Here is a 115,343-nt window from a genome sequence, read left to right as displayed (position 1 = left end):
TCACAGTTTGCCCCCGAAGGGTGGTATTCCAAGCTTGGGCAGGCACAAGTGGCTGATGCAATACTGGACCGGATAGTGCATGATTCCTACAAGATTCTTATTGATGGGATATGTCCATGCGCGAACGGCACAGTTTAGTAGCCACACGTTAATTAAGTAACAAGAGAGCCGTTGGTTAATATAGGTCAGCGGCTCTCTAATATGCATTCATTGGCCACATAATCCGCAAATAGTGGCTCAAACCTCCGCACGAGTGGCTGTTTCGTTTCGCAATACTCATTAAGGGTGGTCAACTTTTTGATTAGCGAAAACCGCTAAAGTGGTCAACTTTTATTTAAGCGTTTAAACCTAGTCAGATCTCACACTTAACATTATTTTTTAAAAAACCACACATCAACCCAACCTTCTGTGAAACACATCTGTGAAACAAGAAAATACGGGGGAGTGACAGGCACCAAAAACTATCAAATCTCTTACACTTTAGTGCTTCACTGAATGTGGGGTCAGGCCCCTGCTTTCGTCAGCAAAATGCTGTCAATTTTAAGCAAAAATAAAATATAAGAGAATGAGAATGAAAAACAATCCAATCATCATATCCCCGTCTAATAGACAAAACTGCCGCCAATTTCCGGACACCTTGCCCCGTCTCTTTACCAGCAAACTAAGCATAAAAAAAAAAAAACGCTGCAGCATTACTACAATGAGTAATACGGCAGCACATTTTGCTATTAGTAAATGTAATAACACAGCCCGGCCATCTTTTGACTAACACTGATTACAAACCTGACAGACCTGGTCCACCCTCACCATTAACTTTACTTTAAAAAGCCCACACATCAACCCAACCCTCTGTGAAACACACTTGTGAAACAAGAAAATGCGGGGCGTGACAGTGCTCGACCCCCTTAGATTCGAGACTGACAGCATCTTTAGTGGATCGCTTGATCATCATGCGCATATCATAGGTTTTCATGGAGAGAGTTACCGTCTTTCTAATGCACTTTCCAAAAGAAGGTAAATGTCATAGGTGGCAAACCTCTGCAGTTTTTATTGCATTACTTTGCACTTTTTTCTTGCAAAATACAGGCAATCCTATTGACTTGCTTCAATATCCGTTGCTTACTAAGTCTCTTATACTTTAGTGCTTCACTGAAAGTGGGGCCAGGCCCGATATTCAATGGCCGTATTCAATACGGCCGTGATGAGATCTTATACAAACACTTTAACCCTTCACCGAATGTGGGGTCAGGCCCCCGATTTTCAAACGGGAAGCTAATCTATTCTTTCATCTTATCAACGACTTGTATGAACGAAGTTCAATCATTCTTACATCAAACAAAGGACTTGAACAATGGGGAGAGTTGATGGGAGACAAAGGAATAACAACAGCCATATTAGACCGGCTGCTTCATAAAGTTGAAGTGATTCATTTAAATGGAGAAAGTTATCGAATTAAAAATCGGAGAACAATTTTTGAAGCAAAAAGTGTTCAAACTTAATGAGCAGAAACTGTTCAAAACTACTTGACGGTTACATTTCCTTGGGGATACGACAGCCATAATGGATCTTCTCCTTCATCGGAGTGAAATTCCGACCTTCAGCGAAGAACAGGACAGTATCAAATACAGAAAAGCATTATTTGATAACCAGAATATTGAATCTTAATTGATGATAACTGTTTAATCTTATTTATTAAACACTGTTAATCTCTATTTAACGGTTACATTGTTAGGGTTGTCCAAGAACCGCTAAAGTGGTCAACCTTTATTTTAGCGTTTACACCGCCAACTTCCGGACACCTTGCTCCATCTTTTTACCGGACATACTTAAATCTCCGAAAGTTGACGGTATTGCCTGTCCAGAATTAGTCGATTATAATGTCCATATATAATTTGAACATTTCGACATTTATTCCGGAGAAAGTAAAAGACGTCCCCCATAATGTATAACTGCGCCAACAGTTATACAGGAGACGTCCCACAAAAAAAGTATATGGTTATTGTATCAGATTATCAGCTGATTGAAAACACTCATACTGGAGTTTTTAGTTAGGGGTGCGGGGAGGATTCCTTCCCCTTGCTGCGAAAAGACATGTTGGTTAGAGATACAAAGAATCGGAAAGCCAAGGATAAACAGGGCAAATCAAGATATATAACATCCGAAGATTACTGTGAACTAATTGCCAGTCCATACATCATGAACTTCCAGATTTATTGACTCCTTATAAGCGCTAAGAGGCTGAATGCATCGAAAGCGTTCTTACGAACCCATTCCTCTGTGAAACACATTCGTGAAACAAGAAAATGCGGGGAGTGACAGGCACCCAAAATTAAGTATAGGTTCTTTATTACTCTTAAACTTTAGTGCTTCACTGAATGTGGGGTCAGGCCCCCGATTTCCGAATAAAGTGGAACATTAATAAATAACACTTTAATACTTCACTGGATGTGGGGTCTGGCCCCCGATTTCTACATGCCCAGTGGGATAAGATTTTTGTAGCCGTGATTAAACTTAATAAAAACACTTTAACCCTTCACCGAATGTGGGGTCAGGCCCCGATTTCCTTGAAACTGCTCCAAGTGAAGATGAAGCGACGTTTCTATATTAAAATGAGATCCGGGATGCCCACCCGACACGATTTTTAATTAATATATCAGCTCGAACAAGACAGCTGCTGAACAAGGTAGCTTTTCTTATTCCACAAAAGGACAGCCCGGCCATCCCATGACTAACCCTCTTTAAAACCTGACAGACCTAGTCAGACCTCACCATTAAATTTATTTTGAAAAAACCTCACATCCTCGCAACCCTCTGTGAAACAAGAAAATGCGGGGCGTGACAGTGCTCGACCCCCTTAGATTCGAGACTGACAGCATCTTTAGTGGATCGCTTGATCATCATGCGCATATCATAAGTTTTCATGGAGAGAGTTACCGTCTTTCTAATGCACTTTCCAAAAGAAGGCAAATGTCATGGGTGGCAAACCTCTGCAGTTTTTATTGCATTACTTTGCACTTTTTTCTTGCAAAATACAGGCAATCCAATTGACTTGCTTCAATATCCGTTGCTTACTAAGTCTCTTATACTTTAGTGCTTCACTGAAAGTTGGGCCAGGCCCCGATATTCAATGGCCGTATTCAATACGGCCGTGATGAGATCTTATACAAACACTTTAACCCTTCACCGAATGTGGGGTCAGGCCCCCGATTTTCCGAAGAATGAGCCTCCTCAACGTATCTTAGTTCTTTTTAAACATACTTGTTGTCAACTCCGGCAAACTCCCTGGCAGTCCAATACACTTGCTCTTACTTTATAAAGTTCTACACTTTTATTTTGCAATAGAGAAGTAGCGAGGTAGATAAAATTTTTGCGGCCCTGATTAGACCTCACACAAACACTTTAACCCTTTACTAAATGTGGGGTCAGGCCCCCTATTTCCCTAAGGCTAGTCGGGTAAGGTCCAGAATTTACAAGAAGAGCATTCTGGTTGATAGAATGCTCTTTTTCCGCTTATATCTTACTGCGAAGTTAAAATTGATACTTCCTTGTTCGTTCTATCCTCATTTTGCCGAGATATTTTTCCGATGAAAAATCCAGTCAATATCCAATATAAAGATCCTTGAATAGCTACAAGGTATCCTTCTTGAGTCACGCCGATTAATATAAAGCCAATGGTCATTATTAACAGAAACAAAGAATCATAATAATTATTTTTTAAATTTTTTAAGCTGAATATTAAAATTGATCCTATTAATATAGTCCATAAAATTAACCCGATAATGCCCACTTCAAGTACTAAACGAATATATTGACTATCTGCTTTTAATGTAAATGTTCCAACGATAACTTGCATAAACCCTTTGCCATTCCCAAAAATATACCCTAATAAATCACTATGACTTAAAAATCCTTTCCAGAACCCAATTCTCCCATTTGCTCCTTCAGCAAAGCGCGAAAACCTTTCGAGAACAGACATTACCAATTTGTCGACAAGAAAATAACTTAGTGGAATCATTAACGCTGCTATATAAACAGCGATTAAAACCTTTTTAATATTCCACCTATTAAACATTGATATAGTCACGTATAGAGCAAGCAGTAAACAAAGTATCAATATAGCAGTCCTAGAAATCGTGGCAAAAGTCATTGCGATTGATAAAAACATTGTAAGTGTCAAGAACAACGAGTTTGATTTCTTTTTTGTTGTAAGACTCATATATAGGAGAAATATTGACATTAACATCAAAACTACTCCTGACTGGCTAGGTGCTGACACGCTTATTATACCAATACCATAATAACCAACAATTTTCCCCGTAATTAATTGGTATGTGCCCCAACCAATAGTTAGTAATGATACGAACAACATAGTCTTTCTTACCGTATAGGAGAAACCATTTTTGTTTAAAGCCAAATAATAAAAGACTAAGAAATATACAAAGTATTGAATCTCCTTAATAAAGAAAAGCATGTATATAGGCTTTAATTCCCCGCTAAGTATATAAACTGCACTAATTATAAAGCTATAAGTCAGGTACACAAATAACCATTTTAATATGGCAGACATTTTAAAGTTTTTATATTTAAGAAATACAAAAAACAAAGCTAGTGATATAAAAATAACAATGAAGTCATCTACTCTTAAACCTATATTCCCAAAGGAAAAACTAGGAATTAAGAATAAACTAATAAGAAGCGAAACACTTAATATAGAAAGAGTTTTTTGGGTCATTTTGAACAAAAAAGCCATTGTCAATAAACCTAAAACAAAACCCGCACTAGTCACCAAAAATAATTGGTTATAATAACTAGATAAGATTCCAATTATTAAAGATAAACTTAATAACAACAATACTAGTACAATGCTGTTTTTTCTAAAAAACATTAGTAAAATAATCTCCTCGCACTCCATAAATGACCATTAAAATACAGAAACAACAGAGCAACTTTTCTTATATTCATGGTTTAAATCCCTTTTTGATTATTGACATAGTAGATAGATATGGTTAACTCTGTGATTTTAATTATTATTACTTTTGATAAATAAATTCACATTTTCCTAGGCGGTAAAAACTTCAGTCCAAATAATAGATAAAAATATAACAATGCATTTGAGATAACATTTGCAATTGCTATTCCAAGCAACCCATATTTAATACTTAGAATCACTGATAGAAAAACTAATACAAATCCATACATGATAAACAACTTATTATAATATTTAACTCCCTTATACTTCATGACTACCGGTTTTAGTAAATTTATCCCTCCCATCAAAGCTGTACCTAAACATATGGGTAAAATAAGATGTTTTACTTTTGTTAGAAAACTTGGATATAGGATTTTTATAAGTATAGGTGTTATTCCTATAGTCAGTAAAAAATAGGACAACACTACTACTATAGAACTTAAGATCACCATATAAACTGTTTTCTTACGTATTTCAGAATTCTTATTTGCTAATTTTCCTAGGAAAAAATTTGACATGGGATTCATAATTAATGAACCTATTCTAGCAGAAATAGAAGTGGAATAGTACAAACTAACGTTTGAAGCTCCGAGTATAGGATAAATCACAAAACGGTCATACTGTGACAGAGAGTAGGATACTCCATTATTAATCATTAACTGATAAGAATTAGTAAGCGATAAACGACTTTTATCCACAAAGAGTTTCAAAAAACCTTCTTTTGCAAAAAGGAAATAGTAAGATGTAATAACCGATGCTATTTCCGCAAATAAAAATATTATTAGCCAATTCTTTAAATAGAAATTAAAAAGTATAATGCCTATAATAATACCTAGGAAATATACAATATTTTGATTAAGTATCCAGTTATGATCATTTCTTAAGCGATATTCAGAGATTAAAAAGTACCTTATGTTTCCCAGTGCACAAACTACAGAGTAAAATCCACCACCGACATAATCACCTGGAAAAATAAGTATATAAACAATAAAACCAATTATCATGGCTAAAAAATTGCTAAAATTCAGTAGCCTTAGATAAGTATAATTATACGATTTTTGATCTAAAAGCCTAGCATTTCCTATGCTAAATCCAAACATAGATGTAATAATATTACTTATTCCAAAAGCAAGTATAATTTGACCAAATATATCAACATGATAGAATCTAGAGATGATAGGTAAAGCTAAGAGTTGTTGAACAATAATAAGTATTGAGAATGAAAGAATATTTATTATAAATTCAAATAGTACCTTCTTATACTTTTGAAACGGATCATTTTTCTTGAACAAAGTAACTTGACCTTTCAATTAACATCTTCCTTTAAAAATGTTATTCGGAGGAATAGCAGTTATCAACTAATGAATACTAAGGAAGAGGATTACTGGGTAGTAATCTTTCAACCAGCGTGTTTTAATATATAGGTTATTAAGCTTGCATAGCCTCTAGTTACAAACTCCAATATACGAATCCTTCTAGTTCGCAATCTTTTCTCCTATATACTCCTTTAATATCAACCAAAACTCTTTTCTCATTCTGGTAAGTACCTTTTAAGAAATCTAAATCGTAATTCTGTATAAATTCAATATGATTTACGGCCAAAACTACACTATTCAAACCTTTCAAATCATTCTTCTCTACTAAATTAATTCTATAGGCTTCCCAAACATCCTCTTTATCAGCAATAGGATCATGGACTATAACCTCTACACCAAATTCCTCAAGCTCTCTAACAATATCTATTATTTTTGTATTTCGAACATCTGAACAATTTTCTTTAAATGTAATACCTAATATTGCTACTTTGGCTCCTTTTATTGGTTGATCCGCTTTAATAAGATTTTTGATTATATTCTGGGCAACATAAACTCCCATATCATCATTAATTTTTCTACCTGAAAGAATGATTTGGGAATGATAACCTAACTGTTCTGCTTTATAAGTAAAATAGTATGGATCAACTCCTATACAATGACCTCCGACTAGTCCGGGAGTAAATTTAAGAAAATTCCACTTTGTTCCTGCTGCTTCTAAAACTGCCTTTGTATCAATCCCCATTCTATTGAAGACCATTGATAATTCATTCATAAAGGCAATATTAATATCTCTTTGTGAATTCTCAATTACCTTTGAGGCTTCAGCAACCTTTATTGACTCAGCTCTATGAACTCCAGCTTCAATGATTGATTCATAAACATTTGATATTACTTCAAGAGCAACTTCATCGGAACCAGAAACCACTTTAGTAATTTTTGTTAGTGTATTAATTTTGTCTCCAGGATTAATCCGCTCAGGAGAATATCCTACTTTAAAATCCACGCCAAATTTCAGTCCAGATTCTTCCTCTAAAATTGGTATGCATACTTCCTCTGTTGTTCCGGGATAAACCGTTGATTCATATACAACAATTGCTCCTTTTGTAAGGTTTCTCCCGATTGTTCTGCTCGCTCCAATCACGGGAGACAGATTAGGTGTCTTGTCACTATTTATTGGAGTAGGTACTGCTACTATATGAAACTTACAATCCCTAAGTTTAACCTCTTCATTTGTAAATAACATATTAGTATTCTTAACAGCGTCATCTCCTACTTCATCTGTTATATCAATTCCTGATAAATATTTATCTAATTTTCTAGTATTGACATCATAACCGATTAAATCATACTTCTTAGCAAGCTCCACTGCTAATGGAAGACCGACATACCCAAGACCTATAACCGATATTTTATCTTCTCTATTTAATAACTTTTTATATAAATTCATAAAAAAATTACTCTCCTCTTACTTGCATTATTATGTTAACCAGTTTATTAGTGAGTTTTCCAAAATCATATTCGTAAGCAGCTAGCCGGGCGTTTCTTCCCATAACTTTCTGCTTCTCTTGATCAGTAATAGCCAACATAACTGAGTTTGCTATTTCTTCTGAAGTTTGTTCCTTTGCACTTATTCCACAATCATATTTCTCACAAATACTGTAGCCAGTTGTGTAGGTTTGAACAATACATTTGCCTGCAGCTAAGTATTCAAAGAACTTATTTTGACTTTGGCCATATTTATCAAGTGAACTACTTGAGTTATGAAGTATATTAATGTCTGCCTTTTTAAGAATAGAAGGAATAAACTTTTTTTCAACTTGGCCTTTAAAAATCACATTTTCAATCCCTTCATCTTCGCATCTTTTTTTTAGGACTTCACTTTCATCTCCAGCACCATATATCAAAAATCTTAGATTGTCTACATCTTTATTTTGAATAATTTTTGCAGCATCTAATAATAATCCTAAATTATTTACTTTTCTAATAGAACCTGCATATATCACTTTTGTATAATCCTTATTGTCTAGATCGTAATCCAAAATTTGATGTTCAACGCTATTTTTATCAAATGTATCTATTACAACACCATTACTAATATGGTTAACTTTAGAAAGATTTATTTCATCTTCCCAACCTTTATTTTTAATATACTCTTTTCCCCCTTGCCAAGTCATTATGATCGAGCTGGCTTTTTTATAAATCCATTTCTCTCCCTTATACAATGTTTTTGCAAGAAGACTATTTGGTTTTAATTTGCCGTAAGCCACTAAGCTTTCTGGCCATAAATCTCTTACCTCACATATACAAGGTACACCGAACTTCTTTGCTATCTTTATTCCTGCAACCAGTGTGAGAGGATGCACACTTGATGCAAGTATTACATCCGGCATGCCACTTTTTTCTGCATATTCTTTTGAAACAGTAAAAAGATTCTTATAAAATAAAATCATGTTTTTTATCCGTTGTCTTCCATTACCAGTATATTGAGGTGTTTTCACAAATACAAAGGGAATTCCATTAGACAAATCTGTAGAATACCTATTACTTCCTGTATCTATACTTTCATTTGAATTATGAATGGTAGAAGCGCAAAAAATAGTCGGATTATACCCTTGTTTCACTAAATTTTCTGCAAACCAATAATGCCTACCTGCTTGGTCTCTATACATATTTGTAGCATAATGGTTCCAAATCCAAATATTCTTTTTCATGAAATCTTACTCCTTAAATTCTATGACGTATATATTAGTCTAACTTCTGTATAGAGGAAAAAAAGTAGTATTGTAACTTTCAATTTCTCTAATTCTCACCAACTCGTTATAGACTTCTTTGTTAAAAATCTTTTTGCCAATTGAGAATGAAGTATTTGAATTTTTATTAAATACCTTCTTAAATTTATAAAGACTGTCCTCTTTACTTCCAAGACCTCCACCAAGGTGGAATGTTTTATAACCATTTTCACATCCCCAACATGCAACTTCATATAATAATAAATTAGTGGGGGCCAGTTTTTGATAATTCCTATCAGATGCGGACAAATGATAATGTATCTTTTCATTAGAGTATAGAATAAATGACATTGCAATAATCTTTTTTTCAAATACAGCATAAAACATCAACGAGTTATATTTCAGGTCTTTAAGAACACTATTATAGAAATCCTTATTAAAGTAGTAATATTCATGCGCATGATCTTTATCCATAGTTGCATTATATAAACCTATAAATTCTTCAATCAGATTAGTATCTCGTCCCCAAAAGATTTCTACTCCTGAGTTATTTGCTTTTCTAATCATATTTCTATTTTTACTAGCCAGATTGCTCCAAATGTGTTCTTTTGATAACAAGTCTACTGTTATAGTTTTACCAAGAGTAGTAATATCATAGAGACCGTTTAAAACTTCAGCATTATTAATAACTGGATGAAAACGAACAAACTCACTAATAATACCTTCTATTTTACATATAGAGCAATATTCATTTTCTAGATTTAGTAAGTTATCCTTTGATAACTTACCTTCTATTAAAAAACCCCCATAACCATATGGAGTTGCTGTGTCATAATAAGTATTAGGAGGTATCTTTCCGCTAAATCTTTTATCTAAAGAAATGTCTCTTTTCATTACAACGTTCATTGCTTTAATATCATCATCTTCGTAGTAGAAAAGCTTTGGCTCTCCATCTCCATGTAGATTAAACGCTCTGACGTAATCTGACAGATAATATACATCATAATTTTTAAATCCTTTTACAATCTTATTCCATTTTTCCATATCATCTATAGAGATACTTGATAACATTTGTAACACCTACAATTCCAGTTTCATTAAACGCCGTTCAGTTATAAATCCTGCTTGTTTATATAGATTTACCGCACCATGATTTGACTCTGATACATGCAAATCTATTGTTTTAATTCCAAGGTTCACAGCCTTTTGTTTAGCCTTTTCAAGCAGTTGCTTTCCAAGCCCCATCCCTCGATACTGTCTGCTAACAGCAATTTGATTCAAATGCAACCTAACTTCACCAAAATTTTCGCGTTTAAATAACCACTGAAAACCTATAAGTTTGCCAGAATCAAATACCCCATACATTATCGCACTGCCTTCATTAATATATTTATATAAATTTTCTAGCTTTTCTTGGCACAACACCATACAACTTTCCTTTGAAAGTTGTAAGTTTAGCATATAAGTTTCGATTAAGAGGTCTAAGATAAGGCTTTGTTGTATTTTTACATCGCTAGATTCCAGTTCCCGAATTACCAATTACCTTACTCCTTTCTATATTTAAATCTTCCAATGTAGACTCATCAACAACTGTTACACCTTCTCGTTTAAATGCTTTTATTAACGTGCCTAAAATAATTTTTACATCTAGGAAGAAACTTATATTTTCTACGTATTCGACATCGAGAGATAGTCTTTTATCCCATCCTAAATTGTTTCTCCCGTTTACTTGTGCAAATCCCGATAAACCAGGCCGAACAGAATGCCTAATTTTTTCCCTCTTTTTATAAAAAGGCAAATATTCTACCAATAAAGGCCTTGGACCAATAATTGACATATCACCCTTTAGAATATTAAAAAGTTCCGGTAGTTCGTCAAGTGATGTAGAACGTAGTAGTCTACCAAACTTAGTCAATCTAACACTATCAGGTAGTAACTCCCCATTCTTATCTCTTTCATTCGTCATAGTCCTAAACTTATACATCATAAAAATCTCTTCATTAAGCCCCGGTCTCTTCTGCTTGAAAAGAACAGGACTACCTAATTTCGTTCTAACAAGTATTGCAACTACTAGAAGTATAGGGCTAAGAGCAATAATGGCCATTAATGAAAGTATAAAATCCATCGGTCTTTTTACAAACCTTCTATATAAACCACCCTTGAAACTACTCATTACTTAAACCAGACCCCCTTAATAGTTTTCACAACTCTATCTAAATCATTATTCGTGATTTTCGTATCAGACGGCAAGCATACACCATTCTCAAACAACTTCTCCGATATACCTTCACCAACAAAATCATACTTCTCAAAGAAAGGCTGCATATGCATCGGTTTCCAAACTGGCCTTGACTCAATATTCTCTTTTTCAAGAGCATCCATAATATCAATCGGTCTTACCTTGCCATTTAATGTTAAAGAGCTTAACCAATAATTCGGTTCATCCCACTCATTACTAGGCATGAACTCTACGCCCTCAAGCTCACCAAGCTCTTTTTTATAGAACTCATAAATGGCTCTCTTCTTAGCAACCCTCTGATCCAATACCTTAAGCTGCCCTCTCCCAATACCGGCAACAACATTACTCATTCGATAGTTAAAGCCTAATTCACTATGCTGATAATGCCTTGCTTGATCCCTGGATTGGGTTGCCCAGAATCTTGTCTTAGCAATTCGTTCTTCATCATTGGAAACTAGCATTCCACCACCAGAAGTAGTGATAATTTTATTTCCATTAAAAGAGAAGATGCCATAATCTCCAAAAGTTCCTGTTTGCTCACCTTTGTAGTAAGTACCCAATGACTCAGCAGCGTCTTCTATAACCGTTACATCATGGGTTTTACAAATCTCCATAATTTTTTCCATATCCGCTGATAGACCATATAAATGAACGACAATAACTGCCTTCACTTCTGGATACTTCTTAAACGCTTCTTCCAGCGCTTTTGGACTCATGTTCCACGTTTCATAATCACTATCAATAAAAACAGGGATGGCATTTTGGTAGATAATTGGATTTGCGGTAGCTGAGAAGGTAAGGGTTGGACAGAATACTATATCCCCTTCCCCCACTCCTGCTGCCTTAAGTGCTAGATGGATAGCTGCAGTTCCAGAAGAAAGAGCAGCAGCCGCCTTAGATCCAACCTTTTCAGCTAGTTCTCTTTCAAATCCATTTACATTCTCACCAAGTGGTGCAATCCAATTTGTATCAAATGCTTCCTTAATATATTGCATCTCATAGCCTTCATCGCTCATATGTGGAGATGAAAGAAATATTCTTTCCTTTACTTTTGTGGATTCCATCTTGATACTTCCTTCCTGTGAATATTAGTAAATTAGGACTTAGCTAGAAGCTTATCTTCCAGTTAACTACTAAAATACTAATTTCATATCACTAAGCGGGTTTCCTAAATAATGCGAAATTCATAAAAGATTCTAGACATACTGAAAAGACATAGTATGCCTAGAATAGATTCAATTGCTTTTTACTAAGATAAATTAGCGACTACTTGGCTATCGAAAAAGCCTTATTCTCTCTCCTATTAGCCACATTAATCACAAACTCACTAATCTCCTGCACTGTCATCGTCTCAAATCTATCAATCAAATAATGCACTTCATGCTCCTGCTCGAGCACAGCCTTCCCAATATGTATCTTCGGAAACACTGCTTTTGTATGCACTTCTTTTTCATTGAGAAGCTCTTCGAACATCTTCTCCCCAGGACGGATTCCTGAGAAGTTGATCCCGATTTCTTCTATTGTATAGCCTGACAGCTGGATGAGGTTTTTCGCCAGGTCGACGATCTTGACCGGCTCTCCCATATCGAGGACGAAGATTTCTCCGCCGCGTGCCAGGGCCCCTGCCTGCATGACCAGTCTGGATGCTTCTGGGATCGTCATGAAGTAGCGGGTCATATCCGGGTGGGTGACCGTGACCGGTCCGCCCGCCTGGATCTGCTTTTTGAACAATGGAATCACACTGCCGCGGCTGCCAAGTACATTGCCGAAGCGGACAGCGACGAATTTCGTTTTACTCTGCTCGTCCAGCGCCTGGATGACCATTTCAGCAATCCGCTTGGTAGAGCCCATAACATTGGTTGGGTTTACCGCCTTATCTGAGGATACAAGCACAAAAGTGCCAACCCCGAATGTATCGGCTGCCTCGGCAACATTCTTTGTGCCGATGACATTGTTTTTCACAGCTTCCTTCGGATTGTATTCCATGAGCGGCACATGCTTATGTGCTGCAGCATGGTAGACCACATCCGGCTGATGCTCCTGCATCACTTCAAAGATCCTCGCCCGGTCCTGGATGTCAGCAATAACCGGCCGGATTTCCAGATTCTCGATTTTGAGATTACGGAGCTCTAAGTCGATCAGATAGATGCTGTTCTCCCCATGCCCGACCAGAACAATTTTCTTCGGATTGAATTTAATCACCTGGCGGCAGATCTCAGAGCCGATGCTTCCGCCTGCCCCTGTTACCATGATCGTTTTGCCTGTCAGCTTTTGTGAGATGCTTTCTGAATCAAGCTGGACAGGCTCCCTGCCGAGAAGATCCTCAACCTGGACATCGCGGAACTGATTGACCGAAACGTTTCCAAGCATTACATCCTCAATCAGCGGCATGATCACCGTTTTGGCATCTGTTCCTGCACACTGTTCGAAGATATTCTTCATCTCTTCCTTATTCAAAGAAGGAATGGCAATGATGATTTTATCTATTTGCAAAGTTTCAACTGCTTTACTGATGCGTTTAGAACCACCGACTACTGGAAGTCCATGAATCTGCAGGCGGTATTTCTTTGGATCATCGTCAATAAAGGCGACCGGCTTGATTCCGGCGTCTGTATTTTTCAGCAGCTGGCGGGCAAGCATGGTGCCTGCTGCTCCTGCACCGATGATCAATGCCCTGGACTGTTCAACCTGCGGCTTGATATAGCGGTCGCGGTAGACACGCCATGCAAAGCGCGAGCCCCCAATCAGGAGAACGTGAAGCATCCAGGCGAGCATAAGGGCCCGGAAGTAAATGTCCTGTATGACAAGCTGCTGAACAACGGCTGTCATCATGATGGAAAGGCTGACTGCCTTTACGATGCTGACAAGCTCGCCTACGCTCGCATATTCCCAGGCCTTGTTATAGAGCCTGTAGATGCTGGCGAAGATATGATGGCTTAAGAGCAAGGTAATGGATGTCAGCATCAATGTTTCGTATTTGAAAATCTGAAACGTGGGATGAAGGGTAATATAACTAAGATAAATAGCGGACAGCACAATAAGCGAATCCAACGCAACCAGAAAAGTTAAGCGTTTCTGAAATGTCATCCATAATCCTCCTATAGCTTTAGTATGATAAAGTGTACATGCAAATAAATATCTAATGGAAAAACACGAAAATTCATGTTTTTCCATTAGATATTTATCTTTTTATGTAAAAGGGCATCCAACCCGCCCTCACACCACTCCAATGACGACAAGCGTCTAAGGAAAAGATTCCCTGATCCCACAGAATGGCCGAGTGCCCCCTTGGATAACGGCGAGGAGACATCACCGGTTCTTTATGTAAAATCTAAATGACTGATATTTCGAACGATTGAATTAGAACAGACCCATGAACTTCTTCTTTTTAACCCGGCTGGGTATTTCTTTAATTACATTCTGCCCCTGTACAAGGAGTTCAGCATTCTCTGTAAATAAGAAGACCGTATCTACACCGTATCTGCTGTCTATCTCGGCAAATGCTTCCGCCATTTTGAAGCCCCGCTTTGTGGTATTATGGGCATCCGAAGCGATAAAGTGCGTTAGATTGGCTTCAATCAGCTGATGGGAGAAGCCTTTAATCTTCTTACCGAAGTACCCGCATAAGCTGGCAGCTGTCACTTGTGTTAATGACCCTTTTTTGACCAATTGGTATAACACGTCAGGACGTTCCATGATTTCAGCATTGCGCTCAGGATGTACAATAACCGGTGTCAGCTCTTTCATCTGCATATCATATAGAAGCTGCTCCGTATAGCGCGGTACATGTCCGCTTGGCAATTCAATGAATACATAAGGCGAATTGGCAAGGGGAAGGATATCCCCTTTATCCAGGTCAGCAAGCAGATCCCCATTGATCCGGGTTTCCTGTCCAGCCAAAATTTCAAGGCCGATTTTTTCCTGCTTCAGCACATCATTCACTAGAGAAACTTTATTCTGTATCTCTACTTTCGTATTATCGTAGCTTTCATTTCTATGATGGGGCGTGGCAATGATTGTATGAATCCCTTCTGAAACAGCCTGCCTGGCCATTTCTATCGTTTCACTCATATCTTTGGCTCCGTCATCAACTCCGGGCAATATATGACAATGAATATCAATCATTGCGCCCAACCCCTTCCAATTAAATGTTAATATTCTAGGACTTTTTTAATATACCATTCTGCCCCTATAGGGTAAATAAGAGATTTTGTCGAATCCTGTTATTTTCCGCCATAGTAGTAATAGTAGTGCGAATCCTGGAGCTTTTTCTGATTAAGCACTGCTCCAAGCAGTTTGCCCTTGGATGTTCGGAGAAGCTCTGTCGCTTTTTCCGCCTGTTCCATTTCTGTGTAGCCGCTGCTGATAACGAGCATAGTGCCCTCTACCTTGTTAGCCAGGATCTGGGCATCAGCGACAGCAAGAATCGGCGGAGTATCGAATAGGACGACATCAAATTCCTTCTGGACATTTACCAGAAATTCTTCCATCGCCTGTGAACCAAGTAGTTCAGCAGGGTTTGGCGGGATCGGTCCGCTTGTCAGCACAGAAAGATTTTCAATCGCTGTTTCTTTAACAGCTTTTAACAGACTGGAGCTTTTCGTCAATACATTTGTCAGACCGTTGTTGTTGGTCAGGTTGAAGGTATAATGGGCAGTCGGCTTCCGCAGGTCGGCATCAACCAGTAGCACGCGCTTGTTCTGCTGCGCAAACACGACAGCCAGATTAGCCACTGTTGTTGACTTCCCTTCCCCCGGTCCCGATGAAGTCACCAGGATGGAACGGACATCCTGATCAACGGATGAGAATTGAATATTGGTTCTGACAGTCCTGTACTGCTCGGCAATCGGAGATTTTGTGTTATAAGCTGCCACCAGCTTTCTCCTGCTGTCATTCACAGATGCTTTCGGCTTCTTCTTAAACAGCATCCCGTTCACCTCCAAGCTGCTTTCGTGCTGCTCTCTCTTCCATGGCACCAGTATCTTCATTAATGATGGCGATCGTGCCAAGTACAGGCAGATCCAGCAGCTTCTCGATATCCTGCTCTGTTTTTACCGTATTGTCCATATACTCTAATAGGAAGGCAAGTCCAACGCCTGTCATCAGGCCGACTATGAGGGCAATGGCCATATTCAAGACTTTGTTCGGTTTGATAGGTGCCGGATTGTCAGTAAGCTCTGCTTTCGCCAGAATTTTGACGTTATCAATATTCATGATTTCAACGATTTCTCGCTTGAAGACATTGGCCGTCGTGTTGGCGATATCAGCTGCCATGTTGGGATCAGGGTCTTGTACTGTGATTGCGAGCACCTGTGAATCCTTCTGGCTGCCGACCGTAATCTTTGAATCCAGCTGGCTTGTCGTTATATCAAGGTCCAGCTCTTCTTTAACTAAATCAAGAATGGCAGGACTCTTTATGATAACATTATAAGTATTGATTAATTGCAGATTCGTCTGGATTTCTCCGGGATTATATACCGGCTGGTCGCTCTTGGCCTGGTTGACCAGCAGCTGTGTTGAAGACTGGTAAATGGGAGTGAGATAAAAGTAACTGATGAGACCGCTCGTTGCTACAGCAACGAAGGCGATAGACAAAATGAGACCCAGACGCTTCCTTAATGTCTGGAAAAGCTCTTTCAAACTTATTGTTTCCTCCATTGGGTTCCTCCTGAAAAAAATGTAAGGTTATTGTAAAACACATAGTATTATAGCATATCATCTATCAAAAAATGGTTATAATGGCATGATTTTTACAAGATCCGCTCAACTTTGACAGCAATCTGGCAATTATTTTCCTCATTAGTCCATTAAACTATAAAAAACTGCATATTTATAGATTAAAATGGATTTTGGAAGAAATTACAATATGCTGTCCTGCCGTTCAATTCCTTAAAAAAAGCACTCCAAGGAGTGCCAACGGAAATTTGGGAATTGAATATGGGGAATGTGACAGCAGCAGGATGATTTCTCCGCGGCCAGAAGGAGCCGGGAAATCGCAGCTCGCTATCTCACTCTTTTTTCAATTGATAACCTTACATTCATATTATCACCTTATCTATACAGATTGTCTAATCATGCTGTATTCCCAGCCTTTCACTCATCTGGGTATTATATGGGTGAATAGACCGTGAAACGGCTTTTTATATAACTGTAGGCATATGACAATTTTTTAGTTCTTTTTTCTGTTGTTTTTTCCGAAATAAAAAATCAGCTTCCCTCATAGAAGGAAGCTGATTTCATTTAATTGGCACTTCTGAAAATCTGATCAGCCCACTCAGGATGATCGATGAACGGATTGCGGTTTTCCTGGATGCTGTAGATGACGTTATTGCGGTTCCTTTCAAACGCATCGACAGGATCCTGTTCATTCCACTCGAGCAGGACAGACAGCTTGCCGTGGTAAGGATTTGAGCCATTATTTAGCAGGTCATTCAGCTCAAGGTCCACTTTGTCGCCATCTTCGTAGCGGACGGCCATATAAAAGAGCATCCGCGCGACATCGCCTTTTACGCGGTCAGGCGGCTCAAAGGAATTGGAGCTCACCTTGCAGCCCCCGCAGTTTTCAAATGCACTTCCGCCATTGGCGAAATCCAAGTTTCCGCGTCTGCTGTTGACCTGTACATCTGTCGGGCGGAGATGGTGGATATCTGTACCCGGTCCATTGCTTGTGCCGAAATCGCCATGCGACTTGGCCCACACATGCTCCCGGTTCCAGTCGCCCACATAGCCGCCGTTTTTGTCTTTAGAGCGGGAAATGCCTGAATACAGAAGAACGACGTTATTCGGATTGAAAGGATCTTCGTCTGTTTCTTTTAATGCATCCCACACCTGGCTGTACGAAAGAACTTTTTGAACACTGATAATGTTGTGTAATGCATCTTTCAGGTCATCGCCTGTTTTCCCTGCAGCAGCCGCATAATAGGAATCAACCGGCTGTTCAGTCTGTTCTCCTGTAACAGTTAATTGAAAAGTAAGCTGAGCTTCTTTATCGCCATCAGTGGCTTTAACTGTTACCTGATACGTGCCTTCCTCAGACTCAAGGAAGGTAAGCGTGCTGCCGAATACATTTCCCCTAGTGGATGTATATGTAAGCTCATCCCCGTCCGGGTCAGTAAAGTAGTTGCTTAGTTCAATTGTTAAAGAATCATTCTTTTGAACAGTTTGATTGCTGATTGCACGGGCAGCCGGGGCACCGTTCTCTACAGGGAGAAAAGGAGAAGCAATAGCTTCCCCTTTCACATTAGTGAACTTGATGTTTGATACATCAACGCCGTCTGCAACTGTCCATTTCTGAACGTTTTCAGCACCGCGGATTTCTTTTACATTAGCGTTGTCGATGACAACTTCTTGTACCTCTGCACCGCTTAAGTCAATGATCGCTCCGCTTTGTGCAGGGCTGATAATGACCTTAGTGGTTTTAAGGCCAGCACCTTTTAGGGTTACAGATGTTTTCAGAACGATTCCTTCACGGATGACTGAAGAAGCATCCATGTTTACAAGGGAATTGTGTGCTGAAACTGTCAGCTTCTTAGTAGAGAAGCCTGAGAGATTATAAACTTTTTCATACACTGGCTCTGCCTTCGGCTGAAGAGCTGTCTGGATCAATACAGGGTCATGGTCACTTGCGCGGCCATGCTCTTCCATGAAGCCGGAGTTGATATGGACAATGTCCACAGCTGTTGCTGCTGCAAGATTGTTGGATACCAGGATATGGTCGAGAACCTGTGCATTGCCTTGGTAAGAGTAAGAATAGCGCTCTTCTGCCGGCACTTGCTCAATCATGTTAGTCAGTTCCTGTCCTTTAAGAGCCTTCAGAGGATTCGAGAATTCAAAGTCATTGAAGTCACCTAAGAGAACAATGTTTGCGTTTGGATCTTCTGCTTTTACATCTTTTACAAAACCATTAACGATATTGGCAATCTTCATGCGCTGCACTTCACTGCCAAGCACTGGAGGCTGAACCTTGCCGAATAGAGGCTGATCTCCGCCTTTGGAGTTAAAGTGATTAGCAACAACAATTACACTTTCACCTTTGAACTCAAACTGTGCTGCAAGCGGCTTGCGGCTTGATTTGTATGCTGCATTTGTTGGATCGATACGGCCCGGATTCAGTGTAAGCTTGCCGTTTTCAAAGCCGACAGATTGTGTAGAAGTTCCTTTTGGAGCTCCTTCTGTAAGAGATACTCGCTCTGCATTATATAGGAAGCCGACGCGGATATTTCCGCCTGGTACTCCCCCATCCTCATTATTGACAGGCGCAATATCCGTGAACGAATATTCAGAACCGCCAAGTTCTTTGATTTTTTCCACCAATACTTCAAAGCTTTCAGCGGAGTCCGTTGTACCGTCATTGGTTTCACCACTGCTATCCTGTACCTCGGTAAGACCAATGATATCCGGCTGTTTCATGTTTTCTACCACTGCTCTTGCCAGTTTCTCAATTTTATCAGGAGATACGTTTGGAGAAAAGTTCTCTACATTATAAGAAGCGATTGTCAGCTTGTCTTCTTCTTTTGTAAGAGAAGTCGTTTCACGCTCGATGTCAGCTTCTACAAATTCAGGCAGATCATTTTTGTCTGTCAATACTTTAAAGTTGCTGAATCCATAGCTGACTACACCCTGAACAGAACCGTTAAAGTGGTCGCCCATTTTGGCAACAAAGCTTTCATCATCAATCAAAAGAGTCACTCGTTCAGGGTTCATGTCTTCTTTTGTAATGCGAAGGCCGCCATTGTCAGTGTTTGTTTCATAGCTGCCTGGAACAACTACAAGCTCACCATACTTCTGAGGAGCTACAACCTTAGGGTTGTTTACTTCAACCAGCATGCCTTCAAGGCTTTCCCAGAAGTCGATACCGTCTTCTTCCGGATCAAATTCTGCAAATCCGTCATTATCAATGATTTCAGTTGGAATCTGGCGGTCTACACCAAGGATGACAGGCGCAGGAAGCTCTGCTTCTGCTTCTGTCACTTCAATTGCAGACGCACTGATTTCTGTTACTGGCAGATCAGTCTGTGCTTTTTCTGCATAGCCGTCAAGAACATATTCCTTAACCGTTCCGCTAACTGTGACTTTATTGCCTACAGTGAGACCATGATTGCTTCTGTAAACCAGAATACCTTCAGCTGTCTTATCATTATCATCCGGCTGCGGATCCTGCATATAGAAGTTTCTTGAATCTACTACCTTCGTAACGATTCCTTCTATATTATTGACGTTTGAATCCTGATATAAAGAGTAATGCCCTTCTCCCTGGATATCATGGATGCGGATTTCATCTTTCTGGATTGCATAATTGAAAACCGCTGTATCGCTGTTAGTCATTCCGCTTTTCACGGCAACAGCTTTGATAGTTGTTGCTTCTGAAATGGCAATTGGTTCGCTGTATACAGTGCTGTTTTCATCCGGGTTCGAGCCATCTGTCGTGTAATAAATGGCCGCACCTTCTGTACCCGTTGTCAGCGTTACTGTATCTCCCTCATTAACAAGGCCGGAAGCTGGGTTTGCTACCACTGCCTGTACCTTGCTGGAATCAAGAATGATATCGCCGGCATTGCGGGGGAGCAGCTGGAATGCATTATTATAGGCGCTCAATACACCTGTAATAGAATCATAGGTTGTATTTACTGCCAATAATGAGCTATCAGATGGGCGGATCTGGAAAGTGTCTCCGTCAGCATCCGTTGCTGTGTAGTTTCCTCCTGAGAAGGATCCTACAGACACATCTGTTAATGTAACAAGAGTCGACTCGATGTCTTCATCGAAGTCTGCAGCCTTTACTTCTGCCGCTGCAGGAACTTCTTCTTTACTTAGTACCTTTACATCACTAGGATTTACATTGATTTCAAGAAGTGAGCTGTACTCAGTCAGCTCTCCGGAAGCCTGCACACGATCGCCAGGGTTAACGCCGAGGTTTGCCCCATAAAGGACAATTCCTGCCGTTTCATCCTGGATGTACGTCGCACTTCCAAGAACCGCTGTAACGATTCCAGTAGTCATGACATTTGTCCCCTGCTGCATCGCTCTTACTTCGGCAATTGATTTAGCAGAAAGAATCGTATATTCAAAGCTTGCAATCTCGCTGTCTTCTAAATCAGCTGCAGAAGCAAATGCTTTGATTGTTGTGTTTTCATTGATGGTGATTGGGTCTGTGTATGTGCTGCTTGATGTGGTTGGGGCTGAACCATCAGTTGTATAGTAGATCGTTGAATCTGCTGTTGCAGAAGTCAAAGCCACTTCTGTTCCCGCAGCAACAGCACCTGGTGCAACACTTGCTTCAACGCCTGCTGTTTTAGTTGCTCCCGCTTCATTGCTTGTCCATGAGATATTATCAACGACTACCTGTTTTGTAGCAGCATTAGCTACTTTAATCGTGAAAGGTCCTGCAACATTCAGGTTATTGACTGTGAATGTATGAACAGCATCGTCACTGAAGGCTTCTGATTTACCAATGGATTGTCCATTTATGAAGACTTCCACCTGACGGTCAGCAGTACTTGTGAATGCTTTTTTCAGATCAATGGAAATACTGCTGATTCCGCCACTAATTGAAGATGATTCAACTGCTTTGCCCGGATCTCTGAACATAATCCCTGTTCCGTCAATACCATAAGTATCCTGATTTCTTGCGCCAGTATAGGTCCAGGTGATTCCATCTACGCCAACAAAGCTTCCATCAACATAGCTTGACCCGGTAAGGCCAAGATTATCAAAGGTTTCTGTTTTTTTGGTTTCAGCTAAAGATACTGAGCTTGGCAGCAGTATGTTCAGCGACAAAACAAAAATCAGGAACAAAGAAACTTTTTTCATGAATTTATTATTCAAGTGAGTTTCCCCCATTAGTTTTAATTTGCAATGTAAATCCTTCTGGCGGACCAGAAGGATTCTGCAATGATTAATCTAAAAACTCAGTCTCCCCATCAACCTCAACATTGTTAAATTCAATGGTAGAAGCGTCGCCTTTGATGTACAGGTTTCCTTTTACATGTGCATACTCAAGTTTCGCCGTGCCAGTTGCATCCACCATTACATCACCGTCATACACTTTAGGCGCAGCTGCAGTTCCGCTGAAATCAGCACCGTCCACTTCAGCTGGTTCTTCTGCTGTCGCTTTGTCAATGATGCGGCCTTCAACAGAAGGATTAACAATATCGTTCGGCTGGGCATCGATATAATCCCTCAGCATTTCCCAGTCAACATAACCAGGCTCGCTTACTCTTCCTTCTTCATAAGCTTTGGCAAACATTGTATAGCCGTCTCCGCCTTTAGCAGTGAAGACATTTGTTGCCACTACATATGTCTTAGAAAGATCCAGGTCATTGAACGTTCCATTTTCATTTACTTGAACAGAAAGTACTCTTTCTCCAACCGGCTTACTGCTATCATACGTATATTTCATGCCTGATACCTGCAGGAATCCGCCGAATGCACCAGGTGCATCTTTAACGCTGAGTTCAAGAGCAGCCTTAATCTCTTCCCCAGTCAACTGCATTAGTCCAAGTGAGTTGCCGAATGGCAGTACTTCAAGAACCTTGGCTAGGGTAATATTCCCCTCTGGAACTGTTACACGGATTCCTCCTCCATTCTGAAGGGCAATGACTGTATCAGGATTGATCGTTTTTGCTTTTGCCAGCATCCCGTCAGTGATGAAGTTCCCCAGGTTAGTTTCCCCTGTACGTGCTGCCGGGTTGCCTCCGATCAAGTCTACTGCTGCTTGTCCAACTACTGTGTTTTGTTTTTCTGTCACAACCGGCTTATATTTTGTTTCAAGAATCTGCTTAGCCTGTGCATCATCAGCAAACTTGCCAATATCCAGCAGTTCACCTGCATGGCCGATCACTTTGCCGTCTTCATCAAATTTCACATCAAGCGTACCAAGGAACTTGCTATATTCGTTAGCTTGAACGATGACAGTTGGCTCATCCCCAGTATTATCAATAACAGGATCTGCCAGTTTATCATGAGAGTGCCCGCCTACGATAACGTCAATTCCTTCGACTTCTTTAGCCAGAGTCAAGTCATTGTCACCGCCGCCATCATTATAACCAATATGGGTAAGTGCAATGATTTTATTGATTCCCTGCGCTTCAAACGCCTCAACAGCCTTCTCTGCCTGTTCGATATAGTCTTCAAATACTACATCTTCTCCTGGGCTGGAGATATCTTTTGTTTCTGCAGTAGTCAAACCGAAGATCCCAATCTTTTCTCCATTAACTGCTTTTACAATTCCGTTATAAATTTCGCCATCTTCCGGATTCGAAGAAATTTCGTCGTTAAACTGGTCTTTTAGATTTTCATCTGCAGAGAAGTCAACGTTTGCAGAAACAAATGGGAAGTTTGCACCTTTTACGAATGGAGCCAGCGTTTCAGTACCCTTATCAAATTCATGGTTACCGAATGTCATGGCGTCATAACCGATCAGGTTCATGAACTCTTGATCTGCAAGACCATTGAATTCATTGAAGTACAATGTGCCTGAGAAAACATCCCCGGCATCAAGCAATAATGAATTCTGGTGATTTGCTCTTTCTTCTTTAATGGCTGTAATTTTCTTGGCCACATTGTCCAAGTGTGCGTGCGTATCGTTTGTGTGCATAATATTCAGATCATACGTCCCATCTCCACTCGCCGGAGGAGGAGTTACAGGAGGGACTGAAGGAACTTCGAATGAAATATTCCCTACAACTGCGTTGCCGCTGAACGAGTTCAGCTTATATGTTTTTCCAGGTTCCTGGAAGGATGTTTTCAATTCAACCATTGTGAATCCATCTTCTGCTCCAGGCATAACTTTCGCTTCTTCCACTTTCAGTCCATTATCGAACATAAAATCAGAAGCTTTTACATCGGCTGCATCGCCTTTAATCTTGACACGAAGAACAGTGCTGCTGACTGAAGTTACGCTCACTACCTCAGGGGATACTTGTTTTGTCATGGAGGCTCTATGTAAGAAAATCGCATAATCCCCGCGTTTTGCATTTAAGTTAACGCCAAACTCTGTAGCTGAGATACCTTCTGTAACACTATTGGCAGCCAAGGCTTGAACAGCTGCTCTATAACGATCTGTTACATCTTTAAACTCCATGCTGGTCGAACCTTTTAAGTTAAAGCCTTTATGAATCCAGATAGCCAGCTCTCCGCGGGAAATTGGGCTGTTCGAGTCAAACATAGTGGCTGTTTTACCTGAAGTGATACCAGCTGCTTTCAGCGCATTTACCGCACCTGCTGCACGGGCAGGAACATCCTTAAAGCCTGATGCTGGTGCTCCTTGAGTATTTAATCCCAGGACATCCGCCAGTAATACAGCAGCATCAACACGTTTAATCTCTGCGCTTGTCCCAAACATAGTCGAGGACATACCATTTGCACCTTTAGAAACCACGAAATCTACGGCTTCCTTATAACGATCTGTTACATCCTTAAATCCGACAGCACTTGCAGCCGGGGCAACTGCTGATACTACGACAGCTGCTGTAGCTGCAGTCGCAATAAATTTACGGTGTTTCGACATAATTTTTGCCTCCTTGGATATAGTTAGTTTTGACAACCAGTTAGATATTTACCCTAAAATTTACTTACTATTCAATAAATTAGTAAAAAATCTTTAATTAAGAATAGTAAGTACTCAATCTCTCTCATTATAACAAAAGACCTAGTTTTTTTGCATGATATTTTACAATTTTTACGGATTATTTACGTAATTTCATAGTATTTGTCGAATATTAATTTAAAGTAAAGCAATTAATCTTCGTGTTTAGCCAATAAAAGCGCTTACATTACTTTTTCGATATAATATAATATGATACCGTTTTTAAATCCTTTATGCTTTGCGGCCTATGTATGGCTGGCAGATTCATTGTGAAAGTTATTCCAAAATTATTTCTCTTAAAAATGCTTTAAAGGTCTGACAGATCTTCAATTAGTATGAAAGAATCAGCAATTTTTTTAGAAATTAATAAAACACAGCAAAAAAGGAACCGCCGGAGCGGTTCCTTAGTCTGTAAATCTATTATTTTGTAACTGTAACAGTACCAGTAGTTGCAAGGCTGTTGCCGTTAGCATCTACAACGTTGTTTCCAGAAAGTACTTCAAGAACAACTGGCTTGCTAAGATCAGTTACAACATTAGAGAAAGTGATTGCTAGAGTTTGGTTTCCAGCAGTATAATCCCAGTTTGTAACAGTGCGGTCTACACCGTCAACTTTAACTTTGAAGTCTACAGTAGCATCTTCAAGATTAGCTTCTTTCATTGCTTCAGAGAATGTAACTGTCACTGTGTTAGCTGCAGTTAATCTAGCTCCAGAGATTGTTGGTTTAACATTCTCTTTGAATGGAGTTAGTGCAGTGTAAGCGTCCATAGCATTGCCATTAACGTCTTTTACACCAGATACAGATACAGTGCGAGTTCCATCAATCAGGATAGAACCTTCTCTTAAAGTCAACTCAACAGTTTGCTGGTTGCCTTTGAAGATCGCAGAAGTGAATACAGTTTCACCTTCTACTTTGTAGTTAGCAAGGTTAAGAGCAGTTGCAGCTGTAACAGGCTCGCTGAAAGCTACAGTAACTTTATCAGCATTTACAGAATAAGCAGTTACTGAAGGCTTATCAGAATCAGATGCAGATCCAAGAGTGAATGTAGCAGATTTAGCAACTGAATCATTGCCAGCTTGGTCTTCAACAAGTCCGGATGGAAGAGTTACAGTATAGCTGCCAGGATTGTTTCCAGTCAACTCAACTTTAACTGCTTCGTATTTGCCATCGTTGTTTACATCGTGAGAAGAAACAGTGCCAAGGTTAGACACTTCACGAGTAACAGAGTTAGCATCTACATAAGTGCCATATACAGCTTTAGCTGCAACTGGAGTTACTTCTTCATTGAAAGTAACAACCAGGTACTGCTTGTTGCTGATTGTTTTAACTTCGTGGCTTACATATGTTGGTGCAGTAGTATCAGCTTTGAACTCTACCAATTGAGAGAACGCAGCACCTTCGTTGCCGCTGATGTCTTTATAGCCAGCAGCTACAGCAACTGTTTTAACACCAGTTTGAGCAGACCCAAGAACTACATTGTACTTAGTAGAGTCTTTTGAATCTACAGTAATAGTAGTACCGGCAATTGAAGTTACGTCAGTTCCATTAACAGTGATTGTTGGGTTAGCTGCCAATGCTTCAGAGAATTTAACTGAGAAGCGAGTAGTGTCTTGAACATCTACAGAGCTAACTGTTGGTTTTACACTGTCAGTTTTAACTTTTTGAACGTTAGCAACCACTGGGTTTGGAGATACCAGGTTACCTGAGTAATCAGTAGCACCTACAACTGTTACAGTGATGTTTTTGTCCATTGCCACATTAGCATTTGATAAGTTTACAGTGATGAACTTATCGCCTGCATTGTGAGAGTATGAAGCGTTCGCATCGCTGATTTGAACGTTTCCAGCGCTTTGGATTGGCTCAGAGAACCAAACTTTTGCAGTATAGTAGTTATCGTAAGTTACAGTTGTCAGTGTAGGACGAACTGTATCTTCGTAAGAGTAAACTGAAGTGAATTTCTTTGTTTTAACATCTGCATTTGCAGCTGTGACAACAGCATCAACGACTACAACGCCGTCTTTAACTTCTACTTGAGTTGCTGCAGCATAACGCAATGTAACAGTTTTGCCGTCTTCAGAAAGAGTAGCCTTTGATGGGCTAGTTCCATTGATAGAGTAGCGTGCTACATTTTCAGCATCAGTTTTGTTAACAGCTGTGTTGAATTTAACTTCAACTTCTAAAGCGTTAAGAGGAGTTACGCTAGTAACAACCGGCTCTTTTACTACTTCAGCAGCTCTCTTAAGGAAGATCGCAAGGTCACCGCGAGTGATGTTCATGCTAGTTCCGAAAGTTGTAGCTGTTTTACCTTGAGTAACTTCGAACTCGTAAAGAGCCTTGATGTAAGGACCGAAGTTAGGGCCAAGGTCAGTGAAAGGAACTGCAGCATCTGATTTCAGATCGTAAGCGTTAGCAAGGATCTTCGCCATTTCGCCGCGAGTTAAAAGTGCATTAGGTTCGAAAGTTGTAGCAGTTTTACCAGAAAGAACGCCTTCTGATTTAAGTGCAGATACAGCAGCATCGTAGCGGCCAGTATCAGTGAAGCCTGAAGCTGGTACGTTAGTCAGGTCAAGCTTAAGAGCTTTTGCTAACCAGATTGCAGCATCACCGCGTTTAACGTTGTCGTGTGTGCCGAATGTAGTGTCAGTAGTACCATTTGTGATGCCGTTTACTACGAGGTAGTTTACAGCGTCTTTGTATTTTGCAGCTACATCTGTGAAATCAGATACAGAAGCTGCGCTTGCAGCTGGAGCTACAGCAGAAGCAACGATTGTTGCAGTAGCAGCTGTTGCGATGAACTTGCGGTAAGACTTAGGTTGATAAGCCATGTGTTTGTTTCCTCCCTGTTTTGTAAATAAAGGTTTTTAATAGTTCGAAGATTGAATCTTCGATGAACACAAGTTGTTGCAGTTTAGCAGGTTCCTATTACCGTCAAAATTCCCCATATTTCGATTAGCCTATGTAGGTGAAAATGGGCGATCGTGGAAGAAAAACAGTGCTTCTCTCCTAAATGACAGAATAGAACTACTATACACGTATTCTATTCTACCAAAAATGGATTAAATTTCAACTGTTTTTTACAATATTCTCCCTGCTAACTGTTTTTTGCCACAATACCCACTTATCCCTTGCTTTGGGATTGGAATACCAGCAACAAAAATTATTATACAGGTAATTTACTTTAGATGAAAGAAATACCATGGCAAAATAATACTAGTTTGGCATAGTAATTGTTTCCAGCACTTCCACCCTTTATATTAGACGATGTGAGTTTTGATTTAGTTTCAAGTTTTTTTATATTATTTTCCAAGAAAAAAAGCATGCAGAAGAGCTGCATGCTTTGCTGAACTCACCTTGCCAGTGTATGCATACCGGCTTTGGTGTATGCTATATTTTTTGGTATGTTTCCAAAGTCTGGTCGGCGAGCTGTTTGACAGAATAAAGAGCCGATGCTTTTTCATAGAGTTTGTCTCCCATTTCTGAGAGTTCCCCCTGATCCTTCGCTTCAGCTGCTGCAAGAATAGCTGACTCTATCGCAGATGCATCCTTGACAGGTACAATCCAGCCCAGCGAAGGATCGGAAATCAAATCCTTCACACCGCCGACATCGGTAGAGATGACCGGGACATGGGCGCGGGCCGCTTCCAGAATGACGAGCGGGAAGCTTTCGCTGTAGGATGCGAGCAGCTTGACGTCTGATAGGGACAGATATGAGTGGACATCATCATGAAAGCCGAGGAAGCGGACTTTTTCCGCGATCCCTTTCCTGGCAGCTTCCTTTTCAAGCTCCTCCCGTATCGGTCCGTCGCCGATCAAGAGCAGCGTTGTATCCGGTCTTTTTTTCAAAAGGCTCTGGAAAGCATCAAAGACAACGGTGTGGCCTTTGATCGGATGCAGGCGCGCCACCATGATGACAGCAAACTCCTCTTCTGAGAGCCCCAGATCTCCCCTTGTCAGATTGTTTCTCAATTCTTTATCAAACGAAATGCCGTTATAAATGGTCGTGATTTTCCCGGCCGGTATGCCGAAGCCGGTGATCATGCTTTTGAAGCGTTCAGAAACGGCAAAGAAATGATCAATTTTCCGGATGACATTCATATTGATTGCGGTAAAGACCCTTCCTTTGATTCCGCCTTTAATAAAGTCCTGCTCGGGATTGCTGTGGATCGTGGTGACCCATTTGAACGGAATCATTTTTCTCACCATATAGGCGAAAAGGTTCGCCCTCGGCCCATGAGTATGGACAATGGTGATTTCTTCATCTTTGATCACCTTTTTAATCCTCGATAAGATGGACAGGTCATAGCGGGATTTCTGGTTGAAGAAGACCAGCGGGATCCCAAGCTCCCTTGCTTCCTGTGCGAGCTTCCCTTCCTGAAAGACGCCAAGCAGGATGTCCTCGGACTTTAGATGGCTTAATAAAGAAAGAAGGTGGTTTTTTGAACCACCTGTCTCCCCTCCGCTGATTAGATGCAATATTTTCATGATTGCTCATTCCTTTTGACTGTAAAAGTACCGGCAACAGCTGCCAGCATCATGAAGAAATAAGTTGTATACGTCTTATCTTCCCAAATATTGTAGAGCAGCGCGCAGGCAAATACTGCCAGCAGGACACTCATGAGGGCGATTGCCGATTTGGATTCCTGCCTGTTTTTCCACAGGAAGAACAGCATGCCCAAAAGGAAGACAGCAAACAGGATAACACCGACCGCGCCTGTCTGGGCGATGATCTGGATATACTGGTTGTCCGAATAGATGTCATTCTCGATGCCATAGTCATCATAAATCGGCGAAGAATAGCTCTTTGCCGCTGAATCGCCGTAAGTGGCAAAGCCTGTACCGATAACCGGGTGGTCTTTAAAAATTTCAAAGCCCTTGTTCACAATGAACAGACGGCCGGTTGTCTTGCTGAGCTCAACGGTCGACATCTCGAATGTTTCCTTGAAACGCCGCTCCTCGTCTGAAGGCTGTTCAGTCTGGTCTGCAGGCGTTTCGGTGCGCGGTACATCCTGATCCAGCCCCTGGAGCTTAAAGTAGTTCGCTCCTTTTGTCACCGGAATATTGACCAGGACAACTGCTATCAGGATGCCGATAACGATATTGCGGGCCCTCTTCCACTCTTTTGTGAGCAGGATATAGACAACCAAAGCAATCACAAAGCCGATATATGTCCCGCGTGAATAGGTCAGCGTGATGACGCCAAGCATGAGCACAAGGCCGATATTGATGAACAGCCTTGTTCTGCCATTATTGACGAGCTGCTTCAGATACACGCCAAGCATGAACGCAATGGACAGGTATACAGCCAATACGTTCGGATTGTCGATCAGTCCGTAGATCCTTACGCGGTTATTGTAGGACAATGAGCGCCCGACCCATTTTTCCGGCATGAGGAGCGTCCTCAGGGAGAGCTTCTCTACGAGGCCGTGCAAACAGAGCAGGATGGCCATGAAGAAGGTTGTCCAAAGAAACTTCAGTATATCTTCTTTTGTAATATTCAGGCGCCTCACAACATAAAACACGATATACGTGATCAGGAAGGCCCTGAGCTGGAATACGATGGCAGTTAGCGATACACCGGTCAGGAGCGCCGAGATGGCTCCCACTGCACAAAAGGCGAAGAACGCCCATTCGAAAATATGGAATTCAAATATCTTCTTCCATTCTTTCTGAAGAAGATATTTCAGCACCACACTTGCGAATGCCGCCAGGATGATTAGATCTCCTGCCATCTTCAGCGATGGGTTTATTTCAATCAAAAACGAACGGGTCGGAAAATAAATCAGCAGGTTCAGCAGGCCATTCTTCGGCGAGAAAAACGCATACAGGGCCAATAGCGCCGATACCCCAAGCCCGACAATCGAATGGGGAATTATGAGTGCAAGGATGATCAGAGGCACGCTTATGAGTGCAAAAGGAAAATCTCTCCATGAAATATTCATCAATCTAGGTCCTTTCTTGCCTTTTACTTTGCTTATGCAGGATAAAAGGCTTGAAAAGTAGTCTTTCAAGCCTTTTGTGTTCTAAGAAGGCAGTCCAATAAAGTTCTCTCCATTTATAACATGGGGAACTGGAGCAGTCTATATTAAAAAGTTGAAAATCCTGTGAATCTTAACCAATCCCTACCGGCGGGACATGATCTTCAGAAGGAACCTCGGCAGGGCGAGCTGCCGCTTAAAGCGGTGCGGCTCCTTCATCAGGCGGTAAAGCCATTCAAGACCAAGCTTCCGGTAAAAGGATGGTGCCCGCTGCACCTTGCCCGCAAAGACGTCGAAGCTTCCGCCGACACCCTGGAATACTTTAACGTTAAGATGCGGCATATGCTCACGGATCCACAGTTCCTGCTTCGGGCTGCCCATGGCAACGAACAGCAGCTCGGCGCCTGATTCATTGATTTTCTCAACAAGCGCCTGCTGGTCCTGGACATAGCCGTTTTCATAGCCGGAGATGATGAGCCCCGGATATTTTTCCTCAAGCTTCCGTTTAGCCTCTGTGACAACCTCTTCCTTGGCGCCATACAGAAATACTTTATGATGTTCCTCAGCGGCGAAGCGGATCAATCTTTCCATCATATCCACGCCGGTCACCCGGGAGGTGATGCTCCCGCCCTTGAGCTTAGAGGCAAGCAGGATGCCGACACCGTCAGGGATCTGATAGGTTGACCCGTTGATCAGGCCGCGCAGCTCTTCATTTTCTTCCGCTTTGATGACTTTTTCAGGATTTACGGCAATAATGGTCGACTGTTTCCCTTCCATCATCCTGGTTCTGAGATCATCAATAATCTCTTCATAATTAAGAGGGGAAACATCGACCCCTAAATATTGCTCTTTTCCCATTCTACTCATCACTTTCTTTTTTACTCATAATGTAATGGGCGCCAGCATGGAAAGGTCGCCGATGCGGTATACCTTTACATGATCAGCATCCATGTCCGTACAATTCTTCGTATCAAACACAACCGGCGAAGCCATGCCTGCAAAATCCTCTGCCTTCAGTTCGCGGAACTCAGAGTGGTCTGCAAGGATCGCGACGACATGGGCGCCGTTAACGGCTTCCTCAAAAGAAGACAGCTCAAAATCCACCTGGTGGTTCTGTACATGCGGATCATAGGCATGTACCTCGAAGCGCGGATTGCTTTTCAGCATTTCGTAAATTTCGAGTGCCGGGCTTTCGCGCACATCATCGATATTGCCTTTGTACGTCAGGCCGAATACAGCGATCTTCGGCTTTTCCAGCTGGACGGTAAGCTTCTCGATATTCTCCACCACAAAATGAGGCATAGAGTTGTTGATGCGGCGGGCTTCCTGAATTAATGGCGATTCTGCCTGCGCTTTTTCCACGATGAAGTAAGGGTCGACTGCCAGACAGTGGCCGCCTACTCCTGGTCCAGGCGTATGGATGTTCACGCGCGGATGCTTGTTGGCAAGCTCGATGACATTATGCGCATTAACGCCAAGCTTCTGGCTGATTTTCGCCAGTTCGTTGGCCAGTGCGATATTGACATCGCGGAAGGTATTTTCCATCAGCTTGGACATTTCAGCAGTCACTGCTTCTGTTTCAATCACATCGCCTGTGACGACAGCACGATAGACATCTGCCGCTTTTTTCGCAGCAACCGGTGTCGTTCCGCCGACGATGCGTGTGTTTTCGATCAGTTCGATCAGGATGCGGCCTGGGAGCACGCGCTCTGGGCAATGAGCCACATAAATATCATTCTGCGTGTCAAATCCGCTTTCCTGAAGGATCGGTGCCACAATATCATCCATCGTTCTTGGCGGGATCGTTGATTCAACAATGACGACATTGCCTTTTTTCAAAAATGGCACGATTGACTTTGTAGCATTGACAACATAGTCGACATTCGCTGTATAGTCTTCGTGGATCGGCGTCGGTACGGCAATGATGAAGACATCTGCTTCCTCAGGTGCTGTGGACGCGCGCAGCTTGCCTGTCTCCACTACTTCTTTCACAAGCTCCGGAAGGCCGACTTCTTCTATATGGACTTCCCCTTTGTTCAGTGAATTGACGACACGTTCGCTGACATCCATGCCAACTACTTCATAGCCGGCTTTTGCAAAAATGGCCGAAGTTGGCAGGCCAATATATCCTAATCCAATTACACAAATCTTTTCCATCAAATAGGACCTCTCTTTATAGGCTTCAATAGTGATATACCGGGCTTTCTTGTTACCCGGTGAACAATCTCAAATAATTTCTAACATAGTATAACAAATCCTGACAAAGCTTGCATCATTGACATTGTCTGAAAGCAGTTATAATGATAAAATATTGTTTAGCTTTTTAGGGGGCGTTTTCACCGGCTCCTTTTCTTTTATGTTGCGAAAATATTCTGCTTTGCATTCGCAATTTTTTACCAAGAGGCTGATTTTTAATGCCGGATGAAAGCATATGTGCATACTAAAAGAAAAGCTTTCTGGCGGGAAATGCAGCCTTAACCCACTATAAGGAGGAAATACTTCTTTGAAGATTGTCATCTCAGGATTCTACGGACTTGGAAATACAGGCGACGAAGCCATCCTGGAATCTATTGTCGATAATTTGCGTGATCAATTGAATGAACCAGAAATTACCGTTTTTTCACTGTCTCCAGAACAGACTGCAAAGGAACATCATGTCAAAACCGTTTACCGGGGCTGGCGCCAGGATTTTAAAGGCAAGGTCAGAGCACTGAAGGAAGCCGATCTGCTCGTGTCCGGCGGCGGGGGACTTTTGCAGGATACATATCCGACTAAGTTTATATTCGGACCGCTTCCTTATTATTTACTGATTGTATTCCTTGCCAAGCTTTGCGGCACAAAAGTCATGTTCTTCTCCCAGGGCATTGGTCCTGTCAACTCGACCTGGGGCAAGATATTAATGAAGGTTTTTGCCAATATGGCCGACTTTGTTACAGTCCGTGACCAGTTCTCTAAGGACCTGCTGCACAAGCTTGGCGTCAAACGGCCAGAAACGGTCGTGACATCAGATATCGTCTTTGCTTTCCACCCGAAAAAGGATACAAGCTGCATCGACAGCCTTAATCTTGAACGAAAGGATAATCTGGTTGCCGTTTCTGTGCGTCCATGGTTTGAGAAGGTAAAGCAGTTCGAGCAGATTGGCCAGATCCTTGACCGCTTGATTGAAGAGCGTGATGTAACTCCTGTATTCGTGCCGATGGAAGGCCATCATGATGATGAGGCGAGCAAAAAGGTGCTTGCCCACATGAAGCATGCTGATAAATGTCTTATCCTCGGGACGAAATTTACGCCAAACCAGTATTTGAACTTTATCGGCGAATGCCAAATGACGATCGGCATGCGCCTTCATGCCCTGATTTTCTCAACGCTTATGGGTGTACCGCATATCGGCCTCAGCTATGATAAAAAGGTGGAAAGCCTGCTGAAGCGCAGCGGGATGTGGGAATTCTCGGCCGTCCTTGAAGAAATGGATGCTGAAGAGCTCACCAAGAATTCACTTCACCTTCTGGATAACCGCGATAAATACAGCACAGTGGTCAAAACGAATGCTGAAGGTATGAGAAAAGAAGCTGTCCGCAATGTTGAGCTGCTGAAAGAAAACTTTTTACGTTAATGGAGGCGCCAAAATGAAAATATTAATTGCTACCGCATACGATTATCCGCACGCGGGTGGACTTTCCACCCATGTGGCCACATTAAAGGCCGGGCTTGAAGAGCGCGGACATGAGGTTGATGTCCTGTCTTTTTCTGATATCAGCCCTGCCGTCCGCAAGGTCTATGCCCAGGGGCCGAGCTTTGTCATTCAAAAGCTCAAGAAAGGCCGCGGCATCCTGTGGAGCCATCATGCCCGGAAAAAGCTGATCCAGAAGCTGATCGAAAAGAACAAGCATAAGCAGTATGACCTGATCAATGCACAAGATCCGTTCACGACGCTTGCTGCCATTGAAACCGGCATCCCGACTGTCTCGACCGTCCATGGCTATATGGCATTCGAATCTGTCAGCAAGGGCAGCATCATCGAAGGCAGCCCTGAGGCAAAGGAAATGCAGGATATCGAGATCAAGGCCTATAAAGGGACACGGAAGATCATTACCGTTGACCAGCGCCTGAAGGACTATGTAAAGGAAATGTCGGGCGTGGAAGGCAATGCCATCCGCAACTTCATCGATATTCACAGCTTCAAGCCTGATAAAGATAAAAAAGGCCAGCTTCGCGACCAGTACGGGGTATCACGGGACGAGCATGTCTTATTCGTGCCGCGCCGCCTGACAAAAAAGAACGGGGTCATCTACCCTGCCCTGGCATTGCCTGCTGTGCTTGAAAAATATCCAAACACCAGATTAATTTATGCCGGAAGCGGCGAAGCGTTAAATGAAATCAAGCAGATTGTCGCGGAAAATAAAATGGAGGACCGCGTCACGCTGCTCGGTGCCGTACCGCATGAAAAGGTAAAAGACTATTATGCCCTGGCCGACATCGTCCTTGTGCCGAGCGTCCACTCTGCCGGCGTTGAAGAAGCTACTTCCATCTCGGCTCTTGAAGCGATGGGCTCCGGCTCTCCGCTTGTCGCCTGTGCAGTCGGCGGCCTGAAGGAGATTGTCGATCCAGGCAAAGACGGCTTACTGGTTGAGGAAAAGAATGTAGAAGAGCTATCAGAAGCTATTCTGTACTTCCTCGAAAATCCGGAAAAAGGCGAGGAAATGGCGAAAAATGCGCGAGAAAAGATTGAGAAGGAATATTCTCACCTTGCCGCTGCAGCCAAATATGAGGAAATCTACCTCAGCGCACTGAAGAAATAATTGTGAAGAGCCTCAGGGAGAGCACCCGCTTTACCTGGGGTTTCCTTCTACCCTTAAACAGAAAGTGACTGAAGAATCCATGTCAGGATTAAAAAAAACCGCCATCTGGATCACGCTGCTGGCCCTCGTCCTTAAGCTGTCAGGCTTCCTGCGCGAGAGCATCATTGCGAGAGAATTCGGCGCAACCGACTTCACAGACGGCTATTTGCTTGCTTTTTCTTTTATCACACTTGTTGTGGCCATGATTTCAGGCGGATTCAATAATGTGTTTCTGCCCTTGTATATAAAGCACCGGAATGCTGACACAGCTGCCACCGAACGGAATGCGAGCGGCATCATGAATGCCACCGTGCTGGTTTTCCTGATTGTTACGGTTGCCGGCTATTTCTTCGTCCCGTATATCGTCCCATTCATCTACGGATCGATGAACGAGGTGCAGGAGAAGGTCGCTGTCGATATCACGCAATTCTTCTTCCTTTTCATGACAGCGATTGCCTTGAACGGAATTCTGGAATCCTACCTGCAGGGCAGGCGCGTGTTTGTTCCTTCCCAGATCTCGAAGCTCCTGGCAACATTGATGGGTGCCGTTTTCGCCCTTTTGTTCTCTGATTCGTGGGGCATCAACAGCCTCGCTTACGGCTTTATCGCTGGTACGCTTCTTGGAACCGTACTGCAGATTTTTTATCTCAGGAAAAGCGGTTTTCATTGGGAGCCGACGATCAAGGTGGATAAAGTATTCCGCAACACTTTTCTTGCCCTTCTTGTACCGGCCTTGCTCAATTCAGTCGTCGGGCAGATCAATATGTTCGTCAATAAAACATTTGCCGCCGGCACGATTTCCGGTGCTGTCACTTATCTGAATAATGCTTCCCTCCTGGTGAGCATTCCTCAGGCGATCTACGGCACGACGATTGCTGCGATCATCTTTACCCTGCTGTCAGAGCAGGTGGATAACCATAAAAAGTTCCAGCAGACGTTCTTCATGGGCATGCAGATTTCTCTTGTCACCCTGATGCCAATCGCGGTCGGGCTCCTGCTTGTCGGTGATGCGGCCATTGCTTTTATCTATGAAGGCGGGAGATTTACGGCAGAAGACACGCAAAATACCTATCTTGCACTTCTCTTATATCTGCCATTGATCGTAACGCAGGGCCTGCAGTACATCGTCTCGAAGTCGATGTACGCCCGCGGGAAGACGGCGATCATCCTCCGGATCAGTGTAACGACAATTCTATTGAATGTGCTGCTCAACTGGCTGTTTGTCGGTCCGTTCGGCTATCCGGGGCTTGCTTTGACCAGCTCTGTCGTCTCCTTCTATTATCTGGGCGTATCCACCTATGTGGTCTACAAGGACTTTGATGCAGGTGAAAGAAGGAAGCTTATTTCCCTGTTTATCAGGGTGCTGCTGCCATCTGTTATCATGGCGGTGCCGCTCTACCTGATCAAGCAGTTCACACCGGTCTCCGACTGGCTGCCGCTGTTCGAGCTGAGCATTCTTGTACCGCTTGGCGCCATCCTTTATGCGGGAGGATTATACTTCTTCTACCGCCAGGGATTTGTACAGCTGCTCTCTGTCGTACGGAAAAAACGGGGCGGAAGCTCTGGTTGATTATAATGCGAAAAGCGCCAGCTATCTTGCTGGCGCTTTTTTATAATGGCTAGTATTAGGAACTAAGTTGGAAGGACTCTATCACTTATTGCGATTGCGCCTGCGATATATACTGCTTATTGTGGGGTGATCAGGAAAAGCTATTTTTACTGTCTCTCAAAGAGCGGACCTTCCGGCCTGAACGAGGTAATCAGTGACAGGTTGAAAAATAGGAGGAGAATTTCCCTCTAATTTCAAATAACCTCTAAAAATAGCTCAAATAGACGGAGAATTTCCGTCTATTGGCTCATGAAATAAGAAAACCGGCAGCTTTGCTCCGCTTAACGGGAATTTCTCCCCTTATCTACACCTACGAGTGCCATATTCAGCAGCATAACCGGAAAATCTCCGCTTATTTTCAGGCATGCTATTCACGGACTTCCTGTTTTTTCAAAACCATTCCGCGTTGGCTGAATAAGCCTCTTTTTACACAATACTATAAAATGTTATTTATTCCTTAAAGGCAAAAGAGCCTTTAATATTGGTGTTCAAAATCAGTCATGATCCACTTGTTTTCCACCTGGCTGATTGTGATGACGATGGTGAGGACACCGTGAAGATCACTTTTATGTTTCTGGGTGATTTTATATTCTGAAGGGCTGGTCTGCTTCAGTTCATAAGGCTGTGATGTGTCCAGGAATATCGGCCCTTCTGTAGCAACAAGATAAAGTCCATCCGCCTTTTCCTCAACTATATAGCCAAATCTTTTCTTTGCGAGCTGTTTGGTCATAATGGAAGAAAATTCAGTGTAAAACTCTTCCTCTGTTTTGAAGTTTGGATGCTTCAAATTAGCATCAAATTTCTTTAACTGCTGATCAAACAGCGTCATAGAACTTGCCGAGAGCCCGCTTGCTTCTGCCTTGCTCAGCCCGCCCTGCTCCACTGGTTCTTCTTCCTGCTGATTATCCTCAGGTTCGTTTGCTTCAGGCTGTTCTTCCTGTTCTTCCTCTGTTTCCTCTGTTGGCGGAGGATTGTTCTGTTCTGGATCTTGTTCTGTGTTTTCCTCTGGTTCATTGTTTTCGTTCTGGTCCGGCTGATTGTCAGGGGCCTCTGTTTCTGTATCTTCCTGCTTTTCAGTGTCTTCTGTATTTTCGAGCAGCAGGCTGTTATACCCTTTGGCTTCAAGGATGGAGTCTGCAATCTTAAACAATTCTTCTTCCTTTAGGTCTCCCTGCTTCTCAACGACCTGATAAAAACCTTCCGCTTCCCAGATGATATACGACTGCCCGTCTTCTCCTTGATAATAGGTGCCGGTCAGATTATCTGCCAGCATGAGGTCAGAGCCTGACTGCTGATCGTCCGACAATTCCTTGCGCATCTGATAGGAAAATGTATTCTGCTCATTCGCCGAATCGGTGAATATATGCTCATATAGCTCTCCTACTGTATGCATATGCTTAAACACATAATTTTCCGGTATATAGGGAGGTGTGATCAGCTCAGGTTTCTTTTCGGCGGTTTGCTGCTGATCTTCTTCCTGCTGGTTCACCAATGAATAGACGCCTGCAGAGGAAGCGGCAAGAAACACGGCTGTCAGCATGACAGGAACCCATTTTCCCGTCTTCTTTCGGGAATGTCTTTGGGCTGTCCTTGTTTCCTTCTGGCTTATGGTTCTCATGACATTTGCCTTCATATCGGGTGTAAATCGGAATTCCGCAAGTTTCCCGCTATGCTTTTGATCTTTTACTTCTTCCAGTTCTTTCTCCATTCCACTCACCTCTTTTCGTTAAAGATTTTTTTAATAATTCCTTGCCTCTGGTCATGCGGGATTTCACGGTATTCAGGTTCAGCCCGCATATATCGCCGATCTCTTTCTGGGTGCATTGCTGATAATAATATAAGAAAATGATTTCGCGGTATTTTAAAGGAAGCTGCAATATTTCATTCAGCAGCTCTGTCTTTTCCTCCTGTTCGATTAAATCCTGTTCGGCACTGCTGCTGCCGCCCGTGAAATAGGAGGAAATCACATCGCTGGCATGCATTTTCCGGTAATGCCAGCTGGTGACATAGTCTTTGCAGTGATTAACTGCCACTCTGTAGAGCCAGGTATCAATGGATGAATTCCCCTGGAAGGTATCCAGCTTCTCATAGCATTTGATGAAGATTTCCTGTGCGAGATCTTCTGCGGTCTGATGATTGCGGACATACGAATAGGCAAGATGGAGCACATCGGTGCCATGCCGGTCCATCAAATCGCTGATGATTTCATGTTTATCCAATCATGTCCCTCCTCTCAGGGATCTTTGTTTATTTTTTAGACGAGGCATGGGGGGAGAAGGTTGATTTTATTTTTTTGGTGGGCATGGAAAAGCGCCGGGGTTTTGGCCGGCGCTAAGATATAAACTATTATTTTTAATGGAGCTGTTGATTTCCGCTGCAGGCACTTCGCTTTTTGCGGGGCGGCGCTGCAATCCCGCTGGAGTCTGCGTGCCTGGAACGAAGATCAACAGGGTTTTGTAATTTATTGGGCTGTCTGAAAGCAGACCTAAGATACTCCACCCTATTTTTTTAGATACTAGTTTTTCGCTTCCTTCATCTTAACGGAACGTTCGAGGAAGAGCGCGTATTGGCCGCGGTCGACTGTATTGTTTCCGTTGTATGGAACCGAGTTGGTGATTTTGTTATAAGCAAGCTTGCTGATATCCGTGCGGTTTGGATGGAATGGAGCGATTCCAGCGAAATGATAGCCTGCTGGCGGCTGGTTATAGGTGTCCCCGAATGAACGGACCAGAATACTCGCCATTTCCGATCTTGTAAGCGGATCATAAGGCTTGAGCTTTCCGCCTGCTCCCATGATGCCGTTCGCTTCCGCGATGAGCATATATTCATAGCCCGGGCTGCCCGGCTTCATATCATCAGCTTTCATCTTATAGCCTGCCGGCAGCTTCAGGTCCAGCGCCTGGACAATCAGCTTGGCAGCATGATAGCGCAGCAGCTTCACTTCAGGGCGATAGGTGCCGTCAGTATAGCCATTGATAGTATCCCTCGTCTGCAGGAAGGTTACTGCCCGGGAGACTTCCTTATTATATACATCCTTGAAATAGGTTATCTCATTGGATGTGACAAGATTGGAGGATGCCATATACCCTTCGAAGCCTGTCCCCTTCACTTTGTAGAATACATATTGGTTATAGATGCTCGATCCGCTTTCGTAAGGTCCGCCTGTGATTTCAACCGGTGTATAATGCAGGACTGCTTCCGGCGTCGCATCAGTTATGGAATCACGCAGGTTGGAGGTAGAACGCGCAGTGTTATATGTATAAGCGACTGCTTTGTTCTTATAGTTTTGTGTTGTCTTTGTGCTGGTAGGCCACGTATAGTCTACTCCTGCAGGGAATGTCATCAGCTCAGGACGTGATGCATCCGGATAGCGGATATCCAGCTTCGGCGTTTCCCCCAGTTCCACCAGGCTGTTTTCCCTGATTGTCTGGAATACCTTCTCCTGGTAGGCATTGCCGCCTGCATGGTTCGGGTCATTTCGTTTGGAGAGCCCATTATAGCTCATGACTGCAAAATACCAATCTTCAATCTTCTCTTTTTCATGCTTGTTCACCTGCGGAAGATTGCTGTTATTCCACTTGCGCAGCAGCTGGTCGGCCCCCTGCTCAATATTGTAGCGCGTATCCTTTTTCAACCTTTCCACATCAACGTTATATTGGCTGATTTCTTCCGGTGTCAGCGTCAGCTGCATGATGCCGATTCCGCCGTCATTGGAAATGATCGGGGATCCATTGCCGTTGAACTGCATCATACCTGTTTCCACATAAGCGATTGCCTTCAGGATTTCTGCCGGGATGCCTTTCTGAACAGCCACCTCGCGCAGCATCTTCTGCACCTCGGCAATATTCACCTGGGCATTTGCTGCCGTAATCAGCGGCTGGACAGAAGAAGATGCCTTTGTCACTCCTTCAGCATGTACTCCTGCACCTGCACCTGCACCTGCACCCAGGCTGAGCATAAATACACCGGCCGCAGCCATTTTCACTAGTTTTTGAGATTTCATGCTATCCCTCCTCTTCCAGTATTTTAACATAATGAGAGATTGGGTAGAAATATTTGTCATTATGGAGGGTGCGTTTTGGTAAAAAATGTATAGTTGGGCGAATAATTGAAATTTTGGGGCGAATCACCTTGAATTTGGGTAGAATCAATGAGTTTTTAGGGCGAATCATCATGATTTTAAGGCGAATCAGCAAAACATTAGGCGGAATCCTTTTGCTAAAGATAGAATAATGAAAAATTCACCTGCTGATTCGCAAGAATTAGGTCATTCCTCCTATCTCCAGCTAAATCCTGTCCTGAATCAGCCGATATTTAATATAGTGAACGATAAAAATGACTCTATCAATCTGTCTTTTACCTTTTGCTATATCTTATGACTTGTGAGGGAAAACTCTATGCTAGATAAGCATAAATCTTACCGTAAATTTATGGCGGCTTCTGTAACAGGTGTTATGGTCGCAAGTGCCGTATCACCCCAGTTTGCAGGCGCACAGCAGCCTGTGCTTTTTTCTGATGTAGCACCAAAGGATTATTACTACGAAGCGGTCACCAGCTTTTCTAAAAGAGGAATTGTGAAGGGCTTCGGACAGGGGGAATTCAAGCCTGGCGAAATGGTTACAAGGGCTCAAGCTGCCAAAATGGCTGCTTTAGCTTTAAATTTGAAGACCGATCAATTAAAAGATCCAGGATTCAAGGATGTACCAAAGACCAATTGGGCCTATCGCTATATCACCGCCCTGAATAATGCCGGAATCCTTCATGGCTATGGCAGCCAGTTCAAGCCGAATGACCCGATTACCCGGGCACAGCTGGCAAAAATTCTGACGCTTGCTTTTAAACTGCAGGAAAGCCCGCTGAAGGATCAGCGCTTTACTGATGTGCATGCTAAAGACTGGTTTGCAGGCTATGTGCAGCCGCTGATTGAAAACAAAATCACGCTCGGAACGACGGCTAACACTTTTTCACCTTCCCAAATCGTGACCCGCGGCCAGATGGCGACATTTATATATAGAAGCGAACAGGCTGTCAAAACCCTTCGGTCTGCCGCTGTCATTAAAGAGATTACAGAGGATAAGCTCGTTACAGATAAAGGAAGCTTTCTGCTCTCTCCTGAACAGAAAAAATGGCTCACTCCAGACAATGCCCAGATTCTTAAAGATGCAGTCATTCACTATCATGCTGAAGATCATGTAATAGAGAAAATTGCCTCAGTTGAAATCAAGGCCAGCGGGAAGCCTGCTGCCGAACATGCGGCGGAGTTTTCAGGAAACCTGCTATTTGACGGGAAAGGCGCTGTGATTGAAGGGAATGTAAAAGTGGCAGGCGATTTCCTGTCCCTGAAGAATCTCACCATCATGGGGAATTTAGAGATTGCAAAAGAAGTAGAGAATGACTTTTATATGGAAGATGCCATCGTCCATGGGAAAACCCTGGTTAATGGCGGTGATTCAAATACGGTTGTGTTCAAGGATTCCCGTTTAGGAACTGTGGATGTGAATAAGCCTGAAGTGCGGGTCGAATCGCTCGGCCATTCTGCTGTTGGAGAGCTTGCTATTCATACTAATGCTACTATCACCGCAGATTCCGGCGTGACTTTTCCGAAGGTATCCATTACAGGCAGCGCAAGCCAGGTCAATCTGCAGGCTAATATTGATTCTCTCACTATTTCCAACAGCCAAGCACTGAATCTCACGGGATCGGGGAATATAAATAAATTAGAGGTGAGCTCCACCGTTCCTGTTTCACTGGATCACATAGGACAGGTTCAGACCTTATCTATCACCCAGCCAAAGACCAGCCTGACGATCGGGTCTAATATGCAGATACAGAACCTTGTGACACCGGCAAAAGTGGAGGCGCAGCAGGTTGTAAAGAACTTTGAAGCAGTCCAGTCCCAGGTCGCCAGCCTGAACGGGACGGCCAATCCGGCTGCTGCACCAAGGAATAATCCTCCTGTGCAGGCAAACCCGGTATCAAATAAAACCATTAACCTGGAAGACGGCCCTATTGTGATCGACGTATCAGAGGTTTTCACTGATGCCGATCAAGAGCCCCTTACCCTTACAGCCATGTCGCGGGCACCCGGGGTGGCCGCCGTGCAGCTGACTGGAACACAGCTGACCATCACACCTGCAGCTGCGGGTACAGCACTCATCCAGATGTCTGCAACTGACGGGAAGCAGTCCGCTGTTTCACGATTTAGTGTATTTGTAAATACAAAGCCGTCCGGTACAGAGCTTCCTGCCCAAACCCTGACACTTGGCTCTGCAGACGGGACGCTTGATTTATCCTCTTATTTCCAGGACGGAGATGGCGACACGCTGACCTATACAGCTGTATCAGACAATCCCGCCATAGCTGAGGCTGATATCGATGCTAGTACACTTTCTATTTCTGCTGCCGGTGCAGGCACTGCTACAGTCACAGTGACAGCGGATGACGGCCGCGGAGGAACCATCAGCAAGACATTGCAAGTGCTGGTGAACCGCGCTCCTGAAGCGTTTCTGAACATTATCGACCAGACCGGGACGATTGGCGAACCGGATATAGAAATAGATATAAAGAATGTTTTCCGGGATCCTGACGGCGATTCTTTAACCTATGAAGTGACGTCAAGCCACCCTTCCGTTGCCGGCGCTTCACTGGACGGTACAGTTGTCAAATTGCAGCCTGCCGGACCCGGTGATTCAGCCATAACCATCAAAGCCAGGGACGGAAAAGGCGGTTCTGCAGAGATTTCTTTTACAATCAATGTCAACCAGGCACCAGCGGGGGCTTCCATCGCTGATCAGATTCTTACCCTCGGTTCTGGAGAAAAAACAATTGATCTTGCCAGCGTGTTCAGCGATCCTGATGGAGATGCTTTGACCTATAAAGCTAAATCACAGGATGCTTCCATAGCAGGTGCAGCCGTCAGCGGTTCTGTATTGAAAATAAGGCCTGAAGCTGCCGGAACTTCCGTCATTACTGTTACAGCTGAGGATGGAAAAGGCGGGAAGACATCCAGAAGCTTTACTGTGCGGATCAACAGGAATCCTGTTGCCAGCCTGATTGCAGATCAGACGCTTTCCTTGGGGAGTGCAGCCGGGATTATTGATTTGTCCCATAATTTCACTGACTCTGATGGTGATGAATTATCATTCATTGCCGTATCAGCGGACTCCAGCATCGCTCAAGCGGCGCTCACTGGAAAGGTCTTAAAAATCTCTTCGATTGGGACTGGGGAAACTACTTTGACTGTCACAGCTTCTGATTCTTTTGGAGGAACTGTCTCTCAAGCTTTCAGTGTTACAGTAAAACCAAACGAAGCACCTGTTGTTCAGCAGGTAATCGGGGACAGGAAGTCAAAGCCGGCTGATGAAATTGTCATCGATCTTGCTGATGTGTTCACTGATCCGGAGCAGGATGAACTCATCTATGAGGCAGAATCATCCAATCCTTCTAGTTCAGACGCTAAAATATCCGGCAGTACACTCACAGTCACCGGCGTCCAGGATGGGAATGCTGTCATCACCGTGACAGCAGCCGATGCTTCCGGCAACAAGGTCAGCACCACTTTCAAGGTTACCGTTTCATCGAACGCTGCGCCTTCAGTGTCCGGCTCTATCCCTGAACAGGTCATTGGGGCAGGGGTGCCGGGAAATCAGTTTTCAATTGACCAATTATTCTCTGACTCCGACGGCAATCAGTTGACCTATTCAGTAACGGCAGCGGACGGAGCCCTTGTCAATGCCAGCATCAATGGGAATCTCCTGACCCTTATGCCGGAAACAGGCTATGGAAAAACGACTGTCACTGTCCAGGCAGATGACGGCAACGGCGGGACAGCAACAGCCGCTATTAGAGTAAACGTCGCCAAAGTCGCTCAATAAAAAAAAATCACGGCAAAAAAGGGAATTGCAGATGTGTCTTATGATATGACTTCATTCTTCCCGGCCCAGAACAACCTGACTGTTTATCGCCAGATCAAAGGGCAGCTGACACAGAGCGGCACCCAGCCTCTGAGCGGAAAAGTGTTTAAGATGGTACCAGGTGAGACAGGATCCATTGAGAATTGGTGGATTACAGCGGAAGATGGAACAGCCGTATTCATCGAACTGACCGTCCAGGAACAGCAAGGCCCTGAGGTCTTTTTCTCGGAATACACCAGGGGAGAAAACGGCAGGATTGCTTTGGAGGTTTATAACAAAAATGACAGTGCGCTGAATTATCAAGTAATAGGCTACCGTTACAATACAAAAACCAGCCAGATGGAAATAATGAAAAACAGTGATATTCCTCCGCAATCTTATGGAAGGATCAGCGGAATTTTCCCAGGCATGTATGGAATGATTATAAATTACACGTTCTATGATTTATTTGATATCGCACCGGTCTCATACTACAATGATGAATTGGCCATGACCGCCAACGGCAAAGACGGCTATATTATCTGTGCCTTCGAGCTTTTGAAAGATGGGACAGTTGTTGATGTTATCGGAGATAAAAACTGGACACCAGGCTCCACTTCTGAAATCCTGCCGGAATTTGGCACGATGATCAGGAAGAAGGGGATTGACACAGGGTCCACTTCCTTCAATTTGAGCGGGGAATTCGACTTGATGCCAACAACATATATCAATTTGGGTAACCATACACCTTAATAGATTGGAAGCTGCCTTGGAAGGGCAGCTTCTTTTTATATAACAAAGAGCCAGCATTCTATATGATGCTGGCTGTTTGTTTGAAGCATTAAGCTATTACTTAAGGAACAGGAGTAAAATCATGTGTGCCTATATGTTTAAAATCATCTATTGGATATTGAGTCCACTGGTTTTCATCATACATCGTGGAACCTTTCGTCACTCCGCTATTTCGAACCATCGTTTTATTCTTATAGTATTTTACAGAATCAATTATTTGTTCATCATATTCCAACTGGATATTTACGTATTCAACAGTTTCTTCAGGAACCAAGTCAAAAGAAGTACGCAATACTTCTGATGGTATTTCGAAATCTTCAAGAATGAAGAAATCATCTACAACGGACAATACTTGTCCTGGTCCTAATTGATTAATGCTGAATTCCCGAAAATTTTTCTTCTGATCTGCCAACACAAGTGTAAGCTTGGTGAGATCAATCTGATTAACAGTAGGATTATAAATTTCTAAAGCAAAGTCACCAAAACCGCCCCAGATAGTTTCAGATATAAAAAGGCTTGGAGCCGTTTCTTCAGGAACACTTGAGTTCGGCTGTTTAATTGTGATTATAAAGCTCTCCTCTGCCGTTCCTCCGCGTCCGTCATCTGCTTTTACGTTGATTGTCGCCGTTCCAGCATTTAGCGCTGTTAACTTCAGATCTGTTCCCGAAACCACTGCGGTCGATACTCCTACATTTGACGAAGTGGCCGTTAATGTAAGTGTGTCTCCGTCTGCATCTTCAAATACATTGCTTAAATCCACTGTAAACGGAGGTTCTCCAGTTAAAACTGTCTGATCCGATATTCCAGTTATCACAATCGGGGCCCGGTTTGGCGCCTCTATGGTAACGGTAAAGCTTTCTTCCACCGTTCCTCCGCGTCCGTCATCAGCTTTTACTTTGACTGTGGTTGTCCCGGCGCTCAGCGTAGTTAACTTGAGGGTTGTCCCGTCTACTTCTGCTTCCGCTACTGAGCTGTCTGAAGTGGATGCTGTTATTGTGAGTGCGTCTCCGTCCTCATCTCCGAACGTCCCGTTCAAGTCTAATAATATCGGCGGTCCTCCCGCCATCACTTTCTGGTCCGAAATTTCATTCTTGACTGAAGGAGCATGATTCGGCTGCTCTACTGTGATGAAAAAGCTTTCCTCTTCACTCCCGCCCCGGCCGTCAGCTGCTGTAACACTGATCACGGCTCTTCCTTTATTTAACGGCGTTAATTTCAGATATGTTCCGTTCACTTCCACTGCTGCAATTCCGCTATTGTTGGAGATGGCTGTCAGAGTAAGTTTGTCTCCATCAGGATCTGAAAAGACATTGCTTATATCTATCATAAACGGTGCTTCCCCAGCCACAGCCGTCTGATTGACTATTTCCTTTGCCAATACAGGCGCGCGGTTCGGACGCTCTATTGTTATCGTGAAACTTTCTTCCACCGTTCCGCCGCGTCCGTCATCAGCTTTTACCGTGATGGTGGCTGTCCCAGCGCTTAACACTGTCACCTTTAGGTCATTTCCGGCAACCTCCGCTGACGCTATTGTGCCGTCTGATGAGGCTGCTGTCATCGTGAGGGCGTCCCCGTCGGCATCCCCAAATACCTGGCTCAAATCCAGTATCATCGGAGGTCCTCCTGCCATCACCTTCTGGTCAATCATTTCTTTGGCCACTACTGGAGCACGGTTCGGCTGCTCTATTGTTATCGTAAAGCTTTCTTCGACCGTTCCGCCGCGTCCGTCATCAGCTTTTACCGTAATTGTCGCTGTTCCAGCGCTTAACACTGTTACCTTCAGGTCATTTCCGGCAACCTCCGCTGATGCTATTGTGCTGTCTGATGAGGCTGCTGTCATCGTGAGRGCGTCCCCGTCGGCATCCCCAAATACCTGGCTCAAATCCAGTATCATCGGAGGTCCTCCTGCCATCACCTTCTGGTCAATCATTTCTTTGGCCACTACTGGAGCACGGTTCGGCTGCTCTACTGTTATATAAAAGCTTTCCTCTTGACTTCCGCCGCGGCCATCAGCGGCTGTAATAATGATCGTCGCTCTTCCTGCGTTTAACGGTGTTAACTTCAGGCTTGTTCCGATTATTTCCGCTGTTGCTATGGCGGCATCGGTAGTGCCGGCAGTGATAGTAAGTGTGTCTCCGTCAATATCTTCAAATACATTGGTCAAATCTATTAAAGACGGTTCATCACCTGCTACAGCCGTCTGATTGACTATTTCATTTTTCAATATAGGCGCATGATTCGGGCGCTCTGCTGTAATTGTAAAACTTTCTTCCACCGTTCCCCCGCGTCCGTCATCCGCTTTTACCGTGATGGTGGCTGTTCCAGCGCTTAATACTGTTACCTTTAGGTCATTTCCGGTAACCTCCGCTGATGCTATTGTGCTGTCTGATGAGGCTGCTGTCATCGTGAGGGCGTCCCCGTCGGCATCACCAAATACCTGGCTCAAATCCAGTATCATCGGAGGTCCCCCTGCCATCACCTTCTGGTCAATCATTTCTTTGGCAACTACTGGCGCGCGGTTCGGCTGCTCTACTGTTATCGTAAAGCTTTCTTCCACCGTTCCCCCGCGTCCGTCATCCGCTTTTACGGTAATCGCCGCTGTTCCCGGGGCAGATGGCGTCAGCGTTAAAGTGGTTCCATCCGCACTTGCAGCCGCTACCCCTGAATTTGAAGATTCCGCTGTAATAGTCAATGAATCATGATCGGCATCCATAAATACATTGCTTAGATCTACTGTGATCGGTGCTGTTCCAGCCACAGCCGTCTGGTCCGCTATTTCATTAGCTACCACGGGAATACTGTTTGGCTGCTCAACATTCACAATGAAACTCTCATAGACAATTCCGCCCCTGCCGTCATCAGCGGTTACTGTAATAGTGGATGCTCCGGCAGTAACAGCTGTTATCAGTAGCGTTGCACCCTGGAGGGAAGCATCTGCTACATCTGCAGCTGAGGAAACCGCAGTTAATTGAAGGGCATCACCATCAGGATCGGTAAATACGGAGCCCAATTCAATTGAGAAAGGGGCACTGCCTGCTGTCAAGTTTTGATCAGACACTTCAGCCGCTACTGCAGGCGCCCTGTTTGGGATGACAGTTGCGCCGCCTGGTACATAATCCGGATTGTCCTTGCCACCGATTTTTTGTATATTGTTTTTAACACTTTCATAGTTTGATATGGCCTCGGCTGGCTCCACTCCAGCAGGAAGCTGCATATCAGCAATCCTTGTATATCTGCCAAGAATGAATCTGGAATCCTTATCGACAGTCTTCAAAAGTCCAACTTGGCCTGTGGATTCAACCCTCACAATAGAAGCTGAAGAGGCAGCCATTTGACCGAAGCTGGCATTTCCGCTTATCGTAATGTCTCCATTGCCAATGATACGTACTTCTTCTACATTTGAATTAATTTCAACACTTTCCACACCGGCTTCGATCGTGATCTTCGGAATAATCGTTTGGGATTCTGCAGTGAATCTTGTTTTGCTGCGGATCAGCACAGAATCTGCTTTTGTTTCCCCTGTGGCTTCAACGATGGCACCGCCTTTTGAAATTTCCAATTCGCCTAAGCTCGAATTACGGAAAACAACTCGGGAAGCCGCCTTCAAATCACTTGCAGCAACAGCCTCATAGCGGTTTTGGGCTATTTTATAAGAAAGGGAGTTATAAAATTTATCTGAATTCGCAAGAGTCGTAGCAGCTCCATCCGAAACGATGGTTTTGCCGGAAACACTTATGTTTTCTGTGTAAAAAGAATGCTGGACTGCACTTCTGGTTTCGAGATTTCCATTTATTTTCATATCTTTCAGAATGGTAAAGTCACTATTTACGATTAAGTCGGTGTTAATCAGAGCATTTTTCCCATTCAGAGTTATATGATTATATGTTTCAGAATTTGAGCCGGCTTGTCCGCCCGCTGTCAATTCGACTGACAAAAACTTGTCAATGCTGTCTCCGTTAGGGCTGAATGTGATATTTGCTCCTTTAAGGGCTCCTGCGTTCTCCACATTAAACCACGTCTTTAAATTTGCACTTAAAGAAAAGGTACCTTTATCCGTCACTACATTATGATCAGTAATGCCCGAAACCGCTGCTGTAATTTGTAAAGGCTTTGCAGCAAGCTCACTCCGGTAAATGAATGCGGCCATCTGCCCGCGGCTCACTGTCTCATTAGGTGAATAAGTCTTTGCTGTTGTTCCATTTGTAATGCCTTTTTCTATTAATGGCTGCAAGTATCCTGCATACCAGTCGGTGGGATTTACATCCTGAAATCGCTTATCCTTCAGAGGACTTTCTTTGAATTTATAGCCCAGAGCTATTATTTTTGCCATTTGTGCACGTGTAATGGGTTCATTCGGCTTGTACTGGTCTCCATACCCCTTTATGATGCCCCGTTCTGCTAAAGCAGCAATATATCTGTATGCCCAGTTGTTTTTCGAAACATCTTTAAACCCCGGGTCCTTCACATGGTCTGTTCTTAGATTCAAAGCAAGAGCAAGCATTTTGGCCGCCTGGGCCCGGGTGACACTTTCTTCCGGTTTAAAAATGCCATTCCCATAGCCTTTGATAATCCCTCTTTCCGAAAGGCTGGAAACAGCTTGAAAATAATAATCTTTATTTGTCACATCTGAAAAACTGATTCCTTGTGCATAAGGAATCAGAGGCGAAACTGAGCCTGCCGCCATTACACCTGCAGCTGCTGATAAAAAAAATCTCCAATTCGGGCTATGCTTATACCGCATATGTTTTCCTCCAACATAATAAAATGGCAAAAATATAATAGCCTTATTCATTAAAACCTAAAATAAACACAGCTACTAATTGAATTATCGGCAGATTTCATTCTGGGTTTAGTATATTTTAGTTCGAATTAACTATATTTCAAAAGAGTTGGCTAATAGATTTTGTCCGCCCTTTTGGAACGGCAAAAAGCGGTGCTGTAAACCAGCTTGCCACTTCCAGCCGGTTTACAGCCGCTATTTTCCGGGAAAAAGAATCTTAGCCGGGGCTGGGATTCCTCCGAGTAAGGCCAACGTGTTCCCCGCTTCCGGCATTTTCTCATTTTCCCATAAAAAAACCGGCTGCAGCGATTTCGAATCAGCTGCAGCCGGCAAACCTTACAGGGGGATTAATAGTAAGTATCCCCATACTTCTTTCTTTTATTCAATGATGCTGTGATTCTTCTAAAAATTATTTCGCAATTGGCATCAGTTTAATGTACTGAGCCGATACATAGGCTTCTGCAATTGTATTGTGATCGGAAATGATTCTGCTCCATCCATTGCTCGTGCGCTCGACTACAATCGGCATGCCTGCGTTTTTGTACGTATATTGCAGGTTCAATGCTGAAACCTCAGGTGTGCTGCGCACATTCAAGCCCGAAGTTGTTGTTTCGCTGATCTGATAGAATCCAAAATCTTTCTTTCCTAAATAACTGTCCACCCTGTACATATGCCCGGCGATCTTCTGGCCCCAGAATGGATCTGATGCATATTTCACATTAAAGCCTCGGGATTTGTTTCCTGTGGCACCGCCGTTAGCGTAAGCGCCGAGCGGGTTAATGTAGTTCTTGTTCAGATATCTTGTTGCCAGGGCATCGATTGCCTCTGCCGGTGCAGCAAATTTCTCTGCCTCATTCAGGTTGCTGTCATATGCTTTTAACCCAAACAGATTGTTTCTTTCCTGTGAAAGTCTGCTCATGCCGTAATCACTTTCGTGCATAGCCATCGAAAGGATCAGCAGGCCGTTGATCCTATGCTTTGCTTCGGCTGCTTTGATGGCAGCGCCAAGCCCTTTGATTTTGCTGAGGGATGCTGCATCCTTATAGCGTACAAAGGCTGCAGGATTGCTTCTGTATAAAGTCTCCAATTCACCGAGCTTCATATCGATATAACGATTCAGCTCATCAGCCGTATAATTGGTTGTTGTTCTCGCAGGGAGATAGTTAAAGTACTGATAAGCTGTCCCGATCGTTTGTCCGGTTGTATTTGTAAATGTACCTCCATCCCAGCTGTAGTACTTGTTCCCGGCTGTAAGGAATGAAGGAGCCTTGCCCATGGAATATGAAGCATAGGTATTGGTTGAAGGCGTGTAGATGGAATGAACCAGCTCACCATTCACATTGACAGAATAATAGTTTCTGCCGGCTACCTGCTGATTGGGAATAAGATAAGCTTCGGTGTGCTTTACATATGCAGTCATCCCCGCAATGATCACTTTTACATAGTTTTCATTAGAATCTACATACTTCATTTCCTGCTGGGCAGGGACATAGGTAATATTATTCTTAAAGCTTGAATCGCTGTATATATTGGTTAAAGCGCTGCCCACCGGCGGCCTGGAAATGACAAGTCCCGCTGACATTTTGACGATCTGTTCATTCAGCGTCACCACCTGGCTTGAGCTTGATACAGCCTTATTGGCCGCATCAAAGGTTGAATAAGAACGGTTTCCCGGCTGAAGGTTTCCGCCCGAATCGATTGTCGACACCCGGAATGCGCCTGAATCCGGCTCTTCTCCGCCAGGGCCTTCGCCTACAAAGGACTCAGCTGTCTTGATCATCCTATATATAAAGGCTGCTGCCTCTGCGCGGGTAGCTGACTTTTGCGGAAGAAAGCGGAAGCTTCCATCACCATTCGGCACGCCCTTTATAATCTGGTCATATACGTTCCTCGCTACTGCCTGCCTGAAGCTTTTATTGATCTGGCCGGCATCTGTAAAACTTAAAGGAGCCTCAGTTCTGTCCACATTCAAGTAGATAAGCGACCTGTCAATCATGACCGCCATTTGCTCTCTCGTGACCGGATCATTCGGCCCGAATTTTCCATTGGCATATCCTGTCACAATTCCTGCAGCACCTGCGCTGTTGATTCCCGGCGCCAGACTTGAGGATAGAGGCACATCCGCAAACGACACAGGTCCTACAGGAAGCTTCAAGGCACGTGCTACAAACGCAGCAAACTGCCCCCTTGTCACCATCTCGCCCGGTTTATATACTCCGTCTCCAAATCCGTTGATAATGCCTTCACTTACCATTGCACGCATTTCGGTCTCCAAAGTAATCCCTGAGATGTCATCGTTGGCAAATGCTGACTGCCCGGTAAAGGAAAACAGGCTGACTGCCAGCATAAGAGCGAAAAGCATGCTGAATATGTTCTTCATTTTTCTCCCCCTAAGATTTTACAAGATTCCCTCTTATTCTACCAAAACTACCATGGCAAAATGAACATGAAATTCAAGTTTCCGGAAAAAAAGCAAGAAAAAAACCAGGAGCCTGGGACTATCCTCCTGGTTTGCATGAATTATCTGGAATTATTCATAGAGTTGTAGATTGCCGCTGAAAAGACGGCTCTTGTTGCGTTGCTCGACGAACGGTATTGGCTGCCGCCAAAGATGGAAGTCGTATCTATCTGGTGCATGACCATGATGGCATTGAATGCCCAGTAGCCAGGACTAACATCTGAATAGACGGTGCTTGCGGCTGTGACACCTTTATTTTTGAGATTGAAGGCCCGCTGAATGATGACGGCCATCTCTGCACGTGTCATATTGCTGTTTGGACGGAATGTGCCGTCGGCAAAGCCGGTGATGATTCCGGATTCTCTTATGGCTGCAATATCGTTGGCAAATTGATAGTTTGGCGATACATCTTTAAAACCATTCAAGTTGGACGCATCCTTTTTCAGCACCCTGTTGATGATGGCTGCAGCCTGTCCTCTTGTTACCGGGTTCTCCGGAAGGAAGGTTGAATTCTCAAAGCCTTTAATGATGTTCTGGCTGCTGAGCGCATTGACTGCTGCATATGCAGGATGATCGGCACTAAGATCTGTATACTGCTGTGATGCAGATGCAGTTGCTGCTGCAACAACCCTTTTCGCACCTGCGAATTTGGGTCCCCAATAGGTACTGCTTAAAGAATCAATCTTGATGCCGCTGCTCGTTGTTGCACTGATGAACTGATTGTCGCCTATGTAAATGCCTGAATGGGTGATTCCTGCTTTATCATATGTTTTTTCAAAAAAGACCAGATCCCCTACTGCCAGATCAGACTTGGAAACCGGAGTGCCGGCATTATACTGATCAGCCGATACACGCGGGAGAGTAATGCCCACTTTTCCGAAAACATAGAAGAGGAATCCTGAACAGTCAAAACCGCTTGGAGCAGTGCCGCCATATTTATATGGAACACCAAGATTGTCTTTTGCTATAGCTGCGATCTGTTCCTGCTGTGACGATGCAAACGCTGATGATACAGGCAGGATAGCAAAAACCATCACTGCAATGAGTAGTTTTGACAATAACCGTTTCATTTTTTCACCTCTGGGCAATTTTTCATAAATAATAGCGAAATATGAATTTTATAGGCTTATTTTATCAGATAATTCCGGACTATTACTTTACGATTATGTTACAAATGGATTTCATGGGAATATCTGACGAGAAAGGAGGGTATAAATGTAAGTTGGCATATTTGAACATAAAAAAAGACGGGCATAAAGCCCGTCTTTTTATCTCAAAGCCTTATTTTCCGCCCTTGCCAGGAATACGGCATAGGAGGAGCGGAGCATCTTTTCTCCCGGCTTGAATGTACCATCAGGATATCCTTCTGAAATATGCGCTCCGGCAATTTTCAGGATTTCCTTTGAACCGGCTATGCTTGGGCTCACATCTGAAAATGAGACATTTGAAGCCTCAGGCAGTTTATAGCCTCTCGCTATCAAAATGGCCATTTCTGCGCGTGTCACCGGCTCATTCGGCCTGAATGTCCCGTCTTTGAACCCGGTCAATATCCCGCTGGCTGCGGCTCCTTCAATATAGCCAGAAGCAAAACTGGCAGAAGGAACATCCTTAAATCTGGTAGCCTTCTGTGCGCCTTCAATGCCCAGCGCCCTTCCAATCATTGCAACAGCTTCGGCCCTGGTTACAAGCTTTCCGGGACCTATCATTTTTTCCTGATAGCCGTTCAATATACCTTCCCTGTTGAGGTAAATTAAGTGCCTGCTGTACCAAAGTGAATTTGTAATGTCCTTGAAGTAAGGCGAAGCAATCTCTGCAGAGACAAGCGTGCTTCTGTCCAGTTTCTCTTCCTTCCCGTTCAGGGGCACAATCATGTAAGGGACCTGCCCTTTTACACCATAGTCCTCAAATACCGGCTCTGCGGCCCCTTCTGCGATCAGTCCGCCGAAACGGTATACATTATAGGACTTGAATTCCTTCAGGACATTTTGCATATCCAGTGAAATTTTCCCGCTGCTGTCTGTCCTGGCAGAGACTGGTATCGGATCTACCTTTGCTGTGTCTGCCTGAACGAGTCCGTATCCGTAAAGATGGTCTTTGCCCTGAGTGCCAAGGTCCTTGGCATTTGTCTGCAGAAGCTTCCTGATCTGCTTATTCGTGTAGCCGGGATATTTTTGCATATACAGTGCTGCCATTCCGGCTGCGAAAGGGGATGCCATTGATGTCCCGGTCATATATCCATACCCTTGAGGCGTTGTGCTGTAAATAGAGCTGCCCGGTGCGGCAAGCTCTATTTCCGCACCGCTGGATGAGGATGGCACCCTTACATTCGCTTTATTGACCGCCGCTACGGCAATGACACTCGGGAACTTGCCTGGATATTCAACCGTATTCATATCACCGCTCCTCCCCGAATTCCCGGCAGCAGCTATGATCAGAATTCCTTTTTCATAAGCTTTATCGATCATGGTCCTGATCCCTACATCATCATATGGCGTTGTAAGGCTCAAATTAATGATATCCATATCGTTTTTGATGGCCCATTCCAGTCCGGCCATGACCGTGGATGATGTACCGTCCCCTCTGCGGTCCAGGGCCTTGACCGCATATAATTGTGCATCAGGGGCAACACCGACTATGCCGATCTCATTGTCCAGGGCACCGATGATGCCTGCCACATGGGTTCCATGCCCGTTCTCATCCTTATAGGAATCCTTGCAGGCCAGTGGATTATAATCAAGATCCAGTACACAGGCACCCCCAGCGATGGAAAGATCCTCATGCTCAGCAGCACCGGAATCGATAATGGCAATCTTTACGCCTTTGCCCGTCAGGCCGGCCGGCTGCATGGCCGTACGATTTATATTCCCGTGCGCCCAGGGAATCACCTGTCCGCCCGCCTGTACCTTCTGATCCATAACGAGGCCGGCAAGCTTACCGGAGAGGCGCAGCACTTCTGCCGAGGCGGCAGGCAGCTTAACAGCCGCGGCATGGATCAGTCCATATTCCCGCGTTACTTCCCCGCCTGCCGACTCAATCAGCTTTTCATTGATCTCCCCATTAAAAAACGCGATGTAATTAGCCTCCTGTTTCTCCGGGCCGGCTTTTGCAGCAGGGCTGCCATTACTCATGACCGGAAATAGGATATTGCTTATCAACAACATAACTGCCGCAGGCATCAGCCATTTCTTCATAGTCAAGACTCCGTTCTGCTAGATTCACGAAAGCGGGGACCGGCTTAGCAAGCTGCCGAATCGCTATCATTCTTACATTCTATCATTATCTTATATAAAGGCTGAACTATAAAACAAAAGGAGCTTAATCAGCTCCTGTTGTTGTTTATATTCTATAGAGTCGGGGTAAATATCAGATACTATAGTAAGAGGACACATTGTATCCTTTTTGCTTATAATAGTCTAAAATCCCGAAATAAATCGCCTCTGCCGCTTTTTGGCGCCATGCAGCTGACTTGAGTTTTTCATTGTCTTTTTTGTTGTCAATGAAACCGAGCTCAACTAGCACTGCAGGCATGCTGTTTTCACGGATCACGTGGAAGTTTCCGTGTTTAACGCCTCTGTCATAGAGTTTCCAGGCGTCAAGCAGCCTGTTTTGGACTGCTGCTGCCAGTGCCTTGCTTTCAGCTGTATTCGGATTCGTTGCAGCCGAATTATAATAATAGGTTTCGGTTCCGTTGGCTGTTCCATTGAATGCATTTGCATGCACACTCAGGAATATATTCGCTTTAGCAGCCTTGGCAAATTCCACCCTTTTCTGCAGGGAGATAAATACATCGGTTTCCCTTGTCAGCTTTACATCAAACGGCGTCCTGCTCAACAGGCTCTTTACCTTCAAAGAGGTGTCCAGCACAACATTCTTTTCCAGGATGCCAAAACCGCCTGCACCCGGATCAGATCCGCCGTGGCCAGGATCAATTACAATTGTCTGCAGCGCTGCCGGATCGTTATTTACCTCTCCGGGCTTATACCCGCCATCCAGGTATGCACCATGTACCAGCCCTTCAGCAGAGCCGGACTTTATGTACACCCAGTCTCCTACATTATAAGCAGCTTGTACGGTTGTTCCCTGTGCTAAAGAATCTACCTTGGGATAATCTGTGTTCGGCCCTGTCCGTACATTCAGGGAATCTGCGTTTACCGTAAGTTCACCTGTAAATGAAACACTTGTGCCGATCCTAAGCTTGTAATCTACCGATCTGGCGAGGAATACGGAAAAATCCGCCCTTTTAATATTGGAATCATATCCAAAATTCGTTGGTGAAATCCCCTGGGCTATCCCCCTGGCCATCAGTGCATTTGCTGCACCGCCCGTACTGTTTTCCCCGTATTGGAACGCACGGCTGATCAGCAGTGCCATTTCTCCCCGTGTCACCGGCTTGCCCGGCTTGAAGGAGCCATCGGAGTATCCTGAGATGATCCCTTTATCTACAGCTGATTGAATATATCCAGAAGCAAACGACTGACTGTTGACATCTTTAAATTGTGTGACTCTTTTCGCTCCATTAAGGTTTAAAGCCCTCCCAAGCATCGCCGCCGCTTCTGCGCGGGTTACCTCCTTGTTGGGGCTGAAATATCCGTCTGAGCTTCCCGTGACAATATTACCTTGAGCCAAGTACATGATTTCCTTGTAGGCTCTATAATCAGCTCCTACGTCCTTAAAGGATCCAGCTGCTTCAGATGTTGTGCCAAAGAACGGCAGCATCATCAAAGCCAGCAAAATCACACAAAAAAATTTCTTCATTATCTAGCTTGCTCCTTTCGCCATTTTCCTACATTTTAACACACTGGAAGCTGTACCTGTATAATCCATTTTGTCTATAAACATGAAATTTTGTAATAAAATATTTCCAATTTCTTTATTTTGTGTCTTTTTCTACTATATTAAGAACCTTTTTTATGAGTCTATTGATTCTGGCTGTGAAAATATAAGGGTATTAAGAATTACCCTTTCTATTATGAAAAACTAAAAAAGCATCAGTTCCCGGGACCAGGAGCTGATGCTTTTTCATTTTACATTTTCATTTCAATTCGATGTCAAAGATTTTGCGTTATTAGATCTCATCCAGCAGGGAAAGCTGCCTGTACAGCATAACTGCAGCTTCCGCCCTTGTTGTGTCCGCTTTCGGAGCAAAGGTTCCGTCGGCTGTTCCTTTTACAATGCCAAGGGCCGCTGCCTGGGATACTGCTTCCCGCAGGCCTGGGCTCACTGTACTTTGATCCTTGAATTTCTTTTCGGAGGATACGCCGTCCAAAAGATCTTCATTCAGGTAGCGGATGGACCTAACGATCATGGCGGCCATCTGCTCACGCGTTATTTCCTCTCCCGGATTATACTTTCCTTTCAAATCGCCCTGTACAATGCCTGCACGGCTCGCAGCCTCAATATGGAGCACACTCCATGATTGCTTGGCCGTTACATCCGGGAAGACACCCTTGTAGGATTCTGTCGGTATATTCAATGCCCTTACAAGCAATACGGCAAACTCTGCCCTTGTCAGCTTATCGCCCGGAGCAAATCTGTCTGCCGTCTTCCCTCCTGTAATGGAGCGGGAAGCCAGCACCTCGATTTCATCCTTTGCCCAATGCGTCTTGATATCGCTGAATGTTTTGCTGTATTCCAATACTGCATACTTGGAGAAGTGATTCACCGAAAATGTTACTGAATCCCCTTCAGCCTTGCCGCCTGTGTATTCCCATTTGTTCTGCTGTTCATTCAGATAATAGGCGGCAGCCTTCCGCTTGTCATTCAATTCGGCCCCTTTGATTGAAAGGCTAACTGACACCGGCTCGCTGAAGCCTGTCAGATAGCGTTCCTTGCCATCTTTCATGTAGATGATCTTTAAATCATACACATCCGAAATTCTCCGCTGTCCTTTATCTGCAGCCGGAAGCTCGGAATTTTTCGGCTGAAGCTCTGAAATACTGAACTTGATCTCTCCTGATGAAAGTCCTGCTGCCTCTTTTAGAACCTTGGCCGGAATGGTGATGCTGGCATTACCTGTGGCCACTGTAAGAGACTTGTTTTTGTCTGCTATCTTCTTAATCGTTTCAGGCTTTACAACTGCCTGGAAGGAAGAAGCATCCTTCTGTGAAGATGAGAGATCAATAGTGACAGATGATTTAAGAGGATCATTGATAGCGGCAAGAATTTTACCTTCATCAACTGTCAGGGTTGCCGTGCTTCCTTCAAGCTTCAAGTCGCCCTGGCTGTTTCCAGCAGGAGGTGCCGGTGGTGTTCCGCCCCCGCCTCCAGGGCTGCCTGGATTACCAGGGTCTGGATCTCCTGGATCACCCGGGTCGCCTGGGTCCTCACTGTCTTCTTCAGCCTCGAACTCTTTTTCTACTGCGTTTCCTGCATAGTCAAAGGCAGCTACAATGATTTCCTGGCCTGCTTCCAGGCTGTCTGGAAGGGTGTACTCTACTGTATCGCCCGGCAGTCCGGGAGTTTCTTCTGTTGTAAAAAGCGTTTCTCCATCAATGAATATATCAATATAGGCAATGCCGCTTCCTTCCGCGTCATCTTCTGCCTTGAATGTTAATTTCTGTCCGCTGTAGCTCGCTTCTATTTGCGGTTTTGTATTATCAATCTTGACCGGAATTTTGAAGCTTTGGAAGTCTGCTCCCGGATAATCAATTTTTGCCTTGATTTCGTAGAAATAGTCTCCCTCAGCGATTTTGTTATTTACTTTTCCATCCCAGCTTCTCGCAGGGTCAAGAGAGTATTGCGGACTGCTGCCGCTATCATAATAATTTTTCGTAATATTATTTTCTGTTCTCAGTTTCCTCAGCAGCTTGCCCTCATCATCCAGAATATTGAATTCTGCTGTTTTGGCATTTCTCAGGAATGATAAAACAGGGATTGCCTGTTCCTGTATTCCGTCTGAATTGGGAGAAAAGGCAATGGACTCAGGGAGGGTTGCCTTTGTGAATGCATTATAGCCAAGATAGCCATACTCCCCATCCATCACGGTTACCATTCCTGCCATTTTATAAAAACTATCTGCCTCCCATACAAATCCGTCCAGGATCGGAGGGGCAGTCCAGTCTCCCTTAAAGCCTGTATAAGGGACAGTCAGCGGAGGATTTTGATCTTCCGTATCTGTAAAAGTTACAAATCCTTCAGCAAAATACCCGTTTGCGAAGATTTCTTCCGGCGAAACTGTGTTTGTTCCGTCCTCACTCAGTACTTTAGCTTCTGAAAGGTCGATGTCCACTTTGATATCTTTGGATGAATTTGCCGGCACCGTGATTACTGGTGCCTCTTCTCCATTGATCGCCACTTTTGCCCCCTGGAGTTCCTGTGCTTCCAGCTGGCCTGGCTGTACACCCAGATAGCCTTCTACAGCCAGATCTGTCTGGGCATTGACCTTAACCTGGTATACTGCAGCAGCATCTGAGTAGTTAGTGGCTTTAAGCGTAAAGGAAATAGAATCGGCTGAAATTTCCTTCAATGCCACTTTCGCCTCATTTGTCGATGATTCTGTTACTACAACAGGAGTGTGCAAGGCTGCATTCAGCTGCATCATGCCTGCTCCCTGGCGGCGCGGCGAATAGAAATTATTCTGGGCAAGCTTGCTCTGCGCTGGGCCTTGATCCACAATCGGCTTTGCCGTATTCATAAGAAGGTTCTTGGCGAAAGCTGCCCGCTCGTACCCAGTCAGGCTGAATTCCTTGTCCACTCTCTCGAGGATAAGGGCTGAACCGCCGGCAACATGAGGCGCTGCCATGGATGTACCACTCATCATTCCGTATTGATTATTATTCAATGTAGAGTAGATCTGTCCGCCGGGAGCTGTGATTTCCGGTTTGAAATCAAGATTGGGCGTAAGCCCCCATGAAGAGAAATCACTCATTTTCCCCGATTCCGGGTTCGCTACCTTGGCACTTCCCCCATTAAAGGAAACTTTCACTTCCTCACCGCTGTCAAGGGCTGTTTTCAGCATTTCCCCATCCTGCATCTGCATCTCTATCTGAGGGATTACAATCGCACTGTCAGTGGCCATTCCAATCATTCCATCGGTATGATTGTAGATAATGACTCCGACTGCTCCAGCTGCCTGTGCGTTCAGGGCCTTATCTACAAAGCTGATTTCTCCGCGCTGGATCAGTGCGAATTTCCCTTCAAGATCAGCAGCCCGGGTTTCTTCCGGCTTGCCGAGTCCTGCATCGGCCACTGAAAACTCTTCTTTATCCAATGCACTTGGATGGACGCTTCCTGCCGACAAAAACGGAAGCAGGCTTTCTTTTTCCCCGATTGAAACAGAAGCAGCTTCAAGATCCATAAAAGAGTTCTCTGAAGAAGCAACCTGAAGGGAATCATAGGATACTCCCGGAGCTCCGGATACACCGATATCAGGATTTGAAGCATAAGGATTGTTTTCAAACCCGTAGCCAAAATGGGCAGAGTTGCCGCCTGAAATAGCTACAAGGACACCGCTGTCTACTGCCCTTTTCACAGCCATCTGCTCAGGGTCATCAGCAGAAACAAACCCTGCCGTTGAGCCAAGGCTCAGGTTCAGGACATCTGCCCCCAGCTTGATGGCATCATCCATAGCTCTTATATAGATATCTCCGTAAGTTGACTGAAATTCAGGGTCATTTCCGAACACCTTCAAGGCCAAAAGCTGGGCCTCTGGCGCGACTCCCTTAATTCCGCCATTCTCCTCATCCCCATTTGCCCCTACTGTACCTGCCACATGCATTCCGTGCATGCTCGCATCAGGTCCAAGATCAAGGATTGTATCGTTATCATCCATATAGTTATAGCCATACGGGACTTTATCTGTATAAAACTTGCCCGGAAGCTGATTGGCTGAGATAAGGCTGTCTGTATCAGCCTGTGATAATTCTGCTGTGGAGCTGTCCGTCAGCACCATATCTTTATGATCCGGGTCAATGCCGGTATCAATGACGCCGACAATCATGCCTTCACCTTTGACTCCGTATTCCCTCCATGCTTCCTGAGCCTGGATAAATTCCTTGCTGTAAAGCATCTCCGGCTTTTCTTCCGGGCGTTCATATTCATTGACGATATGTACTTTCGCCACATTCTTTAATTTTCCGATGGCTTCCATGTCGCCATATTTCACTTCGGCGCTGAAGCCGTTGACAATCGTTGTAAAGCTATTGAGATATTTGATTGCGACTTTTTTGGATTTGATTTCATTTTTAACCGCGCTTTGCGCAGTCACCGCATCTTTTTGAAGCTTATTTTTAACAGTTGGTGCTAAGTCACCGAATTTCACGCCGCTTCTGCGCGCGTATTCTATCGCTGGTTCATCATCAAGCTCGACCAGTACACGGACCTTTTCATCCGGCTTATATTGCTTGTCCAGCATCAATTTCTGCTGAACCGTTTTAGCTGAAGCCTTTGCAGGAGCAGCCGCTCCCATCGCCCCGGTTGCAAAAAGAAGGAGCATGATCATCAAAATAGAAAAGCATTTCTTTATCACTGTCTTCCCCCCATGTTCTTTTACTATTTTTCCAGACTAATATCCCTTCTTTATTTGTCAGAATAGTAGATTATTGTTAATGTACCAATATTTTAAAGAAATGTAAATGTCAGCATAGGGGTCGAAAGTACTGTTTGATGGTGAGTAAGGTATTGTTTATTCAGGATTTTTTTCATAGAAGGGGGCTCACTGCAGAGAGGTGGGAGAGAGGAGAAAGTGCCGGTCAAAAGGAAAAAGCGACAGGCAGAAGCCTGTCACTCTGTTTTAAATTAATGCTGTGGTGGAAGGCCTGTTGTTGTTACTCCTCCGCCAGGCGTTACAGATGTATCAACTAATCCTAATCCAAACACTCCAGTTACAAGTGCACTTGCAAGAGTAAGGCCAGCAATAAATTTTTTCATACCGGAATTCCTCCTATCCTTTTTATATTGTAAGCATATTCCTGTTGTTACATATTATGTTATCATTTTTTTAATAACAATGCCATTTCATTATTAACCAAATCTATGAATTTTTCATTTCGCTGTATGAAGAAGACCGTTTTTGAGCTTTCGATAAACTCAATCCCTTTATCTTCTTCCCCAATTTTGAAGTAATTTTCTCCGCTTTGATAATTGAGTTCACCAAGCAGATACATGGTCTCCGATTCAATGCACATATCAATGCCCCTGTTGCTGTAGACAAGTGATTCATGATATTTGCCCATCTCCGACAGTGTCTGAGACAATCCGTAAAGTACACGAATTTTGATTTGGCTGTTTTTAATAAAAGGCAGGCTCTCAAGGCGGCCGTATGCTTTATAATATGTTTCATACGCTTCGTGAAAGCGCTGTTCCTCGTAATAAATAACGCCGATGCTGTTCAGGATTTCAATTTCCCTTTCTGTCCAGACATTGGTGTCCACCTTCGTAAGGTCGATGGCCTCCCATAATACATCGATCGCTTGCTGCACATTCCCTGAATTATAATAAATCGAAATACCTTCATGCCATTTTAAAAATTGAAGATGAAAAGGCGTTTGAAACAGGGGATTGTTCATCTCCCTTTCTACTATCAGCCCGATGGATTTATACTCCCTGTTCCGGATATACTTTCGGATTATCTGCTGTACGGCTTCTATGTAGGTAGATGAGGTAGATTCGCTCACATCAAAGAAAATATTGATCTTCAAGCCCATCTTCTCCCCCAGCTTTTCCAGGATGTCCACGGACGGATATGACTTTCCTTCCTCGATTTCTTTTACTGCCTGCGGAGGACAAATATTCGCTGCCAGCTCCTCATGCGAAAGATTAGCCGCTTTTCTCAAACGATGCAATGTTCTGCCGATACTCCCAAGATCCATTTTCGGGCCTCCATTCCAGGAATGTATTTGGTTACTAGATAACTATTCTGTGCTTGTTTTGAAAATCCTTCTTTTTTATTGGTGACAGGCACCTCCCGGAATTTGTCGAATTATATATGTTGTTTTTTTTCGGGAGGTGCCTGTTTAAAGCAGAAGAAGCTCCCTGGGGAGGGAGCTTCTTCTTGTATGACATTTATTTCTCATTCATAAGGTAAATAACTTTCGCTGCCTGAGCACGGTTTGCTTTGCTGTTCGGCTTGAATTCTTTGCCGCCAAAGCCTTCCATGAATTTCAATTCAGCTGCTTTTAAGACTGCAGCTTTCATTTCAGAGTCAAGCTTGCTCAAATCGCTGAAAGGTGCATTTCCTGTTTTTACAGCACCATTTTGCTTTTCATAAGCTCTAATCAGCATTGTTGCCATTTGGGCACGAGTGATTGGCTTGTTTGGTTCAAAGGTTTTGGCTGTGATTCCTTTTGTAATTCCATTCTCATAGGCCGCTGCTATTTCAGTAGATAATGCTCCACCTACATCCTTAAATGGCGTCTTACCTTTAGCCGTTAAGCCAAATGAACGTACAAGCAGGCTTGTAAACTGACCGCGCGTTATATCAGCACCTGGCTTGAATTCAGTAGCCGTTACTCCTTTGATGATACCATTATCTGCCAGGCTATTGATATATTCGCTTGCCCAGTAGTTTGCTGGAAGATCTTTAAATGCTGGAGTTGGAGCTGGAGTGCCGCCTCCATTTTCATTGCCTTTACCAAGTTCAATCTTGAAGACTCCAGCTCCTTTTTCTGTTGTTTTGCCAGTGTAAGTGATATTGTCTGTTTCTTTGGCAAGTTCAGCTGCTTTTGGATTGCTTTCAAATGTTACGTTCGCTTTAACCGGAGTGAAATTCCAGTTGTTATCAACAGATGCATCGATTGTTTTGTTTGCTACTACATAGTTCATCATGGCCTGGCGATTTGAGTCCGGCGCTTTAAGGACGGTATTCACTCCACCCGGGTTCATCAGTTTGCTTCCTGCTGCACGGTAGTCATTTGTCGCAACAATGAATTCCATGCTGGCAGTTACCGGCTTGCCATTGAACTTCAGATTCTTAATGCGGTTTGCATTCGCATTAATCAGGTTCTGCCCTTTGTCATATTTAGGCTTGGAGGTAACATCCACATCATAAGTTACTCCATCAATAACATCGAAATTATAAGTCGGGAATTCCGAATTGATTAGAGGCTGTTCCTCTGTCTTTGCCGGATCAATTGTATTAAATTGTCCTGCAGACCACTCAAGCCATTCCTTGAGTGTTGAGCCATTTACCTTAACAGCATTGACTACGTTATTATCAAAAAGATACAGGTCGGCAATATTTTTCAGGACGATGGTTCCAGATTTAACATCTGTATAGTCATCTACTCCTCCACGGCCCGCTTTAAACGGTGCGGCAGCCGACAGGACAGGAATGTCTTTATATTTTGTACCTTTCAATGCATCTTTGACATACCATGTTTGTGCTCTATTTAAGATCTCCATGGCTGCATTATCTTTTACAAGACCAAAATAGGTGTTCAGATCACCCTTCAATTCTCCCACTGGAGTCTCCATATATTTAATAGTAGCATCGTGCTCTGCTTTAACTGCGGCAACGATTGCAGGATCTTCTTTTGCTGTTTGGTCTCCAACTGTTATTGGATCTAATTTAGCTTCGCCATCAGTAACATCCCATTTGCCATTGACTTTCTCGATCTTAAGATCAATCAGTCCAATGTTATTGCCCCATGAACCCGGCATTAAGGTAGGAATTCCATTGATGGTGCCTTTTTTATTGTCAATTCCGTTTCCATCCGCAAAAGATGGCTTCGCAGCGTTAGGGAACATTAAGTGCTGGTGGCCAGTCAGTATGGCATCGATTCCTTCAACCTTGCTCAAGTAGTAGGAAGCATTCTCGATTCCTTCGACATACTCTTTCATTTTGCCATCCTGGTCATAGTCCGCAATGCCGGAATGTGATAAAACTACTACTATATCAGCACCTGCCGCTTTCATTTCAGGGACCACTTTTTTGGCAGATTTCACAATATCTTCTACAACAAGTTTGCCTTCAAGGTGCTTAGCATCCCAGTTCATGATCCCTTGAGGAACGAAACCGGTTACACCGACTTTAATGGTATGCTCTTCTCCATCCGTATCCTTAACTTTTTTCTCAAGGATTTGGTAAGGAGTAAAGTAGTTTTCTCCCTTTGTGTTCATTACGTTGGCATTCACATAAGGGAAATTTGCACCCTTAAGAGCTGAGTCAAGATACTCCAGACCATAGTTGAATTCATGGTTACCAAGTGTTGCGGCATCATAGCCCAACAGATTCATAGCTTTATATACAGGGTGGACGTAGCCATCCTTCATTAAACCTTTATTAGATACATAGTCACCCAGCGGGCTTCCTTGAATTAAATCTCCATTATCAAAGAGCATGCTGTTCTCTGCTTCTCCGCGCACCTCTTTAATTAGTGTTGCTGCTTTGGTTAAACCATAAGCTGTTGTTGAAGAACCTTTATAGTAATCAAAATTCATGATATTTGAGTGGATATCTGTCGTTTCAACAATACGCAAGTTCACAATGTCTTCATTGCTATTCATTACTTCTGCATATGTAATTGTCGGAGCTGCCTGCGGAATGATTAACCCTAATGCAAGCGCAGCGCCTGCAACTGCCTTTTTCCCAAATCTTTTCTTCATCATGATTCCCCCTTAGTTCTTAACAAACAATGTAATAATAGCATACAGAAGTGTCTGAATCTATCGTTTTTAATGAAAATTATTTTAATTCAAAACAAATTTACATTGCTAGTGACAGGCACCTCCCGAAATTTGTCGAAAAGCAAAACCCCTATAATCAGGTGCAGAACATAGGGGTTTTGCTGGAAATTCGTCCTTAGAGGACTATCACTTTTCACCTAATTTGATAGATTTCCATTATAAACAGAAGGAAAAAGGTGGTTTATAGTCAAATAATTAACAATGAATTCTATCTATTTTTAAGGAGGTAATTATGGCAAGACCAAAAAGAATCTGGAGTCCCAATCACTTCCACCATGTTGTGAGCCGGGGAAATTGGCGGGCCGATCTGTTCCAGGAAGATCATGACTTTGTATCCTTTATGAATCTTCTGCATTACTTTCACCGTAAGACCGGCCTGGAGCTGGCAAGCTACTGCTTGATGAGCAATCACTTTCATCTGCTGCTCCGGACCCAAAAAACACCGCTCCCCGGAGTGATGAGAAACTTGAACAAAGCTTACGCAGATTATTTTAATAAGCGCTATGGAGTGCAGGGACATGTATTTGAGAAGAGGTATTTCAGCAAGCCCATTTATGATGCATATGGCCTCCTAGAGGTCAGCCGCTATATCCACTTAAACCCCGTCGAAGCCTCAATTGTCGATCACCCTCTGGACTATCGCTGGTCCAGCTTCCGCTACTTTGACCCCACCCGTAAAAACCTTCCCGATTATTTGAATATTTCCGAGGTGTACAACCTCTTCGCAGGCAGAAATGACGCCCACAAAAAAACGGCCTATTATAAATGGCTGATGAAGAAATTTGAAGAGAGTTTGAGTTAGAAATTGGTGACAGGCACCTATACCACTTGCCCAAAGTGGTATAGGTGCCTGTCACTAAAAAAAAGAGGATGCCATTTCCGGCATCCTCTTTCTTTATTTAGCAGTATCTCAAGAAGCATCTTCGGCAGTGCTGTTGTTGCCTTGAGCTGAACCTGTATCAGGGTCTGCGCCAGCATCCTGCTGGTTGTCTGGTGCTTTTCCGTTATCTGCTGGTTTGTCTGATGCATTGTCCTTTTGCTCTCCTGCAGGTGGGGCAGCCTTCTCCTCATCTGCTGGCGGGACTTCTTTTGATTCTTCCGGTTTTGCAGATTCTTGATTAGCAGGTTTTCCGGTATTATCCGGTTTCTCTGCAGGAGGAGACTGATTGTTCTTCTCTTTTTCAGCTTTCGCTTTCGCTTTTGCTGCTGCCTCCGCTTCAATCTGCCCCTTTACTTTTTCAATGTTGCTTTTGATACTGGCTATCTCATTTTCCAGCCGGGCACTTTCGGTTCTGTATCTTTGCAGGCTATCTGTGTAAGACTGAAGGTTTTTCTCGGATTCATCAAGCAAACTTATAAAACTGACTTCTTCGTCCTCCAGCTTTTTTAAAACTTCTTTCAGCCCTTCTGTAGCTTGATTCATTGGTGTGAGCACTTCAGAGAAATAGACCTTCTCATATTTGCAGTCATTAATAGCTTTATCTTTAAATCCATTTATTTCGGCCAATAAATTTTCTATTTCCACTAACTTTAGGCTGCCGTTTGTTTTACTTTCTTTTAAGACGCTTTCCAGATAGCTCTTTATACTTTGTGAATAAGCTGCCAGCGCTTTAGACTTATTTTCCATTTCCTGTACTCCACTGTTAACAGCTCTCAATTGGCTTTTTACACTGTTCAATTGGCTTACCAGTGAATTCTTTTGAAAAGTCAGTTGATTTACCGCAGTTCCGCCCCCTGCATCAGTATTGTCTGAGTTAGTCTCGGAATCATCTAATTTGTTGTCATTAAGAGAGTTCAATTCTGAGATTGCAGTATTTTTTTCTTTTAGCTGCTCTCCGGCTATCATAGCAGCTTTGGCTTCCGCAATAACTTCTTCAGATAAATTTACCGCTAAATCCCGATAATCTTCTTCAATTACTTTAGGAAAAATAAAGCACGCTCCAATTTGGATTTCTTTTTCCTGGGTAGAATTGAATTGTGCATATGTAGGCGACGCCAGCTGGGCACCTCCGAGAATCATGGAGGAAAGCGCTGTACTCGCCGCAAAAGCCTTAAATAGCCTTTTGCGCTTTTCCATTCTTGCCCTCCTTATTTTATCTGCTCTTGGCTCCACTAATGAAATCCCTCCTCCTGAAAGAACCCCTTCTTCTTTAAGTTCACTACCGTTCGTTATATAGAATAATTATACATGGTCATCTTATATAATAAAAGAAAAAAGTAATTAATTTTTTCCGCTAGTACTTCAAAGGTCCCTAAGTTAATTATTATTCTTCAGCCATAGATATAAGTACAAGCTGATAAGGTATCCCCTAAAAAAGAAGCCTCCTCACGACCTTTATTGGGTGACAGGCACCTATACCACTTCCTCTAAGTGGTATAGGTGCCTGTCACCATCAACAACTCCCCCCCCCCGCCTTTTAGACTCCCGCCAAATGCGGTATAATAAAGGAATATGTATTTTATCGGAACGCTGTTGTTTTTGTGTGCTTTTTTGTGTTTTTCCATCCGGTTTTTGCCGGGTTAGAGTATAGGGGGGATTGTTATGGCGCAGATTCCTGAGCGGTATTTGGAGGGGCTGCAGTTTGCTGCGGGCGAGCTGAAGAGCCTGCTGAGGCCGGAGGACCAGGAAGATCAGAAGGTGGTCCAGAAGGGCCTGCTTTTGTATCATCAGGGGCTTGTGCATCAGCTGAAGTATGAGGGTGACCAGATTACGGCCGTGGTCCAGGATGTGACTCCTGCGAGGGTATCGCTTGATCTTGACTTCATTAACCATAGTGATTGCTCCTGTCCGCATGAAGGGTTCTGCCGGCACCGGATGGCTGCGTTTTTCTATCTGCTGTCCCAGGGAAGCAGTGTGGCTGCCTGGCTCAATGACTGGCGCCAGCCGGTCAAGGAAACGAAGACGGCGGCCCTGCAGGGGCTGAAGACGGCAAGGGATCTGCTGAAGGCGAACAAACCGCAGCAGGAGCCGGACTATGATAACTGGAAATCTTCCATAGAGGAAAGCTTTGATAAAATCCTGCTTGGCCAGGGTGACCCGAAGCCTTATGTGATGGCCGAGCTGTTCCAGGTCCATCTGCGGCGGCTCAGGGCAGCGGCCCCGGTCGAGCAGGAATGGCGGCTCCTTTATATGCTGATTGCGCATATTGTTTCTTTTAAAAAGCTTATCTCCCTGAGCATGGAGCTCGGCTATTTCGAGGATACGATCAACCGCTATTACCGCCATCTTTTCCATTACATGACCGAAGAAGCGGCGGATATTACAGGCAAGCTGACGGTCCAGTCAGTGCCTTTTGCGTTTGATGAATTCATCGGGAAGCTGAAAGAGGAAACAGCAGAGCTTCTGACGAACGATTTTGAAATTGAGTATGAGCGCGCGCACCTTTACCGCCTGCTTTGGACCCATCTTTTCAAGAGCAAGGAATGGCGGGAAGAGGAAGTCAAGAAGCTTAACAGCCTTCAGGAGGAGACGACAATGCCCCTCGTTGTGGGGGTGACCCATCTTTATATCCTTCTGCGTGAGGATGAGGATGCAATGAGTATCATCCAGGTCCCGAATGCGGCGATGACGCCTTATCTTTTATACTGGCTCGATTATTTCACCGCTCTGAAGGAATGGAAGCGGATGGCTCCGTTTGCCGAGGTGTTTGTCTCACGGCTGAAGGAGTATCTTGGCTGGAACAATGAATATAATGCCAGTATGGATTTTTCCAGGATGGCTTTGAAGGCACTGCGCCCCTATATTGGCGAGATGCGGCGGCCTGATCTGTATGAGAAAGCCATGATCCAGACGCTGCCGTACAGCTACCGGGAGTACGAGGATGTTCTTTTTGAACAGGAAAACTATGAAAAGTGGGCAGAGCTGCAGGCTTATATCGGCTTTGATATCAGCATGCTCCCTTCTGAGCGGATCAAGAGGATCCAGCAGGCAGAGCCTGAGATTCTGCTTGGGCTTTATCATCAGTCTGTGCAGGGCCATATAAATATGAAGAGCCGGGATCATTACCGGGAAGCTGTCCGCAAGATGAAGAAGCTGCGGACCATCTACAAGAAACTGAAGCGGCAGAATGAGTGGGAGCTTTTTCTGGAAATGATTCTTGAAAAGACCAGGCGGCTGCGTGCTTTTCATGAAGAATGCAAAAGGGGTAAGCTGATCGATGCTTAAAACACGTTTTATAAAAGTGAACGTCCAACAATATGATAGTGATACTTTTTTCATTGGAGCTTCTGATGAGCACGATAAATGGATGGTGCCGATCGAGTGGCAGAACCTGTTGTTCAACAATCATAAGGAAAGTTTTTTCGGGACGATGCTTGCACCGGCTGAGCTGGATGGCGCCCCTGGCCTCCTGGTCAACGGCTGGCAGCTCGCTACGCTGTTTGCGAACGAGCAGTTCAACCGCCTGATCGAATGGGACTGGGACGAAACAGCCGAGATCTGCCTTGCTGCCGGACATGCGCTTGAGGAGTCCATTCTTGAAAAAGAATGGGTGCCTGACTTCAAGGCTTGGGAGCGGAATGAATTTCACTGGGCGCTGCCTGAAAATGTCCTTTACGAGTTTGATGATTCCTTCTGGGAGCGTCCCCTTGATGAAGGAGAAGAGGAACGCTCTGTCAAAGCCTTCGTCCAGCATTGGTTTGACCGCTCTCTGAATGATTATTTGAACCGCAATAAAGAAATGAAAGAAATGTTCGGAAAAAAAATAGACAGCCTGCAAAATGAAGATATTGCGCCAAGCCAGCTGGCTGCCTACTTTGACGAAGAAAGCTGGCAGGAATGGATCGGGCTGAAAGAAAATGATGTACCTTTTACAATCGGCCTGAAGCTTGAAGAGCCTGCTGATATCGACAGCTTCTGGGACTTGTCTATTTTTCTGCGAGGAAAAAAGGATCCTGATCTGTTTGTCGATTACCGTGATGAAAGCAACTATCCGCGCGGCTGGATGAAGTATCAGGAGGTCATTGAACGGGAGCAGCAGCGCTGGATCAATGTATTCCCCTGGTTGAACGGCGAGGGCGGGCTGTCCACCCGCCTGACTGAGGATGAAGCATGGACTTTTTTGACAGAAGCCAGCGAAACGCTGCTTGCTCTTGGCGTCGAGATTCTCCTTCCTTCCTGGTGGCAGGCGATGAAGAATGCGAGCATGAAGGTGAAGGCCAAGGTAAAAGGAAATTCCGGCAGCCACCGCCCTTCCTTCGTCGGCCTGCAGGCGATGCTTGATTATGACTGGCGCTTCAGCATGAACGGAGTCGAGCTGTCAGAGGATGAATTTAATAAACTCGTTGAAGAAAAGCGCCGCCTTGTCTATATCCGCGGACGCTGGATCAAGCTCGACCACGGCTTTATCCGCCAAATCCAGGACTTGATGAAGAAAGCGGAAAAAGAGGGGCTGCATGTCCGCGATTTGATTGAGCAGGAATTGTCCGGAGAAGATGATTCAGAAGATGAGCTCGATAATCCGAAGGCGTTCGCCCGCATCCAGATTGAATTGAACCGCCAATGGAAGCAGATGGTGAAGCAGCTGCGCGAGGTGAACAATATCCCGCTCGCTGATCCTCCGGAAGCACTTCATGGTGAGCTGCGCCCATATCAGCAGCTTGGGATGAGCTGGCTGCTGTTCCTTAGGAAATACGGATTTGGTGCCATTCTCGCTGATGATATGGGGCTCGGAAAAACCGTCCAGCTCATTTCTTATTTATTGAAGGTGCGGGAGCAGGAGCAAGAAGGAGCCTCCCTCATCATTTGCCCGACGTCGGTGCTCGGCAACTGGCAAAAAGAGATTGAGCGCTTTGCCCCAGACCTTAAGGTGTATCTCCATTATGGTCAGAATCGCCTGAAGGGGCAGATGTTTGCTGAAGAAGCAGAGCGTGCGGATATTATTCTGACTTCCTATGGTCTGACACATATGGACCTGCCTGATTTCGAGGCTGTGACGTGGAGTGCTGTTGCTATTGATGAAGCACAGAATATTAAAAATGCGCAGACCAAGCAGTCGCGGGCGGTCCGAAAACTGCGCGGCAAACATCATATCGCCCTGACCGGGACGCCGATGGAAAACCGCCTCAGTGAGCTGTGGTCGATTTTTGATTTTACCAATCACGGCTATCTTGGCAGCCTTGGGCAATTCCAGAAACGGTTCATCCTTCCGATCGAGAAGGAAGATGAAAAAGAAAAAGTCCAGCAGCTTCAGGCGATCATCCGCCCCTTCCTCCTGCGACGGACGAAGAAGGACAAAGAAGTTGCCTTGAACCTGCCGGATAAGGTGGAGCAGAAGGAATATTGCCCGCTGACCGCAGAACAGGCTTCTCTTTACGAGCAGCTGGTCAAAGACACTTTTGCCGAGATTGAAAAACTGTCAGGCTTTGAGCGCAAAGGGCTGATCCTGCAGCTTCTGAGCCGCCTGAAGCAGCTTTGCAACCATCCTGCACTTTACTTGAAGGAAGAGAAGCCTTCGCATCTGCTGGAAAGGTCATCCAAACTTGAAAAGCTGAACGAGCTCGTCGATGCCGTCCTTGAGCAGGAGGAAAGCTGTCTCATTTTCACCCAATATATTGAAATGGGGCATATGATCCAAAAGATCATGAAAAAGCGGCACGGAATCGATGTGCCATTCCTGAACGGGAGCGTCTCAAAGAATGAGCGCGACCGGATGATCTCCAGGTTCCAGGATGGAGAATTCCCTGTCTTCCTGCTGTCCCTGAAGGCAGGCGGGACCGGATTGAATCTGACAGCGGCGAACCATGTCATCCACTATGACCGCTGGTGGAATCCGGCTGTAGAGAACCAGGCGACAGACCGTGCCTACCGGATCGGCCAGGAACGATTTGTCCACGTTCACAAGTTGATCTGCACAGGAACCTTGGAAGAGAAAATTGATCTGATGCTAGAGAAAAAGCAAACGCTCAACGACCAGGTAATCCAAAGCGAAAGCTGGATCACGGAGCTGTCCACCGATGATCTCCGCGATCTTGTGCATCTGGCTTAAATTTTATAAAGTCCGTTTCTGTCTTTTGTATTCCGCAAGAGATGGCAGCGGGCTTTTTTCTTTGGTTTTCACCCTGCTGTCAGGCACCTGGATGGCAAATGATACACTATTCCTGCTGGTTTTTATCAGCAGGCTCGATAAAAGGCTATAGTTTATGCTGCCAGTTTCACGGAGGAGGTTCTCTCTTCCGCCCGGCTCGTCGTCATACTTCAGCAGCTTGATATCAGTGTGATTTATCTTGGAATAGATACGGTGTGAGGTGTTTTGATCAAGGAGGATTTGGCAGTAGTGGGCTGATGGGTAGGGCTTCAGCAGCTGAAGGGCATCAAAAAAGCCAGGTTTGAAATTTAGATTGATTTTCTTCGCATCTGTTTTTTTAAAGTAAATCCTTTGCGGGTTTTTTTCCATATAAAATTTACACTCCCTTTGACTTGGAATCGTTTTCCAATTGTTATTTCGACAGCTTTCTTCAATTTTCCTTTATTCTATTTTTTCTTTTTCTCACGTGATTAAATTTCACGTAATTATATGTGAACCATTGTCACATACAGCTTATTCTTTTCCGATTCTCGTTACATTGAAGAAAAGCGATAAACGAGGGTGACAAGATGAGCTTAGGAGATAAGCTGAAAGAATTGCGGGATGCGAGGAATTGGAAACAAGAGTATGTGGCGGATTTAATGAAGATTGACCGGTCCACAATCAGCCGTTATGAGACCGGCAAGAGTATACCTCCCTACCAGACAGTCCTTCAATTTGCAGAGATTTTCGGAGCAGAAAAAGAATACCTGGTTGGGGAACTCGATGAAATGCTGAAGGATGCCGCCGCATCGTATGTATTGAAGGAAAGTCCTGATGACCTGGACATGGAAATGATCCGAAAGCTCCTCTTGCAGACTCCTTCCCTGAAAGAGGCAATGCTTGAACTGGCATCGCTCGACAGCAGGACCAATGAGTATATAGCCGGGATTCTGAAGGCAATTATTAAAGAGCATAAAAAGTTCAGGAGAATGACGTGAGTATTATTTTTGGGCGCTCTTTTAGCGGAAGGGGCGCTTTTTTGTGAGGAGGATTTGATTGGCGGTTTAGAGTCAGCAGGGAGGTTAGAAATGATAAAAACCGGCAATCCCACTCGGAGACTGCCGGTTTCTTATTAACTGCTACATTTTTTGTTTTCCAGGCTGGACAGGCAATGGTTTCCCAATCTTGACCGGATCTGGTTTTACAGGTGTCGGATTAATTGGCTTGCCTTTTTCTGTGCCTTTACCTTTGTCTGGTGTTTCACCTTTTGCTGGCGGTGTCTCGCCTTCTTTCAGCTTATAAAGCTCTATTGTCTTTGCCGTTTTGTTCCCTGCCAGGTCGACAGCTTCAAAGATGAACTGGTTTTCACCTTCGGCAAGTTCAAGCTCAATATTTTCAAAGACCTTCTCAATGCTTCTCATTGCATAAGGCTCTTTGAACTCATTGTAGAAGAGCTCGCTGCCATTTAAATAGAAGCGCAGTTCATCAAAATTGTCTGCTACCTTGACATTGACAACCGGGTTATCGGCATCATGGCTAACATATTTTGTTGAAGGAAGTCCGTTCACCTCCACTGAAGGTCCGGTTGCATCCACAAGAATTGTACGCTTGAAGGAGATTGAGTTTTTCGCTGTATCTGTTGCTTTAACCACAAACGAGTGAACCCCATCTTCAAAATGCATAGTAGTAGAGAATTCATATTGCTTCTTGTCTTCATTATAAGTGACATCGACTGATTTGCCGTCAATAGTGAATTCTTTGATGCCTGATTCTTCTTTGATTGTTCCTTTAACATTCAAATCATTTTTATTGTACACTTCCAGTGCTGCAGGCTCAGTCAGGTATACATATGGAATCGTTTTGTCTTTGCTGCCAACTTCAGCAGTAGACTCAGAGTAGTTGCCTGCATTATCGACTGCGACAACCGTTACTGTATCGCCAACTTCAAGTCCTTCCGGAAGAACGAACTCAGCAGTATCGCCATTTAAAGGAATCTCCAGGATAGATTCGTCATTGATATAGATATCAAGATAGGAAATTCCTGAACCTCCTGCATTATCAGCTGCTTCAATGGACAGCTTTGTATTATCATCCACTAGATCAGCTTTAACGCTTGGCACTACAGTATCGACTTTAACAGGAATCTTGACGCTTTGCCATTCAGCATCAAGGAAGTCTATTTTAGTCTTGATTTCATAGTAATACTGCCCGTCGGCGGCAATTTTGTTATTCAGCTTGCCGTCCCAGCCTCTGGCAGGAGTAAGTGAATAATTTGCTGCGGCTCCGCCATCATAATAATGCTTGCGAAGATCGTTTTCGGTCCTCAGCTTCCTTAGAACCTTGCCGTTCTCATCAACAATAGAGAATTCAGCTTTCTTTGCATTTCTAAGGAATGAAAGAATCGGAATCAGCTGTTCCTTCACTTTATCCCCGTTCGGAGAAATGGCGATTGCTTCGCTCTCAAATGCATCAGCAACAGGGTTGTAGCCTAAATAGCTGTAACTGTCTCCACTTTCATAAACAGCCCCTGCCATACCATAGAATGATTCTTGATCATCATATTTCATGCCATCAAGGATTGGCGCTTTATCCCACTCGCCCTTGAAGCCGACATACGGTACAGACAGTTCTGCATTTACATCATTTGAGTCTGTCAATGTGACAAAGCCTTCTACAAAGTAACCGTTCGGGAATACTTCGTCAATGTCCACCTGCGTTTCCCAGTCTCCAGTAATACTAGGCTCTACAACCTTAGCATCACTCACATCAACCGTTACATCAAAAGTGACAGAACCATTTGCCGGTACAGTAACTTCTGCTGTATCCCCGCCATTCACTTTAATGGAAGCATTCAAAATCTCCTGTGCCTCCAGGCTATCTGGATCCCAACCTAGTTCCCCGTAAGCCGCAAAGTCAGTCTGAAGGTTCGCACTTACATCATATACAGCTTCTTCATCGCTGTAGTTTTGCGCTTTCAAAGTAAACTCAAATGTGTCGCCTACTTCTTTAAGAGCAACCTTACCTTCATTGCTCGCTTCTTCCGTCACAATTACCGGAGTCTGAAGGGCAGAGTTCAGCTGCATGATACCTGACCCCTGACGTCGCGGTGAGTATGGAATCCCCCATCCAAATGCTGCGTTAACCGTTCCCTGGTCAATGACCGGCTTTGCCGTATTCATCATCAGGTTCTTCGCTACGTTTACACGGTCGAAGCCTGTTACGCCAAATTCATTGTCAACACGTTCGAGGACAAGTGCAGATCCTCCAGATACGTGAGGCGCAGCCATGGAAGTACCGCTCATCATTCCGTACTGGTTGTTTTCCAGCGTAGAATAAATCTGTCCGCCCGGGGCTGTAATTTCAGGTTTGAAATCCAGGTTAGGCGTCAGACCCCATGAAGTGAAGGCACTCATTTTGCCTGCTTCAGGGTTCGCTGATTTTGTTTTTTCGCCATTAAAGGAGATCGTTACAGTCTCTCCTCCATTAATTGCTTCAGCCAGTTTATCTCCATCCTGCTTCAGCATGAACAGCTGCGGGATGGTGATGGCTGGATCTGTCTGCATGTTTACATACCCATCAGCATTGTTATAGATAATAACGCCAACCGCTCCTGCAGCCTGGGCATTCAGCGCTTTTTCGGTGAACGCCAATTCGCCGCGCTTGATAAGGGCATACTTTCCCGCCACTCCTGTAAGTTCGGCAGGCTTGCCTAAACCGCCGTAAGCTACTTCATATGTCTTTTGGGATACATCATTCGGATGTACGTTGCTGGCAGATAAGAAGGCTGCCTTTCCGCTTTCATCACCAAATGTATAGTTCACTGCATCAAGATCCATGTAAGAATTCTCAATGGAAGCTACTTGAAGTGAGTCATAGCTCACACCAGGGGAGCCTGACACCCCGATGTCAGGGTTGGAAGCCCATGGATTGGCATGGCCATTCCCGTAGTGGGCTGAGTTGCCTGCAGAAATAGACATTAAAATGCCATTATCCACAGCTCTCTCGATTGCTTTTTGCTCCTGGTCCTCAGGAGAAACAAAGCCTGCTGTAGAACCAAGGCTCATATTCAGGACGTCTGCGCCTAATACGATGGCGTCATCGATTGCTTTTACATAGATATCACTATAAGTGCTTGGCATTTCCGGGTCATTACCGAAAACCTTCAATGCAAGGATCTGGGCTTCTGGCGCCACACCCTTGATTCCGCCGTTTTCTTCATCACCATTGGCTCCAACTGTTCCGGCAACGTGCATTCCGTGCATGGAAGCGTCAGGACCGATGTCGCGGATGGTATCATTTTCATCCATATAATTATAGCCATAAGGTACTTTTTCGGTATAAAATTTGCCAGGAAGTCCATTTGTATTAATAAAAGTCTGAACTTCTGCACTGGACAATTCTTCTTCAGTTTCATCGGAAAGGATCATATCACGGTGGGATGGATCTACACCTGTGTCAATGACACCAACAATCATTCCCTCACCCTTGAAATCATACTCTCTCCATGCTTCCTGGGCCTGTACGAGCTCTTTGCTGTAGAGCATCTCAGGCTTTTCTTCAGGGCGTGTATATTCGTGGACGATCTGTACACTTTTTACTCCGGAGACTTCCTTCACTTTTTCGATATCTCCGAACAAAACATCTGCACTGAAGCCATTGACTACAGTTGTAAAGCTTTCACGCTCAATAAGCTTTACCCTGCTTTTCTTGACCGAGTCTTTAACCTTCTGCTGCTCGGCAAGCTTTTGGCTGCTCAGCTGCTTCTTAGTTGCAGCCGGAAGCTCTTTGAATCTCTTATTCTGTTTTTGTGCATAAGAAATGGCAGGCTCGCCCTTCATTTCAACAATAACACGGACCATATCCGTGTTTTTATATTGCTTTTCAAGCTCGGCCTTCTTGATTTCCTGAATGGACTTTTGATTCTGCTGGCCTTTTGTGCTTCTTGCCTTCTCAGGCAAAGCGGCTGCTGAAACAGAAGACGAGAAAACCAATAAAAATAGTGCGAATACTGCTAAAAGCTTCTTGGCAGACTTCATGTCGTTCCCCCTTGCATCCTATTTATTCTGAATCTTTTTAATACTCTACTAAATTAACATAGTGTCAAGACAGTAGAAATGGGTATTAATACCTATTTATTAGACAATTTTCCCACTTGCTTTTTTACTAATGCAGGAATCTACATACCTTTCCATTAAAAGAAAAAATCCGACAGAAAATGTCGGAAAATGGAGTGATGGAGGGGGTGATTGATTTTCTATAATGAGGAAGATGGGGGTTGAAATCGGGCTACTGCGATGCAGCCAATTGGAGATCTTTATTTATTCCTGATTCAGCATCTGTGTGTATTTCAATGAGCATACACTCGAGCTGTTTAATTCTGATTGCCAGCTCTTCTGATTTTTGATTGCTCCTTCCTACCATTTTAATCAGCGTTTCTAACAGCGCTTCAGTATTGGATTTACATTCAGACTGCTGCCTCAATGGCTTACCAGCTCCTTTCCGCTGCTGCCGGCGGCAGTTTCCCGTTTCGGCTCAAGGAATCTTACTGTTTCAGCAATCACTTCGGTCACATACACCTTCCTGCCATCCTGGTTATCGTAATTTCTTGTCTGGATCCGGCCGGTTATCCCGATCAGAGATCCTTTTCGGCAATATTGGGCTGTGTTTTCCGCTGTTTTTTTCCATAAAGTACACTGAACAAAATCTGCTTCAATTTCACCCTGCTGATTGCGGTACTGCCTGTTCACCGCCAGAGTTATATTTGTAACCGAAATACCCTCAGCAGTTATTTTCAGCTCCGGATTTCTTGTTAGCCTTCCTACTAAAATAGCCTGGTTGATCATGTCTCATCTCCTCTCTGTGTGATGTGTCCAGTTTATTATGAATCGCTGACCGCGTAAAAAGGAGAAAAAGGTGTTATGGTGATAGTTTAGCGGCCTCTCGAATAGGGAATTTGGCATAAAATGCAATTTTCATAAGTTCCCTCTTATTGAAAAGGGAAATTTAGCCTATCTTGCATTTTTTTTTCGACACAGAGAAAAATTCGCTTTCACATGCTGCTGTGCTATAATTTAAAACAAAATAATCTAATAAAACCGGGAGGCCATTATGAAGACTTTTAAGTTGATCTCACTGCAGGTTGTTGAAGAGGATGGCTTGAAGGAAATCGCTCTCGATGACGGCCTGATCATCAATAAAGAGGATGAGTATAGCAACTGGCTTATTGAGGCCTATACCGACAAATCTTATACCAGTTATTTCTCTGATGCTCTTGACCGGCAAAAAGAGATGGTTGTCCAGGCCGTCATCACAAAAAAGGAAAACGATCCAGCTGCCTTCGTGACCAGGGTTTCATCCATTAAAGAGCTGGAAAATCACATTAGCGTTCTGCTTGAGGGCAGCCTTAAAAGAACTAAAAGTGATTATGCAGAACTGCTGCTGGACAGTCTCCTTCAATCAGGCATGGAGGGCGATGTGCTGCTGAATGAATTTAAAACTAAGATGAAAAGCAAGCCAGGGCTTGCTGCTGTTAAAAAATAAAAAAATCTCCTTCTGCCAGGAGATTTTTTCTTTATTTCTGCTTTTTTCTTTTCTTGAGTTTCTCAATCAGCTGTTTAGCCTCTGTCTTGCATGAATAATTGTATTCTTCACCTAATTCAGCCTGGAGATGTTCAATTTCTTCCATCTGCTCCTTGGAAGGCTCTTCCGAAAGAATCTTTTCAATCGTTTTATTTATTTTACCGGCAAGCTGTTCATGAAACTCCGGATCTGCCTTTGTCTCATCACTGAGCTGCGCGTACCAGGAGGCATGATTTGTAATATATTCCTTCCAGCTGTCGACAAATTCCTGCAGATTGAATTTATCTTCATTCCAGCCGATTTTATTCATATATTGTTCGAATGATGTTGAGATTGATCTTGATATGCTAATTTTCACACCTGGTGATAAATCTTTATACATGGAAATAAAGTACCCCCCAGTAAATTCTGTCTCCACAAGCATCATACCATATTTGCCTCATAGTATAAACTGCACGAAAAAAGAGCAGGTTCCCCTGCCCTTCTCATTCATTATTTATCTTTATTATCGTCATCCTGCATGTCAAGATCGTCTTCGACTGTATCTTCACCAGGATCGTTATTGTCTTCCATCATGTCTTTATCGTCATCTGTGTTCATGTCGCCGTTGTCGTTATTGTCGTCGATCACGCCGTTGTCATCTTCGCTGATGTTGCCGTTATCTTCGTTGTTGCCGTTCATGTCTCCGTTCATGTCGCCCTCTTCAACAGGCGTGTTGTCGTCTTCCGGAGGCGGCTCCTGGTCATTGTTACAGCCTGCCAATACCATTGCTGAAAGCACCGATCCGCCAATTAATGTTAAAAGCCTTTTCTTCATAAGTAAAAAGCTCCCTTCTGGTTGTTTATATTGACCTTGGTCTTTTCATATGATGTCCAAAAAAAGAAACAACTTGCATATAAAAAATTATTTTAGGGGGATTTTTATATGCAAGTTGTCACCTGCTGGCCAGGATAGTATATACATACACGTATATGGGACAAGCTAAACGTGTTAGTTTGTTATTTCGGTCTATTAAAAAAGAATGCCCGGCAGCCCGGACATCCTTTAAATTTATTCCTGCTTATCTCCAAGGGCGAACGTCAGCTCTGCTTCACAGACAAGCTCCCCATCTACTGTTGCGGTGCCTTTTCCTTTTCCGATGGCACCTCTTACACGCGTCATTTCCACTTCAAGGCGAAGCTGGTCGCCAGGCTTTACCTGCCTTTTGAAACGGCAGTTATCTATGCCTGCAAAAAAGGCGAGGCGTCCGCGGTTTTCCTCTTTTTTAAGCATGGCCACGGCACCGACCTGCGCCAGAGCTTCAACGATCAGCACCCCAGGCATAACCGGGTAGTCCGGGAAATGTCCGTTGAAGAATTCCTCATTCGCCGTCACATTTTTGATTCCGATTGCCCTTTGCGCCTCTTCAACCTCAAGGATGCGGTCCACGAGCAGGAAAGGATAGCGGTGAGGGATGATTTCTTTGATTTGGTTTATATCCAGCATAATTTAGTACCTCCTGCTAATAATAGGTATCATATATCTTTATTGTACTGTAAATGAACAGAAAAAAGGAAGGGCAAACCCCCTTCCCGGTAAAAAATTTATTCTTTTTCAACCAGATCCTTGATATGCATCCAGGTCGATTTTTCAAAAATATCGGATGCTTTGCCGCCGCCCATTACACTGTAGCCCACAAATGCTCCGAGGATGAGGCTTCCGGCAATTAAAATCAGCACAATGATGACTCGAAGCCAGATCGGGACAAGGCGTATGCGGATGATCCGTCTGCCGGCCGCTTTCTCTTGCGCTTTTTGTTTTTTCTTTTGTTCACGCGTATTGGCCGCTTCCTGGTTTTTCTTCACTAGCATCGATTTTTAATCCCCTTTACCTGATCCCGTTTACAAGCCCCATCATCTGGTCTGCCATTGAAATGGCGCGTGACTGGAACTGATAGGCACGCTGTACGGTAATAAGATCAGTCATTTCTTTTTGCATATTCACATTCGACTGCTCAAGCGCCCTTTGCTGGACACCTGCTTCGCCGCGCAGTGCGCCAGTCAAATCAGTCAACACATCAATCCCATCCGCGCCGGCAGCCAGTGACAGCAGATTGCCTCCCTGATGCTGCAGGAACTGGGGCTTATTGACCCTGACAATGCCCAGGCTGAACTCCTGCTCCAGGCCGGTGCTGTCCTTTGCTGTCAGGATGCCGTTCTCTGTAATGGCAAATTCACCGGGCTGCCCATTGATGTAAATCGGATTATCATCCTCATCCAGGACTGCGTTGCCGGCGCTGGTGACAAGCATGCTCTCTGTATCGGAGACAGGACTCAAGTAGAAGGCGCCGTCCCGTGTATATTGAACCTCTGAGCCTGTCTCTGTCTGGACAAGAACTTTATAAAGCTGATTCTCTTTCGTAAAAGCCGTGTCCAGCTGGCGGTCCGTCGTTTTGATGCTGCCCTGCGCCATCACGATCTGCGACTGGGCCAGCATCGCCCCGGTGCCCTGCCTCAGCCCATTAGGCGTCAGCCTGTTTTCATCAGCTGAGTTCGGCTGGTTGGCAAACTGCTGCACAAGCAGGTCTGTAAACGTGGCTTCCCTGCGCTTGTAGCCGGTTGTATCGACATTCGCCATATTGTGGCTCGTTATATCCATCTGCTTTTGCAGCTGGGCCAGCGTATTGGTGGCTGTAATCATCATTCTGCTCATAATATCCCCCTTATCGGGCTGCTGTTATTCGGAAGTCGGCTGGCGGCCATCATCCGATGCGGCCGACCTCATTCGCCATTTTTTCCATACTGCGGTCATATGCCTGCAAAACCTTCTGGTTCGCTTCAAACGCCCGGTAGGCTGTCATCATATCGGTCATCGTCCTGCTTGCATCCACGTTTGAGGATTCCAGGAATCCCTGCTGCAGCGCGAAGCCGGCTTCCGGATTTTCTGCTGCCTCTGCGAGCGGCGCTCCATCTTCAGTCCGGAACAGGCCGTCGCCTTCCTTGATCAGCTCTGCCGGATTTTCCGAGAAGCCGAATCCAAGCTGTGCGGTTTCGCCGTTTTCGCCTGTGATTTGACCGGCATTCGAGACAGTGAAGCGGTCGCTTCCAAGCTGGATCCGATTGTCCTGCCCGTCGAGAACGTACATGCCGGAAGCTGTAGTCAGGAAGCCTTCCCCATCAAGCGTGAAGTCGCCGTTACGCGTATAGCGCGTGCCGCCGTCTGCTCCTGCTACCTTGAAAAATACCGAAGCGCTGATACCTGTTTCCCCATCAGCCGGCATTGTGATATCTACAAGAGCCAGGTCAGTATTCTGACCGGTTTCCCTCAGGTCTCCCTGAAGGAAGTTAGGCGTGTTCTCCTGCATATAAACACCCGTGTTGATGCTGCCGATTTCCTTGTTCAGCGGCATCTTAAGCCTGTTCTGAACGGGGATTTCCAGCTGCCCTGCACTTTGGAGGAGCATTTCCGGAAATGCCCTCATCGAGGACTGATCCGCCTTGAAACCTGGTGTATTGCTATTGGCCATATTATTCGTAAGCATTTCCGTCCTTCGCTGCTGGGACAGCATCCCGGAAGCCACCGTGTAAAAACCTCTAAACATGTTCCACCTCTATATATTGACCGGTAACGACCGGACATCATTTCACCATCAAAAGGGACATACACTATTCTTGCGTTACTTTCTATTATAAAAAAAATCCGCCCAAGAAACAGCAGATTTTTGCAGAAAAGTGTCAATATGTGAAAAAAACAGCGGATTTTGCAGTTTGAGGTTGGGATTTTGGAGGGAGGAGTAATTTTTGATGAAGGTGGAGTGTGTTGGCGGTGCCTTGTTGGGAGTTGGCTTATTTCTATGCTGGTCAGATGCTGGGGGCTCGGCTTGGTGATTTGTAAGTATATGGGATTAGGAATGATTATGACTGAAACTGGAATGATTGATGAAAACGGAATGATAACCTCGAATTTAATGTTTTTTTGCTGATTAGGAATGGTGCTGCATTACGGCGAGTTGGCACAGGCATCGAGTGGTTATTTGTAAATATATGGAACAAGGAATGATTATGGCTGAAACTGGAATGATTATTCGCAAATCCGGAATGATTATTGCCGAATCCGGCATGATTATCAGCCAATCCGGAATGATTATTGCTGAGACTGGCATGATCTCTTCAAAATTTCAAAAAACTGCCTCCTAGATGGCATGCTCCCCCCTCCATTCTAATAACATCTCCTCGAAGATACCTAAATTTATGCCCATTCTCCCCAAGAACACAGCAAATCAGAGTCAAAACCTTCCCAAACTCCGGCCCAACCCACAGAAAAAAGCGCACGGACCCCCGCACGCTTTTTCCATTAGCCCAATCTTCTCTTAGGCAGTTTATCAATATTGTCCAGCATGATGCCGGTTCCGATTGCTACACAATCCATCGGGTTTTCAGCCACAAGGACCGGCACTTTAAGCTCTTCGGCCAGCAGCATGTCGATGCCATGCAGAAGGGCTCCGCCTCCTGTGAGGATGACACCGCGGTCGATGATGTCTGCTGAAAGCTCAGGCGGCGTCCTTTCAAGGACTGTTTTGGCAGCCTGGACGATGACCGCAACGGACTCGCGGAGAGCCTGCTCGATTTCGCCTGAGCGGACTGTGATTGTCCTTGGAAGGCCTGAAACCATGTCACGGCCGCGGATATCGATTTCTTCATCCCTCGAATCCGGGAATACAGTTGCGATATTGATCTTGATGTTTTCGGCAGTCCTCTCACCGATCAGGAGCTTGTACTCACGCTTGATGTAGTTGAGGATTTCGGCATCAAATTTGTCGCCGGCCATCTTGATGGAAGAGGATGTAACGATATCGCCCATTGAAAGGACAGCTACATCTGTAGTTCCTCCGCCGATATCTACAACCATGTTTCCGCTCGGCTGGAAGATGTCCATGCCGGCACCGATTGCAGCGACCTTCGGCTCCTCTTCAAGATAAACCTTCTTGCCGCCGCTTTTTTCAGCAGCTTCCTTGATTGCTTTCTGTTCGACGCTTGTAATATTGGTCGGGCAGCAGATCAGGATGCGCGGCTTGGATAAGAATCCTTTTACATTCAATTTGTTGATGAAATGCTTCAGCATCGCTTCAGTCACATCAAAGTCGGCAATGACGCCGTCCTTCAGCGGGCGGATGGCGACAATATTGCCAGGCGTACGCCCAACCATGCGGCGTGCTTCTTCGCCGACAGCGAGCACTTTATTATTGTTCCTGTCAATCGCCACTACAGATGGCTCATTCAACACAATTCCCCGGCCTTTTACATGAATCAGTACATTGGCAGTACCCAGGTCAATTCCAATATCTCTAGCAAACATTTTACTTTTTTTCCTCCCTGCACTTAGCCAGCGCGGGCTTCCGGCTCCTGAATGAAGTCAATAACGATTTTTCCTGGCTGGCCAGTTGCCGCTGCTTCATATTTTTTATGGATGCCTCCTGCACCTATCCTGCTTTTTGGCGGAAGCTGCCAATGCAGGTTCGGCCAGGCGGCCTTTTATGCAATAGCTTTAAACCGCCGCAAATCCTCTCAATAAGGAAGCCTTTCCAATTCAAGGTTTCGGCGGCTGATGAAGCTGCTAAATATTTTTTTCCAAGTTCTATCCTAATTGTTTATTTTATCACAATCAAACCGTAACTAGAAACATTTTGTAAAAATTATGTAGCATTCCCGCAAACTTTGTCGCTAAATTTCCAATTAAGCAGAAAAAAGCACAAATCCTGTCGGCTGCGCTTTCTTCCTCTCTCATATTCAATTCATAGCCTACTGAACAGGCTCGCCTTCCAGTTCCTCTTTCTTGTATTTCATTTTTGTTGCTTCTCCCCCGCGCAGGTGGCGGATCGATTTATGGTAATCAAGTATTTCCTTTACTTCGTTTGCAAGATCAGGATTGATTTCAGGAAGCCTTTCTGTCAGATCTTTATGGACTGTACTTTTGGATACGCCAAACTCTTTCGCAATCACGCGAACTGTTTTTTTCGTCTCCACGATATACTTTCCAATCTTGATAGTTCTCTCTTTGATGTAATCGTGCACACCACTCGCCCTCCCTAAATTGGTTGTGAGGAGTGTAAAATGAGACCCGTTTCGCTTTTTTGAAGTTCTCCATTCCGCACATTCTGATACAACAGCTGGTAGAATCGGCTTTTTTTGCGGCAGAAAGCTGTGCTCTCTAATACTGCAGGGAATAAACATGTCCTTTGGGCCTGCTCTTTGTTGGTGTCAAAACGACTCTGCACCTCATACTCTCTCTTTTGTGTAAGGTTTGTAACAGTTTATTAGCTTGGTTGAGATTATATGCACGATTACAGCAATAAGGACAAGGCATACCGGAAATTATTTGAAAAATCGGACATTCACTTTTCTCTTTTATGTCTTCTCTGGAGATACAAACCAGATTCCTCCTCCCTTTGTCCCTTGGGCTATGAAGGGCGAAATAACCTTTTTTCGACAAAGCCCGACATTTCTCTGGGTGTTTCTGCCCTGCGGGATATGTCTATCTTTTATCCGCCTAATCCTCTTAATAGGATAATCTTTAATCATTTCGCTCTATTTTTTTAATGATATTCTGTTCGAAACTGGGCATAAATCCTCCTATGCAGGAAAAAGATTGGTTCTTCCAGCAGGATAGGGCCCCGTTTTTATTCATGAGTTTATCCCTATTGCCGGAGGGTATTGATTAACATAAAATGAATTCTGGCTCATCGTTCATAAATTTGGTTGTACATCCAAACTTATCCAAAACATATAAAAAGGCGGGTTAATCAATGGAACATACTATTTCGATGACGAGAAAGGAACGTATAGAAGCAAGCAGGAAAAAAGACAAAAATAAAGGCACAAAGAAGGGTGCTGCCATTTCCCTGTCAGCGGCCATGACTTTGTCTTCTTTTATGGCGGCTGGCACCAGCTATGCAGCGGCCGAGGAACAAACGGTATACAGCGTGAAGAAAGGAGATTCACTTTATAAAATCGCAAGAACCTATGACGTTTCTGTTTCTGAACTGAAAACAGCAAATAACCTTAATGCTAATCTTATTTTCCCAGGGCAGGAATTGGAGATCCCTGAAGCAGGCAGAACTGAAGAACCATCGGCACCTGATCAGGAGACACCTGCAGACATTTCCGTCTATACTGTACAGGCAGGAGACACTCTTTGGGAGCTGTCACAGCGTTTCCAGACCCCGATAGAGACGATCAAAAGGCTGAACGGTCTGAACAGCAATTTCCTCTTGATCGGCCAGAAACTGATCATCCATGAGGAGACTCCTTATGTAGATGCACAAGTGGTTGGGGCAGCAGATAACTTTACAGTGGAATTTAAGACTGAGGACGGATATGTTGCTTTAAAAGTGGCATATGGAACCGCCCAGGACTATCAGAAGCTCTCAGGCCAAAATGTATCAATTGCCTATAGAGACGGCGCTCTTGTATCTATGAAAAAATAATATTTCCCGAGAAATTTGTCGACAGCCGCGAAAAAAAGCCGTACAGCTTCTCTGAAAAGAGAGAGCCGCACAGCCTTGTTTGAAATCTGTTAAACGGATTTGGATTTCCCCTCATCCATCCACACTTCCCCATCTTTATAAATCATCTGTTCAGGATAACGCAGATTGATTACTTCCTCCTGAATCTTTTTGGATGGAGCCTCAGTGGCCTTCGATACTATGATATTGGTCAAGAAGGCTGCTGCTGCCCCAAAGACACCAGCTCCTGTATCGATAATGCCCAGGATAGTGAAGCCGCCGTATTTTGCGGCAAAGATATAAGCAAGGGTCACTCCCAGACCGACAAGGAGCCCGGAGATGACCCCTTTTGCATTGGAACGTTTCCACCAGACGCCCAGAACGAGCGCCGGGAAGAAGGTTCCTGTAGCCAGCGCGAATGCCCAGGCGACAATCTGGGTAATGGCTCCCGGAGGATTCAAGGCGATCAGGCCTGCCAGTAGCGTGGCGACCACAATGGACCAGCGGGCAACACTGAGCCTGGTTTTTTCAGTAGAATCAGGCTTCCAGACCCGATAGAAGATATCATGTGCAAATGAAGATGAAATGGCGATCATCAGCCCGCCAGCTGTCGACAGGGCGGCTGCCATGGCACCGGCGGCAACAAGGCCGATGACGAATACACCAAGATTGGCAATCTCCGGTGTAGCCATGACGACAATATCATTAGAGATGATCAGTTCACTCCACTGCAGGATGCCGTCCCCATTGCCATCGGCGAGCTGCAGCTTTCCTGTGTCGACCCATGTTTTGGTCCAGGCCGGGAGCTCGCTGATGCTGCTGCCGGCAACCTTTGTCATCAGGATGAAACGGGAGAAAGCAGCATAAGCCGGTGCAGAAAGATAAAGCAATCCGATGAATAGCAAAGCCCAGGCCCCTGACCAGCGGGCTGCCTTCATTGTAGATACCGTGTAGAAGCGGACAATGACGTGCGGCAGTCCTGCGGTTCCCGCCATCAAGGTGAACATAAGGGCAAGGAACTGCCACTTAGTCCCGTTCGTAAACGGGGCAAAATATTCCGAGATCCCGAGCTCCCTGTCAAGCTCACCCATTTTGCCGACAAGCTCGCCGTAGGAAATCCAGGGAAGCGGATTATTGGTAAGCTGCAGGGACATAAAGATGACCGGAATCAAATAAGCTATGATCAGGATGATATACTGCGCTACCTGCGTCCAGGTGATTCCCTTCATCCCGCCGAAAGCGGCATAAAAGGCGATCAGGACAACGCCGATCATAGTACCGAGCTTGGCATCAATCTCAAATAAGCGGCCGATGACCACGCCGGAGCCTGACAGCTGGCCGATGGAATAGGTAAATGAGATGACGATTGTACAAATTGCGGCGATGACCCTTGCTGTATGGCTGTTATAGCGGTCGCCGATGAATTCCGGAACCGTATAGCGCCCATACTTGCGCAGCTGCGGCGCCAGCAGGAAGGTCAAGAGCAGGTAGCCGCCCGTCCAGCCCATAATATAGGCGAGGCCGTCGTAGCCGAGAAGCATGATCGTCCCGGCCATCCCGATAAAGGAAGCCGCACTCATCCAGTCGGCGCCAATGGCCATTCCATTGAAAATCGGCGGGACACCGCGCCCTGCCACATAGAAATCCGAGGTGGCACGCGCCTTATTATAGACAGCAATACCGATATATAAAGCAAATGTAGCCAGTATAATTGATAATGAGACCAAAAACTGTGTATCCATGTAATCCCCCTTAAAGGTTTCTATCTACACAAAAGCATTTTAGTGGTCCAGCACCTTCCCTGAGCTGATCTGTTCGTTTTTATCCTCATCAATCCCATATTTGCGGTCAATCGAATCACTTAGTTTGGCATTCACGAATAGTAGAATGATAAACGTGATGACCGCTCCCTGTGCACCCATGAAATAATGGAACGGGAAGCCGTTGATCGTTATTTCGCTGAGCGGCTCCGCAAATAGCACGACACCGTAGGAGACGATGAACCAGATAGCAAAATAGATGATCATGTTTCTCGTTTTTTGGCGAAAATAACTGTCTGCCGTTGCCTTATCAATTTTTTTCAAACCTTTGCACCTCGCAATTAATGGATTTCCCCTCATTTGGAAGCGTATTCATTTACTGGCTCTATTCCCTCCTTATTAAAAAGTTATATTCTAATCGGCCCGCCCCTATAAAGGGAGGCAGGTCCGGATCAGCTGAGGCTGAAAATAAACTTGATGGTATCCAGAAAAGGCGCAGGGACCAGGATGATTTGTACGAGGAAGTAAACGAATATCCCCAGAAAAGGAATCGCAAGGAAGATAGTTTTCTTCTGGCGCAATGCCAGAAAGAGGCAGAATGCTGTCAATAGCAGCACAATCATAAGAGTCGGCAAGTAGATCCCCCCATTGCTGTTGGATTAAAAGACTAAATTTTATGAAAATTTTAACTATATTATCACTTGAAACTCTCTCAGGGTCAAGATAATTTGACAGACAATTTTCTTGCTAGTCTTTCAAAATAAAAAAAGGGACAAGAATCTGTCCCCTACAAAGCCTCTATCATCAGTTTCACTGCTTCCTCCAAATCGCTGTCAGACCAGCTTGGCAGGCTGCGTTTGCTTTTGGCGGCGAGCTGGTGGGAGGCCGGGATGTGGATGAACCCGGCCGGAATCTCCCTCCCGCTCTTCTTTATTTCATGCAGGATGGTGTACATGACATTATTGCACAAATAGGTTCCTGCTGTATTGGAGATTTCAGCCGGCAGACCGTTCTCTTTTAATCTGTTGACCATCTTCCTGATTGGAAGAGTGGAGAAATAGCCGTCCGGCCCTTCTTCATCGATCGGCGAATCTTCCAATCTTGCTCCGCTGTTGTCAGGCTCGCCGTCGCGGCAGTTGATGGCGATCCGCTCTGGTGTGATGCTGTTCCTGCCTCCCGCAAGCCCGAGTGAGATGACAGCATCCGGCTGGTGCTCATGGTAGGCTTCCAGTATTTTAACCGGTGATTCTTTAAAGTCGACAGGAAGAAGGACTCCTGTAATTTCATAGTCTCCAATTTTTTTCCCGTTCAGGGCTTTAACAACCTTTTCCGTCGGGTTGATCGGAAATTCCAAAAAAGGCTCAAAGCCTGTTAAAAGCAGTTTCTTCATTATGCTCCTCCTTTACCAGCTGGCAATCGTTCCATCTGTGCGCGGCTCTGTTCCGCCTGTAAGCACGCCTGTTTCCGGGTTGCGGGTGATGACCTGCCCGCGCCCAAAACCGCCTAAATCGTGGGCCACCTTGATTTCATGCCCTTTGGCGGCAAGCTGCTCCACAAGGTGGTTTGGCATTGTATATTCAACCTCTATTTTATTGCCTTCAATCCACTGCCAGCGCGGTGCATCAAGAGCGGCCTGCGGATTCAGATTGAAGTCGATCATGTTCATGGCAACCTGCACATGGCCCTGCGGCTGCATGTATCCGCCCATTACGCCGAATGGTCCCACTGCGTCACTGCCTTTTGTAATAAAACCAGGTATGATCGTATGATAAGTCTTCTTGCCAGGTGCAAGGGCATTTTCGTGGTTCGGATCAAGGGAGAAATCATGACCCCGGTTCTGCAGGCCGATTCCGGTGCCTGGCACCACCACACCTGAGCCGAATCCCATATAATTGCTCTGGATAAACGAAACCATATTCCCTTCACTATCGGCCGTTGACAGATAAACTGTGCCGCCCTTTGGCAGGGAGCCTGGCTCTGGGAGGCGCGCTTCGCCTGTCATTTTCCTGCGGGACGCTTCTGCATAGCTTTCAGAAAGCATGTCCTCCACCTTCGTCTTCATGAAGGCAGGGTCGGTAATATACGTTTTGCCGTCTGTGAACGCATGCTTCATCGCTTCCAGCTGCAAATGGAGCTGTTCCGCATCTTCACGATGGGTAAATTCATAGCCTTTTAAAATATTCAGGGCCATCAGTGCTACCAGCCCCTGGCCATTCGGCGGAATTTCCCAAATATCGTAGCCGCGGTAGTTAACGGAAATCGGATCCACCCATTCAGCTTTATAGCCTTCCAGATCCTCTTTGGAAAGGAAGCCTCCGCCCTCTTCGGATGCCTTGGCAATCTTATCGGCGAGTTCGCCGCGGTAGAAGCTTTCAGCGTTCGTTTCCGCAATCGCTTCGAGCGTTCTTGCGTGATCCTCAGACTTCCACATTTCACCGATTTCCGGAGCCTTGCCATTCGGCGCGAACACCTTGAACCATTCTTCATATTCAGGGCCGGTAAAGCGCTTTTTATAAACCTTATGTGCTCCTGCCCAATATTTCCCGAGAATCGGGGAGACAGGATAGCCATGGCGCGCATAGTCGATGGCCGGCTGGAGCACCTCTTTCAATGGAAGGCGGCCAAACCGCTTGGACAGCTCTGCCCATGCAGAAGGAGCACCAGGAACCGTGACAGGCACCCAGCCATGCGATGGCATGGTTTCATGACCCTTTTCCTTAACCTTCTCAATACTGATGCTTTGCGGGGACGGTCCGCTTCCGTTCAAGCCGTACAGTGACTCATTCGTCCATACGAGTGCAAATGCATCGCCGCCGATCCCATTTGAAGTCGGCTCTACGACCGTCAGGCAGGCAGCAGTCGCAATTGCCGCATCAATGGCATTTCCGCCTTTTTTCATTATGTCGAGCCCAGCCTGGGCAGCAAGGGGCTGGGAAGTCGCAACCATCCCGTTCCTCGCAATTGAAGCCATCCGCTGTGACTGATATGGATATGTAAGATTTGAAGACAAATTCTTTTCCCCCTCTATTGACGGTGCCAGGCACCAGCTAGGCAAAACCTTCGCCTTGCGAAATATTATACCAGAGAAAAGGGGGAAATGTCGAAAAATTGTGAATGAGTGAGTATCCTGTGGATGGTTTTGGTTTGGGAGTACAGTGTTTAGATGAATGAGGGGGTATTTTGAGTGTGATTGACCATTGAAGGAGCCGGGAGATTTCGTTTATTAGCAACTTTTTGAGTTTATTAGCAACTTTTTCCGTATATTAGCAACTTTTCCTTTTTATTAGCAACTTTCCGGATATATTAGCAACTAGCCTCAGAGAGTAGCCAGCCCCATCGACCGAGCAGCCACCCCTGCCTAAAAACCAGCATCCCACCCACAACGAAAAAACCCGCCATCATCACGGCGGGCTTTTCCATTCTTATTACGCGTTTTCGCTGTTCAGGCTGGCGTCAGATGAATCTGTGGACTCTTCTTCCTGATCTCCGGAATTGTTTTTGTCCTGATCTTCTTTATCGCCTGCATTTTTGTCTTCTTTATCTTCTGCTGCTTTATCGTCTTCAGCGGCTTTTTTCTCATCTGCTGGTTCTTCTGTTCCAGCTGCATCGTCGGCTTCTTCACCTTCAGCTGCTGCATCGCTGTCATTTTCTTCAGCGGCACCGCTGTCGTCGGCTGCACCTGTGTTGTCAGTCGGTGCTGCTTCCTGAAGCGCGCTTAATGGCTTATTGAAGTAGTCAAGCGGGTTGACAGGTACATTGTCCTTGCGGATTTCAAAGTGTACATGGACGCCTGCTTCTTCGTTAAATAGGCTTTGGCCGGCTTTTGCAAGAGCTTGTCCTTGTTCAACCTGGTCGCCTTGTTTTACACTTACATCTGTAACAGATTGATATTGTGTTACAATACCTTTGTCATGCTCGATTTCGATGACATTTCCTAACAGCGCATCTTCATCCACTCTTGTAACAGTTCCGCTAAGGGCTGCTTTCACTTCGAAGGATTCGCCATCTTTTTGGGCGATATCAATTCCAGTGTTTGGATGGTACGTGTTATTGTAGAAAACCAATGCTGCTTCCTGTTCTTCTTTCTTGCCTGTGTAATCATAGAACTGCTTTTGGATTTCGACTGAATCCTGGTCGGCTACCGGCATTACGAAGTTTTCCATTGAGCGGGTTACTTCTACTGATGGCTCATCGTATTTCTTCTCGGCAACATCAGTATCGCTGTAATCATACTCATCTGTCGCACTGTTCGAGTTTTGATACCAAAGAACCGCGGTTAGAATGATTGCTGCGCTCGCCAGATAGATAGCCGGGAATGCCCACCTTTTTTTCATAAAGCGCTTGAAACCTGAATCTTGAGAAGATCGTTGCTTTTCTTCCTCTCTCATTTATCATCACCTCAGCAATCATTCTGAACAGATTGAGGGTTTTATATACATACCGGAAAAAAATTTTTTAATGCTTATTTTTCGACAAAGCTTTCCGCTTTATGCATAAAACATCAAAATAATTCTAAGGAGAAAAATAATGAAGTGGATCATACGAATTTTGCCTCTCTTATATATGGGATTGATCTGGTTTTTATCAAGCATGCCGGCTGATGCTGTCGTTGCCCTGCCTGATTCAAAGGTCGACAGCTTCCTGAAGGAATCTATGCATCTGATAGAGTTTGCCATCCTTTATATCCTTTTGGTGCTGGCCTTTTTGACCGGTGGCCGTTTTACTAAAAAGCTAAATATCATCCTCGCCGTCATTGCTGCCCTGTACGGCGTGACAGACGAAATCCATCAATCCTTCATACCGGCACGCTCTTCTTCGCTGATCGATGTAGCCAAGGACTGGATTGGCGTGGCTGTGGCTTATTATTTTGTCTATCAGGCCAGGTTCGGTGGGCGATTCAAGCTGCTTGCCAGCTTTTTAAAAAGAATAGAGAATATAAAAAAATAGGAATGGGCTCATGGCCCCATTCCTATTTTTGTGCGGTTATTTTCGTCAATGCCTGATCGGCCGAGGCAATTTCGACGCCTTTATAATAGTATGTGACGATATCCTTGAAGGTTTTTCCTTCCGCTGCCATCCCGTTTGCCCCGTATTGGCTCATCCCGACACCATGGCCGAATCCTTTTGTGGTGATGACAATATTATTGCCCTTGCGCTCCCACGTGAAGTCGGTGGACCTCAGCCCGAGATCTGTGCGTATCGTCGTGCCTTCCAGTACCTTGCCGTTAATATCCACCTTGCCGACCCTCTTTCCGGCCGTCCTTTCAATAACGGTCCCGATCGTATTGTCAGCAGGAAGCTTTACGCCGAGCTTTGCTTCGAATTCTGCTACTGTAATCTCTTTCTGTGCCTGGTACTTAGGTGTACCTACATCCCATGGGCTTTCCACACTTTTCAAATATGGCATGGCATTGGACCACACTTCTTCCGAGCTTTCGGTATACCCGTTTGCTGTGGAGAAGAATTGGGCTTCAATCGGTTTGCCTTCATATGTCAGGATCTGTCCGCTCGTTTCATTCACGGCCTCTCTGATATTTTTAATCTTCCAGCTGTAATTTTCCTTCCAGAGCTTTTTCAGCTCAGCTTCATTTTTATAGACCTGATGGTTCTCCGTGTCGGTAACGATGGCTCCATCCGGCAGCCCTTCTGTCACCTTGCCCATCATTTGCCTGACAATATAGGTCCTGGCTGTCAATGCCTGTGCCTTCAGGGCTTCTTTTTCAAAGTCGGCAGGCATTTCTGATGCGACTACCCCGACTACATAATCCTCAAGAGGAAGCGTTTCTACTTTTTTGGCCATTGTGCGGTATACAGACACGTCAATTGCCGGTCCGGCAGGCTTGGCAGCTGCCGGCGGCTTTTCCTGCTGCTGAAGCTCTTCGCCCAGCTTGCCGCTGACTTTCGCATCCTTGAATGGGAGGACGAGCAGTGTAGGGATCATCAGGGTTGTTACGAGCAGTAGGGCAGATAGTAGTAGGATCGGTTTGAATTTAATCATGAATTATGCCTCCATATCGAATGATTGTCAAATAACCAAATGGCCATCTCCATTCATTCATATGGTCCGGGACAAGCTTTTATGACAAGAATCATCAGATGGGAGAAGGGTCTTGCGTTGAGGCCAGGAAGGTATTAAGAATTGATTACATTCTTCAGATTCAGTCGTAAACCCAAGCCGTCAGCATAAAATCAAAAAACCGCAGAACCTTATCGTCGGATATCAGACAACAAGGTTCTACGGTTTTATTGAACATCATCCGGAATGCAATCAAGCATTCATATCGGATACGTAAGTTTCTTCAGTAATTGTTTCTTCCACTTCTGTGATGCGTTCGATGTCAGCGCCAAGGGCTGCCAGTTTGTTGTGGAAGCCGACATAACCGCGGTCAAGGTGCTTTAGCTCTGTTACGCGGGTAACGCCGTCAGCGACCAGGCCAGTCAGGATCAGGGCTGCTGCTGCGCGAAGATCGGTTGCCGCAACTTCTGCTCCCTGCAGATTGGATGGTCCATTCATAACAACGGAACGGCCTTCAATCTTTACTTCTGCATTCATCCTGCGGAATTCCTCTACATGCATGAAGCGGTTTTCGAATACCGTTTCAGTGATCATGCTGGTTCCTTTTGCACGAAGCAAGAGGGCCATCATCTGGGACTGCATGTCAGTCGGGAAGCCTGGGTGAGGCATGGTCTTGATATCAACAGCCTTCAGCTTATCAGGGCCGATGACACGGACTCCTTCGCCTTCCTCGATGAAAGTAACACCCATTTCTTCCATTTTGGCGATCAGGGATGTCATATGTTCCGGAACAGCATTCTGTACCAGCACGTCTCCGCCTGTGATAGCAGCTGCTACCATGAAGGTTCCTGCCTCGATGCGGTCAGGGATGATGTTATGGACTGCTCCGAAAAGCATGTCTACGCCTTCGATTTTGATTGTACCTGTGCCTGCGCCTTTTACTTTTGCCCCCATTTTATTGAGGAAGTTAGCGAGGTCGACAATCTCAGGCTCTTTGGCAACATTCTCGATGATGGTTGTGCCCTTTGCAAGGGTTGCAGCCATCATGATGTTTTCAGTTGCCCCGACGCTCGGGAAGTCCAGATATATTTTTGCTCCTTGCAGGCGGTCTTCTACTTCCGCTTCAATGAAGCCATTTCCTACTTTTACCTTAGCACCCATGGCTTCAAAGCCTTTCAGGTGCTGGTCGATCGGACGTGATCCGATGGCACAGCCTCCTGGCAGTGCGACACGGGCACGGCCGTTGCGCGCGAGCAATGATCCCATTACGAGTACAGATGCGCGCATTTTGCGAACATATTCAAACGGTGCCTCAACCTTAAGCTCTCTTGATGCATCCACGATGACTTCGTTATTTTTAAACTCCACTTCGGCGTTTAAATAGCGTAACACTTCATTGATGGTATATACATCGGAGAGAGTCGGCACATCACGAATTACGCTTTTTCCATCACTTGCTAACAGTGTAGCGGCGATAACAGGCAAGACAGCATTTTTTGCTCCTTCTACTTTAACAGTACCGCTTAGCCTTTTTCCGCCGCGGACGATGATTTTTTCCAAAGTGTATTCCCCTCCGCGTCCAATTTCTCTATATTAATATTCAATCGTAATGATTGGTGTTCCAACTACAAGGGTAGTCTTTCCGCCCAATCCTTGCGTTCTTAATCCAATTTGTAAATTCATCTCATCATTGTTGCTTTCAATCGACCCGGCAAACATTGGAGAATACGCCGATGCTGATATAAAAGAACTTTCTTTTAATGACTCAATTTCCTTTGCATCAAAAGCTTTCATCAATTCATTTACATTATCAGGCAAAGTCTTTTTCATCTTATCACCGAACTCGCCTTTAATACAAGAGAAAATTGTGGCATTTCCACGAAATATGTCGGAGAGCTTATCGGAAAGTTCCTCTTTTAGGAAGGTCTCCGTTCCCTTCCCCCAGCCATGGCCTGTGGCCTCATAAATTAAATACGTATGAGCCTTGCCATTTGTGAGGGTCGATAGGATTTTTATGCTCTCTTTTTTATTTCCGTCTGCCTGGAAAACCGCTGAATACTCGGCCTTATCCTTGCTGGAGCTTGATGTCCACTCCCATTCCGGATAATCTGCCTTCATTTTCCCGGCAAGCGTTTCGGCGTCCCGAAGATTTTCGACATTTTCCATATTTTTTCTTGCATGGATCGTCCAGTCCTGAATCAAAATATCTTTGTTTTGAAGAACCGCGGCCATAGTCAATAGGTCATGCTTTCCGATAGCTACAGTCGTCTTATTCCCAAGGTTTATAGTGACAAAACCAATAATGGCGATAATTGCAAAATAAAGTGTGTACTTTTTCATCCTGTATCTCACTCCCCTTATTACCATTGTTGCCAAGCTGGGAGAGAGCATACCAGGGAAAAGTCGTCACTTTTTGACAAGTGCAGAAGCCGGAAAGCTCACATTATGTGTATACGTGACTTTTTTCACAAAAGTGCGCATATGTATTTGCAGCAAGCAAGCTGCTGACATACAAAAAGATTTTACTAAGATTCCTGCTGGAATGGAACATGCGTGAAGACCTATATTTCACATTTTCCGCTGCCAAACCCGCTTTTATTGAAGAATGAGCGGCAGCTGCTGCGACCATAGCAGATAGTCGAGGAAAAAATTGCTGACAATCGATCCAATGACAATGGATAGCATGACGAACAGCACTCTTGCCTGGAACACATGATGGGCTCTCAGAAACTTTTCATAATTGACTGACTGCAGTGCCCACCAGGCAATCGCGATGAAAAACAAGTGTGAGATGATGCTTAGTAATGCCTGCTGGCCGAAGCCTGAAATCATTTGGCAATCCCCCTAGAACTTTTCAGTACTTAGATTGTAGCACCAATTGCCATGCAAATAAATCGGCTGGTGCACATCGCTTCCCGAAATGCAGGCGAAGCGGATGCCTCCTTTCATTTGACGTAAGCTCCCCTGCAAAGGTTTCACCCTTTTATAGAAAAAATAAAAAAGGAGGCTGGCGCTTTTCACCAGCCTCCTTTTCTTCTCATTGAAGAAAATCAGCAAATTGATTGAAGTTGCTTTGCAGAAAATCAATGGCCAGATTCGGCAGGATCCCAAACACAATGACCGCACAGGCACAGACGCCGATGACAATGGATACGGAAGCAGGCTGGCCAGGCTTCTCCTGATCTGCCGCAGGCCGAAAGAACATCTGCGTAAGAATTCCAAAATAATAATAGTAAGAGACAACCGTTGCAGCAATCATGATCGACACGAGCACATAATGGGCCGGCTCTGTCATGAGGGCGCCCGTGATGATATTGAGCTTCCCGATAAATCCTGCGGTCCCCGGTATGCCTGCTAAAGAGAGGATGAATATCCCCATCGCAGCAGCAAGCAAAGGCGACTTTTTATAAAGGCCGGAAAAAATGCTGATGTCCTCTGATCCTGCTTTTTCAGAAACAGCCTGGATGACCGCGAAGGCCCCGAGGCTCATCAGCAGATAAGCACCCAGATAGAACCACAGCGAGTCGAACATAAATACCGATGCAGCCGAAATGGCAACAAATATATAGCCGGCATGGGCAATGCTTGAGTAGGCAAACAGCCGCTTGATATTCCGCTGCCTCAGGGCAATCACATTTCCAACGATCATGGTGGCCCCTGCAAGGAAGGCCATATAATCCTGGACCTTGATGATAAGCGGCAGCGAGCCCGGCCCTTCAGACGGTGCTGATAGGGCTATGACGAGCACCACACGTGCGATCAGTACAAATCCTGCTGTTTTTGAAACCACACTCAGGAAAGCAGTGACCGGAAGCGGTGAACCCTGATAAACGTCCGGTGCCCACATATGAAAAGGCACAGACGCTATCTTGAAAGCGAGTCCAGTCAAAATCATGAAAAAGGCCAGACCGACAAGGTACAGGTATTGCGATTCCGTGATGGATGTCAGCGCCAGCCCGATTTCCTTCAGATTGGTCGTGCCGGCAAGGCCGTACAAATAGCTCATCCCAAATAAGGTGATTGCCGTGGAAATCCCGCCATTGATCACATATTTCATAGCCGACTCATTGGACTGCAGATTCCTTTTCTGCATGCCGGCCAGGATATAGGAAGAAATCGACAGCAGCTCAAGCCCTGTGAAAAGGGTGATCAGGTCCCCGCTTGAAGACATCATCATCGCACCAAGAAGCGCCGTCAGAAAGAGATAGTAAAACTCTCCCCTGTATTCCTCCAGGCCCTCTTTGCCTCTATAGCCAAGCGCAAGCAGCATCACAAAAGCGGAGCCGATCAGGAGCAGCAGCTTGAATGCCTTGGCAAACGAATCGAGGCGGAAGGTGTCAAAAAGGATTGATTCCGTCCCGCTTCCCAGCAGAGCAAAAAGGGAAGCCAGTGCACCAAGGATGCCGGCTAAGGCAAGCCAGCCAAGGATCTGCCTGCTTTTCTTAGAGGGCATGAACAGATCGATCAGGGTCAAGATGGCTGTGCTGCCAAGGATGATGAATTCCGGTGTCATCAAGAGCCAATTATATGAAAGCAATGTTTCCAGGTCCATCCTTCATCACCCTCCCATTCCCGGCAAAATCGTTTCAAGCAACGGCTGGAGCGGTGCGCTGATGGCGAGCGGATACACGCCGATCAGGACGATGGCGCCAACCAGGATCACCGCCGGCATCATTTCCAGTGCTTTTAGGTCTGTAACATTCCCATAGTCGGATCTCGGTTCCCCGAACGTCATTCCAAGGACAGCCCTCAGAAGATAGACAGCTGTTAAAATGATGCCCAGTGCGGCAACAGCAGCCACCACAGGCTGGTTTTCAAAGAGGCCGAGAAAGGCCATGAATTCACTGATGAATCCAGACATGCCGGGCATGCCGAGCGAAGCCATCGCACCGGCTAGCAGGAACCCGGCCGCAAGCGGCATCTGCCGGGAAAGCCCGCCTAGCTTCTTGATGGATGAGGTCTCGACCCGCTCATATAAAGCACCGACAAGATAGAACAAGAGCGCAGAAATAAGTCCGTGTGACACTACTTGAAAAATGGCCCCCTTTACGCCCGCTTCATTTAATGCGCCTAATCCGATTAAGACGATCCCCATATGGGAAATAGAAGAATAGGCAAGCACTTTCCGAAAATCATCCTGGATAAAAGCAAGGAATGCCCCATACAGGAGATTAACTGCACCGAGTATGGCGATCAGCAGGCCGAGCTGCTGAAATTGCTCCGGAAAAAATCCGAGGCCAAAGCGGATAAGTCCGAAAGCACCGATCTTCAGCAGGATGCCGGCATGCAGCATCACAACCGAAGCCGGCGCCTCTGCATGGACACGGACCATCCAGCTGTGAAGCGGAAAAATTGGCAGCTTGACGCCGAATGCAATCAGGAGGGCAATGAACAGACCCAGCTTCAGCTCCTCAGAGAAAGGCGAAATGGCCTGTGCCCCTCCCTGCATGATGATTTGAAGCTCTTCCATATTGGCCGTTCCGGTCCTGGCAAATAAAACAATGAACACAATCAGCAGGATGGCTGAGCCCAGGCCATTGTAGATCAGAAAGCTGAACGCTGCTTTTTCTTTTTCAAACAATCCCCATTTCCCGATCAGAAAGAACATCGGGATGAGCGTTATCTCAAAAAACAGGAAGAATAAGAACAGATTTTCTGCGGCGAAAACGCCAAGCATCCCCGTTTCCAGCAGGAGGAAAAGCATAAAATAACCTTTCCATTCTTTAGTGATCCGGAATGATGCAGCCGCAGCAAGCAAAGCAAGCAGGCTGGTGAGCAGGATCATGATCATTGAGAAGCCATCTGCCCCGATTTCATAGCCAATTTTAAAATAATCGCCAACGAGATCAGGATGGCCAAACTGGATCCAGTCTGCCCTTTCATCCATCTCTTCGAGCCCTGCTCCTGAATGGTATATAAAGTAGGCAGGGAGGGCGAGTATGGCAGCCGGCAATGCTGCGGCCAGTCCTATCCACTTTATCGCCCTTTCTTTGGCTTTTGGCACAAATAGGAGCACAAGCAGCCCTGCTAACGGGGAGAATACCAGCACAGATAGATAATAAGGAAATGTCATTTAAAGAACCCCCATGTCAAAGCGAATACAGCTGTCAGGATGGCAAGGCCAATAAAGGCGGCCGCCCCATATGTCTGTACCTGCCCGTCCTGGAGCCTGGAGCCTGCTTTTCCAAGGCTCTGCACCGCAGAACCGATTCCCTTAACGGCTCCTTCTACAATGAAAGTTTCAATATAGTGAAGGAAAAGGCTGAACACCTTCATTCCCTGCACAATGCTGAGCCGGTAAAATTCGTCCACATAAAATTTGTTCAGCAGGATGCTGTGAGCGGAAGGCATATAGTTGCTGAGCCAGGTGCGCGATACCGTCCTCCTGCCGTACATCAGCCAGGCAAGTATGATGCCGGCAAGCGAAACGGCAGTTGCGGCAATCATGATCCAGACGGGCGCCTCAATATGGCCATGCCCCAACAGGTCATTGCCCTCTGTCAGCCACTCACCGAGGAAAGAGCCGAACCACGGGGTATTCACATAGCCTGCAAAAATAGCCAATATTCCCAGCACAATCATCGGGAAGGTCATCACACCCGGTGATTCATGAACGTCTTCTGTTTTTGTCCGCGGCTCGCCGGCAAAAACCATGAAGAACAGCCTGAACATATAGAAAGCGGTAAAAAAGGCGGCAAGCAGCGCGAGCCAGAACAGGACCGTATTTCCGTGCACCCAGGCAGACGCCAGTATTTCATCTTTGCTGAAGAAGCCTGAAAAAAGCGGAATCCCGCTGATGGAAAGCGTCCCGATCAAAAACAGCGGACCGGTCAGCTTCATTTTTTTCCATAAGCCGCCCATTTTCTCGATATCCTGTGTATGGACAACATGGATGACGCTCCCTGCTGCAAGGAACAGGAGCGCTTTGAAAAAAGCATGGGTCATCAGGTGGAACACCCCGGCCGTGTAGCCGGCAGAGCCGAGGGCAAGCATCATATAGCCGAGCTGGCTTACAGTTGAATAAGCAAGCACCCTCTTGATATCTGTTTGAACAAGACCAATGAGAGCCGCAAATACCGCTGTCCCTCCCCCAATGGCTGCGACGGTGAATAATGCTGTTTCACTGGCTGCAAATAGAGGGAAAAGCGCAGCAACCAGATACACACCAGCTGCCACCATTGTTGCAGCATGGATGAGTGCGGAAACCGGCGTCGGCCCCTCCATTGCATCCGGAAGCCATGTATGGAGCGGGAACTGTCCTGATTTTCCGACGGCCCCGATAAAGATCAGGATCGCTGTCAGCGTGATCATTCCTTCAGAAATGGCACCTTCTGCGACAGCAGCAAAGATCTCGTCATACTCAAAGCTCCCTGTCTGCCAGAAAAGCAAGATAAGCCCGATCAGGAGGCCGACATCGCCGATCCTGGTCATGATGAAGGCTTTCTTTGCGGCCTGCTTTGCTTCATTTTTGTAAAAATAGAAGCCGATCAGCAGGAAAGAGCCGAGACCGACAAGCTCCCAGAATAAATAGGTCTGCAGGAGGTTGGGCGACAGGACGAGGCCAAGCATGGAAAAGGTGAAAAGCCCAAGGTACGCGTAAAAGATATGGAACCTCCCGTCCCCTTGCATATAGCCTTTTGAATATATATGTACAAGAAAACTTACCAGTGACACAATGATCAGCATTAATGCGTTCAATTGATTGACTTCATACCCCGCTGTGATCTGCAGTCCGCCGATCTTGAGCCAGATTCCTTCCGCTTTGAAGCTCGGGGAGGCAAATCTGTCAAACAGGACGAACAGGGATAACACAAAGGAGGCAAGGCTTAAGATCATCCCGATATAGGCGCTCGCTTCCTTGAGCCTCCTGCCGAAAAGCAGGAGTATGACAAATGATAACAGCGGGAATAGCGGTATGATCCATGCACTTTCCATCAATATCACAATCCCCTTTTGCACACCGGAAGCCGGCGTGCCGGATGGAGGCCGGCAGCAGGCAGCAAATCATTTCTTCTGCCGGGCACAGCCTCTTTTTTATCTGCTTGTTCCGATCCAGCGGTCATCCGCTGTTTTTCCTAAGAGCTAATGTTTCATCGTATCCATTTCATCAATGTTGACAGTCCTGCGGCTGCGGTACAGAGAAATGAGGATGGCGAGGCCGACCGCCGCTTCCGCTGCAGCAACAGCAATGGCAAATAAGGCGAATACCTGTCCGGTGATCGATGGGACCATCCCATATTTGCTGAACGCGACAAGATTGATATTGACCGCATTCAGCATCAGCTCGATGGAAATGAGGACGATGACGGTATTCCGTTTCGTAAGGGCCCCGTATAATCCAATGCAAAATAAGATGAGTGCCAGCGCGAGATAAGCTGAAACAGGTACATCTGTCATCGTTCATCCCCCTCCGTTTCCCCATCATCCCTTCTTGCCAGGACAATGGCCCCGACTAAGGCGACCAGGAGCACCACTGATGTAAGTTCAAACGGAATGACAAATTCGGAGAATAAGCTGATCCCGATTTGCTCTGTATTGTTTTCATGAAGCAGCGCCTCCTGCTCCGGGAACTCCAGGTTGTAGATGCCGATATACACACTGAAGGCAAAGGCCAGGATCGCCAGAAATAATAGAATTCTGCGCAGGCGGCCAGCTTTCTGCTCACTTTCGTCATGATGGCGGGTAAGCATGATGCCAAACAGCATGATGATCGTGATGGCACCCGAGTAGATCAGCACCTGGACAACGGCAATGAATTCAGCAGATAAAAGGATATAAATGCCGGCTATGCTGATAAAAGTAAAGACAAGCGCGACCACCATATGGACCACTTTTTCAAGGTTGATCAGCAGAATGCCCCCTGTCACTGCAGCGATGGCCAGCCCCAAAAAGGCAAGCAGCTCTCCTGAAAATGTCATGCTTTATTCACCTGCCGTATGTTTTCATCATTTTCATCGAGCCATTCAAGGTTTTTGAACAGCTCATCCCGGCTGTATTCTGCCAGCTCGAAGTTATTCGTCATGATGATTGCTTCTGTCGGGCATACCTCTGTACACAGGTCGCATAAGATGCAAATCTCAAAATTGATGTCGTAGGTGTCAATGATTTTCCCTTTTTTCGCAGGGTCAGGATGTTTCTTGCCTGTCAGCTGGATGCAATCTGTCGGGCAGATATTGGCGCACTGATTGCAGACGATGCATTTTTCCGGATAGAATTTCTGGATGCCCCTGAACCGGTCCGGAAGCGGCAGCGGCTCTTTCGGATAATTATAGGTGACTTTTTTTCTTGCCAGATTACTAAGGGTATATTTGAGTCCCTTTGCCAGTCCCAGCATGTTTTTTCACCCTTTCTATCAGTCTGGAATATAAGCAGCATTCCCGGCTATGCACCGGGCTGCAGGTTTAGAAGAATCTGATCAGCTCTTTAATGATTGCGGTCAGGAAAATATTTGCCAGGGCAGCCGGCAGCAGTACCTTCCAGCCGAACTCCATCAGCTGGTCTGCGCGGATGCGGGGAAAGGTGACCCTGAACCAGATGAGCAGGAAGATGACCAGGCTGAACTTAAGTGCGAACCAGACTGCACCGGGAATGAAGCCAAGGAATGGCAGCGGGAGCCATCCTCCGAGAAACAGGACAGTGGTCAGGGAAGCCATTGCGAAAAAATACACATATTCCGCCAGCATGAAAAATGCCCATCGAAACCCTGAATATTCCACATGGAATCCTGCGACCAGCTCTGATTCCGCTTCCGGAAGGTCAAATGGAGCCCGGTTCAGCTCTGCTACTGATGCGATGATGAAGATGATGAATGCGACCGGCTGCCAGATGATGAACCAGCCGCCCCGCTGAGCCTCGACTATTTCATTGAGATTCAGGCTCCCTGTCAGCAGCACGATTCCGAGCACAGACATGACGAGGGGGATTTCATAGGAAATCATCTGTGCGGCCGCCCTCATGCCGCCTAGGAGCGCGTATTTATTGTTGGATGCCCATCCCCCGGTCACAATCCCGATGGTCGTCAAACCGGAGATGGCAATATAGTAAAGCAGCCCGACGCCGATGTCCGCGAACTGGAACTTATCTGTGAACGGGATGACTGCCAGGACCATAAAGGCCGGTGTGAAGGCAATGACCGGTGCAAGTATGAACAGCGGCTTGTCTGCCAGCTTCGGTATGGTGTCCTCTTTTATCAGCAGCTTCAGTACGTCAGCCACTGTCTGCAGCAGGCCCCACCGACCGCCGACCTGGTTGGGTCCCTGCCTGAGCTGCATAAAGCCCATCACTTTCCGTTCGGCCAGGATGGCGTAGGTGACAAAGCCGAGCACCACAAGCAGAAGAACAGCAGCGAGCGCAAAAAAGATGCCAAAGTTCAGAAGGCCAGGTTCTGAACGGAGCAGTTCATTGACCATCAGCCGTCCACCTCCCCTAGTACAATATCAATCGCTCCTAAAATAGCAATCAGATTGGCGATGTTCTCACCCTCCAGAAGCTTCGGAAGGATTTGCAGATTATAGAAGGAAGGCCTCCTGAATTTCAGGCGGTACGGCTCTTTTTTCCCGTTGCTGGCAATATAGCAGCCGATCTCGCCGCGCGGCGATTCAATCCTTACGAAGGCTTCACCCTTCGGCGCTTTGATGATTTTCGGAACCTTTGCCATGAAGTCCCCATCCTGCGGAAATTGTTCTGCAGCCTGCTCCAGTATTTTAAGAGACTCTTCTATTTCCTCAAGGCGGCAATGATAGCGGGCCCAGGCATCCCCGCCTTCCCGGACAGGCACATCGAATTGGAAGCGGTCATAGATGGAGTATGGTTCATTCTTGCGAAGATCCCATTTGACGCCTGTACACCTGAGATTGGCGCCGCTCAGTGAATAGCTGAGGGCCTCCTCTTTCGTGTAGGTGCCCACTCCTTTTACACGGTTCATGAAAATTTCATTTCCTGTTACGAGATCATGATAGCCTTTCAGCTGCTCCCTCATGTAAGGCACAAATTCTTTGACCTTTTCGATCCAGCCTTCCGGAGCATCCCATTTAACGCCTCCGACACGCATATAGTTAAAGGTCAGCCTTGCACCGCACAGCTCGTTCAGCATATTGATGATCATTTCGCGTTCCCGGAAAGCGTACAGGAAGGGACTTACCGCCCCGATATCGAGCAGATAGGTCCCCCACCATACAAGATGGCTTGCAATCCTGCCGAGCTCCATCGAGATGACGCGGAGGTATTCGGCCCGCTCCGGGATTTCGATGTTCATCATCGTTTCCACTGCATGGACGATCACATAGTTATTCGTCATGGCAGCCAGATAATCCATCCTGTCTGTATAAGGGATGATTTGTGTGTACTGAAGATCTTCAGCCAGCTTTTCTGTACCTCTGTGCAGGTAGCCGATGACAGGCTTCGCTTCTTTAATGATTTCTCCGTCTATTTTGAGGACGAGCCGGAAAACACCGTGTGTACTGGGGTGCTGCGGCCCGACATTCAGGAGCATTTCCTCTGTTCGCAGCATCGGCTACACCTCCACATCATAGGGTTCATAATCTTTTCGGAGCGGATGGCCGACCCATTCTTCCCCGAGCATGATCCGGTACAAGCCTGGATGGCCCTTGAAGCTGATGCCGAGCAGGTCATAGGCCTCGCACTCCGGCCAATTCGCCCCCGCCCATAAAGGAGCCAGCGATTCAATAGCAGGGTCTGAACGGTCTATCTTTGTTTTCAATGCCACCGTCTGGCGGTTTTTATAAGAATACAAATGTACATAGACCTCCATATGGGTTTCAAAGTCAGTGCCATGCAGTTCGGACAGATAGTCAAAGCCCAGCTGCTCGTTATAGCGCAGGAACTCTGCAATCCTGAAATATGTATCCTGCCTTGCGACAAGTGTCGGAACATCTTTTGAAAGCCTATTAATATAGGTGTCTTCCAATACTTCCCCTCCGAGATGTTCTTCAATTACCTTTGTATACAGATCAAGGTACGGCTGGTTTGCGGAAGGCTGCAGTTCTGCCTCAGGCTCTGCGGCCGCCTTTGCACCTGCTGCAGACCTTGCTTTGGCGGCAGCAGCAGCTTTGGCTTTTGCTGCGGCAATTGCTTTGGCTTTTTCGTCATCACCGCCTGCTCCTGAAGCTTTCGCGGCAGCTGCGGCTTTTGCTTTGGCTGCGGCGGCTGCCTTCGCCTTAGCGGCTGCGATTGCTTTTGCCTTTTCTTCATCAGTACCAGACTCACCGGCTTGCTTTGCCATAGCTGCCGCTTTTGCTTTGGCTGCGGCTGCGGCTTTTTTCTTGGCAAGGTCCTCGTCTCCTGCTGCTTCCCCTCCTGATTCCTGTTCCTTTGCTTTCATTTTGGCGAGGGCCGCGGCCTTGGCTTTGGCTGCTGCGGCAGCTTTCTTTTTCGCTAGGTCATCTTCTTCTGGTGCCTCAGTAAGGCTTGCCTCTGCCTTGGCCTCCTGTTCTTTCGCTTTCATTTTTGCAAGTGCTGCAGCCTTCGCTTTAGCTGCTGCAGCGGCTTTCTTCTTTGCCAGATCTTCTGCCGGATCTAAAGCTTCTTTCGGTTCAGCCTGTTCAGCTGCCCGCTTTTCTTCAAGGCGCTTTTTGGCGATTGCTTTGGCCTTTTCTGCTGCCTCTTTCTTCAGCTGCTCTTTATCCTTTTCATCGCCCATAAGCCTAGATCACCCGCTTCCCGGTCTTTGCTTCATATCGGATTTTTTCCTTCAGCTTGTTGATGCCGTAAATCAGGGCTGCCGGATTTGGCGGACAGCCTGGTATGTATACATCCACCGGAACAATCTGGTCGACGCCTTTTACAACCGAATAGGACTTTACATAAGGTCCTCCTGCCGTTGCACACGACCCCATGGCAATGACCCATTTAGGCTCGGGCATTTGATCATACAGGCGGCGGACGATCGGCGCCATCTTCTTTGTGACGGTGCCAGATACGATCATGACATCCGATTGGCGCGGCGAGGTACGGAAAAATGAGCCGAACCGGTCAAGGTCATAGTGGGAGGAACCTACCCCCATCATTTCGATTGCACAGCAGGCAAGCCCGAAGGTCATTGGCCATAATGAGTTGCTTCTGGCCCAGGCTTTGATTTGTTCAAGAGTGGCCATAAATACATTTCTCTGCAGTTCCTGCATTTCTTCCGGTGTGATATTCTCAAGCTTCAAGTCCATTTGAGCACCTTCTTCTTCCATGCGTAGATTAGTCCAATGACCAGCATGATGGTAAAAATGAGCATTTCAATCAGGGCAAATATTCCGAGTTTTTCATAGGCGACGGCCCAGGGGTATAAAAATACGGTTTCAACATCGAAGATGACAAACATGAGGGCAAAAATATAATAGCGGACATTGAACTGCACCCTTGAATCATGGAATGGTTCAATCCCGCTTTCATATGTGGTGTACTTTGCTTCTGACGGCTTGCTGGGGCGAAGGAGCTTTCCCATGAATAATGCGACCACTGGAAGCAGGACACCTAGACATAGAAATACGAAGACAATCAGATAGTTATTTTGGTATAAGTTCAGCAAATCCATGTCTTTTCCTCCTAAAACATATGAATTTTCAAAACTTTTAGAAATGTAATCGTTATCATTATAGCATCGTTGGTTTTTACTGTCGATAAAGCTTATGTATTATTTGGAAATATTGAGGCTCTTGTACATTTTACGCAGATTTGTTTGAGTTATGACGTAAGTTTTTGTGATATAGGGAATGGGGGGTTAGTAAAATAATTTATTGGTTGTGGGCTTATTCTAAAGGAGAGTGGGTTTGTGGTGGTAATGGGGCTGTTGATTTCCGTTGCAGGCACTTCGCTTTCCGCGGGGCGAAGTTGAGCCTCCTCGCGCTTGCGCGCTGTGGGGTCTCAACATTTTCGCTGCAATCCCGCTGGAGTCTTCGTGCCTTCCACTGCAATCAACAGGGTTTTTTAAAATTTTGGGATTCTTGACGAAAAAATAAACGGAGAAATTCCCTCTAATTTCAAAAAAACACTAAAAATAGCTAAAATAAAGGGAGAAATTCCGGCTATCGATTCAAAATAAAGGAAAATGGGCAACATCGCTCCTCTTAAGTGGATTTTCTCCGTTTATTTATACCAGATCGAGCCATGTTCAGCTGCATAACTGGAAAATCTCCGCTTATTTTAAAGCATGCTGACACTCATTCAAGTAAGTATAAGATTTCCTTTTTTCAAAACCTTACCTTCTCTATCCTTCAACTTTACTTTTCGAAAAGAGCAAAAGAAAAAACCCCCGGCATATACCGGAGGTTTTTATCATTATATTCTTCTTTCAGCAACTGAAATACGGTTGACTGCCCTTTGGAGGGCTAGTTCGGCCCGTTTGGCGTCGATGTTTTCGCGCTTTTGATCGGCGAGGCGCTGTTCGGCGCGGTTTTTGGCGCTTTTGGCACGCTCGATGTCAATTCCTTCTGATTGCTCAGCGGATTGCGCTAGGATCGTTACTTGATCCGGACGGACTTCGATGAAGCCGCCATTGACTGCCAACAGTTCAGTATTTCCGCCATTCTTCAGGCGGACAGCTCCAATTTGCAGCGGTGCGACCATTGGAATATGTCCAGGCAGGATGCCAAGCTCGCCGCTTTGAGCTTTGGTGCTGACCATGTCCACATCTGATTCGTACACCGGGCCATCGGGAGTAACAACACTGACTTTGATCGTCTTCATTTTTTACCCTCCTGGTCCGAAATTAGACCTCTACGCCCATGCTTTTCGCATTTTCAAGCACGTCTTCGATCGTTCCGACAAGGCGGAAAGCATCTTCTGGAAGATGGTCGTATTTGCCTTCAAGAATTTCTTTGAAGCCTTTAACAGTTTCTTTAACCGGAACGTAAGAACCTTTTTGGCCAGTGAACTGCTCGGCAACGTGGAAGTTCTGTGATAGATAGAACTGGATACGGCGTGCACGGTGTACAACAAGCTTGTCTTCGTCAGAAAGCTCATCCATACCGAGGATCGCGATGATATCCTGAAGTTCTCTGTAACGCTGAAGCGTTGATTGAACCTGGCGCGCTACTGAGTAGTGCTCTTCTCCAACGATTTCCGGCGACAGGGCACGGGAAGTTGAAGCAAGAGGATCCACCGCAGGGTAGATACCCATCTCAGAAAGCTTACGCTCAAGGTTAGTCGTCGCATCCAAGTGAGCGAACGTTGTTGCAGGAGCCGGATCCGTATAGTCATCGGCTGGTACATAGATTGCCTGGATGGAAGTAACAGAACCTACATTAGTAGATGTGATACGTTCCTGAAGGCGTCCCATTTCTGTTGCCAATGTAGGCTGGTAACCTACCGCTGAAGGCATACGGCCTAACAGGGCGGAAACCTCAGAACCTGCCTGTGTGAAACGGAAGATGTTATCCATGAAGAAAAGAACGTCCTGTCCTTGATCATCACGGAAGAATTCAGCCATTGTCAAACCTGTCAGGGCAACACGCATACGCGCTCCCGGCGGCTCGTTCATCTGGCCGAATACCATCGCCGTTTTCTTGATTACGCCTGAGTCGGTCATCTCGTGGTAAAGGTCATTACCTTCACGTGTACGCTCGCCGACACCGGCGAATACGGAGATACCGCCGTGCTCTTGGGCGATGTTGTTGATCAATTCCTGGATCAGAACGGTTTTACCTACACCCGCACCGCCGAATAGACCGATTTTACCGCCTTTGATGTAAGGTGCAAGAAGGTCTACTACTTTAATTCCAGTTTCAAGGATTTCAACCTCAGTTGAAAGTTGCTCGAATTTAGGTGCTTCCCTGTGGATGGAGTCGCGACGGATGCCGGCTTGGAGTGCCGGGTCAAGGTCGATTGTTTCACCAAGTACGTTGAATACACGTCCAAGAGTGATATCCCCAACTGGTACAGAGATAGGTGCACCAGTGTCAATAACTTCAGCACCACGGGTTAAACCGTCAGTAGAAGCCATGGCAATAGTACGAACTGTATCATCACCTAAGTGAAGGGCAACTTCAAGGGTTAAGCTGATTGCAACTTCAGATTCGTTACGCGCAGGGACTGAGATTGTTAATGCATTGTAGATTTGCGGAAGCTCGCCGCTGTCAAACTTTACGTCAACAACCGGACCCATGATTTGAAGAACGCGTCCTTTGTTCATCATTTTCCCTCCTAATATTTCAATTCAATAGAGGATTGCGCCTGGCATGATATCAGTCGGGCATCTCTATCTTGCTTTGCCTGGCCTGTGATGTAAGATGCAGATGCTATGGCGCCATCAGCAGTGAAGGCACTTAAGCAGCTGCTTCTAAAAGCATCAAGGACTGGCATTTATTATTCCAGCGCTGCCGCGCCGCCGACGATTTCGGTAATTTCCTGGGTAATGGCCGCCTGACGCGCTCGGTTGTAGCTTAGGCTAAGCGAATTGATAAGCTCTTTCGCATTATCCGTCGCACTCTGCATCGCTGTCATACGGGCCGCGTGCTCACTGGCCTTGCTGTCCAGCAGCGCGCCATAGATCAGGCTTTCTGCATATTGCGGAAGCAGGACTTCCAGAATATCTTCTGCAGAAGGCTCGAATTCATAGGATGTAAGCTTGCCGCCGGAAGAAGAAATATCCGTCAGCGGAAGAAGCTTCTTCTCTGTTACATCCTGCTGAATTGCACTGACATAATGGCTGTAGTAGATATATAGTTCATCAAATGTTTCGTCTGAAAACATGCCGACTGTTTTGCTGGCGATATCTTTGATCTCCGCAAAAGCAGGCTGGTCCGCAACTGCCACGATATCCAGGAGGACGTTCATGCCGCGCTTCCTAAAGAAATCGCGCCCAATGCGGCCGATGGCGATGATTGCATACTCATCACTTGATTTATGGCGTTTTTGGATGGTCTGGTATACAGTCCGCAAGATATTGCTGTTGTATGCCCCGGCCAATCCGCGGTCGGATGTGATGACCAGGTATCCTGTCTTTTTAACGGGACGGGATGTCAGCATTGGATGGGATACGTCAGTGCTTCCCAGTGCGATGCTGGCAGTAACTTCCTGGATTTTTTCCATGTAGGGAACGAATGATTTAGCATTCATTTCTGCACGGTTCATTTTTGCCGCAGATACCATTTGCATGGCCTTTGTGATTTGGCTCGTCTTCTTTGTAGAAGTGATCCTATTTTTTATATCGCGCAATGATGCCACAGGTTCTCACCACCCTTTTCAAAGAATGTCAGGCTGAGAGCCTGCCCGCATAGGAGCAGCCCCGGCAGCCCTTCTATTGTCAGACCTTTAACAGCGATATCCATCCTCAAGGGAAAAAGCCTGAATCAGGCTTTTTCTGCTTGGGACCTGCGCTATTACTCGGTTACTGCGAAAGTCTTTTTGAAGCTGTTGATCGCAGAAGCCATATCATCGTCAGCAGGAAGCTCTCTCGTTGTAGCGATATGGTCTAACAAATCTTTCTTGTTATGGTCAAGCCATGTAAGGAATTCAGCTTCGAAACGGCGGATGTCCTGGACAGGGATATCGTCTAGGAAGCCGCGTGTCAATGCATACAGGATGGCTACCTGCTTTTCAACCTTAAGCGGCTTGTTAAGATCCTGCTTCAGTACCTCAACTGTACGGGCACCGCGGTTAAGCTTCGCTTGTGTTGCTTTATCAAGGTCAGATCCGAACTGGGCAAATGCTTCAAGCTCACGGTATGATGCAAGGTCCAGACGCAGTGTACCGGATACCTTTTTCATGGCTTTGATCTGTGCAGATCCGCCGACGCGTGATACAGAAAGACCAGCGTTGATCGCAGGGCGTACGCCTGAGAAGAACAGGTCAGACTGAAGGAAGATTTGTCCGTCAGTGATAGAGATAACGTTAGTTGGAATGTATGCAGATACATCCCCTGCCTGTGTTTCAATGAAAGGAAGTGCAGTGATTGAACCTGCGCCCTTCGCATCGCTCAGCTTTGCAGCACGCTCAAGAAGGCGGCTGTGCAGGTAGAATACATCCCCTGGATATGCTTCACGTCCTGGAGGACGGCGCAATAATAGTGAAAGCTCACGGTAAGCAGCCGCTTGTTTTGTAAGGTCATCGTATACAACAAGAACGTGCTTGCCGTTGTACATGAATTCTTCACCAAATGTTACACCTGCATAAGGAGCAAGGAACAATAATGGAGCAGGCTGTGATGCAGAAGCAGTCACAACGATTGTGTACTCTAATGCACCAGTCTTGCGGAGCGTTTCTACTGCATTACGTACAGTAGATTCTTTTTGCCCGATTGCTACATAGATACATACCATATCCTGGTCCTTCTGGTTCAGGATTGTATCGATGGCAACGGAAGTTTTACCAGTCTGGCGGTCACCGATGATAAGCTCACGCTGTCCGCGCCCGATTGGCACAAGTGCGTCGATTGCTTTGATACCAGTCTGCAGCGGCTCATGAACAGATTTACGGTCCATAACGCCAGGTGCAGGGCTTTCGATCGGACGTGTTTTTGTTGTGTTGATTGGCCCCATGCCATCAACAGGCTGTCCAAGCGGGTTGACTACTCGCCCGATCAGCTCAGGCCCGACAGGAACCTCCATGATGCGGCCCGTACGGCGGACCTCATCTCCTTCACGGATTTCAGTATATGGGCCAAGGATGATAATACCGACGTTATTTTCTTCAAGGTTTTGTGCCATACCCATAACGCCGTTTGAAAATTCAACAAGTTCTCCAGCCATGACATTGTCGAGGCCATGAGCACGGGCGATACCGTCACCGATCTGGATAACTGTACCTACATCACTCACTTGAATTTCCGACTGATAGTTTTCGATCTGCTTTTTTATCAGCGCACTGATTTCTTCAGCTTTGATGCTCATGAGTTTCACCCCTATCTATAAATCTTAGCTTAATAATTGACGTTCCAGACGTTCCAGCTTGCCGCGCATGCTGCCGTCGAAAATCCTGTTTCCGATGCGGAGCTTGATGCCGCCGAGCAGGCCCGGGTCCACGATATTCTCGATGCGGAGGGACGTTTTTCCGACCCTTGATGCAAATGCAGCAGATAGCTCGCTGCTCTCAGCCTCTGTCAGCGGACGGACTGAGTAGACCTTTGCTTCCGCAATGCCCCTTGCGTCATTCGCAAGGCTGATGAACTCCTCCGCAAGATCAGAGAATTGATCTTCACGGTGGCGGTCAATCAATAGCATAAGTGTATTAAGTACTAAAGGATTAACAGACGCGAAGGCAGTTTTGATGATCCCTTTCTTCTCATCATTCTCAAGTTTCGGGGATTTCAGGACTGCATCCAGGCCCTTATTATTGTTTACGACATCTTTGACGATGCGAAGGTCTTCTTCCATTTGGCCAAGAAGCTGATGTTCATTCGCAAGCTGGAACAGAGCCAACGCATAGCGCTTTGCTACTGTAGAGCCGCTCATCGGTTTTCTCCTGCCTCTTGAATGTATTCATTGATCAGCTTTTCCTGGTCTGCTGCACTCAGTTCCTTCTCAATAACCTTGGAAGCAATAAGGACAGACAGTGAAGCAACCTGCTCGCGGATTGCGGCAACTGCTTTTTCTTTCTGCTGATCGATTTCCAGCTTAGCTGATTCTTTGACGCGCTCTGCTTCAGCACGCGCTGCGGCGATGATTTCCTCGCGCTGCACGTCGCCTTGCTTCTTCGCACCTTCGATCAGGTTCTGAGCGTCTGTGCGTGCTTCTTTCAGAAGGCTTCTCTGCT

86 protein-coding genes and 4 pseudogenes (2 of these 90 cut by a window edge) are annotated in these 115,343 nt (G+C 45.4%); 19 read left to right on the top strand and 71 right to left on the bottom strand.

What is annotated here, in order from left to right; all coding sequences use genetic code 11:
• The 5 genes and pseudogenes from FZD51_RS16505 to FZD51_RS26945 all read left to right on the top strand — a co-directional run.
• Window positions 1–152 (top strand): annotated as a pseudogene (locus FZD51_RS16505) (ATP-binding protein) (its annotated part extends 270 nt beyond the left edge of the window); the annotation flags it as partial.
• A 756-nt stretch (window positions 153–908) separates the two neighbouring features.
• Window positions 909–1,018 (top strand): annotated as a pseudogene (locus tag FZD51_RS26950) (ATP-binding protein); the annotation flags it as partial.
• Between the two features lie 244 nt (window positions 1,019–1,262).
• Window positions 1,263–1,499 (top strand): annotated as a pseudogene (locus FZD51_RS16495) (ATP-binding protein); the annotation flags it as partial.
• Window positions 1,500–2,189: 690 nt separating this feature from the next.
• On the top strand, window positions 2,190–2,234 hold the full coding sequence (locus FZD51_RS26900; protein WP_262380949.1) for a hypothetical protein: 45 nt from the start codon (window positions 2,190–2,192) through the stop codon (window positions 2,232–2,234).
• A 623-nt stretch (window positions 2,235–2,857) separates the two neighbouring features.
• Window positions 2,858–2,958: pseudogene (locus tag FZD51_RS26945) on the top strand (ATP-binding protein); the annotation flags it as partial.
• A gap of 559 nt (window positions 2,959–3,517) precedes the next feature.
• Here the strand turns inward: FZD51_RS26945 and FZD51_RS16480 are convergent.
• The 19 genes from FZD51_RS16480 to FZD51_RS16390 form a co-directional block, all read right to left on the bottom strand.
• Entirely contained in the window at window positions 3,518–4,885 is a 1,368-nt protein-coding gene (locus FZD51_RS16480; protein WP_187445792.1) for an O-antigen ligase family protein, read from the bottom strand.
• A gap of 164 nt (window positions 4,886–5,049) precedes the next feature.
• Complete coding sequence (locus tag FZD51_RS16475; protein WP_148975754.1) at window positions 5,050–6,279, bottom strand: lipopolysaccharide biosynthesis protein; 1,230 nt, start codon at window positions 6,277–6,279, stop codon at window positions 5,050–5,052.
• 139 nt (window positions 6,280–6,418) lie between these two features.
• Window positions 6,419–7,732: a nucleotide sugar dehydrogenase gene (locus tag FZD51_RS16470; RefSeq protein ID WP_148975753.1), complete on the bottom strand. Its 1,314-nt coding sequence runs from the start codon at window positions 7,730–7,732 to the stop codon at window positions 6,419–6,421.
• 7 nt (window positions 7,733–7,739) lie between these two features.
• The gene (locus tag FZD51_RS16465; RefSeq protein WP_148975752.1) at window positions 7,740–8,996 is read right to left on the bottom strand and encodes a glycosyltransferase family 4 protein; all 1,257 of its coding nucleotides are present in this window, start codon (window positions 8,994–8,996) and stop codon (window positions 7,740–7,742) included.
• Between the two features lie 39 nt (window positions 8,997–9,035).
• Window positions 9,036–10,085 carry a lipid II:glycine glycyltransferase FemX gene (locus FZD51_RS16460; RefSeq protein WP_148975751.1) on the bottom strand — a complete coding sequence of 350 codons (1,050 nt, stop codon included), beginning with the start codon at window positions 10,083–10,085 and terminating at the stop codon, window positions 9,036–9,038.
• Between the two features lie 9 nt (window positions 10,086–10,094).
• Entirely contained in the window at window positions 10,095–10,553 is a 459-nt protein-coding gene (locus tag FZD51_RS16455; RefSeq protein WP_148975750.1) for a GNAT family N-acetyltransferase, read from the bottom strand.
• Entirely contained in the window at window positions 10,528–11,187 is a 660-nt protein-coding gene (locus FZD51_RS16450) for a sugar transferase (RefSeq protein WP_148975749.1), read from the bottom strand. The genes FZD51_RS16455 and FZD51_RS16450 overlap by 26 nt, the downstream gene beginning before the upstream one ends.
• Window positions 11,187–12,317, bottom strand: a complete 1,131-nt coding sequence (locus FZD51_RS16445; RefSeq protein ID WP_148975748.1) for a DegT/DnrJ/EryC1/StrS family aminotransferase — start codon at window positions 12,315–12,317, stop codon at window positions 11,187–11,189. Before FZD51_RS16445 ends, FZD51_RS16450 begins: the two co-directional genes overlap by 1 nt.
• A gap of 202 nt (window positions 12,318–12,519) precedes the next feature.
• Entirely contained in the window at window positions 12,520–14,340 is a 1,821-nt protein-coding gene (locus FZD51_RS16440; protein ID WP_148975747.1) for a polysaccharide biosynthesis protein, read from the bottom strand.
• Window positions 14,341–14,613: 273 nt separating this feature from the next.
• Window positions 14,614–15,378 (bottom strand): tyrosine-protein phosphatase, encoded by a 765-nt coding sequence (locus FZD51_RS16435; RefSeq protein ID WP_148975746.1) that lies wholly within the window; start codon window positions 15,376–15,378, stop codon window positions 14,614–14,616.
• 98 nt (window positions 15,379–15,476) lie between these two features.
• The gene (locus tag FZD51_RS16430) at window positions 15,477–16,181 is read right to left on the bottom strand and encodes a CpsD/CapB family tyrosine-protein kinase (RefSeq protein WP_148975745.1); all 705 of its coding nucleotides are present in this window, start codon (window positions 16,179–16,181) and stop codon (window positions 15,477–15,479) included.
• The gene (locus FZD51_RS16425; RefSeq protein WP_148975744.1) at window positions 16,171–16,911 is read right to left on the bottom strand and encodes a YveK family protein; all 741 of its coding nucleotides are present in this window, start codon (window positions 16,909–16,911) and stop codon (window positions 16,171–16,173) included. The genes FZD51_RS16430 and FZD51_RS16425 overlap by 11 nt, the downstream gene beginning before the upstream one ends.
• Before the next feature lie 582 nt (window positions 16,912–17,493).
• A complete protein-coding gene (locus FZD51_RS16420; RefSeq protein ID WP_148975743.1) occupies window positions 17,494–22,092 on the bottom strand; it encodes an endonuclease in 4,599 nt (1,532 codons plus the stop codon).
• A gap of 55 nt (window positions 22,093–22,147) precedes the next feature.
• Window positions 22,148–24,760 carry a 5'-nucleotidase C-terminal domain-containing protein gene (locus FZD51_RS16415; RefSeq protein WP_148975742.1) on the bottom strand — a complete coding sequence of 871 codons (2,613 nt, stop codon included), beginning with the start codon at window positions 24,758–24,760 and terminating at the stop codon, window positions 22,148–22,150.
• Between the two features lie 498 nt (window positions 24,761–25,258).
• Window positions 25,259–27,664 (bottom strand): S-layer homology domain-containing protein, encoded by a 2,406-nt coding sequence (locus FZD51_RS16410; RefSeq protein WP_148975741.1) that lies wholly within the window; start codon window positions 27,662–27,664, stop codon window positions 25,259–25,261.
• A gap of 559 nt (window positions 27,665–28,223) precedes the next feature.
• Window positions 28,224–29,321, bottom strand: a complete 1,098-nt coding sequence (locus tag FZD51_RS16405) for a glycosyltransferase family 4 protein (protein ID WP_148975740.1) — start codon at window positions 29,319–29,321, stop codon at window positions 28,224–28,226.
• Window positions 29,318–30,778: an O-antigen ligase family protein gene (locus tag FZD51_RS16400; RefSeq protein ID WP_148975739.1), complete on the bottom strand. Its 1,461-nt coding sequence runs from the start codon at window positions 30,776–30,778 to the stop codon at window positions 29,318–29,320. The genes FZD51_RS16405 and FZD51_RS16400 overlap by 4 nt, the downstream gene beginning before the upstream one ends.
• Before the next feature lie 180 nt (window positions 30,779–30,958).
• On the bottom strand, window positions 30,959–31,672 hold the full coding sequence (locus tag FZD51_RS16395; RefSeq protein ID WP_148975738.1) for a WecB/TagA/CpsF family glycosyltransferase: 714 nt from the start codon (window positions 31,670–31,672) through the stop codon (window positions 30,959–30,961).
• 24 nt (window positions 31,673–31,696) lie between these two features.
• Window positions 31,697–32,971 (bottom strand): nucleotide sugar dehydrogenase, encoded by a 1,275-nt coding sequence (locus FZD51_RS16390; protein ID WP_148975737.1) that lies wholly within the window; start codon window positions 32,969–32,971, stop codon window positions 31,697–31,699.
• A 346-nt stretch (window positions 32,972–33,317) separates the two neighbouring features.
• Here FZD51_RS16390 and csaB point away from each other — a divergent pair, with 346 nt between their 5' ends.
• The 3 genes from csaB (at window position 33,318) to murJ (ending at window position 37,222) form a co-directional block, all read left to right on the top strand.
• Window positions 33,318–34,427: a polysaccharide pyruvyl transferase CsaB gene (gene csaB, locus FZD51_RS16385; protein WP_148975736.1), complete on the top strand. Its 1,110-nt coding sequence runs from the start codon at window positions 33,318–33,320 to the stop codon at window positions 34,425–34,427.
• A gap of 13 nt (window positions 34,428–34,440) precedes the next feature.
• Complete coding sequence (locus tag FZD51_RS16380) at window positions 34,441–35,613, top strand: glycosyltransferase family 4 protein (protein ID WP_148975735.1); 1,173 nt, start codon at window positions 34,441–34,443, stop codon at window positions 35,611–35,613.
• A 79-nt stretch (window positions 35,614–35,692) separates the two neighbouring features.
• Window positions 35,693–37,222, top strand: a complete 1,530-nt coding sequence (murJ, locus tag FZD51_RS16375) for a murein biosynthesis integral membrane protein MurJ (protein WP_148975734.1) — start codon at window positions 35,693–35,695, stop codon at window positions 37,220–37,222.
• A 514-nt stretch (window positions 37,223–37,736) separates the two neighbouring features.
• Here the strand turns inward: murJ and FZD51_RS16370 are convergent.
• From FZD51_RS16370 to FZD51_RS16355, 3 genes are all read right to left on the bottom strand, one after another.
• A complete protein-coding gene (locus FZD51_RS16370; RefSeq protein ID WP_148975733.1) occupies window positions 37,737–38,969 on the bottom strand; it encodes a DUF4367 domain-containing protein in 1,233 nt (410 codons plus the stop codon).
• Window positions 38,929–39,480, bottom strand: a complete 552-nt coding sequence (locus tag FZD51_RS16365) for a sigma-70 family RNA polymerase sigma factor (protein WP_148975732.1) — start codon at window positions 39,478–39,480, stop codon at window positions 38,929–38,931. Before FZD51_RS16365 ends, FZD51_RS16370 begins: the two co-directional genes overlap by 41 nt.
• 296 nt (window positions 39,481–39,776) lie before the next feature.
• Entirely contained in the window at window positions 39,777–41,264 is a 1,488-nt protein-coding gene (locus FZD51_RS16355; RefSeq protein ID WP_187445791.1) for an S-layer homology domain-containing protein, read from the bottom strand.
• Between the two features lie 394 nt (window positions 41,265–41,658).
• On the opposite strand from FZD51_RS16355, the gene FZD51_RS16350 reads away from it, so the two are divergent.
• A complete protein-coding gene (locus tag FZD51_RS16350; RefSeq protein ID WP_148975730.1) occupies window positions 41,659–45,135 on the top strand; it encodes an S-layer homology domain-containing protein in 3,477 nt (1,158 codons plus the stop codon).
• A 33-nt stretch (window positions 45,136–45,168) separates the two neighbouring features.
• The gene (locus FZD51_RS16345) at window positions 45,169–45,906 is read left to right on the top strand and encodes a hypothetical protein (RefSeq protein ID WP_148975729.1); all 738 of its coding nucleotides are present in this window, start codon (window positions 45,169–45,171) and stop codon (window positions 45,904–45,906) included.
• Window positions 45,907–46,006: 100 nt separating this feature from the next.
• On the opposite strand, the gene FZD51_RS16340 is transcribed toward FZD51_RS16345, so the two are convergent.
• The 9 genes from FZD51_RS16340 to FZD51_RS16305 form a co-directional block, all read right to left on the bottom strand.
• Window positions 46,007–50,686 carry an Ig-like domain-containing protein gene (locus FZD51_RS16340; protein ID WP_187445790.1) on the bottom strand — a complete coding sequence of 1,560 codons (4,680 nt, stop codon included), beginning with the start codon at window positions 50,684–50,686 and terminating at the stop codon, window positions 46,007–46,009.
• Window positions 50,687–51,134: 448 nt separating this feature from the next.
• Entirely contained in the window at window positions 51,135–53,105 is a 1,971-nt protein-coding gene (locus tag FZD51_RS16335; protein WP_148975727.1) for an S-layer homology domain-containing protein, read from the bottom strand.
• Between the two features lie 140 nt (window positions 53,106–53,245).
• Window positions 53,246–54,253 (bottom strand): C40 family peptidase, encoded by a 1,008-nt coding sequence (locus tag FZD51_RS16330; RefSeq protein ID WP_148975726.1) that lies wholly within the window; start codon window positions 54,251–54,253, stop codon window positions 53,246–53,248.
• 198 nt (window positions 54,254–54,451) lie between these two features.
• A complete protein-coding gene (locus FZD51_RS16325; RefSeq protein ID WP_148975725.1) occupies window positions 54,452–56,374 on the bottom strand; it encodes a S8 family peptidase in 1,923 nt (640 codons plus the stop codon).
• A gap of 172 nt (window positions 56,375–56,546) precedes the next feature.
• Window positions 56,547–57,938, bottom strand: coding sequence for an N-acetylmuramoyl-L-alanine amidase (locus FZD51_RS16320; RefSeq protein WP_148975724.1), 1,392 nt, complete (start codon window positions 57,936–57,938; stop codon window positions 56,547–56,549).
• A 310-nt stretch (window positions 57,939–58,248) separates the two neighbouring features.
• Complete coding sequence (locus tag FZD51_RS16315; RefSeq protein WP_148975723.1) at window positions 58,249–62,649, bottom strand: S8 family serine peptidase; 4,401 nt, start codon at window positions 62,647–62,649, stop codon at window positions 58,249–58,251.
• Between the two features lie 269 nt (window positions 62,650–62,918).
• Window positions 62,919–63,050 carry a hypothetical protein gene (locus tag FZD51_RS26680; RefSeq protein WP_022544488.1) on the bottom strand — a complete coding sequence of 44 codons (132 nt, stop codon included), beginning with the start codon at window positions 63,048–63,050 and terminating at the stop codon, window positions 62,919–62,921.
• A 62-nt stretch (window positions 63,051–63,112) separates the two neighbouring features.
• A complete protein-coding gene (locus FZD51_RS16310) occupies window positions 63,113–63,991 on the bottom strand; it encodes a helix-turn-helix domain-containing protein (protein ID WP_148975722.1) in 879 nt (292 codons plus the stop codon).
• Between the two features lie 193 nt (window positions 63,992–64,184).
• The gene (locus tag FZD51_RS16305) at window positions 64,185–66,728 is read right to left on the bottom strand and encodes a bifunctional 2',3'-cyclic-nucleotide 2'-phosphodiesterase/3'-nucleotidase (RefSeq protein WP_148975721.1); all 2,544 of its coding nucleotides are present in this window, start codon (window positions 66,726–66,728) and stop codon (window positions 64,185–64,187) included.
• A gap of 310 nt (window positions 66,729–67,038) precedes the next feature.
• Here FZD51_RS16305 and FZD51_RS16300 point away from each other — a divergent pair, with 310 nt between their 5' ends.
• A complete protein-coding gene (locus tag FZD51_RS16300; protein ID WP_148975720.1) occupies window positions 67,039–67,608 on the top strand; it encodes a transposase in 570 nt (189 codons plus the stop codon).
• A gap of 108 nt (window positions 67,609–67,716) precedes the next feature.
• On the opposite strand, the gene FZD51_RS16295 is transcribed toward FZD51_RS16300, so the two are convergent.
• Complete coding sequence (locus tag FZD51_RS16295) at window positions 67,717–68,883, bottom strand: hypothetical protein (RefSeq protein ID WP_148975719.1); 1,167 nt, start codon at window positions 68,881–68,883, stop codon at window positions 67,717–67,719.
• 465 nt (window positions 68,884–69,348) lie between these two features.
• Here FZD51_RS16295 and FZD51_RS16290 point away from each other — a divergent pair, with 465 nt between their 5' ends.
• Both FZD51_RS16290 and FZD51_RS16285 read left to right on the top strand, forming a co-directional pair.
• Entirely contained in the window at window positions 69,349–70,971 is a 1,623-nt protein-coding gene (locus FZD51_RS16290; protein ID WP_148975718.1) for an SWIM zinc finger family protein, read from the top strand.
• Window positions 70,964–73,792: a DEAD/DEAH box helicase gene (locus FZD51_RS16285; protein ID WP_148975717.1), complete on the top strand. Its 2,829-nt coding sequence runs from the start codon at window positions 70,964–70,966 to the stop codon at window positions 73,790–73,792. The genes FZD51_RS16290 and FZD51_RS16285 overlap by 8 nt, the downstream gene beginning before the upstream one ends.
• Window positions 73,793–73,795: 3 nt before the next feature.
• On the opposite strand, the gene FZD51_RS16280 is transcribed toward FZD51_RS16285, so the two are convergent.
• A complete protein-coding gene (locus FZD51_RS16280; RefSeq protein ID WP_148975716.1) occupies window positions 73,796–74,200 on the bottom strand; it encodes a hypothetical protein in 405 nt (134 codons plus the stop codon).
• Window positions 74,201–74,400: 200 nt separating this feature from the next.
• Between FZD51_RS16280 and FZD51_RS16275 the strand changes: the two genes are divergently transcribed.
• Window positions 74,401–74,811: a helix-turn-helix domain-containing protein gene (locus FZD51_RS16275; protein ID WP_148975715.1), complete on the top strand. Its 411-nt coding sequence runs from the start codon at window positions 74,401–74,403 to the stop codon at window positions 74,809–74,811.
• Between the two features lie 141 nt (window positions 74,812–74,952).
• Here FZD51_RS16275 and FZD51_RS16270 read toward each other — a convergent pair whose 3' ends face one another.
• The 3 genes from FZD51_RS16270 to ssb all read right to left on the bottom strand — a co-directional run bounded on the left by FZD51_RS16270 (window position 74,953) and on the right by ssb (window position 79,656).
• Complete coding sequence (locus FZD51_RS16270) at window positions 74,953–78,849, bottom strand: S8 family serine peptidase (protein ID WP_148975714.1); 3,897 nt, start codon at window positions 78,847–78,849, stop codon at window positions 74,953–74,955.
• Window positions 78,850–79,099: 250 nt separating this feature from the next.
• The gene (locus FZD51_RS16265) at window positions 79,100–79,294 is read right to left on the bottom strand and encodes a hypothetical protein (protein ID WP_148975713.1); all 195 of its coding nucleotides are present in this window, start codon (window positions 79,292–79,294) and stop codon (window positions 79,100–79,102) included.
• Window positions 79,291–79,656, bottom strand: coding sequence for a single-stranded DNA-binding protein (gene ssb / locus FZD51_RS16260; protein ID WP_148975712.1), 366 nt, complete (start codon window positions 79,654–79,656; stop codon window positions 79,291–79,293). Before ssb ends, FZD51_RS16265 begins: the two co-directional genes overlap by 4 nt.
• A gap of 265 nt (window positions 79,657–79,921) precedes the next feature.
• Between ssb and FZD51_RS16255 the strand changes: the two genes are divergently transcribed.
• Window positions 79,922–80,353, top strand: coding sequence for a YwpF-like family protein (locus tag FZD51_RS16255; protein ID WP_148975711.1), 432 nt, complete (start codon window positions 79,922–79,924; stop codon window positions 80,351–80,353).
• A gap of 31 nt (window positions 80,354–80,384) precedes the next feature.
• On the opposite strand, the gene FZD51_RS16250 is transcribed toward FZD51_RS16255, so the two are convergent.
• From FZD51_RS16250 to FZD51_RS16225, 6 genes are all read right to left on the bottom strand, one after another.
• The gene (locus FZD51_RS16250) at window positions 80,385–80,774 is read right to left on the bottom strand and encodes a hypothetical protein (RefSeq protein ID WP_262380941.1); all 390 of its coding nucleotides are present in this window, start codon (window positions 80,772–80,774) and stop codon (window positions 80,385–80,387) included.
• A gap of 110 nt (window positions 80,775–80,884) precedes the next feature.
• Window positions 80,885–81,208: a hypothetical protein gene (locus FZD51_RS16245; protein ID WP_148975709.1), complete on the bottom strand. Its 324-nt coding sequence runs from the start codon at window positions 81,206–81,208 to the stop codon at window positions 80,885–80,887.
• A 234-nt stretch (window positions 81,209–81,442) separates the two neighbouring features.
• Window positions 81,443–81,877, bottom strand: coding sequence for a 3-hydroxyacyl-ACP dehydratase FabZ (gene fabZ, locus FZD51_RS16240; RefSeq protein ID WP_009792674.1), 435 nt, complete (start codon window positions 81,875–81,877; stop codon window positions 81,443–81,445).
• A 98-nt stretch (window positions 81,878–81,975) separates the two neighbouring features.
• Complete coding sequence (locus FZD51_RS16235) at window positions 81,976–82,242, bottom strand: DNA-directed RNA polymerase subunit beta (protein WP_148975708.1); 267 nt, start codon at window positions 82,240–82,242, stop codon at window positions 81,976–81,978.
• A gap of 16 nt (window positions 82,243–82,258) precedes the next feature.
• Entirely contained in the window at window positions 82,259–83,083 is an 825-nt protein-coding gene (locus FZD51_RS16230) for a flagellar hook-basal body protein (RefSeq protein WP_148975707.1), read from the bottom strand.
• 49 nt (window positions 83,084–83,132) lie between these two features.
• On the bottom strand, window positions 83,133–83,972 hold the full coding sequence (locus FZD51_RS16225) for a flagellar hook-basal body protein (protein WP_148975706.1): 840 nt from the start codon (window positions 83,970–83,972) through the stop codon (window positions 83,133–83,135).
• Window positions 83,973–84,432: 460 nt separating this feature from the next.
• Here FZD51_RS16225 and FZD51_RS26675 point away from each other — a divergent pair, with 460 nt between their 5' ends.
• Window positions 84,433–84,567 carry a hypothetical protein gene (locus FZD51_RS26675; protein ID WP_262380940.1) on the top strand — a complete coding sequence of 45 codons (135 nt, stop codon included), beginning with the start codon at window positions 84,433–84,435 and terminating at the stop codon, window positions 84,565–84,567.
• Window positions 84,568–84,724: 157 nt separating this feature from the next.
• Here the strand turns inward: FZD51_RS26675 and mreB are convergent, their stop codons facing one another.
• Both mreB and spoIIID read right to left on the bottom strand, forming a co-directional pair.
• Entirely contained in the window at window positions 84,725–85,726 is a 1,002-nt protein-coding gene (gene mreB / locus FZD51_RS16220; protein WP_009792669.1) for a rod shape-determining protein, read from the bottom strand.
• 443 nt (window positions 85,727–86,169) lie between these two features.
• Window positions 86,170–86,442 carry a sporulation transcriptional regulator SpoIIID gene (gene spoIIID / locus FZD51_RS16215; protein WP_009792667.1) on the bottom strand — a complete coding sequence of 91 codons (273 nt, stop codon included), beginning with the start codon at window positions 86,440–86,442 and terminating at the stop codon, window positions 86,170–86,172.
• Window positions 86,443–87,173: 731 nt separating this feature from the next.
• Here spoIIID and FZD51_RS16210 point away from each other — a divergent pair.
• Entirely contained in the window at window positions 87,174–87,854 is a 681-nt protein-coding gene (locus tag FZD51_RS16210; protein ID WP_262380939.1) for a LysM peptidoglycan-binding domain-containing protein, read from the top strand.
• An 89-nt stretch (window positions 87,855–87,943) separates the two neighbouring features.
• Here the strand turns inward: FZD51_RS16210 and FZD51_RS16205 are convergent, their stop codons facing one another.
• The 6 genes from FZD51_RS16205 to FZD51_RS16180 form a co-directional block, all read right to left on the bottom strand.
• A complete protein-coding gene (locus tag FZD51_RS16205) occupies window positions 87,944–89,614 on the bottom strand; it encodes a sodium:solute symporter family protein (RefSeq protein WP_129612977.1) in 1,671 nt (556 codons plus the stop codon).
• 39 nt (window positions 89,615–89,653) lie between these two features.
• Window positions 89,654–89,956, bottom strand: a complete 303-nt coding sequence (locus FZD51_RS16200) for a DUF4212 domain-containing protein (protein WP_148975705.1) — start codon at window positions 89,954–89,956, stop codon at window positions 89,654–89,656.
• Between the two features lie 128 nt (window positions 89,957–90,084).
• A complete protein-coding gene (locus FZD51_RS16195) occupies window positions 90,085–90,267 on the bottom strand; it encodes a hypothetical protein (RefSeq protein ID WP_129612978.1) in 183 nt (60 codons plus the stop codon).
• 152 nt (window positions 90,268–90,419) lie between these two features.
• Complete coding sequence (gene pcp, locus FZD51_RS16190; protein ID WP_148975704.1) at window positions 90,420–91,022, bottom strand: pyroglutamyl-peptidase I; 603 nt, start codon at window positions 91,020–91,022, stop codon at window positions 90,420–90,422.
• A 12-nt stretch (window positions 91,023–91,034) separates the two neighbouring features.
• The gene (ggt, locus tag FZD51_RS16185; protein ID WP_148975781.1) at window positions 91,035–92,603 is read right to left on the bottom strand and encodes a gamma-glutamyltransferase; all 1,569 of its coding nucleotides are present in this window, start codon (window positions 92,601–92,603) and stop codon (window positions 91,035–91,037) included.
• Between the two features lie 454 nt (window positions 92,604–93,057).
• Window positions 93,058–94,020 carry a stage II sporulation protein SpoIIQ gene (locus tag FZD51_RS16180; protein WP_148975703.1) on the bottom strand — a complete coding sequence of 321 codons (963 nt, stop codon included), beginning with the start codon at window positions 94,018–94,020 and terminating at the stop codon, window positions 93,058–93,060.
• Between the two features lie 139 nt (window positions 94,021–94,159).
• Here FZD51_RS16180 and FZD51_RS16175 point away from each other — a divergent pair, with 139 nt between their 5' ends.
• Entirely contained in the window at window positions 94,160–94,579 is a 420-nt protein-coding gene (locus tag FZD51_RS16175; RefSeq protein WP_148975702.1) for a VanZ family protein, read from the top strand.
• A gap of 22 nt (window positions 94,580–94,601) precedes the next feature.
• Here FZD51_RS16175 and spoIID read toward each other — a convergent pair whose 3' ends face one another.
• The 7 genes from spoIID to nuoL all read right to left on the bottom strand — a co-directional run bounded on the left by spoIID (window position 94,602) and on the right by nuoL (window position 103,586).
• Window positions 94,602–95,630, bottom strand: coding sequence for a stage II sporulation protein D (spoIID, locus tag FZD51_RS16170; RefSeq protein ID WP_148975701.1), 1,029 nt, complete (start codon window positions 95,628–95,630; stop codon window positions 94,602–94,604).
• A 270-nt stretch (window positions 95,631–95,900) separates the two neighbouring features.
• On the bottom strand, window positions 95,901–97,208 hold the full coding sequence (murA, locus tag FZD51_RS16165) for a UDP-N-acetylglucosamine 1-carboxyvinyltransferase (RefSeq protein WP_009792654.1): 1,308 nt from the start codon (window positions 97,206–97,208) through the stop codon (window positions 95,901–95,903).
• A gap of 33 nt (window positions 97,209–97,241) precedes the next feature.
• Complete coding sequence (locus FZD51_RS16160; RefSeq protein ID WP_035402041.1) at window positions 97,242–97,988, bottom strand: YwmB family TATA-box binding protein; 747 nt, start codon at window positions 97,986–97,988, stop codon at window positions 97,242–97,244.
• A 255-nt stretch (window positions 97,989–98,243) separates the two neighbouring features.
• Window positions 98,244–98,480 (bottom strand): DUF1146 family protein, encoded by a 237-nt coding sequence (locus tag FZD51_RS16155; RefSeq protein ID WP_009792651.1) that lies wholly within the window; start codon window positions 98,478–98,480, stop codon window positions 98,244–98,246.
• A gap of 205 nt (window positions 98,481–98,685) precedes the next feature.
• Entirely contained in the window at window positions 98,686–100,200 is a 1,515-nt protein-coding gene (gene nuoN, locus FZD51_RS16150) for an NADH-quinone oxidoreductase subunit NuoN (RefSeq protein ID WP_148975700.1), read from the bottom strand.
• A 6-nt stretch (window positions 100,201–100,206) separates the two neighbouring features.
• Window positions 100,207–101,721: a complex I subunit 4 family protein gene (locus FZD51_RS16145; protein ID WP_148975699.1), complete on the bottom strand. Its 1,515-nt coding sequence runs from the start codon at window positions 101,719–101,721 to the stop codon at window positions 100,207–100,209.
• A complete protein-coding gene (gene nuoL, locus FZD51_RS16140; RefSeq protein WP_148975698.1) occupies window positions 101,718–103,586 on the bottom strand; it encodes an NADH-quinone oxidoreductase subunit L in 1,869 nt (622 codons plus the stop codon). Before nuoL ends, FZD51_RS16145 begins: the two co-directional genes overlap by 4 nt.
• On the opposite strand from nuoL, the gene FZD51_RS26235 reads away from it, so the two are divergent.
• A complete protein-coding gene (locus FZD51_RS26235) occupies window positions 103,564–103,734 on the top strand; it encodes a hypothetical protein (protein WP_187445789.1) in 171 nt (56 codons plus the stop codon). The two genes, nuoL and FZD51_RS26235, sit on opposite strands and share 23 nt — an antisense overlap.
• Here the strand turns inward: FZD51_RS26235 and nuoK are convergent.
• From nuoK to atpF, 14 genes are all read right to left on the bottom strand, one after another.
• Complete coding sequence (nuoK, locus tag FZD51_RS16135) at window positions 103,731–104,045, bottom strand: NADH-quinone oxidoreductase subunit NuoK (protein WP_148975697.1); 315 nt, start codon at window positions 104,043–104,045, stop codon at window positions 103,731–103,733. The two genes, FZD51_RS26235 and nuoK, sit on opposite strands and share 4 nt — an antisense overlap.
• Window positions 104,042–104,566 (bottom strand): NADH-quinone oxidoreductase subunit J, encoded by a 525-nt coding sequence (locus FZD51_RS16130; protein WP_148975696.1) that lies wholly within the window; start codon window positions 104,564–104,566, stop codon window positions 104,042–104,044. The genes nuoK and FZD51_RS16130 overlap by 4 nt, the downstream gene beginning before the upstream one ends.
• Window positions 104,563–104,982, bottom strand: a complete 420-nt coding sequence (gene nuoI, locus FZD51_RS16125) for an NADH-quinone oxidoreductase subunit NuoI (protein ID WP_009792644.1) — start codon at window positions 104,980–104,982, stop codon at window positions 104,563–104,565. Before nuoI ends, FZD51_RS16130 begins: the two co-directional genes overlap by 4 nt.
• Window positions 104,983–105,049: 67 nt before the next feature.
• Complete coding sequence (gene nuoH, locus FZD51_RS16120; RefSeq protein WP_148975695.1) at window positions 105,050–106,057, bottom strand: NADH-quinone oxidoreductase subunit NuoH; 1,008 nt, start codon at window positions 106,055–106,057, stop codon at window positions 105,050–105,052.
• Window positions 106,057–107,157, bottom strand: coding sequence for an NADH-quinone oxidoreductase subunit D (locus tag FZD51_RS16115; RefSeq protein WP_148975694.1), 1,101 nt, complete (start codon window positions 107,155–107,157; stop codon window positions 106,057–106,059). The genes nuoH and FZD51_RS16115 overlap by 1 nt, the downstream gene beginning before the upstream one ends.
• A gap of 3 nt (window positions 107,158–107,160) precedes the next feature.
• A complete protein-coding gene (locus FZD51_RS16110) occupies window positions 107,161–108,306 on the bottom strand; it encodes an NADH-quinone oxidoreductase subunit C (protein WP_148975693.1) in 1,146 nt (381 codons plus the stop codon).
• A 4-nt stretch (window positions 108,307–108,310) separates the two neighbouring features.
• Entirely contained in the window at window positions 108,311–108,823 is a 513-nt protein-coding gene (locus tag FZD51_RS16105; RefSeq protein WP_022544498.1) for a NuoB/complex I 20 kDa subunit family protein, read from the bottom strand.
• Window positions 108,814–109,188: an NADH-quinone oxidoreductase subunit A gene (locus tag FZD51_RS16100; protein WP_022544499.1), complete on the bottom strand. Its 375-nt coding sequence runs from the start codon at window positions 109,186–109,188 to the stop codon at window positions 108,814–108,816. Before FZD51_RS16100 ends, FZD51_RS16105 begins: the two co-directional genes overlap by 10 nt.
• Before the next feature lie 743 nt (window positions 109,189–109,931).
• Window positions 109,932–110,339 carry a F0F1 ATP synthase subunit epsilon gene (locus tag FZD51_RS16095; protein ID WP_148975692.1) on the bottom strand — a complete coding sequence of 136 codons (408 nt, stop codon included), beginning with the start codon at window positions 110,337–110,339 and terminating at the stop codon, window positions 109,932–109,934.
• A 22-nt stretch (window positions 110,340–110,361) separates the two neighbouring features.
• Window positions 110,362–111,783 (bottom strand): F0F1 ATP synthase subunit beta, encoded by a 1,422-nt coding sequence (atpD, locus tag FZD51_RS16090; RefSeq protein ID WP_009792637.1) that lies wholly within the window; start codon window positions 111,781–111,783, stop codon window positions 110,362–110,364.
• A gap of 173 nt (window positions 111,784–111,956) precedes the next feature.
• Window positions 111,957–112,817, bottom strand: coding sequence for a F0F1 ATP synthase subunit gamma (locus FZD51_RS16085; protein WP_148975691.1), 861 nt, complete (start codon window positions 112,815–112,817; stop codon window positions 111,957–111,959).
• A 155-nt stretch (window positions 112,818–112,972) separates the two neighbouring features.
• Window positions 112,973–114,481: a F0F1 ATP synthase subunit alpha gene (gene atpA / locus FZD51_RS16080; RefSeq protein ID WP_148975690.1), complete on the bottom strand. Its 1,509-nt coding sequence runs from the start codon at window positions 114,479–114,481 to the stop codon at window positions 112,973–112,975.
• Between the two features lie 24 nt (window positions 114,482–114,505).
• Window positions 114,506–115,042, bottom strand: a complete 537-nt coding sequence (locus FZD51_RS16075) for a F0F1 ATP synthase subunit delta (RefSeq protein ID WP_009792633.1) — start codon at window positions 115,040–115,042, stop codon at window positions 114,506–114,508.
• Window positions 115,039–115,343, bottom strand: the 3' portion of a protein-coding gene (gene atpF, locus FZD51_RS16070; protein WP_009792632.1) for a F0F1 ATP synthase subunit B. Its footprint extends 229 nt past the window's final position; the window shows 305 of its 534 coding nt (coding positions 230–534); the start codon falls outside the window, past its right edge; its stop codon occupies window positions 115,039–115,041. Before atpF ends, FZD51_RS16075 begins: the two co-directional genes overlap by 4 nt.

Source organism: Bacillus infantis (assembly GCF_008180445.1).
Classification (GTDB): domain Bacteria; phylum Bacillota; class Bacilli; order Bacillales; family Cytobacillaceae; genus Bacillus_AB; species Bacillus_AB infantis_B.
Note: the sequence above shows the minus strand (reverse complement) of the source record. Positions and strands in the feature narration are given on the sequence as shown.

What these genes read in the sequence shown, in the direction of transcription:
- FZD51_RS16410 (WP_148975741.1), bottom strand. Translation starts at nt 27,664, where the DNA reads ATGGCTTATCAACCTAAGTCTTACCGCAAGTTCATCGCAACAGCTGCT.
- nuoI (WP_009792644.1), bottom strand. Translation starts at nt 104,982, where the DNA reads ATGCTGGGACTGGCAAAGGGACTCAAATATACCCTTAGTAATCTGGCA.
- FZD51_RS16445 (WP_148975748.1), bottom strand. Translation starts at nt 12,317, where the DNA reads ATGGAATCCACAAAAGTAAAGGAAAGAATATTTCTTTCATCTCCACAT.
- FZD51_RS16465 (WP_148975752.1), bottom strand. Translation starts at nt 8,996, where the DNA reads ATGAAAAAGAATATTTGGATTTGGAACCATTATGCTACAAATATGTAT.
- FZD51_RS16330 (WP_148975726.1), bottom strand. Translation starts at nt 54,253, where the DNA reads ATGAAACGGTTATTGTCAAAACTACTCATTGCAGTGATGGTTTTTGCT.
- FZD51_RS16110 (WP_148975693.1), bottom strand. Translation starts at nt 108,306, where the DNA reads ATGGGCGATGAAAAGGATAAAGAGCAGCTGAAGAAAGAGGCAGCAGAA.
- FZD51_RS16210 (WP_262380939.1), top strand. Translation starts at nt 87,174, where the DNA reads ATGGAACATACTATTTCGATGACGAGAAAGGAACGTATAGAAGCAAGC.
- fabZ (WP_009792674.1), bottom strand. Translation starts at nt 81,877, where the DNA reads ATGCTGGATATAAACCAAATCAAAGAAATCATCCCTCACCGCTATCCT.
- FZD51_RS16425 (WP_148975744.1), bottom strand. Translation starts at nt 16,911, where the DNA reads ATGGAGGAAACAATAAGTTTGAAAGAGCTTTTCCAGACATTAAGGAAG.
- FZD51_RS16400 (WP_148975739.1), bottom strand. Translation starts at nt 30,778, where the DNA reads ATGAATATTTCATGGAGAGATTTTCCTTTTGCACTCATAAGCGTGCCT.
- FZD51_RS16290 (WP_148975718.1), top strand. Translation starts at nt 69,349, where the DNA reads ATGGCGCAGATTCCTGAGCGGTATTTGGAGGGGCTGCAGTTTGCTGCG.
- FZD51_RS16105 (WP_022544498.1), bottom strand. Translation starts at nt 108,823, where the DNA reads ATGGACTTGAAGCTTGAGAATATCACACCGGAAGAAATGCAGGAACTG.
- FZD51_RS26235 (WP_187445789.1), top strand. Translation starts at nt 103,564, where the DNA reads ATGATCCATGCACTTTCCATCAATATCACAATCCCCTTTTGCACACCG.
- FZD51_RS16115 (WP_148975694.1), bottom strand. Translation starts at nt 107,157, where the DNA reads ATGCTGCGAACAGAGGAAATGCTCCTGAATGTCGGGCCGCAGCACCCC.
- FZD51_RS16305 (WP_148975721.1), bottom strand. Translation starts at nt 66,728, where the DNA reads ATGATGAAGAAAAGATTTGGGAAAAAGGCAGTTGCAGGCGCTGCGCTT.
- FZD51_RS16355 (WP_187445791.1), bottom strand. Translation starts at nt 41,264, where the DNA reads ATGAAATCTCAAAAACTAGTGAAAATGGCTGCGGCCGGTGTATTTATG.
- FZD51_RS16255 (WP_148975711.1), top strand. Translation starts at nt 79,922, where the DNA reads ATGAAGACTTTTAAGTTGATCTCACTGCAGGTTGTTGAAGAGGATGGC.
- FZD51_RS16250 (WP_262380941.1), bottom strand. Translation starts at nt 80,774, where the DNA reads ATGTATAAAGATTTATCACCAGGTGTGAAAATTAGCATATCAAGATCA.
- FZD51_RS16235 (WP_148975708.1), bottom strand. Translation starts at nt 82,242, where the DNA reads ATGCTAGTGAAGAAAAACCAGGAAGCGGCCAATACGCGTGAACAAAAG.
- FZD51_RS16395 (WP_148975738.1), bottom strand. Translation starts at nt 31,672, where the DNA reads ATGGGAAAAGAGCAATATTTAGGGGTCGATGTTTCCCCTCTTAATTAT.
- FZD51_RS16415 (WP_148975742.1), bottom strand. Translation starts at nt 24,760, where the DNA reads ATGTCGAAACACCGTAAATTTATTGCGACTGCAGCTACAGCAGCTGTC.
- FZD51_RS16370 (WP_148975733.1), bottom strand. Translation starts at nt 38,969, where the DNA reads ATGGAGAAAGAACTGGAAGAAGTAAAAGATCAAAAGCATAGCGGGAAA.
- atpD (WP_009792637.1), bottom strand. Translation starts at nt 111,783, where the DNA reads ATGAACAAAGGACGCGTTCTTCAAATCATGGGTCCGGTTGTTGACGTA.
- FZD51_RS16335 (WP_148975727.1), bottom strand. Translation starts at nt 53,105, where the DNA reads ATGAAGAACATATTCAGCATGCTTTTCGCTCTTATGCTGGCAGTCAGC.
- FZD51_RS26675 (WP_262380940.1), top strand. Translation starts at nt 84,433, where the DNA reads ATGGCTGAAACTGGAATGATTATTCGCAAATCCGGAATGATTATTGCC.
- mreB (WP_009792669.1), bottom strand. Translation starts at nt 85,726, where the DNA reads ATGTTTGCTAGAGATATTGGAATTGACCTGGGTACTGCCAATGTACTG.
- FZD51_RS16320 (WP_148975724.1), bottom strand. Translation starts at nt 57,938, where the DNA reads ATGAAGAAATTTTTTTGTGTGATTTTGCTGGCTTTGATGATGCTGCCG.
- FZD51_RS16390 (WP_148975737.1), bottom strand. Translation starts at nt 32,971, where the DNA reads ATGGAAAAGATTTGTGTAATTGGATTAGGATATATTGGCCTGCCAACT.
- atpA (WP_148975690.1), bottom strand. Translation starts at nt 114,481, where the DNA reads ATGAGCATCAAAGCTGAAGAAATCAGTGCGCTGATAAAAAAGCAGATC.
- FZD51_RS16145 (WP_148975699.1), bottom strand. Translation starts at nt 101,721, where the DNA reads ATGACATTTCCTTATTATCTATCTGTGCTGGTATTCTCCCCGTTAGCA.
- pcp (WP_148975704.1), bottom strand. Translation starts at nt 91,022, where the DNA reads ATGAAGAAACTGCTTTTAACAGGCTTTGAGCCTTTTTTGGAATTTCCG.
- murJ (WP_148975734.1), top strand. Translation starts at nt 35,693, where the DNA reads ATGTCAGGATTAAAAAAAACCGCCATCTGGATCACGCTGCTGGCCCTC.
- FZD51_RS16420 (WP_148975743.1), bottom strand. Translation starts at nt 22,092, where the DNA reads ATGGGGGAAACTCACTTGAATAATAAATTCATGAAAAAAGTTTCTTTG.
- FZD51_RS16205 (WP_129612977.1), bottom strand. Translation starts at nt 89,614, where the DNA reads ATGGATACACAGTTTTTGGTCTCATTATCAATTATACTGGCTACATTT.
- FZD51_RS26680 (WP_022544488.1), bottom strand. Translation starts at nt 63,050, where the DNA reads ATGAAAAAATTTATTGCTGGCCTTACTCTTGCAAGTGCACTTGTAACT.
- FZD51_RS16275 (WP_148975715.1), top strand. Translation starts at nt 74,401, where the DNA reads ATGAGCTTAGGAGATAAGCTGAAAGAATTGCGGGATGCGAGGAATTGG.
- FZD51_RS16095 (WP_148975692.1), bottom strand. Translation starts at nt 110,339, where the DNA reads ATGAAGACGATCAAAGTCAGTGTTGTTACTCCCGATGGCCCGGTGTAC.
- FZD51_RS16440 (WP_148975747.1), bottom strand. Translation starts at nt 14,340, where the DNA reads ATGACATTTCAGAAACGCTTAACTTTTCTGGTTGCGTTGGATTCGCTT.
- FZD51_RS16300 (WP_148975720.1), top strand. Translation starts at nt 67,039, where the DNA reads ATGGCAAGACCAAAAAGAATCTGGAGTCCCAATCACTTCCACCATGTT.
- FZD51_RS16325 (WP_148975725.1), bottom strand. Translation starts at nt 56,374, where the DNA reads ATGAAGAAATGGCTGATGCCTGCGGCAGTTATGTTGTTGATAAGCAAT.
- FZD51_RS16435 (WP_148975746.1), bottom strand. Translation starts at nt 15,378, where the DNA reads ATGATTGATATTCATTGTCATATATTGCCCGGAGTTGATGACGGAGCC.
- FZD51_RS16225 (WP_148975706.1), bottom strand. Translation starts at nt 83,972, where the DNA reads ATGTTTAGAGGTTTTTACACGGTGGCTTCCGGGATGCTGTCCCAGCAG.
- FZD51_RS16380 (WP_148975735.1), top strand. Translation starts at nt 34,441, where the DNA reads ATGAAAATATTAATTGCTACCGCATACGATTATCCGCACGCGGGTGGA.
- FZD51_RS16460 (WP_148975751.1), bottom strand. Translation starts at nt 10,085, where the DNA reads ATGTTATCAAGTATCTCTATAGATGATATGGAAAAATGGAATAAGATT.
- FZD51_RS16130 (WP_148975696.1), bottom strand. Translation starts at nt 104,566, where the DNA reads ATGACATTTTCAGGAGAGCTGCTTGCCTTTTTGGGGCTGGCCATCGCT.
- FZD51_RS16310 (WP_148975722.1), bottom strand. Translation starts at nt 63,991, where the DNA reads ATGGATCTTGGGAGTATCGGCAGAACATTGCATCGTTTGAGAAAAGCG.
- FZD51_RS16180 (WP_148975703.1), bottom strand. Translation starts at nt 94,020, where the DNA reads ATGAGAGAGGAAGAAAAGCAACGATCTTCTCAAGATTCAGGTTTCAAG.
- spoIID (WP_148975701.1), bottom strand. Translation starts at nt 95,630, where the DNA reads ATGATTAAATTCAAACCGATCCTACTACTATCTGCCCTACTGCTCGTA.
- FZD51_RS16450 (WP_148975749.1), bottom strand. Translation starts at nt 11,187, where the DNA reads ATGAGTAGTTTCAAGGGTGGTTTATATAGAAGGTTTGTAAAAAGACCG.
- ggt (WP_148975781.1), bottom strand. Translation starts at nt 92,603, where the DNA reads ATGGCTTCAATTGCGAGGAACGGGATGGTTGCGACTTCCCAGCCCCTT.
- FZD51_RS16100 (WP_022544499.1), bottom strand. Translation starts at nt 109,188, where the DNA reads ATGGATTTGCTGAACTTATACCAAAATAACTATCTGATTGTCTTCGTA.
- FZD51_RS16245 (WP_148975709.1), bottom strand. Translation starts at nt 81,208, where the DNA reads ATGAAGAAAAGGCTTTTAACATTAATTGGCGGATCGGTGCTTTCAGCA.
- FZD51_RS16155 (WP_009792651.1), bottom strand. Translation starts at nt 98,480, where the DNA reads ATGATTTCAGGCTTCGGCCAGCAGGCATTACTAAGCATCATCTCACAC.
- FZD51_RS16295 (WP_148975719.1), bottom strand. Translation starts at nt 68,883, where the DNA reads ATGGAAAAGCGCAAAAGGCTATTTAAGGCTTTTGCGGCGAGTACAGCG.
- FZD51_RS16160 (WP_035402041.1), bottom strand. Translation starts at nt 97,988, where the DNA reads ATGAAAAAGTACACACTTTATTTTGCAATTATCGCCATTATTGGTTTT.
- FZD51_RS16350 (WP_148975730.1), top strand. Translation starts at nt 41,659, where the DNA reads ATGCTAGATAAGCATAAATCTTACCGTAAATTTATGGCGGCTTCTGTA.
- nuoN (WP_148975700.1), bottom strand. Translation starts at nt 100,200, where the DNA reads ATGGACCTGGAAACATTGCTTTCATATAATTGGCTCTTGATGACACCG.
- FZD51_RS16270 (WP_148975714.1), bottom strand. Translation starts at nt 78,849, where the DNA reads ATGAAGTCTGCCAAGAAGCTTTTAGCAGTATTCGCACTATTTTTATTG.
- FZD51_RS16230 (WP_148975707.1), bottom strand. Translation starts at nt 83,083, where the DNA reads ATGAGCAGAATGATGATTACAGCCACCAATACGCTGGCCCAGCTGCAA.
- FZD51_RS16430 (WP_148975745.1), bottom strand. Translation starts at nt 16,181, where the DNA reads ATGCTGTTTAAGAAGAAGCCGAAAGCATCTGTGAATGACAGCAGGAGA.
- FZD51_RS16405 (WP_148975740.1), bottom strand. Translation starts at nt 29,321, where the DNA reads ATGAAAATATTGCATCTAATCAGCGGAGGGGAGACAGGTGGTTCAAAA.
- FZD51_RS16075 (WP_009792633.1), bottom strand. Translation starts at nt 115,042, where the DNA reads ATGAGCGGCTCTACAGTAGCAAAGCGCTATGCGTTGGCTCTGTTCCAG.
- FZD51_RS16470 (WP_148975753.1), bottom strand. Translation starts at nt 7,732, where the DNA reads ATGAATTTATATAAAAAGTTATTAAATAGAGAAGATAAAATATCGGTT.
- FZD51_RS16175 (WP_148975702.1), top strand. Translation starts at nt 94,160, where the DNA reads ATGAAGTGGATCATACGAATTTTGCCTCTCTTATATATGGGATTGATC.
- FZD51_RS16285 (WP_148975717.1), top strand. Translation starts at nt 70,964, where the DNA reads ATGCTTAAAACACGTTTTATAAAAGTGAACGTCCAACAATATGATAGT.
- FZD51_RS16480 (WP_187445792.1), bottom strand. Translation starts at nt 4,885, where the DNA reads ATGTTTTTTAGAAAAAACAGCATTGTACTAGTATTGTTGTTATTAAGT.
- FZD51_RS16280 (WP_148975716.1), bottom strand. Translation starts at nt 74,200, where the DNA reads ATGGAAAAAAACCCGCAAAGGATTTACTTTAAAAAAACAGATGCGAAG.
- ssb (WP_148975712.1), bottom strand. Translation starts at nt 79,656, where the DNA reads ATGATCAACCAGGCTATTTTAGTAGGAAGGCTAACAAGAAATCCGGAG.
- nuoK (WP_148975697.1), bottom strand. Translation starts at nt 104,045, where the DNA reads ATGACAGATGTACCTGTTTCAGCTTATCTCGCGCTGGCACTCATCTTA.
- nuoH (WP_148975695.1), bottom strand. Translation starts at nt 106,057, where the DNA reads ATGGTCAATGAACTGCTCCGTTCAGAACCTGGCCTTCTGAACTTTGGC.